Genomic DNA, 114,821 nt, shown 5'->3' on the forward strand with positions numbered 1-114,821 from the left:
ACGCTCAGCGTGGTCGACGGCGCGGCGGTCTCGGCCAACCTGGGCGTCAACCCGTCGCTGACGATCACCGCGCAGGCCGAACGCGCGGCGGCGTACTGGCCCAACAAGGGTGAGGTGGACACCCGCCCCCTGGTGGGCACGGGATACCGTCGTATCGCTCCCGTCGCACCGGTGAACCCGGTCGTTCCGGCGAGTTCGCCCGCGGCTCTGGTGCTTCCGATCGTGCAGATCCGGGAGACGCCCGCCGCCGGGTAGGTCAGCGGCCGGACCCATGGGGCGGGCTCAGCAGGAACCCGGCCGCCGCTGACGCCAGAACATGCCACGCAGCTATCTCTACTCAACTAGCCTTTATCTGGTCTTTTGTCGCTACGACAGCCAGGAGGCGACTGGTGAGCACACGGCGGCGCGGATGGCTCGCTCCCACGGCGATGGCGGCGGCCGTCCTTCTCGCCCTCACCGGGTGCGGCGGCGACGAAGCGGACTCCCCCGAGGCGGCAGCACCGTCCGGCTCCACGGTGCTGCCCGACCGGTTCGCCGGGGTGCCGATACCGGACGGACGGATCGATGACGCCGTGGGCGAACTGGACGACCTCGCCGAGAGCCTGCTCACCGCTTCGGGCATTCCCGGCATGGCGGTCGCCGTGGTGCACGGTGGAAAGGTGGTGTACAGCAGGGGCTTCGGCGTCCGCGACGTCGTGACCGAGGAGAAGGTGGACCCGGATACGGTCTTCCAGCTCGCGTCGCTGTCCAAGCCGGTCGGAGCGACAGTCGTGGCTCGCCGGATCGCCGCGGGGGGTGTCGCATGGGACACTCCGGTGCACCGGCTGCTGCCGTCCTTCGCGCTCGCCGACCCCTACGTCACCGAGCACGTCACGGTCGGCGACCTGTACGCGCACCGCTCCGGACTGCCCGATCACGCGGGTGACCTGCTGGAGGACCTCGGCTACGACCGCGGACAGATTCTCGACCGGCTCCGGCTGGTGCCGCTGGGCGCCTTCCGGGGCTCCTACGAATACACCAATTTCGGGCTGACCGCGGCCGCTGTCGCGGTGGCCACAGCGGCGGGAACCGACTGGGAGACGTTGTCCGAACAGACGATCTACCGCCCGCTCGGCATGACATCGACCAGCTCTCGCTTCGCCGACTTCGCGGCTCGCGCGAACCGGGCCGAGGGGCACGTTCTGGTCGACGGGAAGTACGAGCAGGCCAATCCCCAGCGTCAGCCGGACGCCCAGTCTCCGGCGGGAGGGGTCAGCTCCTCGGCCGCCGACCTGGCCAAGTGGATGACGATGGTGCTCGCGAACGGCTCCGCGGGTGGCTCCGTCCTGATACCACCGGAGGATCTGCTGCCCGCCATCTCCCCGCAGGCGGTGTCGGCGCCGCCGAAGACGCCCGACGGGCGCGCCGGGTTCTACGGATTCGGTTTCAACGTCGGCGATTCCGCCTCGGGCCGGGTCGTACTCGGTCACTCGGGGGCGTTCGGGCTCGGTGCGGGCACGGCGTTCACCTTGATTCCCTCCGCCGACGTCGGCATCGTGACACTCACCAACGCGGCTCCGATCGGCGTGCCGGAAACGCTGAACGCGGAGTTCGCCGACCTGGTCCAGTTCGGGAAGGTCCAGCAGGACTGGCGCTCGCTCTATCGAACAGCATTCCAGCCGCTGAGCGCCCCGGCAGGGGCGCTGGCAGGCAAGCAGCCGCCCGCCGACCCCGCGCCCGCTCGACCGTCCGCCTCGTATACGGGGACCTACGACAATCCCTACTACGGCCGGGCGACCGTCGCCGCCACCGGCGATTCCCTGACCCTCGGCCTGGGCCCGAACAATATGACCTTCCCACTCGAGCACTGGGACGGCGACACTTTCGTCTTCACACCGGTCGGCGAGAACGCCAACCACGGCTCGGTCTCCCGGGCGACCTTCGAGGACGGCGAGCTCACCCTCGAGTACTACGACATCGAACACCTCGGCGTGTTCACCCGTAGGTGACTTCGCCGCCGTAAGCCCGCGGCCACGGGTGTGTGTCCCTCGCCAGGCGCTGTTCGACTCCGTTCCGAGGGTTTGCTGCCGACAGTTCCGGGAAGTCGCTGAATGCAGGAGAGGAGGCAGTGATGACCGAACCGAACGAGACCTATGACCCGCCGCAGGACACGGGGGCACCCGACTCGGTCGAATCCGATCCGGCGGCGCTCAACAGCGCCGAGGATCTCGATGAGGACCGACTGCGTTCCGACCCGCTGGAGGCCGGAATGGACCCACCGGAACACTGGAGCGGCGTCACGAAGTACGGCGTGACACCGTGGGAGCAAGCTCATCCACGACCGATCGGCGACCGGCTCGCCGAGGAGGAGCCGGACGTCGATCCGAACCGCGCCGCCGAGACGGAGGAAAGCGGGAGACTCGAGGACGACGACCACAGGCTGAAAGACATCACCTCCGACAGCGACCGCGTGCCGGTCGACCTGCCCTACGAGGAGCAGATCGGTGTCGCCGCCGACGTCGCGGGCGGATCGGTGGCCGACGACATCCGTCGACCGGCACCGCCCGAATGAGAGGCGGCGTTCGAGGTCGATCGGCAGGCACTCGCCATGACCCGGCCGATCCCCACGCAGGGCTCGTCGCATATCGCGTGATCGCCGCAAAAGTGACAGGCCGGGCACGGTGCCCGGCCTGTCCGGCTCCTTAGTCGTCCGGGAGCCATACCAGACAAAACGTGTGCCCCACCGGGTCGGCGTAAACACGGAAGGCTCCGCCGGTTTCGGCTTGCACGACTGTCGCCCCCAAGGCGAGCGCCGCCGGTTCGGCTTGCTCGATGTCGTCCACCAACACGTCGAAATGCACCTGCTGCGACGCCTCGGGGTCCGGGAAACGCGGCGGTTTGTACTGCGGTGCCGTCTGAAACGCGATGCGCCTGCCCGAGGTCTCGACCAGCACCACCCAGTCGTCGTCATCATCCTCGAGCAGGTCTCCCCCGAGCAGGTCCCGGTAGAACCCGGCGAGTTTTCACGGTTCGGGGCAGTCCAGCACGACGCTGCGCAACTGTCCGACGGCATTGTTCGATGTCATACTCCGACCTCCTGACCTACGCCATTCGTCGATGCCTACCCGCCCCGACCGGCGACAAACGCGGTAGCACAGGCAAGCTCACCCCTTACCTCCTGATTCGACCGCACGATCCGGCGCGGACCGACCGAACGCAACGGCCCGCCCGGCGTCACGCTTCCGCCGGACGGGCCGCTTCCCCGTTCGCCATGCGACGCCGCCACGTCACACAGCGTGATCATGATAAGCACTGTCCCCGGTCAAATCCGGCAGCCACGCCGGACCATCGGACGTCCGATGAAAGACGGCTGCCGGTCGCGGGTGTTATTCGCCGTGCGAAGCTCGCCACATAGTATGTTCGCGGCTGATCGCTTCCTCGGCGTCGGATACGGCGTCCGCCCAAGCTGCTTCGGTGCTGTTCTGTTCCAGCACTTCGGCGACGATGCTCAGTTCGTTCGAGGCGACGGCATAGGCGGCGGCGCCGGTGCTGTGCTGGCGGGCCGACGACCAAGCGGCCAGACCCGCGACGGCGGCCGCGAAAATGCCTGCGAGGTCGAAAGCGACCGCGTTGAACGCCTTCGCCAGCGCGCCGGCCACACCCGCCACCTCGAAAACGAGTGCCAGCGTGCCGTATACCTGCGATCTGCGCTGGTGGTAGCCGGATTTGGCAGCGTACCACCGTTGTTGTTCCCTGATGCGATCGTCCAGGTAGACGCGGCGCCGTTCGTCGAACGGAGCCGAACGCAGCTGCCGCATGCGGTCGGTGATGGTCGGCGCGGTGGTCGGCCGCAGGGCGAGCGCCGAGATGTCCTGGCGCAGCAGCATGATGCGCTCGATCAGCATCCGATCGGCCTCGGCCGGGGACAGCGTCCCGACGAACGGCGCACCCCGCACCGCGTACTTCCAGGTCAAGGTCTTCACCGACTCGGCGAGCGCGCGACCTTCGTACCAGGACTTACCCGGACGGCCGCGCAGGACACCCACGTCGACGGCGAGGATTCCGACAAAGGCCATGGCGGTCAGGATGGCCGCTACATCCGTGCGCGCGGAGCCGACGCGCACGGTGAACGCCGCGCACGCCGCCGCCAGCACCGCCAGCCAGAGCCGAGCTCCGTAGGCGCGGAGATAGAACTTCTGGCCGTACAGCGACGCCGTGTCCGCGGACTGGAACAGCCCGGGGTAGTCGTCAGCGTGCCGCACGGGCCGCGAGGCGCGTTCGAACCGACATGGCCGAAGCGTAGCAGGCAACCGGTGCCGCTCGAATCCATTTGCGCTGCTCGGGAATTGCGAACTCTTCCAGCTGCGAATCCGTGTCCCGCGACGGAAGCCGCGTCATCCACGGCGAACTTGCAGATTTGCCATCAGATACCGGGTAGTGGCCCGATGACCGTCGGTCACAGCGATGCGAGCGGTTCGCGGGGTCGCGCCGGAATTCGGTGATCCACTGTCCATCCGCGACCAGTGATACAGCACCTGCGCCTCGAGGAATGCCCGATCGCTCTGATCGTCGCAGATGAAGATGACCTTGGCGACGGGAAAGCGGTCGATCACGCGTTGCAATTCGAAGCGTGTTCCCGCGTGGGCGGGCACGTACCCGGCCAGATCCAGCACGACGTAGTCGACCCGGGACAACAGCATGTCCACCGCCGCCTGCCAGAAGCTGACGTGACAGAGGATCGAACGCACAGGGTAGCTGCCCGCGGGATCGCGGACCCGGACCGCCAGATCGGTCACCCCGAGCAAGCGCGTGCGCCCTGGCGGCAACGGTTCGGCCGAGTATTTCGCCAGTTCCTCGCGCAACATGCGCGGTGATGCTACGAACATGGTACGGAAGGCGTTGTTCCTGCGTACTTTCCGAACCTCTTCCGGGCTCACCGACGCGGCGCTGCGCAGGAGATGCACATACCCGAACTCGCGCCACGCGCCACGCAGGAACTCGCGTGCGCGCGCTCGATTGTCGAACAGGCGAAGATAGGCGATCCGGACCGGCTTCGCGCCGATCACGTTGGACTGCGGCGAGACCTGCCGAAGGCTTCCCTGACGCCGCGGCGGGGCGATGAACTTCACGGTGAGCGCCGGGATAATTGCGGCCGGGGACGACGTGGGATCCGGGCCGACCCGGCTGATCCTAGCGCTGTAGGCGGGGTCCTGGGACCACTTCTCGACCGTGCGGCTCGCACTCCACCGCCGCCACCGCAGCACCACCGACACCAGCAGCACCGCAGTCGACAGGAACACGAGGCCGAGGATTGCAGGCTCCAATTCCGGCGCGGGACGCCGCGTCCCGTCGGGATCCTCCACCGTCACCCCGGCCGCCAGTACCCCGACGCCCAGCGCGACCGGTACCGCGATCCAGAGCAGCCGCCGCACCGTTGCCCGGCCGTGGCCGCGGATCCGCTGCACCGTGGCCCGGTGCGTCTCCAGCGGCGGCACCAACATCGCGATCTGATCGGGATCGCGGTCCACGCGCCGCCGGATCGATCTGGCCCGCAACCCTTGCGATGCGTCGGTGACGGTCTCCGCACCGGCGGCGAACGCCCCAACCCCCAGCACCGCCAGCGGAAACAACACCAGCTGCCGCCACGTCGACAACTCGACCTCGGGGACCCAGAGCGCCAGCAACTGCGGCCCACGCACCCAGACCACGATCACGGCCGTTATCGACGCCACGAATCGAAGGGCGTTACCGCCCGCCGAGCGGAACGACGCGGATTCCTCGCCCCGCACGCGAGCGTACAACTCGCTGTCGCCCATTCCGCTGACCACCGCTGGCGCACCGTCCCGCCCCTGTGCCGACGAACATCCACACCGACGTCCGCACCCGCTGTATCGTCGACCGCTTCCGTCGCCGCACCAGTATGGACCAGGAACAGCCCGGGCACATCGTTGTCATCTCACGCGGGGTCGGCCGTTCGGTGGCCGGCCGCGACCCGTCCTATCCGATGCGCACCGGCGCGGACTTCGGGAAGACGACCGGCAAAGCCGTCAGAGCCCGGTGGAACGGGCCCGGCCGCCATTGCAGTTCGTTCTTGGGCCTGGCCAATTGGATTTCGGGCAGGGCGTCGAACAGCTGATCGATGGCGTTCTGCACCGTCATGTACGCGACGGATTTGGCCGGGCAGGCGTGCGGGCCCGCGCTCCATGCCAGATGGGAGCGGTTGCCGATCCGGCTGCCGCCGGGTTCGTCGGTCCCGCGGATCTCCGGGTCGTTGTTGCAACCGGCGAGGCTGATGACGACCGGCTGGTCCGCGGGCAACCAGACACCGTCGACCATGATCGGCTGCCGCGGATACGTCGTGCAGAAGTTCGCCATCGGCGGGTCGTTGAACAAAACCTCGTCGAGAGCGTCGGTGGTGGACAGGTTACGGCCGAGGACGTCGCCGAAGCGGAACCGGTCGTCGGTGATCATCAGCAGCACGGCGTTGGTGATCAGATTGCGCTGCGCTTCGAAACCCGCACCGTAGAAGCTCATGAGCTGGGCGAAGATCTCGATGTCATCGAGGTCGGTGGTGTGATGCGCCAGCCGTGAGGTGACGTCGTCGCCGGGTTCCCGGCGCTTGAGCCGGATGAGCTGCATCAACGCTTCCTTGACCATCTTCATGCCCTCGGGGCCCCGGACGGTGTCGAAGCGGGCGGCCATGCCGGTCGCGACCCGCTCGCCGATCTCGCCCGGGCAACCGACCATCTCGTTGAGGACGTCGAGAACGAGCGGAAACGCGTACTGGGTCACCAGGTCGGCGGACCCGGCTTCGCAGAAGGAATTGATCAGCGGGACAGCGAGCTTCTCGACCGTAGTCGGCACGTCGAACAAATCGATCCCGTCGATGGCGTCGACGGACGCATGCCGATAGCGGTCATGCGCGAGGCCGGTGTTGTACCGCGCGGCCGGATACCACTCCATCATCGGCCGCACGGGCGAGTCCGAGGGGATGGTCTTCTGCCACGTGCGGGGATCGGCGGGGAAATGGTCGGGATCGCTGAGGATGCGCACCGCCGTCTGGTAGCCGATCACCAGGGTGGCAGGCACACCGGGCGCCAACTCGATCGGGACCAGCGAGCCGTGCCTACGGCGCATCTCCCGGTACGCGAGATGCGGGTCCGCGACGAACTCCTTGGTGTACAGCTCGACGCGCGGCGCGTCCGTCTCCGTCGGGGATCCGTGCTGGACGGGGCACGCTCCGGTTCCAGTGGTGTGCGGCGCGGCCATCGGGGACTGTGGTGTGGTCAAGAACGTGACTCCAGGTTATGGAACAGCAATTCGACGATCGTGGTCAGTGAGCGGTACGCGTGCCTGCCGAGACCTGTAATCCAGAGCTCGGCGACCCGCCTACGCTAGCAACATAGCAACGCTCCGGTCGCGGCGCCGACGAAGGCGGCTCCGGCGAACACGCGAGAGCGGGTTCGCGACAACGCAATTCGACGCATCCGACGGCGATACCTCGGCGGAGGCGCTGGTCGGCACACCAGCGCACGGTGGTCGCGGGCCTGCCCGAGTTCGTCCTCGGCGCGCGGAGGACGCGGCACGCCGCCCGCGGTCACCGGCCGCCGGCTACCGCCGGGCGGATTACGGTTCGCGTTGGTCACCGACGCCGGTCAACGAGACCGTGGTAGCGACCGCCTGCCTCGCGTCGTCGACGGTGCATCGGCCGAGGCCGCAGGCGGTGGCGACACCGTAGGCCGCGCGTCCGGCCGCCTCTTCGAAGAGAGCGAGCGCGCGGGCGCTGTCCTCGCGGGAGTCCGGGGAGACGACACCGGCGATCACTCTCCACTCGGCGTCGAGCTTGCGCAGCGGTGCGTAGAACCGCGGATCCAGCGGTGCCGGTTCGGCCCCGTAGGCGCACGGTATGTGCACCGGGGGTAGTGGCGTCCCCTGTTTGTTCAGCAACCGTGCGGTACGACGCAGCAAATTCACCGCCGGGGAGAGACTGCGCGGAGTCAGCAGGCTCTTGTGCTGATAGTCGCCATAGCACAGGTGCACGGTCGCTTCCGCCCCGACCGCGTGCATCCGCCCGAGAAAACCGGCGAGCTGCCGCGCGACGAGCGGCGCCAGCGCCCATCGCGAACGTAGTTGCTCGGCTTTGACCATGCTCAGCAGCGCGATGGGCGACTCCACCTGAAAGACGACGCGGTCGCCGTACCGCTCGACGACCTGGGTCATCTCCTGCAATACGGCTTCGGTGAACACCGGTAGCTGCCGCAGCGCACCGACCACGAACCGGGAACCACGCACCGCGGGCCCGACCGGGAGCCCAGCGGAGACCGCGGCGCCCGCGAAGACGAACATCGCGAGGTCCAGCGGGTTCGGTTGACTTATCTGCACTTTCGTCCCGGCCAGCTCGGGCCGGTCGCTGCGCAACTTCTCGAACGCGTCCACGACCTGGCCGATGCGCTCGACTCGGTCCATCGAGACGTGCCGCGGCTCCAGCGTGCACCCGGGCCGCACACCGTAGCTGGGGAAATCGCTGTAGTCGGTGTACTCGCCCGCCCGGACGATCTCGAAGACGTCGGCGTGCTGCTTGCGCGTACGAAGGTAGTCGAAGATCCAGTCCGGATCGAGGTCGCAAGGCACCGCCGTGACCGGCCGTCCCTCGCTGTGGTCGGCAAACCATTGCATGACGGCACGATCACCCGTCATCAGTTCGGCAGGAAGGGTGCCGACATAATGCGCGAATCTGGTCATCTGTGGCTCTTCTGTTGTCCGGACGCGGGTTTCGCGACCCAGGGCAGTCCTGTTACGCCGATCGGTAGCTGCGCAAAGCGTACACGGCCCCGCTGCGATCACGCATCCCTCATGTTCCCACGCTATGGAGAAGCCAGGGACCTCTCCAGCCATCCGCACTGCCATGACCTATCTCCGAAATTTCGCCACACGCAGCCGGATTCGCGGTCTACCATCAATGTCGTCCAGAATGATCTGCTGGGTAGAAGATTTCCACGGCGCCCGGTTCGCACGGGCACCGTGTCGCGTAACGATTTGCTGTGCACCACTGATCCGATCCGAACGAACGCAGACCCTCGACAGCTCCATCGTCGACGGTCTCGGAATCCATCTCGGGGGTGAGGGCCACGCACGACCATCGAAGTGCTCGGGTCGAGACAGTTCCGGCTCGTCCGCTGACCGATACCTGATGTGCGTCTCGACGAGTTCGCGAGATCACAGGTCCGATCCGCAGGACTGAGGACGATCAGCTCCGAGACGATCCCGCTCGGGTGAGATGCGGACCGACGCAGAACAACTGAGGATCGGTGCACCCTCCGAGCCCGGATCCGGCTTGCCCGGCGGTGCTCGATACGCCCATGCACCAACCCCCGTAGTACGACAGACCTGCAAAACGTCGCCGACGCGGCGGTCGCGAGAACCTTTCAGACAGAACGGAGTCCCCGCATGGCCTTCGAATTTCTCGTGCCTGCTCTCACCGCGCTCGTCGCGGTGGTCGTCTTCGTGGCCGGCGATCGCCTACATCCGAAGACCTGGCGGCAGACCGACGACGACACGGTCGGCGCGTTGGTGCTCAACCTGATCAACACGATCTTCATGGCGGTGGTGGCGTTCATCGTGGTGATCGCCTGGCAGCAGTACGACAACGCGCGCAACCACACCATCGCCGAAGCCAAGGCGCTCATCGATACGTACTGGGCCGCGCACGGAATGCCCGAGCCCGACCACACGCGAATCCAAGGCCTGGTGCGCGATTACACCGAGCAAGTCCTCACCGAGGAATGGACCGTCATGGCCGACGACGGTCATCTCAGTCAATCCACCCAGAACACCCTCGACGCCCTGCGCGACGCGGTGGCCGCGGTGGACACCGCCGACGCCGAGGTCGACACGCTTCGTACCAGCGCCCTGACCAGCCTCGACGCCGTGGCCCAAGCGCGCGCCGACCGTGCGCTGGACGCCGGCTACCGGGTTCCCGGCTTCCTCTATCTGGCCATGTGGATCTGCACGGTCCTCCTGCTGTTCAGCGTGGTCCTCTCCGGGGTGCAGATCACCAAGCGCAGTGTCGTGACCACCGCGCTGCTCGGCGCCATCGTCGGTGTGGTGATCCGGGCGATCTACAACCTCGACGAGCCGTTCTCCGGTGGGAACGTGGTCCCGAAGGAAGCCTTCGAACTCGCTCTGTCCCGGTATCAGCACACCACGTGACCTTCCGGCCCGGTTTCGACTACGACGAGGCGACTGCACATGCGACGCAACCGTGACGCAACTCGAACACATCGGTTGGCACGAGGATTGGCCACCGCGATGCTGCCGCTGACCCTTGCGGCACTCGCGGCTCGACCGCTGGAAGCATCAGCCGATCCGCTGCCCTGGCTGCCCCTCGGCGACCTGGCGACGGGGAGTTCGGGCGCAGCCCCCGGCTCCGACCCCGTGGGCACCTTCCCGGGCAATGGTTCCAGCCTCGACGCAGGCACCCCGTCGTCCGGCAGTGCCTCGGGCCTCGATGCCGAGGGCGCAACCAGCGGTGGGGCTTTGGCTCTAGGTCCGGTTCGGTTACCTTCCGGCAGCGCCGGTCGTCCGGCAAGCGGCAGCGCCGAGACCGGTGGCGCTCGTGGCGGGCTTCTCGCCACCGGCCGTGAGCAACTCGACGACGGCGCATCCCGCGCGGCGGACACGACGGCCCACCCGGACATCACGGCGAGTAGTCCGGCCGAGTCGCTGCAACTCGACACGGGCAGCGTCCAGTCGGCATGCACCGGCAGCGCCGCGACGGGCAGCGCGTTGCTCGTGCTCGGGCTCGCGACCGGCAGCGGCTTCGGCTCCCTCGGATCCAGCCTCATCGGCCCGGGATCGAGCCTCGTCGGGACGGGGTCGAGCGGATCGGCCCTCGGCAGCGCAGGCATCGGCAGCGCCTTCTCCGGCAGCGCATTGCTGACCTGCTTGTTGCTGCTTCCCACCCCGCCGCCGGTGCCTATGAGCCCACTCGAACTCGGCCCGCCCGCCCCCGAATTCCGTATCGTTCCGTCACCGGCCGCCATCGCGACACAGACACCGCTCCAAGCCGAACGCCCCCTCGCCGCGCTGCCCTCGTCCCCACCCAGCCGTCCACGGGGAAAGGACGTGCAAGCCGCCGAACCGCCCCGAGACCCTGCCGTATGGAACCTCATGAGGCTCATGACGGTCTTGGTGGTCACGGTCATCACCGTCGTCGGTATCCGTATATCACCCGGCCCCAAACGAACCCGCTGACCGAGCGAGAGGTACGGCCGCACTCGCCCGGTTCACGCCCTTGCGCACCTACCTCAGCGCGGCGCCATCCGGATGGCGCCGTCGAGGCGGATGGTCTCGCCGTTGAGCATCGGGTTCTCCACGATGTGCCGCGCGAGCGCGGCGTATTCGGCCGGGTCGCCCAGTCGCGAGGGGTGCGGGACCTGCGCGCCCAGGGAGGCGATGGCCTCGTCGGGCAGCGTGGCGAACAGCGGAGTGTGGAACAGGCCGGGCGCGATGGTCACCACCCGGATCTTGATCGCCGCGAGGTCACGCGCCACCGGCAGGGTCAGGCCTACGATCCCGCCCTTGGATGCCGAGTACGCCGCCTGCCCGATCTGGCCGTCGAACGCCGCCACCGACGCGGTGTTGATGATGACGCCCCGCTCCTCCCCCACCGGATCGGTCCCGGCGATCCGTTCGGCGGCAAGCCGGATCACGTTGAAGGTGCCCACCAGGTTGACGTTGATCACCTTGGTGAAGTCCGCCAACGGGAATGCCCCGTTCTTGCCCACGGTCTTGATGGCATTGCCGATGCCCGCGCAGTTCACCGCGATGCGCAGGTCGCCCAGCTCTTGCGCGGCGTCGAGGGCGGCGGTGACCTGCTCTTCGTTCGTGACGTCGGCCGCGGCGAAGACCACGCCGTCGCCGAGTTCCTTGGCGACGGCCTCGCCGGAGGACGACGGCAGGTCGACGATCACGACCTTCGCGCCCTTGCCGTGCAGCTCCCGCACGGTCGCCAAGCCGAGTCCCGACGCACCACCGGTCACCGCCGCGACCGCGTTACTGATCTCCATCCCACTCCTCTTCTCCGGGTTGCCGAACAACGGCGCGAAACGCCGGCCGACTGGTTTCCGCTGCCGCCCCGGGACGGGGAGCCAGGTGTCGTGACCAATCGGCACACGGCGACAGGCTAACCGTCCACGGCGCACTAAGTAAACAGCCATTCTCATTCGAGTCGACACTATCGCCGCCCCGGGCGGTGCGAACCCCCGGCAGGAGCAGGGATGTCGGCGAGATGGCAAGCTGACCGGTATGGCCGATATTCGCCTGGACGTCTCCGACGCCATCGCCACCATCACCCTCGACCGCCCGCGGCAGCTCAACGCGTTCACCACCGCCATGGGGACCGAGTTGATCGAGGCCTTCGACACCTGCGACCGCGACGATCGAATTCGAGCGGTGATCATCACGGGCGCCGGACGCGCCTTCTGCGCGGGCGCGGATCTGTCGGCGGGTGCGGAGACCTTCGTCGCGGGCGATGCGGACGCCGCGGAATCCTTCCGGGACACCGGCGGTGAAGTCGTCCTGCGCATATTCGAATCCCGCAACCCCGTCATCGCCGCCGTCAACGGACCCGCCGTCGGCGTCGGCATCACCATGACGCTCGCGGCGGACTTCCGGCTGGCCGCCGACAACGCCCGCATCGGGTTCGTCTTCAATCGCCGCGGCATCGTTCCCGAGTCCTGTTCCAGTTGGTTCCTGCCCCGCCTGGTGCCGATGCAGACCGCGCTGGACTGGGTGTACTCGGGCCGTCTCGTCGAAGCGGACGAAGCGCTCGACGCGGGATTGTTCTCCGCGCTGCATCCCGCGGACACACTGCTCGACGAGGCTCGCGCGCTCGCCCGCCGGGTTACCGAGCATTCCGCGCCCGTGTCGGTGGCGCTGTCGCGGCAGATGCTGTGGCGCAACCTCGGAGCCGAGCACCCGATGATCGCCCACCGCATCGAATCTCGCGGCATCTACCACCGGGGCGCCGCCGCCGACGCCAGGGAAGGCGTGACGGCCTTCCTGGAGAAGCGGCCCGCCCGATTCCCCGACAGCGTCGAGCGCGACCTCCCGGACATCTTCGGCGACGATCTGGCGGTCCCGCCGTTCCGGCCTCGAGATCCTCGGCGGTAGAAGGCGATCCGAGGCGCAATCCGGTCCACCACGGATACCGAATCGACAGGTTCCTCAGTCGCCCACTGCGCCGTGCTCGATCCACGCCACGGCGCGCAGCGGGAACGAGCCCGTCCCGCGCACCGGCGCGGGCAGCGCGACCAGCCTGGCGCCGGTGTCGGGGACCGCGTTCAGATTCGTCATCTGCTCGATGATCGGAATGCCCGCACCGAGCAGCGTGTGGTGGCACGGCCGCGTAGGCAAGGACGTGTCGTCGACGTCGAACGAGTCGATTCCCACCAGCGCCGCATTGGCGGCGACCAGCGCCTCGGCGACCTCCCCGACCAGGAAAGGATGGCCGGGCTCTCGATACGCGGACGATCCCCATTTCGCCGACCAACCGGTGTGCACGAGCACCGCTTTGCCCCACAAGCGCGCGGGATCGCCCAGCACGTCCGGCCCGACCGCGCGGCGGCCCGACGCGCGGATCATCACGATCGGCACATTGAACAACCGCTCCAACGGCAGCTCGGCGATGTCGGCCCCGCCGGCGTGAAAATGGAAAGGCGCGTCGATGTAGGTGCCCGTGGTGCCGACCATGTCCACGCGTGCGATGTGGTAGCTCATGTCGATCAGCGGCGATCGGTCACGTGCCACAGCCGTCGTGACACGCGGTGCGGGCAGGCTCGGATCGATGAGCATGCCGTCCGAGACAGGATGGGACAGCTCCACGATCGCTCGGCTCATACCAGGGACGGTACCGCGCAGGGCACCGAGTCGCCCGGAGCACGACGACACGGAAGGGACCCCCGGCGCGTTCGGACTCGCCGGTCGAAATCGTCTGATGCGCACGGAACCGAAGAAGCGCAGAATGGAAACCGGAAGGTCATCATGCGACTGCTACAGGGTCTACTCGGTCCGATACTGGGGATCCTCACCGCCGTGCTCGGCACGGTACTGGGGCTGGTCGCCGCTGTGCTGTGGCTCGTCGGCGCGGTGCTGTGCGTGACGATCCTCTTGCTTCCACTGGGCATTCCGGTCATCAAACTCGCCCGCCGTCTGTTCACGCTCTCCCGGCAACTGATGCGCTTCCCTTGAAGGCTGCCGCCGCGGCCGGCCGATGAGATCGCGCCCTCGTCGATGACGACGCTGAACATCTACTTCGCATCCCGGATCAAGCGGGCGTCGCGCCGGTCACGGCCGAGTTCCAAGACATAGTGAACGCTGAGGCAGCCGTATTCGCCAGGAATGCCATCCAGCAGTTCGCCGACGGCGTAGCTCGGATGATCGACGGCCGGATCGTCGCGACGGACGAGAATGGCACCACGGTGGTGAGGATCGACGTGCTGGACAGCACCGAATACGAGATCGTCATCGATCCGACCGGAGTGCGGTGTCTGCGTTCGTTTCTGCTCTTCGTTTCTTGCGCGGGTGCCGCGTCAGGCATGGACCGCGGCGGCGGTTCTTACCCTCGCCGAAATACTGGACGAACGACCGGTCTCGACGAATCGCCGCATACGCCTCACCTTTGGGGGCATGCGCCAATAGCCCAGACCCCGCGGTTGTGAGAACTCCAGAGCAGACAAGGAACAAGTCGATAGCTACCACGGCCACCTATCGTCAGCGTTGATCGGCCATTCGTGCTGGTCCAGCTGGTCGAGGGAAGCCCGCGCGACGATCTGGACCACGCCGAGGCCGAGAGGACATCGAGGCTCACCGCCGGGGCGACTCATGCAGCGGGCTGCGTTTGCGCGGGGCGCGAGCGTCGATTCGCGCGACAACAGGAGAGTTCAGGATGCGTCGAACCGCGGCGGTAGTGATGACGGCTGCGGTGGTGGCCGCGCTCGGGCCCAGTGTGCAGGCGGATCCGGGAAACCCCGAGTTCTACTCCGCGCCAGTGTTATTGCCCGCCGAGCCCGGGTCCCTCATCCGCAGCGAGCCTTCGGCGTTGGCGTTGACGATTCCCAGCACCGACGCGCCGTTTCCCGGGACAGCGACCCGGCTGATGTATCGCAGCACCGATTCCCACGGCAACGCCGACGCCGTCACCGGCACCTATATCGATCCCTCCGCTCCGTGGCCGGGGCCAGGACCCAGACCGCTGGTCGCCTTCGCCGTCGGCACACACGGCCAGGGCCCCCAGTGCGCCCCGTCGAGACTGTTCGACACACCCCTGAGCTATCGCCCACCGCTGGGGATGATGTTCGAATACGAGACCACCGCGATCTACACCCTGTTGGCCAGTGGATACGCGGTGGTGATCACCGACTACGAAGGACTCGGCGGACCCGGAGTACACACCTACGTCAACCGAATCTCCGAAGCCCACGCTGTTCTCGATTCGGTCCGTGCCGCGCGAGCGCTACCCAACACCTCGATCTCCCCGGACGGACCGGTGGGGCTGTGGGGGTACTCCCAAGGCGGTGGCGCTTCAGCAGCCGCAGCCGAGCTCGCCCCTACCTACGCCCCCGAGATCGACGTGGCGGGCGCCTACGTCGGGGCGCCCCCGGCAGATCTGTTCGCCACTGTGCGCCAGATCGACGGCGGCAGCTTCACCGGCGCCGTCGCCTGGACGATCAACGGACTGCGCTACTCCGACCCAGACCTCGGTGACCTGATCGATTCCCAGGTCAACGAGGCCGGCCGCGACGCACTGCGGCAAGCAGCACAGCAGTGCACCTTCGAGATGATGGCGACGCTGGGATTCCACCGAACAAGCGAATGGACCATATCCGGCCGCCCGCTGGCCGAGATACTCACCGAGCTTCCCCAAGCCCAGCACGTCCTTGCCCGCAACCAGATCGGCACGATCGCTCCGACCACCCCGACATTGGTCTACACCAACACCACCGACGACATCGTCCCCCACGACCAGGTCGTGCAACTCACCCGCGACTGGTGCGCGCGCGGAGCCGATGTCGAACTCCAGATCGTCGACTTGCCCGTGATCGCGCCCGGCTTCGGGGCAGGCCACGTCATCCCCGACGTCGAGGGGTCCTTCGTCGCTGCGAAATGGATGGCCGCCCGTTTCGCCGGCGAGCCGACACGCTCCACCTGTTGACGACACCGATGGCTACCCCAACGATGTGCTGTCGCTGAGATCGGCCCTATCCGGCCCGCCGATGCCCGCGAGACCACTGCGCGGCGATCGGCCTGGCCGGTCTCCCGAGCCTTGTGTCGATCGCTTGCCGTGATCGCGGGGGTGGCCGCCCTGTTGTCCTCGCAGCAGGTCGCTCCGTCAAATGCGGATCCGGCCGCTGACTTCTACCTGCCGCCCAGCGCCCATCGGGCCGTGCCGGGCGACCTCATCCGCTCCGAGCCGCTGACGGTGGGGTGGGCGGGGCAGCCGTTGCCCCTGGACGCACATCGAATCCTGTACTGGAGCACCGCACCGCGCACCCGCGATATCGTCGCGGTCAGCGGCACGTTCTTCCAAAGTCATGTCCCCTGGCCCGGTGGTGAGGATCGCCCGATCGTAGCGATCGGACCGGGCACTGTGGGGCAGGGTGATCAGTGTGCGCCCTCGAAATTCCTGCAGAACCTCCTCGATCCAGGTGCACCAGGGCTGGTAGTCGCCCAGTACGAGATGAAACTGACGTCGGAGTTGCTCGCGCGCGGAATCAACATCGTGATGACCGACTACCAGGGATTGGGCACACCAGGAGCCCATCCCTATGTCAATCGATACGCGCAAGGAGCCGCGGTGTTGGATGCGGTGCAGGCCGTGATGCGTGGCCTCGACACCGGCACCACCGGTGCCAGCGCGGTCGGGTTCTGGGGCTATTCCCAGGGTGGCGGCGCTGCGGCAGCGGCGGCGGAAATGGCTTCGGCCTACGCCCCCAACCTGCGGATTACAGGCACCTATGCCGGGGCCGTGCCCGCTGACCTCGCCGACACCCTCGGGCGCATCGACGGGTCGATCCTCAGCGGCGCAGTGGGCTACGCGATCAACGGTTTCCGTGACGTCTACCCGGAAATGGGCCCTATCGTCGATCGCTATCTCAACGACGAAGGTAAGAAGATGCTCGCCGACGTCGCCGAGCAGTGCCTGTTCCAGACCGCGGCCCAATACGGCTTGCATTCCTCGTCGGAATACTCGACCACCGGTGAGTCTGTGCTCGATATCATCCGGAGAACACCCGACGTCGATTACGTTTTGGCGGAGAACAAGCTCGGATTCACCCGCCCTGCGGGTTCCTTCTGGCTCGACAGCGCCACTTCCGACGACATCGTGCCCTATCCGCAAGCTGAACAATTAGCCCGTGACTGGTGCCGAATCGGCGGCAACATACGATTCATGCCCCAGCTCATCCCTGACATCGCACCTCGCTCCGGCGTGGGCCACCTCAGTCCCCAGCACTTCGAATTCGCCCAGGCGCAACAATGGCTGACCGACAGGCTCGCGGGCTTGCCTGACACGGGAAACTGCGCTTGATGTCGAGCCCTGTTACATCAGAGTGACGTGTGCGAGTTCATGGCCGCTCGACGCGGCTTGGACAGCGGTGGTCGCGCACGCCCGCGCGACTATGCTCGCCGCACATGAACCGTGCGCAGCCCGATCCCAACCAGGCTGGGTCAACCCGCCGCTCCGATTTGGCGGCCGCGGCGCTGACGGTTCTGGGCGATCACGGTCCGCGCGGGTTCAGCCACCGCGCCGTGGATGCTGCCGCGGGGCTGCCGCCGGGCTCGGTCAACTATTACGCTCCCACGCGCGCTCGGCTTTTTCGACTCGCGCTCGAGGCACTGTTCGCCCAGGACTTCGCTGTCGCTGCGCAGTGGTTCACCCCCGCAGAGGCACAGCCGACCCTCACCGTGGAAGAGGGCATCGACCGCATGCTCGGGTTCCTCGCCGCGATGACGACACCTGCGGCCAGAGGCCGCGTCGTCGCGCGCCATCACTTACTGGGCGAGGCCCAACACGACCCAGAACTGCGAGCGGTCTTCGATACTCACCGAGGACAGTTCACCGAGCTGGCGAACCGGTACATGTCCTCCACCTCGGGCATCGAGGCGACCGCAGGAGCAGTCGAAGCGATCGTGGCTCTGCTCGATGGCTTTATTGCCCGCCAAGTGTTGGTGGTCAGCACCAGACTGGCCGAGACCGTACTTCGCGCCGCGCTCGAAGCGGTCGTCTACGATCTCGGGGCCAGCGTCGATACCACATCTGGAACCGATTGACCGCCGCCGCCGGGGCTGGTTCTGGCCCCAAGGCGCAGATGAAACAGATCCCCCCTGGTCGAAGCGGACCATCGTTCGTCGCGCTCAACACCTTCACCTACTGCACGGGCACGGTGCTGCGCCCGGAGGAGAAGGAAGCCGCGTATCAACTGCTGCGCGAGGGGTTTTCTGGGCTGGAGCTGGCCGCGCGGTCGGGAAAGCTCCCCTAGGATCCGGCATCGGGCCGAGGTCGTGCATCCCGGCGTCCGGCGCATGGTCGGCTTCGAGCTGAAGCAGCGGCATCACCTCGAGTTCGCCGTCTACGGTGGGGGCTGCAAGCGGCGTGGCGCCTGCCGGCTGTTGCTGCTCCCGCTGCCCCCGGCGGCACGGTGGATCGCGATCCCTCGTCCTCGACCGGACCACGGACATCGAGCTGGTAGCGCCTGCTGCCGAACCTTTTGTTTCCCAGGGCGTTTCAGCGCGTTTCCGGCGCGGCGGTGTCGGCGGTTCACCGGCGGTGAAGGGCGTGGCAGCAGGTAGCGTGTGCCGGTATGGCGACCCCCCTGGCGTATACGGCCACCTACTCCCATTCGGCCGACGCGCTTCGTGCGGCGCTGGCCGACGAGCAGTACTGGAAAGACCGCATCGAGGAGGTCGGCGGGGCCGACGCACAGCTCGTCGAGTTCGACGCCGCCGAGGACCGCCTGCACGTGCGGATGGTGCAGACCGTTCCGGCGGCGGAGCTGCCCAGCGCCATCACCGCGGTGCGGCCCGAGGGCCTGGTCATCACCCGCTGCGAGACCTACACGCGCGAGGGCGGCAGTTTCGAGGCCCGCGTCGAAGGTGTGCCCGCCCAGGTGAGCGGCACCGTCCGGCTCACCGAGAGCGACACAGCGGCCGAGGCGGTGGTGGCCGGTGCCGCCGAAGTCGGTATCCCGTTGTTCGGCAAGAAGATCGAGGCAGCCATCGTGACCCGGCTACTCGACATGCTGGCCACGGAGGCGGAGTTCACCGACACCTGGATCACCGACCACTGACCGTGGCTATCGGCGGCGGCGTTCGTGGCTCGGTCCAGGCCATGGCGTTTTGTGGCCGTTCCCAGCGAGGCCGCGGGCGCAGTGGCCATCACCCCCAACAAGCGCGACGCCGCCTTGCCCGCCGAGGCATCCGCGGCCTACCGTGGGCCTGTTTCGTCCAGCCTCCCCAGGAAGGCCGTGTGTGAATTCCCTTGCCCCGCCGTCCTACCCCCGTGGCGCGGCGCGGACCGCGCGGCTGGTGGCGGCGCTGAGCATCGTCGTCCTCGGGTTCGCGACCGGTGCGGCCGGGCCGGTGAGCGCCCAACCGGAACTCCCGTCACCGATCGGCATGCCCCCCGATCGACCGCATATCGCCGGTGCGACATCGGGCCCGGGACGGTTGGTGGAGCTGACGGTCCACTCCGCCGCGATGGCGAACGAGGTGACCGTCCGTGTCCTGCCTGCCGCCGACGGATCGGTTCCCGCGCCCACCCTGTACCTGCTGAACGGGATCGACGGCGGTGCTGACGGGAACTGGCTCAGCCGCACGGATGTGGTGGAATTCTTCCAGGACAAGCAAGTCAACGTGGTGATCCCGTTCGGCGGCGCGAGTTCCTATTTCACGGACTGGCGTGCGGATGATCCGATGCTGGGGCGGCAGCGGTGGGCCACGTTCCTGACTCGGGAACTGCCGCCGATCGTGGACGCGGAGTTCGGGGGCAACGGGGCGAACGCGATCGCGGGCATCTCGATGGCGGGCACGTCGGTGTTCCAGCTGGCCTTGGCCGCACCGGGGTTGTATCGAGCCATCGGCTCGTATTCCGGGTGTGTGCGCACCAGCGATCCGCAGGGTCAAGTGATCGTGAGCGCGGTGGTGGGTGGGCGCCGCGGCAACGTGGTGAACATGTGGGGTCCGCCGACGGATCCCGCCTGGGCGGCCAACGACCCGTATCTGCACGCGGACGAGCTGCGCGGTACCGCGATCTATGTCGCGAGCGGGACCGGCGCGCCCGGTCCGTACGACACCCTCGACAGTGCCGGGATCGAGCACAGCCCCGGCAAGCTGATCGACCAGCTCCTCATCGGCGGCGCCCTGGAGACATTCGCCGAACGCTGCACCCGTCAGCTGCGCGAAAGGCTGGATCAACTGGCCATTCCCGCCACCTTCGAGCTGCGCGGCAACGGCACCCATTCCTGGTCGTACTGGCAGGAAGACCTGCACAGCTCGTGGCCCGGGTTCGCCGCCGCACTCGGCACGGCCTGAAGCGACCGGCGCTCGGATCAAGCGGGCGCGGCCACCTCCCCGGTGTCGTGCTCGGCGCCGGAGCGGATCGGCGCGGGCCGATGCCCCAGGGCCGGGGCGATCAGCTCCACGGTGTCGTGCAAGATCTGTTCGTAGTCGGCACGGCGGAACTCGTAGGGCAGCTCCAGCCGCAGCTCCGACGTCTGCGCGAGCACCGGATCGGCCCGCAGCCGGTCGATGATCTCCTCGGCTGGGCCGACCAGGTCCGGGGCGAACAGGACACGCCGCTCCCCTTGCGGCGCCAGGGTGCGCTCGTACCTGCTCGCCGCGTACTGCCGATACCGCTCGCGAGTCGCGCGGTCGGCGCTGTCGAACGGGACGATCACCCGCCCTACCGCGACCCGGCCGGGCCGGGCGGGATCCACCAGTCGGCGGTACTCGCCGAGCAAGCTCGATTGGGTGGTGCCGAAATCGTCGCTGCGGTCGCCGAAGACGATGTTCCCCGTCAGCAGATTCAGCCCGCTCTCCCCCGCCCAGCGGACCGAACGGATGCTCGCCCCGCCGTACCAGAGCCGATCGATCAAGCCGGGATTGTGCGGCTGCAGCCGGGGACGCTGGGTGTTGCCCGGCGAGTGGATCACCGTGCCCGCGGCACCGAGAAAGTCACCGCGCAGGTTCTCGATCAGCCTGGTGATCCGTCCATAGGACAGATCGTAGGAGCGCCAGTCTCCGTCGAAGACCAGGTCGCCGATCAGGTCGGCATGCGGCGGCGTGCCCGCGCTGAAGCCGGCTTGCAACCGGCCCCGCGACAGCACATCGGCCAGTGACAGATCCTCGGCCAGCCGGAACGGGCTCTCGTAACCGATGGGAATCACGGCCGTGCCCAATTGGATTCGGCTGGTGCGCTGACCGGCGGCGGCCAGGAACACCGCGGCCGACCCGACGCCGTGCTCGAGATGACGCTGCCGGATCCACGCACCGTCGAAGCCGAGACTCTCGCCGTACTCGAACAGCCGCAGCGTGTCCTCGAGCCCCGCGTAGGGATCGTCGTCGGGGTAGTTGCCCGGTGTCAGGAACGACAACGTCCTGATCCCAGGTGTTGCGTCGCTCATCGGGTTCCGCCGCGCTCGTAGGGGAGCTTCGCACCGGCTTCGATCGCGACCGGCAGGCGGTTCTCCGCCGGTGGCAACGGGCAGGTCGCCAGGTCGGTGTAGGCGCACGGCAGGTTCGCGGATCGGTTGAAGTCCAGCTGCACCGATCCGTCGTCGCCGGGCGGGGACAGGTGCAGGACGCGATTGGCGGCGTAAGTGGTGACCCCCGAGGTCTCGTCGGTGAACAGTACGGTCAGACTGCCGGGATCCTTGCCGGGGAAGGCGGTCAGGCGCAGCGCCCGGCCGTCCAGCTCGAACTCCACCTGCCCCGGCGCGTCATAAACGTGTTCGAGTCCTTCGACAGCGGCGCCGACCGTGGTCGGCCGCGGCTCGGGGAAGGCGACATAGCGGCCGGCGACCACCCACTTCGGGTGCGGCGCGTAGGTGGGCGTGCCGTGAAATGCCGTGCGCAGCGGGTTGTCCGGATGCCGCGGGCGAACGATGTCGTACCCGCCGCGCTTGGCGACCTCGATCACCGCCTCACCCCACACGGCGTTCACGCCACCGCGTTCGGGAATGGCGCCGAAGACATGCCGACCGCGCACCGATACCCCGTCGACCACCAGCTCGTCACCGTCGTCGAGAACCACTGTGACGCCATCGGCGCCGGTGGACCAAGCGCCCGGCGCGTCGGGGAATCGTTGTGGCTCTTCGGTGAGCCAGTGCAGCGCGGTGATGGCCAGGAATCCGTGCGGGTCGGCAAGTCGCGATTCCTGCGTGCGGTGCCAGTCCTGCCAGTCGGCGACGAAGGCGTCGGTCGGAGTTGTGGCGGTGGCCTGCGCTGTCATGTGGTGCTCCTGGTCTGAGGCTCTGCCTGTTCCCGGGTCGGCGCTGTCGAAGACCGGCGCCTCGGTCGCGCCGCTCTCGGCAGTCCGGGGCCGACACGTCTCCGGTCGAGGCGTCGGCGGCTCCTATCGGGCAGCGAAGCACGCCGGTGATACCTGATTCAATCGCGTGCTCGCGCCCGCGCACAGGATTGCGATCAGCGCGAACACAACCGCTGCGCACCGGCCCGGTGCGCAGCCCGGACCGGTGCTCACCGCCACGGATACTCCGCGCCACGGCATTCTCACGCAACGCTGGGATCGGCTGGTCGGTTCGGGCCGGGCATGAGGGATCTCGTCGATCCGCACCGAGAGTCTCACGGCAGCAACGGTTCAGCACCACCGTGGGACCTGGCGGCAGAACCAGCCGCCTGGACGCCGCGATCATCTGGTCGTGTGCGCACCGCCGTTGACATGCAGCGTCTGGCCCGTGATGTGCCGGGCCTGCGGCGACGCCAGGAATTCGATCAACCCGGCGACATCGTCCGGATCGCCCGCGCGTTTGTCGTGCGTGGAGTCGATCAACCACGCGCGTCGTTGCTCGCTCAGCTGCCCCTGGAAGAAATCGGTGTTCTCGATATACCCCGGGGCGACCGTATTCACCGTGACGCCTCGCGGCGCCAGCTGCGCCGACAATCCCGCCGACCATGCCGCCAACGCCGCCTTCGCGGCGCCGTAGGAGCCCGCAGCGTATTCCGCGCCGATCGAGCCGACGTTGATCACCGCCCCGCCGGGCCGCAACCGTTCTCGCAGCGCCGAAGTGGTCAGCACCGCGCTCAGCAGATTCGCCGACAGGTTCGCCTGCCACTGTGCGGCCAGCTCCTCCAACGACACTTCTTCGGCGCCCCCGCCGGCGAGATCGGTGTTCCCGCCCGCCATGTTCACCAGCACATCGACTTCGGGCCCGACCGACTCGGCGAACCGCTGCACCGCCGATGGCACCGCGGCATCGCACACGATCCCCCGCACCCCGAGCTCACGTGCCGTCTGCTGGAGCCGCTCCTGCGAGCGCCCGGTGATCACCACCTCCGCACCGCCTTCGGCGAATCGCTGCGCCACCCGGCGCCCGATTCCCCCGCTCGCACCGGTGATGACGACCGTTCCGCGCATTCTCTTCTCCTCTCGGTATATTTAGCGCTAAATGTACCGAAGGGAGACACTTCCGGCAATGACGCACGAACTGCGGGACGAGATTCCGTCCCCCACTCAGATAGCCGCGGCATGGCGCCGGGAGCTGCCCGGCGCGCGGACCGAGTCGATCGAGATACTCACCCCGCTGTGGCGAGTCGCCAAGCTGCTCACCGACGAACGGCAGCGCACCCTCCAGCGTTTGGGCATCGATGAATCCACTCTCGACCTGCTCAGCACCCTGCGCCGGTCCGGCCCGCCCTACCAGCTGACCACCCGCCAGATCGCCGCCCGCAGCCTCGTCACAGCAGGCGCCATCTCCCAGCGCCTGACGCGCGCGGAAACGGCCGGATTGATCACCCGGGCACCCACCTCGGCCACCCGGCGCGGTGTCCTGGTCACCCTCACCCCGGAAGGCCACCGCCTCACCGAGCGAGTCGTGCCCGCCCTGCTGGACCACGAGACCACGCTCACCGACCGGCTACCCGCCGATCAACGCGCCGTACTCACCACGGCCCTGCACACGCTCGCGGACGCGGTCCGATCCATCGGAGGGGGGATGCCATCGCGCTGAGTCCCGGCGGGCCATCGGCCCGCCGGGACTCGGCATGATCCGGCTCCCGCGCTATCCCGCGACCCGGCCTCCCAAGGAGCCCCCGCTCGGTACGGAGCCGGCCAGGGCGTCCTCGACGCAGGCGTAGATGGGCTGGAGAGCGTCGAGGTCGAGGAGGGCCACGATGCGGGTCACCACCAATGGACTGCCGACCACGCACAGCCGAACATCCCGGAGCCTGCATGCCTCGGCCTCCTCGGCCAAGGCCAGCATGGAACGGCAGGCCATGAAGCCGAGGCCGCCGGTGTCGATCACGATGGGGCCCGGCGCCGCGGTGGCTGTGACAACCTCCCGCAGCAGTTTGCGCCACGTCGGCAGAGTGTAGGCGTCGACCTCGCCGTGAACATGGACGATGGCCGCGTTGCCCCGACGTTCGACGGTCGCGTTCAGTCCGGGGAGGGTGCCTTCCGGCTCATCGGCCGGTGGTTGGGTGGGGTTGCTGAGACCGTGCAGTGCTGTGCTCATATGGGCACACTCGATTCGTTTCGCGCCTAGGGCGCTCGACAGTCGGGCCCATCCTGCATTCCTCAAGACAGACCTGTCTCTCTTTACTAACAGAGACAGGCCTGTCTGTACAGCGCTATGGTGACAGGGAGATGGAAACGCCGAACCTTCCACGCACCGCATCCGCCGCACCCGCGCGCGAGCGAATCCTCAGCACCGCCTACGCGTTGTTCACGCGCCGCGGCATCCGAGCGGTGGGCACCGACGAAGTGATCGCGCTGTCCGGTGTGGCCAAGGCAACGCTGTACAGGCATTTTCCGTCCAAGGACGATCTCGTGCTCGCCGTGCTGCAGCGTCGCGAGCAGCTGTGGACGCTCGGCCTGGTCGAAACCCAGTCGCGGGCGCGTGGCAACACACCCGAAGAACAGTTGCTGGCGATTTTCGACGTCTTCCACGACTGGTTCCAGAAACGGGAGGATTTCGACGGCTGCTCGTTCATCAACGTGCTGCTCGAACTCGGCGCCGCGCATCCGGCCGGGCAGGCCAGCATCGGATACCTGGACAATATCCGGGCCATCGTGCGCGGCCGGGCCGAGGCGGCGGGACTGTGCGACCCGGACGATTTCGCCCGGTCCTGGCACATCCTGATGAAGGGCTCGATCATCTCCGCCGCCGAGGGAGATCTGCTGGCCGCCCACCGCGCCAAGCTCATGGCGCGAATGCTCATCGAACAGCACCGCCCCGTCGAGCCATAGCGACGCGGGCGCATCGGCCGACCGCCGCACAACCACCGGCAGCGCGGGATGCTCCCCCACCTCGTCACGGGTTCGAGATCGCCGGTCCTCCGACCGGGTCCTGCTCCAGCTGAGCCGCTGATGCAATGTGCCGCTGATCCTTTCGGCGCGCCGAGGCCTGCGTCGACAGCGCCCGAGGCACGCGAGCGCCACCGCCGTTGTGAGTAGAGCCCATGCCGCAACCCGCTCCGCGATGGGCGTACTCGCGCATGCGGTAGCTCGCGATCAACTGCTCTAGCGTCCTTATTGACGGAACGCCAGACGGTGGCGGGCACCATATTGACAATCCGCCAACAGCGATAGATCGGTTCCATCTTCGGCATCGGCTTCCGGCCTGGACCGGCGGCGTGATCCAGTACATCAACCAGTACGAAGGCGGTCCGGCCGGTTTCGTGGCCCGCGCCGACGAATTGCGCGCCCGCTATGGCGATCGGTTCGAGGCACGGACCGTCGCGTTTCCCGAGGACGCCCGCCCGGTCACCAGCTCGCGGCCGGTGTTTCTCATCGCTGCGCTACGCTCCATCACGATCGTCGGGGCGCCCCAGCCCACAGGTGCCGCGGGATGTCCGTATATCGGACCTGTGGTCATGGGCGGTGGAACTGCCACTGCTGGATATCGCTTGTGGCCGCGTAGCGCGTCAACCCGATCTGCTCGGTGCCGGGCTCGTGGCCCGGCAGGGCCAGAACGAACTCGGCGGCGGGCCAAACGGCGATACGGTAGCAGGCGGGATGGGCTTCGTCGGTGCTGATCTGCCATCCCATCGGCGTCCCGCTGCATTCGACATGAACCCCCTCGGACACCAGACCGTCGCCGAGTCCGAGCCGGGTCCCGGTGCGCCCGTTGGTGATGTACCAGATCCCTCCGCCGAATTCCGGCGCGCTCGACAACAGCCAATGCTGCCAGCCGTCCTCCACACTCGCCTCCCCCACTACCGTGACCTGGTCCGCGCTGTCGAGCGCCAGCACATGACCTGTGCCGACGTTGACGATCCGATACACACCCTCGCTCAACTCAGCCATGATCCGCCGTCCTCGCCGTGTGGACACACCCCGCATACCACCGCCGACAGCAACTGCCCCGATAGAACCTCGACCGTGGTGCCACTCACTGATCGCGAGGGTTGCGGTTGATACCGAACTACCCGTCCCATAACCAGTGAACCACCTCGACAGACCGGAGTTCGCCGCCTGCGCAGCCACCGGCACTCGTCACAGGCCTGGCCGCCACCTTGCGCACCGCGCGCGCCTCGGCCCCGCACCGGGGACCGGAACCGCAACCGGCTGTCCCTCTCACTCGACCCGGCGAGTTCTGCCGCGAATATCCCTCGACATCGCGTGCGGTCGTGCAAGCCGGGTATGACGCTCGCACAGCGACCATCGCACGTGCACGAGCACCCGAACGCGGCGCGAACCGCCGCACATCGGCTACGGCCCGGACGATCGAAGGAGACGTCATGCCGGTGCGACACCGCACCTATCTCGTCCGCCTCGACCCCTCCCTGCGCGGCGAGAGTGTGACACCGAGAGGTGTGCGGGGGAAGTTTCTCGACTGGCTGCGAACCGACGACGCCGAGGTCGTCGAGCTCTGCGGCGCGGATCGCGTCGTCATCTCCTGCTCACCGGAGACCGCCGAGGAGATCAGGGACCTCGAGTACGTCCTGGACGTCGCGCCGCACGCGTAGCGTACCGGCGAGCAACACCCGCTCGCCCGGATACCTGGGCGAGGAAACTCCGGGCGGCAGCGGGGAGATCTCAGCCGTTGCCGTAGACACGATCCGGCAGGATCAAAACCACTGCCCGGCGCTCCGCGGCCATCACTCTGTCGTACTCGGCCCAATCCTCGTGCACGCCACCGGCCGCGGTGAACACCTCACGCAGCAGAAGCCGCAACCGCTCGGCATCGACGTCCGGGGTCGGGTCGTCGGGACCCACGATCCACACCTGCCCCTCGACGGCGGACCATTCCCAACCGACGCGAACCACGACCGTGGCACGCGGCCGGGCACGCAGATTGTCCAATTTGCGGGCATCGCCGCGCACCACCATGCCCACCACGTCCGCACCGGTCGCCGGATGCCGCAACACACCCGCGTTGACCACGGACGATTGCATCGTGCGGTCGGCTCGCAGGGTGGAGACCACACAGAGGCCGTGGTCGCCAGTGATCAGCCGGGCGAAGTCCGCGAGATCGGTCACGCCGGAAGTCTACGTAGCCGGGTCGGCGCGGCGGGCCGGAACACGGCACCGGACGACCTGCCCGATCGAATCCGGGAAACCTCGCCGCTGGGCGAGCAGCTCTGTCGCGGCATGTGCTGCGAGTTCGCTACCGGTGTCGACACGGTGTGTGAACAGCAGCGGCCAGGGTAGTGCTGACCATATCGTCGCTGCGTCGACGCTGCCCGATGCCTTATCGACGGGTCGCGCTCGCCATCGGCGACAGATCCACGCAAATGCAGAGCGATCTGAAGGCTGGTGGCGTCATGATCTCGCAGGTTCTGGATGCCCGTGTCGTCCCGCACGCCGGATCCCGCTCGCGGGCCACGTCGTGACCGCGGGCGGCTCGTCCAGTTCGTCCCGGGCGGTGGTTCGCACCGATCGGCCGGAGCGGTACGGCAAGCAGTTGGTGTCGCATCTGGGGCGGCGTAACGGGGGCGAGTGGTCGGCGCAGTCCTCGTCGGGCTGGATCGACTTGGACTCCGGCCGCGCGACGGTCACCGCGCAGGAGGGCGAGCTGCATCTGCGGATCGAGGCGGCGGCCGACGACCTGCCGCGGCTCGAGGACGTGCTCGCGAGGCACCTGGTCCGGTTCGGCGAGCGCGACCAGCTGAGCGTGACGTGGCAGCACGATCCCGCCGCCGCGGATTCGACCGATCCGAGCGGCGACCGCCCGCCGGAGAACTGACGCCTACCTTCCATCCGCGCCGCCTCGAAGACGCCATCGACCCCACCGGCCGCGCCTTGGATCGGTTCGGCGTCCCCACCGAGATATTCCCGCCGGGACGACGAACTACGGCGCTCGGTGACACGCCCTGGTGAAGACCCGGTTCTCCGACCCGAAAGGAGTGTTCGTGCGACGCAGAACGATGCTGGCGGCACTGGCCGCGGTGACCGCGACCCCACTGGTGGCCTCGGGGTGCGACTCGCGACAGGAGCAGGACACCGAGTCCGGCGACTCGGACGCCCTGCGCTTCGACCCCGAGAAATACAGCATCGAAGCCAAGGCGGTCGCCACCGCCGATGGCGAGCGGCGGATCACCTACCACCAGTACAAGGGCATCGTCTACGTCGCGAAACCGGTCGACGAGCAATACCAGAGCCTGACCGTCAGCGTCCCGGTCCAGATCGACGGCAGCGCCGTCGACGCGAGCGGGGCACCGATCCTGCTCAGCAACAACATCGGCGGATACATGTCGTCCTCGGTGACCAAGTCCGGCGGCACGCCCGGTGGCCTGCCGTCCGGCGCGGCCCCGCCCAGCGGCGCGGCACCGGGCGGATCGGGCGGGTTCGACGACGGCGCGAATCGCACCGGCAACCCCGACCTCGCGCTGGCGGCCGGTTATGTGGTCGTCGAGCCGGGCGCGCGAGGGCGCGATCTGGTCGGCTCCGACGGCGTCTACTACGGGGTCGCTCCGGCGGCGATCGTGGATCTGAAGGCGGCGGTGCGGTATCTGCGACACAACAGCGGGCGGGTGCCCGGCAATACCGACTGGATCATCTCCACCGGTGTGAGCGCCGGCGGCGCGATGTCGGCGCTGCTGGGCGCCTCGGGGGACAACGACCGCTACCACTCCTACCTCACCGAACTCGGCGCGGCCGACGCCTCGGATGCCATCTTCGCCAGCGCCGACTACTGCCCGATCACCGACCTCGAGCACGCCGACATGGCCTACGAATGGAACTGGGGCGACAACCCGCCGCACTCCGGTGAACAGGTCGACCAGACGGTGTCGCGGGAACTCGCGACAGCCTTTCCGGCTTATCAGGCATCGCTGAATCTTCGAGGGCACAACGGGTCCGGAGCGCTCACCGCGGACAACTACGCCGACCACCTGCTGCGCACCTACTTGCAACCGGCGGCGGGCAAGTACCTGAAGGCGCTGCCGGACGCCGAGCGCGGCGCCTACCTGGCCGCGAACCCATGGCTGCGTTTCGACAACGACACCGCGACCTTCACGTGGGCCGATTACCTCACCCACGTCGGCGCGCGCAAGAAGAACGTGCCCGCCTTCGACGCTTTCGACCTGTCCTCGGGCGAGAACAACGAATTCGGCAACGGCACCACCAAAGCGCGCCACTTCACCCTCTACAGCCTGCGCCACGCCACCGGCAATGCGAACGCGCGGCTCGACAGCGACCTGCCGGACAAGATCGAGTTGATGAACCCCATGTACTTCCTCGGCCGGGACAATCCCGGCCGCGCCCGGCACTGGTGGATTCGCGTCGGCACGAAAGACTCCGACACCTCCCTCACCGTCGTCGGCAACCTCGCCGCCAAGCTGGAGAATCTCGGCGCGGACGTGAACGCCGCCATGTATTGGGACGCGGGCCACGGCAGCAACGAAGACGCCGGGGACTTCATCGCCTGGATTCGCGGCATCACCGGCTACGCCCGTTAGCTACGCCCGATTCTCTTTCGGGGCGGGGATGGTCAACAGGCCGAGAATCGCCCGAGCCTGCTCCGCGGTCGGCGTGGGCAGGCTGCCGCGACCGTGGATGAAGCCGATGCCCAAGTACACCATCGCACCGGCGCGCAACCGTGCTTCCTCCGGTGCGAAGCCCAGTTCCAGCATCGCTTTCTGCACCGTTTCGAAGATCTGTTGATCCAAGGCGCGGACCGTCGCTGCCACCTTCTCATCGCTTCGTGCCCATTCGCGCACGGTGGCTTCGGTGGCCCAGGTGCCTTGGTCGATGAGATTGGCGGCCATGTTGGCGATGCGCTGCTCGACCGGAACGGACTCGATCGCGCCGAGAGCGCGAATGATCTCGGTTTGCAGCGCGCTCCAACGGTCGGCCATCGCCTCCATGAGCTGTTCGATATCGTCGAAATGCCAGTAGAAACTGCCTTTGGTGACACCGAGTTCCTGGCACAGCCGGGGAATCTTGATGGCGGATACGCCTTCCCGGGCGAGCAGCGCCAGAGCGCCGTCTACCCATGCCTCGTACGAAAGCCGCGGCGCGCGGCTGCGGCCGCGTTGCTGCGCCGCCGCTTTCCGGGAGCGCCGCGGTGCGGAGTTCGCGGTGTCCACGTCGGGGGGCCGGATGCTGTCGCCGGCCGGTGGCCGGTCGGCTGTCATCGGTGCGGCCCCATCTCGGTGGAAATCACCACTCGATGGTAGGTGACCCCGTCACGGGGCCACTTCAGCGCGGTGACCGTGCACTGCACCCGTCTGGCGATGGTGCCGTATCTGCCGGTCACCGAACTCCTTTCGCGATCATTACGCACGGCCGCATTTCTTCCATTCAAAAGGGTACCGATAACTATACCCAATGGTATTGTCACCGGCGTGGACCTGCCCTCGGCCATCCACACTCCTCGAAGCCATACTTTTGAGTACTGTCAGATGTACCTTAGAGTATGGTGTGTGAGTGCGACGCTGATCACAGGCGGCGATCGAAAGACGAATCAGGAGGCCGACTTTGGCCGACACGGTGCACGACCACTTCCAACGCATCCCCTACCGGCCCGCGGCAGACGGCAAGGTGCAGATCCACTCCGGCTCGAGCCGCCACTACCCCACCCTGCACGGGAATCTGGTCACGGCGGAAGGAATCTCCCCGCGCACCGCGGTGCTGATGGCGCATCCGGCGTCCAACTTCCTGTCCCATTTCCTGCTGGGCGCCTTCGCCGCGGCGGGCGTGCCGATCATGGCGATGAACACCCGCTACGCGGCCAACGAGGCCGCGCTGCTGATGGAGCGCGCGGCCGAGGATCTGGGCGCGGGCGTGCGCTGGTTGCGCGAGAAACACGGCTTCGAACGGGTGCTGCTTGGATTCAGCGGCGGCGGACCGCTGATGTCCTTCTATCAGTCACAAGCCGAGAATCCCTCGATCACCCGGACGCCGACCGGCGACGCGGTCTCGCTCGACGGCCTGATTCCCGCCGATGGACTGATGCTGGTGGGGGGCGCACCCGGGCCGGGCACGGGTGCTGCGGAACTGGATCGACCCGGCCGTGGTCGACCAGCCCGAGGGTCTCGGGCAGATCATCGAGCACTTGCGGTCCTGGCTGGTCCGGCGCGAGTTGGTGGGCTGAGCAGGCCGGGCCGAACGACCCGGACCGCATCGGATACCAGGAAAGGTCACCCATGTCAGTGGAAGTCCCGCCCGCGGGCGCGGATGTCGTCGCGCAACAGCCGTCGGTGAAGTGCCCGACCGCGTTCCGGTACTGGGAAGCGCGCCGGTCCCCCAAGGTTCAGCGCCTCGAGCGTCTGTTCGTGAAAGTCACCGGGAAAGAGCTGTTTCCCACCGACGCGCAAGCAGTCGCGTTGTGCGAGGACTTGTTCACCGGCGATCCGGTCGCGGAACGGTTCGTCGCGGAGGTGATGCACGGCGCGGCAGGCCCCCATGCCGGACGACGGATGCTGGAAACCGCCCTCGCCGCAGGCATCGACGCCGTACCGGACGCGCCGGAGTCGATGCGCGCGCTGTTCGAGGAATTCGAGACGGTGCCCGAGTGGGTGGTGCCCGACCTGGTCGAGCAAGGCGCGGCGATCTGGCGACGGTGGGGCACGATGCTGTTCAGCTTCGCCGGCGCGGAAACACTGGAGATGTACACCGAGGCCGCTGTCGCGACCCCGCTGTCGCTGGCCGGCGGCTACGCCGGGGACAGCGCGCTGCGCCGCTTCCTGGAGACCACCCGCTTCTGGATCGATGTCTCCGAGCCCCGCGCACTGCTGACTCCGGGCTCGGCGGGACGTGCCACGGCACTGAAGGTGCGCATCATGCATGTCTCGATCCGCGCGAAGGTCGCGGGTCATCCGGAGTGGGACATGGACAGGTGGGGCCTGCCGATCAGCCAGACATACCAGATGCTGACCCTCCTGGGCGGCAGCGTCACCCCCGGCCTCGGATTGTGGGCGCTCGGCTATCAGACCACCCCCTCGGAAATCCGCGCGCTGCTGCATTTCCAGAGGTACATGGGATACCTGCTCGGCGTGCGGCTGCGCTGGTACCCCGAAACGGTCCTCGACTCGCTGCGTGTTCTCGCCATGACCATCGCGTCCCGCTCCTACGACGCCGGTAAACACGGCGCGGAGTTGATCGAGTCCTACCCGGTGGCCTTCGCGCCGCGCGACGGCCACCGCGGGCTCACGCGACTGCGTGAGGCGTACAACTTCCGCATCAACTCCGTGTACTCCGCGATGTACATGGCTCCGTGGACCCGGCGCCGGTACACCATGCCCCCGGCGTTTCCCTGGATCGGCATTCCCCTCCTGCGTTTCCCCCTCATCACGGCGATGGAGATTTTGCGCAGAACCTTCCCGCCCTTCGCGCGGGCGCACGAGAAGCTCATGCTCTGGCACCGCGAGAACTGGTACCGCGCCCAGATGCAGGGCCGCGAAGCGGCTTTCGACGCCAGCGGGGCACTACGCCGATGACCTGCGCGCCGCGGTCGCCCTGTGCGCCGCCGCGTCCGGGCCGACCCAGGACCCGATGCGCCACCGTCGTGTCCACCGACACCGAAAGCAGTTATGACCACCGCAGAAATCGTCGAAGTGTGGAATGGGCCCGGCCGCCGGGACGGGGTACTGACTTCCGTCGAGCCCCAGCACAACGGACTGCACCCGTCGCCGAGCAAACTGGCGTTCGAGCACTGGTACTTCGACGCTCACCTCGACACCGGGCACGTGGTGATCGGCTTCCTGACCAAACGGCGACCGGAGGATCTGCCGAACGCCAAACCATGGGTGGAGATGATGGTGTACGCCCCGGACGGCACCCGCCGCCAGGTGTCGCGGCGGTATCCACGCGCTGCGGCGGTGTTCTCGGCCGACACCTGCGACGTGCGCATCGGCGCCAACCACGCCCACACCGAGTACCCGGCGCACGAGCTGCCGATTCACCACCTGCACATGGCCGAGGACGGCTTGGTCTTCGACCTGCGATTCCACAACGAGACCCCCAGTTGGATGCCGGGCAAAGGCGAGACCCGCTTCGGGACGCGGGATTCGTTCGGGTGGGTCGTCGCGGCGCCGCGCGCGCGGGTGAGCGGCGCCATCGAGCTCGACGGCGTCCGCCACGAAGTCACCGGGCGTGGGTATCACGACCACAACTGGGGCGTCGGCGATATGAAGAAGATCATCGACCGCTGGCACTGGGGGCGGCTCTACGTCGAGGACTATTCGCTGCTCTACGCCTCGGTGCTGACCCAGCGGCGGCAGGGCGGGCACGAGATCAGTCCGCTGATGCTCGCCCATCACGGTGACATCGTGTTGTCCACCGGCGAGACGGTGCTCACCGAAGGTCCCGCGCGATTCCACCCGATCGCCGGTCGAACGTATCCGGAATGGATCGAACTGCGCGTACCGGGGAGCGTGGATCTGCGCCTGGTCGTCGAGAAGGTCATCCATGCCCACGATTTGCTCGATGACATTCCCGTCGCTCGATCACCACTGATCAAACCGCTGGTGCATCGGCTGGTCGGCCATCCCGGCTACTTCCGGTTCGAGTCGTCGTTCGAATTGACCGTCCACACCGGGACCGGCATCGAGACGCGCACCGGCTCCACGCTGCACGAACTGGTCGCCCTGGCCTGACCCCGGCCCACCACCCAGCTCCCGGAGACGAAGACCAGCCCATGCCGAACACCCGACCCGCCCGCGCCGCGGACTCGCCCGATACCGTCTCCGCCACACCGGAACTCGCCTGCCGACTCCGAGGAGAAGACCGTCCACATCGGGCTGTGACCCACCGTTCGCACCTTCGCGTCGGCGCGCTGCGGTCCCCTGCGGATCGCGCCGACGGCCGCCCGTCCGCGGGTCGCGTCGGCTAGAGCCTTCCGACGCCTCGGTCGGGAGTCACCCGGACGGTGACGATCGGGATGTCGCCGTAGGTGACCGCGGCTTCGGGGTTGTGCCCGGCGTAGGTCATCCCGGTGTGGGTCAAGGATGGGAGACCGCTGCTGCCGCTCGCCCACCGTCGGCGCCGCCGGGGTCTACCTCCGATCGAATCTGCCCATCCGCGCGGTGACCGAGGGTTGCGATTGACCGGCCCAGCTATCCGTTTCGTGGGCGATCACCTCGTTGACCCGGTAGGAGAAATCCCTCAGCAGTCCCATCCGGCGGTCTATCTCCCCGTTGGAATTGGCGGCGGCCCGCGAGACAGATGCCCATTCCAGTTGGAAGTCGCACAACATCGCGTTGATCGACTGCGCGCTGCGGAGATCACGCATCCACGCGGTGGAGACGCCGAAGAAGCGGTCGAATCCGGCGCCTCCGGCCGCGCAAGCGAGCAGGACGTATCCCCAGCTCGGGTCGATGGCGTGCACTCCGGCGGTCGTCAGTAACGGCACCAATATTCCGAGTAGGCCCAGAACGAGCGTCGTCGCGGTGAGGGCCAGGCTGGTTCGCCGCTTCGTTAGGCTGTCCCTCGAGTACCAATCGCGCGCGTCTATGGCATACGCCTCGACACGTTGGAACAGCCGGGCAAGGGTCTCATCGGAACTCGACCAGTCGGCGGATCGGAGGTCCAGCGAAGGCGGCACTCCGAGGTCCTGCGAGCGATCCCCGCCGATGGGCGATCGGTGCTCTGTCACGGCCGTACTGTATCTCCCCTACCTCCCCGGGTTCATCTTTCGACCGTTCACCGGTCGATCGCACGGCGTTGCGCGCTCCCGCGCGTCGCCGACCCGGCACATCCAGGGTCCGACACTGCGCCGCAACGGGTTTCAGCGAAAGGCGGGGTGACCGGCTCTCCCCTCCGACGAGTCGGTCACCCCAGCCCGGTCCGGCGCTAGCGCGTACTCATCGCCGATGCTCCGCGGCGCTGCCGACCGGCTCTCCCCTCCGACGAGTCGGTCACCCCAGCCCGGTCCGGCGCTAGCGCGTACTCATCGCCGATGCTCCGCGGCGCTGCCGACCGGCTCCTCCCCCGGGCGCGCACGACCGGCAACGGCGGCAGCTTGCGTATCCGGCCGTCGACCCGGAAACCCAGCCGCGCACCATCTCTCAGTGTCGGCCAGCCCAGTTCGGCGACGAATCCGCGTTTTCAGCGGGATGTCACGTGGCCACCGCGCAGGCACAGCGGAGCGATCGAGTCCGACCCGACCAATGGCGGCGAGAACTCGCGGCATGGCGGTGCCGGTAATCAGATCGCGCTGATCGCAATCATTCATCGAACGCTGCCCGCCTCTTAGTGTCCGGATACCCCCTTCTGCCGGGCCGTGCGCACGGACGACCGCGGTCGGGGAATGCCGTATCCGCCTCGGTTCTCGACGCCGAAACATCCTCGATTCGGAGCGAAGTGCAGCCAACCCCGTGGTCAGCGAAGGACACTCGGCTCGAGCGAGTACCGAGCACTGCGCCGGGAAGGCTCGCCGGTCTCCGGGCGGACCTGTCGACGCTGGACGGCCACTGGGGTTATGTGAGCGCCGCGGTCGGCAGCGTTGTCACACTGATCCTGCTGTTCCAGCCGTGGCTCCGCGCCGCGGGGGCGGACGGCAAAGCCAGTGCGAACGCCTTCGGCCGGATCACCGCGACCACCTCATTTCTGAACACCTGGTCGTCCGCGCAACCGCCTACCGCCCGCATCAGCGGTGCCCTGGCGTTGCTTTCCGCGGCCGCGGTCGTCGTCACCGTTTGCCTGGTCGCGGCGAACCTCCGGCTTCGCACCGACACTTTGTCGCACGCGGCGACGGTTTCCACCGTGATCACCGCCGCTCTCGTCTTGCTGACGGTGCTCTACATCAACAGCCAGGCCCCCGAGTTACGCGCCATGCTCGCCCGGACCACCGACCTGGGTGGGCAGATCGGAATGGTGACGAGCTGGGCCTTCGGCAATGGCAGCCTCATCGCGCCGGGAGTCCGGCAGGTCTCCTACGACACCGCCGGACTCACACATTGGGCACTGCTCGCCGGCGTCACCTCGCTGGGCTCGGCCGTCACCGCCGTCGCCCAATGGGCATACAACCGCCCGGCCATTTCTCTGCGCCTGCCGTGGCGCAGCGCCGGAAATGGACCGGCCCGGCGAGACGAGCGTCAGCCCACCTAACGCTTCGGCGAGCGCGTCACCGGCCCACCCGGTGACATGTGTCGGCGCCTACCCGTTGCCTCGCAGATCAACCGACGGCGATCTTCCCGGCTCGGTGGCCGCACGGAGGAGCATCTCTCAGTGGGGCGCCGGGCGCAGGTGCACGACTTTCGTCCGAGTCATCTCGTCCAGCAATTCGGGTCCGTATCCGAAGCCCGATCCGCTGGCCCGCCGGGGGTGCGCGGCTCCACCGGGCGCCCCACCGAACACAGCGTTGATCTTCACCGTGCCGACCGGCAATTCTCGCCAGGCGTGCTGAGCGTGGGCCATCGATGGAGTGAGTACGGTCGCCGCGAGTCCGTAGTCGTCGGTGGCGGCCTCCGCGATGCCCTGCTCGAACGTGTCCACCCGCCGCACCGGCGCGACCGGACCGAAGGTTTCCTCCCGCATGATGCGCATGTTCGAATCGCAGTGTGCCAGCACGGTTGCCGGATAATGCGCCCCGGCGCCGGCGGGCACCACTCCGCCGGTCAGCAGATCGGTCCCGAGGTCCACCGCGTCGCGCACGTGGGCGTGGACCTGATCGCGATGACGCCGGTCGACCAACGGCGCCGTCTTCCAGGACTCGGCTTCCGCGACCAGCGCCGCCAGAAAAGCCTCCGCGACATCCCGGTGCACGAAGACCCTTTCGACGGACACGCAGATCTGGCCGGAATTCGCGAACGCGCCGAGCGCCGCCTGCCCGGCGGCCCAAATGGGATCCACCCCGGCGTCGACGACGAGCGCGTCGTTGCCGCCGTTTTCCAGCAATGCCTTGGCGCCCGTAGCCGCCACGCTCTTCGCGATCGACCGCCCCGCGGACGTGCTGCCGACGTGCGCGACGACGTCCACATCGGTGCGGGCGGCGAGCAGCGCGCCGATCCTCCCGTCGCCTTGGACCGTCTGCAGCACCCCCTCGGGAAGCGCGCGGGCGAGCAATTCGCCGAGCAGTCCGCCGGTATGCGGTGCGCGTTCGCTCGGCTTGTAGACGACCGCGTTTCCCGTGGCCAGCGCCGCGCCGAGCAAGCCGCAGGACACCGCGACCGGGTCGTTCCACGGTGTCAGCGCGACGACGACGCCGCACGGCTCCCACACCATGAGGTCGGTCGCCTCGAAGTCTCCTTGCAGGGTCTTTCCCCGGTGCAGTGGCCCCAGCTCGGCATACTGCTCCAACGTCGCGGCACCGGCCAGCACACCTTGTTTGCCTTCGGACCGCTGGCGTCCTGTTTCGACACGGTTGAGCTCGGCCAGCTCATCGGCGCACTCGCGCAGCAAGGCGGCACCGGCACGCAGTGCGGCGGCCCGCTCCGCCGACGCGGTGCGCGCCCACGTCGACTGGACCCGATTGGCCATCTCGACCTGCCGATCGATCTCCGCGAGGCCGGTCATGGGCACATGGCCGACGGTAGCACCGGTGGCGGGATCGAGTATCTCGATCATTTCGGTTGCCCGATTCTCGGTGGGAAACGTGACAGCGTTCGGTGCGCTCATATCGCGAGCCATTGCCTGGCACCCCCTGTGTTCAAACTCGTCGGCACCGCCGTTCGCGTCAGCAGGCACCGGGCAGCGACGGCACACGCATGTCGATAGCTGACAGATTGCTAACAGGTGCGGAAACCGGGTTTGATCGCGGGAGTCACAGGCAAGAGCTACCGGCATGGCCGCAATCACCGAACGGCTGACCGTGCTGCTGTGGCACGTGCACGGCTCATGGACGACGTCGTTCGTCCGAGGGCCGCACCGATACCTGGTGCCGGTGGTGGACGGCGGTGGCCCGTGGGGGCGCGGGCGGTGCGGCCGCGACTGGCCCTCCGCCGAGGAGGTGCCCGCGACGGCATTGCGCGACACCGAACCGGACGTGGTCGTTCTCCAGCGCCCGGAGGAAATCGACCTCACCGAACGATGGCTCGGGCGTCGTCCCGGCGCCGACATTCCGGCGGTCTACGTGGAGCACAACACGCCACGTCCCAGCGCGGCCACCACCAGGCATCCGCTGGCGGATCGCACCGACATCCCGATCGTGCACGTCACGCATTTCAACAACCTGATGTGGGACAGCGGACGCGCGCCCACCCGGGTTGTGCCGCACGGCATCGTGGACCCCGGCGCGCTGTACACCGGCGAACTGCCGCACGGCGTGGCCCTGATCAACGAACCGATGCGGCGCGGAAGGATCACCGGATGCGATCTGCTGCCCGACTTCGCGATGGCGGGACCGGTCGATGTGTACGGCATCGGAGCGGACGCCTTCACCACCGACCGACCCACCGCCCACCCGATTCGCGGCATCGGTGACCTCCGGCAGTCGGCATTGCATCCGGAAATGGCGCGCAGGAGGGTGTACCTGCACACCGCGCGGTGGACCTCCCTCGGATTGTCGCTCCTGGAAGCCATGCACCTGGCCATGCCGGTGGTCGCCCTCGCCACCACCGAGGCCGTCGGCGCCGTGCCGCCGGAAGCCGGTGCCCTCTCTTCCGACGTCGCGGCGCTCACCGCGAAGTTCCGCGAATTCCTCCACGAACCCGACCTGGCGGTGCTCGCGGGCAAGTCGGGACGGCAGTTCGCGCTGGAACATTACGGCCTAGAGGTCTTCCTGCGCCGGTGGGATTCCCTCCTCGCCGAGGTCACCCGATGAAGGCAGTGTCCCGGAGACAGAAGGCGGAATCATGAAGATCGCGATGGTGTCCGAGCACGCCAGCCCACTCGCCGCGCTGGGCGGGGTCGACGCAGGCGGACAGAACGTTCACGTAGCGGAATTGTCCGCGGCCCTGTGCAGACAGGGGCACGAGGTCACCGTCTACACGCGACGGGAGGAGGCGCGGGCACCGCACACCGTGACCACCGAACAGGGCTATCGCGTGATCCGCGTCCCGGCCGGGCCCGCCCATCCCCTGCCGAAGGACGAATTGCTGCCGCACATGCGCGATTTCGGCGCGTTTCTGCGAGCGCACTGGCGGCATCAGCGCCCAGACGTGGTGCACGCGCATTTCTGGATGTCCGGCCTAGCCGCCCTCCGGGCCGCTCGCCCCGCCGCCCTGCCGGTGGTGCAGACCTTTCACGCCCTGGGGGTGGTGAAACGCCGCCATCAGGGGGCGAACGACACCAGCCCGGCCCACCGGGTGCGCCTCGAACGATTGATCGCCACACAGGCCGACCGGATCATCGCCACCTGCACCGACGAGATCTTCGAATTGGCCAGGATGGGTGTGCCGCGGTCGCGGACCTCGGTGATTCCGTGCGGCGTCGATCTCGCCCAGTTCACGCCCGACGGACCGAGCGCACCGCGGTCGGCCGGGCACCGGATCGTCAGTGTCGGCAGATTGGTGCCGCGCAAAGGTTTCGACACCGCGATCACCGCGCTCACCAGCCTGCCCGACACCGAGTTGATCTTGGTGGGCGGCCCGGACGACGGCGACGTGGCCGATGACCCCGAAGGCAGGCGGCTGCTCGCACTGGCGGCGGAACTCGGTGTGCGCGACCGGCTCCATCTGCTGGGCCAGGTGCCGCGGACTCGGATCGCCCCGCTACTGAGGTCGGCGGATGTGGTCGTGTGCACGCCGTGGTACGAACCCTTCGGCATCACACCGCTGGAAGCGATGGCTTGCAGGGTTCCCGTGGTCGCGACCGCGGTCGGAGGTCTCGTCGACACCGTCGTGGACGGGGTGACCGGCAGGCTGGTCCCACCCCAGGCACCGGCCGAGCTGGCCGACGCGGTCCGCGAACTTCTCGCCACGCCTGCGGTCAGGCAGAACTACGGTCGCGCTGGACGCGAACGCGTCGAAGCGCGCTACTCGTGGGATCGGATCGCCACCGAGACCCTGCACGCGTACCGGCGGCTGGCCGCCGCGACCGTACGGGCGCAGAACGAAAGCGGGCCCACCGACGGTCGCGCGGTCGACCGCGCCGGAGACAGCGACGGGCTTGCCACCGGGTCATCCGCGATAGATCCATCCGCGATAGATCCATCCGCGATAGATCCATCCGCGATAGATCCATCCGCGATAGATCACAGCATCCCCGCGAACGGCCACGGGTAGGCGAGACCATGTCCGCACAATACGAACGCGCCTTGGTCACCGGCGGTTGCGGATTCGTCGGATCGCACCTGTGCGAACAGTTGCTGGACGCGGGCACGGCCGTGGTCGCGCTGGACAACTTCGCCACCTCCACGGTGGACAATGTCGCCCGGCTGCTGGACCGCCCCGAGTTCGACCTCATCCAGCACGACGTCACCGACCGGTGGCCGGCGCTGGGCTTCTTCGACGTCGTCTTCCACCTGGCGTCGGCCGCCTCGCCTCCGGACTACCTTCGGCTGCCGATCGAGACACTCCGCGCCGGATCACTCGGCACTGCCAACGCCCTCGACCTGACCGAGCGGAACGACGCGCGATTCGTCCTCGCGTCGACGAGCGAGGTCTACGGCGACCCGGCTGTGCACCCGCAGCCCGAGCAATACTGGGGACACGTCAATCCGGTCGGTCCGCGCAGCGTCTACGACGAGGCGAAACGGTATGCCGAAGCGTTGACCATGGCACACCGCCGGGAACGGGGGCTCGATACCGGAATCGCCCGAATTTTCAACACCTATGGTCCCCGCATGCGTACCGACGACGGCCGGATGGTGCCCACCTTCATCGCACAGGCGTTGTCGGACACACCGCTCACCATCGCCGGAACCGGCGAGCAGACCCGCTCCCTGTGCTACGTCGACGACACGGTGCGCGGCCTGCTGGCGCTGGCGGCCACCGACCACTCGGGACCGGTCAACATCGGCAATCCGCACGAGATCTCCGTGCGCCGCCTCGCCGACGAGATCCGATCGGTAACCGGCAGCCGGTCGGAGCTGACCTATGTCGAGGGCGCGATCGATGATCCGAAGCGGCGCTGCCCGGACATCACACTGGCCCGTCGGGCACTGGGCTGGGAGCCGTCGGTCGGCAGAGCGGAGGGACTGCGCCGCACGATCGACTGGTTCGCGGGGCGCGCGAGCGAGTCTGCTGGGAAGTTGCTACGGCGATAGCTGTCGTGCATGAATCGGTTTAGTGGTGACTTCGGCGGGTAGCGCCACCCATATGTCAGCGGGCAGACCGACAGGTCCCGCGTCTCCAACAGAAAGGCGGCCCGTGCGCATTCTCGGAATCAACGCGGTATTCCACGACCCTGCTGCCGCCCTGGTCGTCGACGGAGAAATCGTCGCGGCGGCCGAGGAAGAGCGGTTCACCCGGCGCAAACACGGTAAGCGGCCGGTGCCGTTCTCGGCGTGGGAGGTGCCCGGGCAAGCGGCCGCATGGTGCCTGGAACGCGCGGGATTACGTCCTGATCAGCTCGACGCGGTGGGCTATTCCTATGACCCGAATCTGGTCGATCATTCGCTCGGCGGTCTCGATCAGAACAGCGAACCGACCAGGACGGACTACGCGTTCCGCGCGCCCGCATTCCTCGCCGCCGCCTTGCCCGGCCTGGATCCCTCGATCGTGCGCTTCGTACGACATCATCTGGCTCATGCCGCGTCCGCGGCTCTCGCGGCCCCTTTCGGCGACTCCGCGGTCCTGGTGGCCGACGGGCGCGGCGAAAGCCATTCCTATCTCGCCGGAGAATATCGGGACGGCAAATTCGTCGAATTGGCGTCACAGCGGCTGCCGCACTCGCTCGGGCTGATGTACGAGGGGCTCACCGAGCATCTCGGATTCACCCGGTCGAGCGACGAATACAAGGTGATGGCTCTCGCCTCCTACGGCACGCCCCGCTTCCTCGACCGATTCCGCGAACTGCTGTATTCCGTCCGGGACGGCGGTTTCCACACCGAACAGGTGTACTGGGAGGAATTCGCTCCCGCCGTGACCGGCGGTGCGCTCGGCCGGGACCATGCCGACCTCGCCGCGAGTGTCCAGCGGCGGCTCGAGGACGTGTTGCTGGAACTCAGCTCCTGGCTGCATCGCCAGACCGGACAGCAGAACCTCACGCTGGCCGGTGGCATCGCGCTGAACTGCGTGGCCAACAGCCGGCTGCACGCCGAAGGCCCCTACCAACGGATCTGGGTGCAGCCGGCAGCCGGTGACGCGGGCACCGCGCTGGGCGCCGCACTGCAATTGGCGGCCGAGTTCGGTGAGCGAGTCACCCCGATGCGGGGGGCCGCCCTCGGCCGCGAGTGGACCGACCAGGAACTGGAGGCCATTCTCCGTACGGCGAAGGTCAAATACACCAGATCCGAGGACATCGCGGCCGAAGTGGCGCAAGCGCTCGCGGACGACCACGTGGTGGCCTGGTTCCAGGGCCGCGCCGAATTCGGCCCACGCGCCCTCGGGCACCGCTCGCTGCTGGCGCATCCCGGCCGGTCGGCGAATCTCGAACGCCTCAACGAGGTGAAGGGGCGCGAACAGTTCCGGCCGCTCGCACCTATGGTGCTCACCGACCGAGCGTCAGAGATCTTCGGACGCGGACCGTTGCCGAGCCCCTACATGCTTTTCGTCCACGACGTGGATCCGGCGTGGCGGGAGCGGATCCCGGCCGTGACGCATGTGGACGGCACCGCCAGGGTGCAGACCGTCGATCCCGCGGACAACCCGGTCCTGGCGCGGATGCTGTCGGAGTTCGACAAGCGCACGGGGTTGCCCGTGGTGATCAACACGAGCTTGAACACCGCGGGCAGGCCGATGGTCGACTCGCCACGCGACGCCCTCGAGTGCTTCGGTTCCGCCCCGATCGATCTGCTCGCCCTCGGCTCGTTCGTGGTCCGCCGCTCATGAACGGCCACCCCGTGGACTACAGCATCGTGATCCCGACTACCGGCCGGGAAAGCCTCCGCCTGCTGCTCGAGTCGCTCGCCGCCGCGTCGGGTCCGAAGCCACGGGAAATCATCGTGGTGGACGATCGGCCACAGGGCGGGGAGCTGACGCTGCCCGAGACAGCGCCTCCGGCGCGGATCATCCGGTCGGGTGGCCGCGGACCCGCCGCGGCGCGCAACGCGGGGTGGCGGCACGCCGCGGGCACGTGGATCGCCTTCCTCGACGACGACGTGATCACCGCGCCGGATTGGCCCGCCCGCCTGGCCGACGACCTGCGCGATCTGGACCAGCACACCGCGGCGTCCACGGCCCGCATCGAGGTTCCGCTGCCGAGGCACCGGCGACCGACCGACGCGGAGCGCGCCACGGCACGGCTGGCCACGGCGCGATGGATCACCGCGGACATGGCCTACCGCAGGTCCGCGCTGGTCGCGGTCGGCGGCTTCGACGAACGGTTCCCGAGGGCCTTTCGAGAGGACGCCGACCTCGCGCTTCGGGTCTGCCTGGCGGGATACGCCATCGCGTCCGGAAACCGGCTCACGCGCCACCCGGTCCGCGAATCGGGGCCCATGGCGAGTGTGCGAGCGCAACGCGGAAACGCCGACAACGCCTTGCTGCGGCGCAAGTACGGCGCCCGATGGCGCCGGCGCATCGGCGAAGACCAGGGACTCCTGCCCCGCCACGCGCTCACCACGGCCGCGGGCGCGGCGGCCATGGCGCTCGGCATCGCGGGCCGTCACCGGTCCGCGGTCCTGCTCGCGGCGGCATGGACGGCGCTGACCGGTGCGTTCGCCGCGCGCCGGATCGCGCCGGGGCCCCGCACACCGGCGGAGATCGGCCGGATGACGGTGACCAGCGCGCTCATACCACCGGCCGCGTGCTGGCACCGACTGCGCGGTGAGTTGCGCCACCGGAACGCGACCCACAACTCGCCCTTGGCGTTGTTGTTCGACCGGGACGACACCCTCATCATCGATATCCCCTACCTCGCCGATCCCGGCCGAGTGCAACCGGTGCCGGGGGCGGTCGACGCGCTGCGGAAGCTGCGCGCGGCCGGCGTCCAGCTCGGCGTCGTGAGCAACCAGTCCGGTGTCGCCCGAGGGCTGATCAGTCCCGAACAGCTCGCCGCGGTCAACTCCCGGGTCGAGGAGCTGCTCGGACCGTTCGCGACCTGGCAGGTGTGCGTGCACGGCGAGGACGACGGCTGCGCATGCCACAAACCCGAGCCCGGCATGATTCGGCAGGCCGCCGCGGACCTCGGCGTCGACGTCGGCAGGTGCGTGGTCATCGGCGACACCGGCGCGGATGTGACCGCCGCGATGAGCGCGGGCGCACGCGCGATCCTGGTGCCCACCGCGAGAACTCGGCCCGAAGAGGTGCATCGCGCGCGTCGCGACGCGACCGTGGCGCAAGATTTGGCCGAAGCCGTACGACTGGCGATGGCGGGCGCGCCATGACAGACCGGGCGCTGGTGGCACGCATGGACAACTTCGGCGATGTGCTGCTGGCCGGTCCGTGCGTGCGCGCGATGGCGGCGCACGTCGATTCGGTGACGCTGCTGACCGGACCTCGCGGCCGCGCCGCCGGTGACCTCTTGCCCGGTGTGCACCAGGTCTCGAACTGGTGCGCTCCCTGGATCGACCCGGAGCCGCCCCAGGTCACCTCGGCGGACACCACCGCGTTCATCGAGCGGATACGCGCTCTCGAGGTGGATCTGGCGTTGATTCTCACCTCTTTCCACCAGTCCCCACTGCCGCTGGCGCTCCTGCTCAGGATGGCCGGAGTCCCCTGGATCGGCGCCATCTCCGAGGACTACCCCGGTTCGCTGCTGGACCTGCGTCATCGCGTCCACGGCGATCCGCCCGAAGCGGAACGCGCGCTGTCGCTGGCGCAGGCGGCGGGTTTCCGGCTGCCGCCCGGCGACGACGGGAAACTCGCCGTCCGGCAACCGTTGCCGAAGGTCGGTGGTCTCACCGGCGAACCGGGGTACGTGGTGGTCCATCCGGCCGCGTCGGTCCCGGCGCGGCAGCCGTCGTCCTCCCGTTCCGCGGCCATCGTCGCCGCGCTGACCGCCGCCGGACACCGGGTGATCGTGACCGGCGACCGATCCGACCGACCGCTCACCCACGCGGTCGCCGGTAGGCACGCCATCGATCTCGGCGGAGCCACCACGCTGCCCGAGCTCGCCGCCGTGCTCCGCGACGCGAGCGTGGTGGTGGCGCCCAATACCGGGCCCGCGCACCTCGCCGCGGCCGTCGGGACGCCCGTGGTCTCGCTCTTCGCACCGGTCGTGCCCGCCGAGCGATGGGCTCCCTACGGCGTGCCGGTGGCCATGCTCGGTGACCAACGTGCCCCTTGCCGCGGCAGCAGGGCGCGCGAGTGCCCGGTGCCAGGGCACCCGTGCCTCGATTCGATCACCCCGGAGCAGGTCGTCACGGTGGCGGAAGAACTCGGTGCTGGCAGGTGTGAGCGTCTGCGGACAGGAGGTGCGCGGTGATCGAGGAGCATTTCGCGGCTTTGGCCACGGCACTGGAGCGCACCAGTCGCTTCGCACCGAATATCCGCAGGTGGGGACGGGAACTGGCGACCGTGCTCGACAACGGTGGCCGGTTGCTCGCGTGCGGCAACGGTGGCAGCGCGGCCGAAGCCCAGCACCTGACCGGGGAACTGGTCGGCCGCTTCCGCAACGAGCGGCGCCCGTTCTCGGCGATCGCCCTGCACGCCGACACCTCGGCGGGCACCGCGATCGTGAACGACTACGGCGGAATCGAACTGTTCGCGCGGCAGGTTCGCGCGCACGGCAGGCCCGACGACGTGCTCATCCTGCTGTCCACGAGTGGCACCAGCCCCAACGTGGTGGCCGCGGCGAAGGCGGCGCACGACATCGGCGTCACCACCTGGGCCATGACCGGCCCCGCGCCCAATCCGCTTGCGGCACTGTGCGATGACGCCGTAGCCGTGGAGGCGGCCGCCACTGCCACCGTGCAGGAAGTGCATCTGGTCTTGGTGCATGCCCTGTGCTCGGCACTCGACGACGCGCTGGGGGTACCGACGTGAAGCCGTTGGTCGTGGTCGGCGACAGTATTCTCGACGTCGACATCGAGGGCGTCGCCGACCGGTTGTCCCCCGAAGCGCCGGTGCCCGTGGTGGACGTCGAACGCCGGTGGGTACGTCCCGGCGGGGCCGGTCTGGCCGCCGCGCTGGCCGCGCAGGCGGTCGCGGACGTCTCCCTCATCACCTCGACGACCGACGACCGGGATGGCCACACCCTCGCGCGGCTGCTGGGCCGGGACGTTCGAGTCGTCACGATGCCGCTGCGAGGCGAGACGGTACGCAAGACCCGCATCCGCGCCGCCGGTCAGTCCCTGCTTCGGCTGGACACCGGCGACGGGACGGCGGATGGCGGCCAGCTGAGCGCTTCGGTCACCAGGGCCCTGCGGGCGGCAGGCGCGATCCTCGTCGCCGACTACGGCCGAGGCGTCGCCGCGCATCCGCAGATCCGGCACATGCTGACCGAACTGGCCCGGTCGGTACCGGTGGTGTGGGATCCGCACCCCCGCGGCCCCGCCCCGACGCCGGGTGCCTCGCTGGTTACGCCGAATCTGAAGGAGGCGCGCCACTTCGCACCGGGATATGTCGAAGCCGACGAATTGGCGAAAGTACTCCGTGACGAGTGGGCCGCGGATTCGGTCGCGGTCACCACCGGTTCGGCCGGGGCGGTGCTGGCCAACGGGAAGCGTCTCACCGTGGTGCCGGTGCCCGCCGACATACGGATCGCCGGGCGCGCCGGTACCGACACTTGCGGCGCCGGCGACCGATTCGCCTCGGCGGCGACCGCCGCACTGTGCCACGGGTCCACGGTGGCCGAGGCGGTGTCGCACGCCGTGGACGCGGCGGCCAGGTTCGTCGCGGCGGGCGGCGCGGCCACGTTGTCCATCTGCGACAGCACCGCTGCCGCGGAGTCGGACACCACGGAAACGGACGGGTCGGCGTTCGAGGTGGCGGCGAGAGTGCGGGCGGCGGGCGGCAGGCTCGTTGCCACCGGAGGCTGTTTCGACCTGCTGCACCCCGGCCATGTGAGCCTGCTGCGCCGGGCTAGGGCCATGGGCGACGCGCTGGTGGTCTGCCTCAACTCCGATGCGTCGGTGCGGCGTCTGAAAGGTCCGCACCGCCCGATCGTCCCCGCGCGCGATCGTGCCCTGCTGCTCATCGCCTTGTCCTCGGTGGACGCCGTCGTCGTGTTCGACGAATCCGCACCGAGCGCACTGCTGGACCGCCTTCGCCCCGATGTGTGGGTCAAGGGCGGCGACTACACCGGCGTCGACCTCCCCGAAGCCGCGGTGGTCCGCGGTTACGGCGGCGAGATCGCGCTGATCCCGACTGTTCGCGGTTATTCGACAACACAACTGGTCGCCGCGACCCAGGCCCGCGGCTGACACGACGTAAGGAGCGCGATGCGAACCCTCGGCAATGTCTTGATCACCGGTGGCGCTTCCGGGCTCGGCGCGGCGGTCACCGCCGCTGTCCGCGAAAACGGGGGCCGCCCCTATGTGATCGACCGGGTGGAGCCGGAGACGCCCGTCGACTTCGTGTGTGCCGATCTCGCCGACACCTTCGCCGCCGAACAAGCCGTGCGCGAACTCGTCGAACGCGCCGGTGGCCGGATCGACGGCGTGTTCACCGCCGCGGGAATCGACGCGTGCGGTCCCCTGGACGAGGTGCCCACGAAGAAGTGGGAGTACGTGGTCCAGGTCAACCTGCTCGGCACAGCCGCTGTCATCCGCGCAGCCCTTCCGTCCCTGCGGGAGAGCCGGGGCACGGTGGTGACCTGCGCTTCCACCCTGGGAATCAAGGCCGTCGGTGACGCGACCGCCTATTGCGCCTCCAAATTCGGTGTCGTCGGCTTCACCCGGGCGCTCGCCGCCGAAACCGCCGGCAGCGTCGGGGTGACCTTGCTGATCCCGGGCGGAATGCACACCGCGTTCTTCGACGACCGCGACGAGCAGTACAAGCCGCCGCCCGACGCGAAACTCAACCGGCCCCGGGACGTCGCCGACGCGGTGATCTTCGCGCTGCGGCAGCCGCCGGGCTGCGAGGTCAGAGAGATGGTCGTGTGCGCCTCGGAAGAGGGCTCGTGGCCCTGAGCCACCCCGTTCTCGTGCTCCGCGCACTCGGGCTCGGTGACCTCCTCACCATCGTGCCCGCCCTGCGCGGGCTGAGAAACGCCTACCCGGACGACCGGGTGGTACTGGCCGCGCCGGAAGCGCTCCGCGATCTGGTCGGTCTCATCGACGCGGTGGACGAACTGCTGCCGACCGCGGGACTGGGTGCGCTCCGATGGCACGGCGCGCCGCCGAAGCTGGCGGTGAATTTGCACGGCAGTGGTCCGGAAAGCATCCGGGACCTCGTGGCGGCACGTCCCGGCACTGTGCTGAGCCACCACCATCCCGATTTCCCCGATCTGCCCGGCCCCGAGTGGCACGACGACATGCACGAGGTGGATCGCTGGTGCCGGCTGCTGCGATTCGGACGCATCGACGCCGATCCCACCGCCCTGCTGCTGCCCGTGCCACCGGAGCCCGCCCCCGAGTCGAACGTGGTCGTGCTGCATCCCGGCGCGGCCTATCCCGCACGTCGCTGGCCGTCCGAACGCTTCGCCCGAGTGGCGCGGGAACTCGGCGCCGACGGCCACCGCGTGGTGATCACCGGTACGCGCGGCGAGATCCCCTTGGCGAACGCCGTCGCCGAACAAGCCGGACTAGCGCCTTCGGCGGTGTACGCGGGACGCACCGGCCTGGCCCAACTCGCCGCGCTGGTGGCCGGCGCGGCACTGGTCGTGTGCGGCGACACCGGCGTAGGGCATCTCGCCACCGCCTTCGGCACCCCGTCGGTGCTGCTGTTCGGCCCCACGCCGCCGCATCGCTGGGGACCGCCCGCCGCCGCGAAACACCATGTGCCGCTGTGGGCCGGGGCGGTGGGCGATCCGCATTCCGACCATGCGGATCCCGGGCTGCTCCTGCTGCGACCCGAGCATGTGCTCACCGCCGCGGCCGGGCTGCTCGGCGAGAAGGTGCGCCATGGGTAGTCGCGTCGGTGTGGTCGGTGCCGGTTACGTGGGGCTCACCAGTGCCGCCTGTCTCGCCCACTGGGGACACCATGTGGTCTGTGTCGACAACGACCGGGCCAAAATCGCGGAACTTCGCGCGGGCACCGTCTCGATCGCCGAGCCGGGCTTGGCGGAACTGGTTCGGGAAGGGCTCTCGGAGAACCGGCTCGTCTTCACACCGAACCCCGGCGAGTTGCACCGATGCGAAGTGGTTCTGCTGTGCCTGCCCACGCCGATGGGCACCAGCGGAACGGCCGACCTGGGTGTGATCGAGGAGGCGCTCGCGACGTTGTCCACCGTCCTGGCGCCGGATTGCGTGCTGGTCACCAAGTCCACCGTCCCGGTGGGGACGGCCGCGCGGATCCCCGCCCGGCCCGGTCTCGCGGGCACGCCGGTCGTCAGCAACCCCGAATTCCTCCGGGAGGGCCACGCGGTCGAGGACTTCCTGCGCCCCGGCCGAATCCTCATCGGCGCGGCCGACGCCGACCGGGAGGCAGCCGACCGCGTCGCGGCACTGTACGTCGCAACGGGCGCGCCGGTACTGCGATCGGACCCGGCCAGCGCGGAACTGGCCAAGTACGCCAGCAACGCCTTCCTCTCGGTCAAGCTCTCGTTCGTGAACACCTTGGCAGAACTATGCGAACGGGTCGGCGCCGATATCACGAAGGTCACCGACGCGATGGGAATGGACGACCGGATCGGGCCGGCCTTTCTCGCGCCGGGCCCCGGTTGGGGCGGATCGTGCCTGCCCAAGGACACGCGCGCGCTCCTGCGGGCCGCGGAGGCATCCGGGGTGGACTTCGCCGTAATCCGTGGTGCCCTGCGCGCCAACGACCGTCAACAGGCGATGGTGCTGCGCAAGATCCGCCGCGCTGTCACCGGCACGGTCGACGGCTCGCTGTCGGGGACGCGGATCGGCGTGCTCGGTCTCGCGTTCAAAGCCGGGACGGGAGACCTGCGCGACTCGCCCGCCCTCGCGGTCGCACGGCAGCTCACGAGGCACGACGCCACGGTCACCGCCTACGATCCGTGTGTCCCGGCGGGCACCCCCGGCCTCGACGGCGTTCGGGTGGTGGACGACCCGTACCTGGTGGCCAAGGACGCCGGTGCGCTCGTAATCCTCACCGAGTGGCCCGAGTTCCGTTCGCTCGACTGGGCGAAATTCGCGACCGTCGTCGACCGGCCCGTCGTCGTGGACACCCGCAACCTGCTCGACGAGCACCTGCTGAGCGGCACCGGCTTCACCTTGCTCGGCACCGGCGTTTCTCTTCGAGGCGGACGGATCTGAACGGTGCGTCGGCACGCCGCTCCTCCGACCCGGACGGCCACAGCTCCAGCACTCGTACCCCAGGCGCCCCGAAGACCGCGGCGGTGATGTGGGGATCGAGGGCGGTCAGCTGTGGCCCGATTCTCGTGCCCAACGTGATGCCGCCGTAGCCCATCGGCGCGTCCGCGCCTGCCGCATTTCTAGAGCACGCTGCCGGGCTCCTTCGCGGCGCCAGATATCGGTTCGGTAACCCCCGTCGCCATTCCGGCCTCGCGAATCCGATGCGGGCCGCACCGCCCGTCCGGGGCCTGACCGAGGTCACAGCGACGTTCCGGCGAAATATCACGGTTCGGTCACGCCGGATCGCTCGTTCGGCCGGAGCAGGACCGGCCTTCCCTGGAACTGACATTAGGGTCACACTGTCGGTAACCGATAGTTAGCCTCATGAACGTCGTAGAGCGGCTGTAGTGCCCGCCTCACGCGATGTCTCGGCCGCCGGTAACGGTGATCGAGCGTCCTGTTCCATATCGAATCGCTACCTCGGTCGATCGGAGCGTCGGCCCGGAGAACGTATGGCTATTCCAGCGTCCATGTCCGACCCCTTCGATACGGCCGGTACCGGTGTTCCCCCCGCCACCCGATCGAGCCGGAGTGCCACCGCGGACCCGGCGCGGTCCGCACGCGGCTTCGACGAGCAACTCGCGCCGCTGAGAATCCCGGCGCTGGTCCTGGGCGCCCTGATGATCTGCCTGGGACTGCTGGCGCTGCTGCCGTTACGGGCATGGCTGCACGACTACGGCGCATGGCTGGTGATCGCCGCTTACCTGCAATACCTGGGCGTTGCGGCGACCTTGGAGATCTGGGGTCTGCGCATGACCGCGAAAGGCGGCCGCGCCAGGTGATATGCGGCGAGGCGAGCACGTCATGTGCGGGCGCGTACGCCAGATAGGCCCGACCACGTTCGTCACCGGCGAGGGGATCAGCGGTTCCCGAGGTACCGCCTTCGACTGCGGCCGGATCGTTCGAGCGGCGCTTGGACGACAGGCTTCGCTACGGCTAGGACTGCATCGGCGACGACGCTTCCACCAGGGCTTGCCTTGACATCGGCGGCAAGGTTTACCGTTGCGACGCCGGGGTGGTGCGGAGGTCGCCGGTAGGAGGGTGCGACCGCATGCGACCGCTCCGCTCTCCGTCCGAAGGTCTCTACCGATAGATCCGCGCCGACGCGCGCGCAAAGGATTGTCTGTGAAATTCGCGATCAGTTACAGCACGCCGTTCAACGGAACCGATCCCGACCGGCTCGTCACGTTTGCCCAGCATGCCGAGAAGTATGGATTCGAGGCGTTGTATCTACAGGATCACATCGCGCTGTATCCCGGTGCGTCCTACGGGGCCGGAGAACTGCCGCCGGAATCGCCCTACTTCGATCCGCTGGATTGCCTGAGCTTCGTCGCCGCGGCCACGCGACGGCTGCTGCTCGGCACCGGTGTCCTGTTGCTGCCCTACCGCCATCCGGTGGTGCTGGCCAAACGCTTGGCCACCATCGACGTCTTGTCCGCGGGACGCATGCGGCTGCTCACCGTCGGACTCGGCGCCCTGCCGGGCGAGGCGCGGGCGATGGGAGTGGACTTCCACACCCGCGGTCGCCGCGCCGACGAGGCGATCGACGTGCTGCGGCTGCTGTGGTCGGGCGGCCCCGAGGGCGTCGACCATCATGGTGAGTTCTATGCCTTCGACAAGCTCTGCAGCTACCCCAAACCACTGGGGACAACCGAGCTTCCGATCCATGTGGGCGGGTCCAGCCGAGCTGCCGCGCGCCGCGCCGGTCGACGGGGCGACGGCTACTTCGCGGGTGGCATGCTCGACGACGCCGAGCGTGATCTGCAGATCGAACTGGCCCGCAAGGCGGCCGCCGAAGCGGGCCGTGATCCGGCCGCTCTCGAGTACACCCGCTGGGGCTCGGCCGATCTGTCGGTCGAACAGGTCCGGCAGCTCGAAGATCGAGGAGTGACGCGGATCGTCGTCAACCTGGCCCCGGGGACGGCCGATGAACAACACGGCCGAATGTCGGAATTCGCCGGACGATTCGATCTCACGAGGGGTTAGTTCGTATCTCGAAGGTGGGGCACCGAACCGGCCAACTCCGGCGGCCGTCCGGCGAAGGCCTCCCCACCATGTCATCGACCCCAGTGGCGCGGGTGCGGCCGCGCGAGTTGCGCAACGAATCACCTGCTCGTCGGCTAGGAAGTAAGTGGTTATTCACAAGAGGGTCATGGGCGAGTCCACCCGGGAGCGGATCATCGCCGAAGCCCTGCGGATCGACCGGTGACACGCCGCATACCTGATCGGTGCCGCAGGCAGGCCACGAAGCGGACATTCCGGCTACCATCTGGCAAATGTACGTGCAGCGATGGTTCCCTGCCGGTGATCCGCATCCCTCGACCTGGTCCGCAGCGGCCCGGAGCCGGCAGGCCGCCCGCGTCACCCGGACAAGTCGTCAGGACCGGTTTTCCCAGACCTGACAAGTTCGGCGCTCCGGAGCCGCTGCGGCGCGACCTAGGATGATCTTCCCGATCCCGAGCACGGTGGGCCGCGAACGCGGAGGGAACGACATGCTCTCGACGACGAACGAATCGGAATTCTTCGGTCATCGAACCGAAAGAAAGAGGAGGGATGCGGGTGGGCTCGGCAGCGCGATCTGGGAAGCAGCGGGTTGTTCGTGGTCGGCTGAGAAAGACCGGCGCTGTCATGGCGACAGCTGTGCTCATGGCGTCGATCGGGGCGACCGTGGCGACAGCCGCGCCGATCCACGCACCCATAGCGCGCGCACCGGTGGGCGGATACACGGAGCTATCCGTGCCATCCAGCATGGGGCCGATCAAAGTGCAGGTCCAGTGGGCGGCCCGCGGCGGGAGCGCGGCGCTCTATGTGCTCGACGGCCTGCGTGCCCCGGCCGATCACAGTCAGTGGACGACCGATACCGACGCCCTGCGCCAGTTCGCGGACGACAATGTCACAGTGGTGTTCCCGGTCGGTGGCCACTCGAGCTTCTACACCGACTGGTACCGATCCAGTAGCACCAACGGTCAAGCGGCGACGTACAAATGGGAAACCTTCCTCACGAAGGAACTGCCTGCCTACTTGCAGGGATACGGCGTGTCGCGCACCAACAACGCCATCGTCGGCGCCTCCATGGGCGGCAACGCCGCGCTGACGCTGGCCGCCTTCCACCGCAACCAGTTCAAGTTCGCCGGATCCTTCTCCGGATTCCTGCACCCGACATTCCCGCTCTGGAACGAAGCGATGCGCGCCGCCATGTGGGATGAGGGCAACTTCAACGTCGACGACATGTGGGGTCCGGCCGGGGACCCTGCCTGGAGCCGCAACGATGCCACCGAACAGGCGGAATTGCTGCGCGGACTGCCGATTTACGTGTCGAGCGGCAACGGCCTGCCCGGCCCGCTCGATGTGCCGTTCGGATTCGGGAACACCGTCAACGCGATGGGGCTCGAGACGATGACGATCACTTCCGCCCAGATGTTCCGCGATCGGCTCGCGGAACTCGGCATCACCGCCCGCATCGACATCATCGACGGAACGCACACCTGGCCCTACTGGCAGCAAGCGCTCGCGACGGCGCGTCCGATGATCCTCGATACGCTCGGCGCGCACTGAAGGCGGTGGCCATCGGGTCGCGCAGCGGGACAACGGTCCGGAAAGCAGCACCGCCGGGTCCCTGGCGTGTGAGAGCGGCGGGAACGGAAATAATGTGTTCGTGTCCGAACACGAGACGATGGAACTGGGCTTGGAGCCCCGGTTTCCGCAGCACACCGGTAGTTTCCGGTTCTGGTTCGCCGATCAGCGCTGGGAGTGGTCCGAGGCGGTCGCCACCCTGCACGGCTACGGCCCCGGAGAGGTGGAACCGACGACGGAATTGCTACTGGCGCACAAGCATCCCGATGATCGCGACGAGGTCGCCGACACCTTGGAGACGGTGGTCAAGACCGGGTTGCCGTTCTCGAGCAGGCACCGCATCATCGACACCGCCGGGGTGATGCACCATGTGCTTGTGGTCGGCGACCAGCTACGCGACTCCGTCGGCGCGTTGGTGGGCACGGCGGGGTTCTACATCGACGTCACCGAGACTGTGGCCGCCGAACGCCAGGAGACCATCGACGAGCAGTTACCGGAGATGGTGGCCGCGCGAGAGGTGATCGAACAGGCCAAGGGCGCGTTGAGCGCCATCTACGGCATCAGCACCGAGCAGGCCTTCGCGGTGTTGCGGTGGCGCTCGCAGGAGACCAACACCAAACTTCGCGTGCTGGCCGAGAAACTCGTCGTCGGTTTGGCCGCCTTTGGTGGCGCCGACACCCGCACCCGCACCCGTTTCGATCACCTGCTGCTGACTGTGCACGAACAACCCTGAACTGCGACCGCCGCGGGGATCGTCTGCGCGACGAGCCGGGGCGCGAGGACCGCCTTCGCGGTATAGCGGGGCTCGAAGACGCGATCAGGGTGCCACCTCTGCCCGAGCATCGAGAGGGTGGGGTGCGCTACCCGATTCACCGACGTACCGGGGCCGTTTCGATGCCGGAAGACGGGGTAGATGCCGGGAGTGGGAAACATGCCGCCTAACGGTGTCGATGAGGCAGCGGTCGCCGCCGCGCGACAGGTGATCGAGCAGGCGAAGGGTGCGGTGATGCTGGTCTACAGCGTCGACGCCGACCACGCCTTCGAGATCCTGCGAACCGCATCCCAGGACACCAACATCAAACTCCGCGACATCGCAGCCGCGGTGGTCGAGGAACTCCCCGAGATCGGCACACCTCGAGACATGGAAGCGCTCCGAGAATCCTTGGATCGCGTGCTGTTCAGAGCTACCACACACCAGCCGCACCACTGACAACCGTCAACGGCCCGTCGGAGGTCGGTAGCCGCCGAAGACCAGCCAGGCTCGGCGAGCGGGATGTGACGACTCGCACCAGCGGGCGCTGCCGCCGGGCAGGGGGAAAGTGCTTGGTCCGGCGGCAGCGCGCGTATCCGACAGCGGGTACCGGCCACCCCCAGTGGTGACCAAAACATCTGTACCCGGCTGTTATTCGTCACAGCAGCGCCCAGCGTTACATGACGGCGTCATCTCCCGGGTGTGACGCTCGTCGCATATTGCCGCCGACTGCTGTCACCACAGGATCAGGCGCCCGGGTGCCGTGTCCGGACCGGAGGTGCCCGGCACCGGTCAGGCGACACCGACCGTCGACGCACGAACGTTGCAGCCGGCCCCGCGAGATGGTTTGCATCAGTCCGATCGCCCAGCAGGTCGGGCACCCGCGCAGTGCGAGCAGACCCACCGGCGCCAGCAGCAAGCCGAATACCCCGAATACCGGCAGCAACGCGATCGCGCCGATCAGCGCGCCGAATCCCACGACGCCGCGTACCAGGTGCCGGGGCACCGAGGCGCTGGCGAAGTTCTGCTCATCAGTCATTCTGTCCGCTCCTTTCCGGCGTTGGGTGCGGTGTATTCCGCAGCTGGTGTTGCACCGTTGCCCGGGCACGGTGCAGCCGTGACTTCATCGCCGCGACACTCAGGCCGAGCATGCCCGCGACCATCCGGCCGCTGTACCCCTGAACGTCTCGCATGATCAGCACCCGCCGCTGGTCGGCGGGCAGCGCGGCGATCACCGCCGCCACTCGGGCGGCTTCGAGTCGCTGAACGGCCTCGTCCTCGGCCGACGCCACGAAGGAATCGGGCATCGGCTCGAATTGCCTTGTCACCATGCGCCACTGCCGGACGCACTCGTTGCGGACGATGCGGAACATCCACGACGCCAGCGCACCGGAGGCTCGCAGCGTCCCGATCTTGCGATAGAGGATGAGCAGCGCTTCTTGCGCGGCGTCCTCCGCGTCTTCGGCGGAGGCGCACAGCGTGTGAGCGAACCGGCGCACATGCGGGTACGAGCCGGATACCAGTGCGGCGATCGCCGCGGCGTCGCCTTCGCGCGCCGCGGCGATCAAACGCTCGTCAGGCCAGGTGTAGTCAGTCACGCGAGCGGCTCCAGCGGCGGAGGACGGTGACACTGCACCAGCCCACCAGCACGGTCACCACTGCGATGGCGGCAATGATCACGACAAACCTCCTCGATTCGCGCCGACCTGGTTGCCGGCACACGTATGAGAGGGCCGGACATCACCAAAGGATTCACCTCGAATGTCAGCACAGCCGACGCGGCGGGTTCGAGCAACTACCGGGAGTTGCCCCCAGCCTGATTGCCGTCACGCCGCTGCGGTACGCAGAATTGTCGCCGTGGCCGGTGGTTCGACTCGACCGTTGTTGTTCTTGGATGTCGACGGGACATTGCTCCCCTACGGCACCGCCGCTCCATCGGTGAGCGAGGTGGACTGGTCGGCGTGGCAGCAGCCATCGAATCCGCTCCTGTCCGGGCTGACCCGAAGCCTCGGCGACCGACTGCTGGCACTGGACTGTGAACTGAGGTGGGCCACCGGCTGGGGCGAGGACGCCAACCGCGTGCTCGCGCCGATCCTCGGTCTGCCGCAGCTGCCGGTGGTGGCGTTGCCCGACTATCCCGGCGGCGACTATTTCGACGACGAGTTGCACTGGAAGACCAGAGCTGTGGTCACCTCGGCCGCCGGACGCTCGTTCATCTGGATCGATGACGAGATCAGGGAGCAGGATTCGGCCTGGGTCTGCGGCAACCACCACGGCCGCGCCCTGCTGCATCGTGTCGACGGCGTTCTGGGTCTGCTCGATACGGACTTCACCGCGCTCACCGATTGGCTACGGGCGGCACCGTAGCCGTCCGGGGTGATCGACCAGCGCAGGCGAGTCCTCCCGGCCGCCACGAGGCACCATCCGCTCCACGGGCTCGGGTTCACCGGCGTGGGTAGGGTCTCGGCAGGGCCCGCATCCGGCGGGCGACCCGGAGAAGGAGTGCCGCGCCATGCCACTGTTCGGCCGAGACACCGAGCTGAAGGACCTGCGCGCGCTCGTCGACGGTCCCGCCGAACGCAGCGGTATCCTCCTCCGAGGGGAGGCCGGTATCGGAAAGTCGGCGCTCGTGGACGAGACCGTCGCCGCCGCGGCCATCGCGGGGCTGCGGGTGCTGCGGACCGCGGGCGTCGAAGCCGAACAGCACTACGCCTACGCCGGATTGCACCGCCTGCTCTACCCGCTGCGCCACGGGTTCGACGCCTTGCCCCCACGTCAATACGAGGCGCTGACCACCGCATTGGGCCTGTCGGGCTCCGATGCGGAGCCGAGTACCTACCTGGTCGGGCTCGCCGCGCTGACACTGCTGGCCGACGCGGCCGTCGAGCGGCCGCTGCTGATCGTCGCCGAAGACGCGCACTGGCTCGATGACGCCGGCGTCGAGGTCCTCGCCTTCGTCGCCCGCCGCATCGACACCGAACCGATCGCCCTGATCGCCACACTCCGTGACGGCTACCGCTCACCGCTCGCCGACGCCGAACTGACCTTCATGCGACTCGAGCCGTTGCCCGACGATCACGCGGCGGCACTGCTCGACCACGCCGCACCCGAGCTGTCCGCGCCGACCCGTCGGCGGCTGCTGGCCGCAGCCCACGGCAACCCGCTCGCGCTCACCGAGCTGCCCACCGTGGCCGACGACCTCGAGGAATTCCTCCCGGCCCTGCCGCTGACCGAACGGCTCGAGCGCGCCTTCACCGCACGCAGCGCCACACTGCCCGCGCCGACCCGATCCGCGTTACTCGTCGCCGCGCTCAACGACAGCGACTCCCTCGCGGAAACGCTCACAGCCACAAGCGTTCTGCTAGGATCCACGGCCGAGCCCGCACTCCTCACGCCCGCGGTCGAGGCCCGGCTGATCGAAGTCGGCACCGACACGATTGCCTTCCGGCACCCGCTGATGCGATCGGCCCTCGCCGCCACGGCCACGGCCGACGAACGCCGGCGCGCGCACCACGCGCTCGCCGACCTGATCGAACGGCCGGACCGGCGCGTCTGGCAGCGCGCCGCGGCCACGGTGGGTCCGGACGAACAGGTGGCCCTCGAACTGGAAGACCTCGCCGAACGGGCCCGCCACCGCGCAGGCGCGATCGCGGCGCTGGAGCGGGCTGCCGCCCTGACCGACCACCCGGACCGGCAAGCGGACCGACTGCTGCGCGCGGCCGAACTCGCCGTCGACTCCGGCCGCCGCGCCACCGCCGAACGACTCGTCCACGCCGCGCGCGCACTCCCCCTGGCCCCCCGCCACGACGCCACCGCGGCCTGGTTGCTCAGCGGATTCGACGACGGAGTACGCGAAGATCCCTCCCGCATCGCCGAATTGGCGGCGCTGGCAGCCGCCGTCGCCGCGGAGGGCAACGCCGACGCGGCGATGCGGATTCTGTGGGGTGCGGCCATGCGGTGCTTCTGGTCCGAACCCGGCCCAGCCACCCGTCGCGCGCTCCTCGTCGTCGCCGACGAACTCCCCATACCCGACGACGACCCGCGCCTGGTCGCCGTCGCCGCGTACGTGGCCCCCTTCGAACGCGGCGAACACGTTCACCACCACCTGCGCGCACTGGCCTCCGGCATCGGCCACGACCCCGAGACCGATCGTTTCCTGGGCAGCGCGGCCCTCCAAGTGGGCGCCTTCGACCTCGCCGCCCACTTCTCCACCGTGGCCGCGCCCGGCCTGCGCGCCGCGGGCAAGCTGGGACTGCTGCCACGCGCGCTCACGGTGCGGGCCTGGAGCCTGACCCGGCTCGGCGACCTCACCACCGCGGCGCCCGTCGCGGCCGAAGCCGCGACCTTCGCCCGCGAGACCGGGCAACCCTTCATGCACGGACTGGCCGTCGCCGTGCAAGCCGAGATCGCCGCACTGCACGGGGATTATCCGCACGCCGCCGCCCTCGGCGCGGATGCCGAACGGATCGGCCTCGCCTCCGGCGCACGGCCGGTACTGGCCACCGTCCAGCTCGCTCGCGGGATCGCAGCCCTCGGTGAGGGACGATTCGACGACGCCTTCGCCGATCTGCGCCGGATGCACGACCCCGGCGATCCGTCCCACTCGCCGGCCCTGCGCGCGTATTTTCTCGCCGAACTCACCGATGCCGCGATCCGGGCCGGTCAGGCCGACGCCCTGCGGGAGCTGCTGCGCGAACTGGAACCCGCCGCTGCGTCCACACCCGCACTCGCCCTGCACATCGGATTGCGCTACGCACAGGCCCTGCTCGCGACGGAAACCGCCGAAGAGCATTTCACCGGTGCGCTGGCGGCGGACCTGAGCGGCTGGCCCGCCGAACGCGCGCGACTGCACCTTTCCTACGGTGAATGGCTGCGGCGGCAACGCCGGGTCGTCGAATCCCGGACCCATTTGCGCACGGCCAGGGAGGCTTTCGACGCTCTCGGGTTCGCCGCCTGGAGTGAACGAGCGCGCCTCGAACTGCGCGGCGCCGGCGAATCGAGCCCCAACCGGAGCCCGGACGCCCGCGAGCAGCTCACCCCGCACGAGCTGAGCATCGCGCGCTTGGCGGCTCAGGGCCTGACCAACCGTGAGATCGGGCAGCGGCTGTACCTGTCGCATCGCACCGTCAGCACCCACCTGCACCGGATCTTCCCCAAACTCGGCGTCAGCTCACGAACCGATCTCGCCGGACTCCTACCCGCCGGAGACGACACCACCGCATAACCCCTCCGCGTCGGATGGCGGAAGTTCGTCGGCAAATACGAGCACCGAGTCCTCGACGGCATCGGCCACAACGTCCCGCAGGAAGCGCCGCACCCGTTCGCCCGGGCGATCATCGACGCAGCCCACCTGTGACCAGCGCCTTGGCGCAGAGGCAGTCGATCGCTCGCCGGCATGCCCCAGCCACCATGCGGGTCCGCCCAATGGGTGGTGCGCAACGCGGATCGCGCATGGGTGGCCGCGCCGGTTCATCAGTGGCCGAGTTCCTCGAGCGTGCCGTGCCGCCGCAGATGGCCGTCCGTTTCGAGTTCGACGATGGTGTCGATGCCGATTCGCGCCAGGAACGGATGGTCGTGGCTGACGACGAGGACCGCGCCCCGGTAGCCGGCGAGCGCCTCGATGAGCTGCTCGACGCTGGCGATGTCGAGGTTGTTGGTGGGCTCGTCGAGAATCAGCAACTGGGCGGGCGGGTCGGCGAGCAGCAGCCGGGCCAGCGAGACGCGGAAACGTTCACCACCCGAGAGCGTCGACACCGGCCGGTCCACGCTGTCGCCACGCAGCAGCAGCCGGGCCAGCTGATTGCGGATGGCGGCCGGTGGGGTGGTGGTGGCCACGGCGTGCACGTTGTCCACCGCGCCGGCGTCCTCGACGAGTCCGTCCAGGCGTTGCGGCAGGTAGCCGACGCGGTCGGTGAACAGGGCGCCCGTCACGTGCCCTGGCGTGTGAGTCCCGATGCCCAGCAGGTTCTCGATCAACCTCGATTTCCCGGCGCCGTTGGGTCCTACCAGCGCGACCCGCTCGGGGCCCTGGATGACGAGGGTGTGGTCGCCGTCGCGTAGTTCGGCGATGCGCCTGCCGCGTGGCACGTCCGGGTCGGGCAGGTCGAGGTGGATGTGTTCCTCGCGGCGTACGCGAGACGCGGCGTCATCGAGGAGTTGCTGAGCGGTGCGGACTTTCGCGTCGAGACCGGTGCGCATCGCGCCCGCCGAGGCCTGTGCTCTGCTGGCGCGGTTGCCTGCCAGGATGCGCGGGATGCCGCCGTGCTGCTGCGTCGCTCGTGCGGTGCGCTCGCGGCGCGCGAGTTTGGTCTCGGCTTCGATCCGCTGCCGTTTTTCGGTCTTCAGTGCCTGTTCGGCGGTCCGGGCCGCCTGCACGGCCGCGGACTGTCGCTGTTCGAGATGTTGTTTCCAAGCACTGTAGGGGCCACCGAACACTTCCATCGCCGCCGCGTGTAGTTCGGCGGTGCTGTCCATGCGTTCGAGCAGTTCGAGGTCGTGGCTGACCACGACGAGGGTCCCCGGCCAAGTGTCGACGAACGCGCCCAGTTGCGCGCGCGTGGCCCGGTCCAGATTGTTCGTCGGCTCATCGAGCAGCGTGATCGGAGTGCGGCGGATCCGCAGCCCGGTGACGGCCGCGAGCACGGCTTGCCCGCCGGAGATCTCGTCGACACGCCGGTCGAGATCCGCTGCGGTGAAGCCGATCTCGTGCAGTGCCTCGTCGGCGCGCGCTTCGATGTCCCAGTCGTCGCCCACCGCGTCGAAGTGCCCTTCGTCGGTGTCTCCGGATTCGATCGCGCGTAGTGCGGCGAGCGTGCCCGCGATGCCGAGCAGTTCGGCGAGGGTGGTGCCGTGGCCGAGGGTCAGCGTCTGGGGTAGGTAGCCGACTTCGCCCGCGACCTCGATGTGGCCCGAGGTGGGCGTCAGGATCCCCGCGATCAGGCGCAGCAGGGTGGACTTGCCCGCGCCGTTGCGGCCGACCAGTCCCGTTCGTCCGGCGCTGAAGACGCCGTTGAGCCGCGCCAGCGCGACGCTGCCGTCGGGCCATTCGAACGACAGATCGTGCAGCGTGATCGGCGAATGCGTAGATGTAGGCATGTGTGGTTCTCCTTGTGCCCGTGAGGGAAGCTTTGCGTTCGAAGCCCGGTTGCGGGCCGCGCGCGGCAGCGGGCAGCGACGATCACCGTGGAACTATCGGAGACGTCAGGCCCGCGGACGATTACCGCGCGATGAGATCTTCGAAGGCTGTGGCGACGGGCACCGTGCGCCGAGGCCGATTCCACGACCTGTCAACGACATGGTGAGGGTGCGCACAAGGGCGTCCGCGCGATACGCACACGCGCGACTCGGCGGTTCATCGGAGTGATGAACGCCCGACCCGGAGACGCCGCCTTCGAACAGGCGGCTACAGTCTGTCGACCTCGATGAGCACGCGGCCACCCTATCACCGGCTCGCACGCCTGTACCTGCCGGTCGCGGATACTCTGACCCGGTGCCCATTTCGTTCGACACCGGTCAGATGCAGCAGGTCGACACCGCGACCTGGCGCGATCCCCGGACCGGTGACATGGTGAACGTGACCTACTTCGGCCTCGCACCGGACCTGCCCGCGCCGCTCGAGGACCTCACCACTCTGCGTCGTCGCCTGGCCGAGCGCAGCGCCGAGAACGGCTGCCTGATCGAGGCTTTCGTGGTGTGGCTGGACGCTCAGCCCGCGCTGTTGCGAATGGAGAAGCTGCCGTTGCCGAACCAGCCGCAAGGCTTGGTGTTCGCCGCGTCGGTGATCGTCCCGAAGGCCGACAGCAGCGCGGTGCTACAGATCCTTTGTCCCGAGTCCGGCACCACCGGTGTGCGCGAAGCCGTGCTCGCGACGGAGATAGGTTTCGACAACATGTATCCGCCGCATCCCTACGCGCCCGAGGTGCGGGGGCGGCTGCCGTTCAACGTGGCCGACGACATCCGATGGGACGCGAAATTTCCCGACCATCCACTCAGCCGTGCCCGCCGCTGGATCGCACACACCATCCCGACCGCCCGGCTGGCCCCGGAATTCGCGGCCCTGCCCCCGTTCGCCGGCTAACCGACGCTCGGTGACACCGACACCCGCAGAAGGGCCTGCGCAACTTGCTACCGTGACGGCGACAGCGGACATCTGATCGCCAGTGGAGCTGACCTCGATCCGGCTGTATCAGACACCTCCGCAAGGATTTTGCTCGAAACGGCGCTCACCGGAGATCGATCCGGCCGAGATCGAAGTGCTCCCGGAACACGAATTCGTTGTTCGACCCGAAAATCGTCGATCAGCGCCGGCGGGCGACGCGTCGACGAATTCGAGGGACGTACGCGGCGTGATACCTTTTCCGAAGCATCCAACAGGCCGAGTTATCGCAGCAGAACCGCTCGCAGCGCAATATTCCGACATTTCCCGATGGTTCGAGTTCGCTTCAATCTTTCGCAGCGCAGCCGTATCTTCCGGTACCCGTCGGCATTTCGGACCCGCGTGATGTCATCTTCGCCGAATATCACCGAGTGCCGAAAACCCGCCAGATCGTCCGCCGGGTTCACACGGGCACGGATGTGGTAGCTCTTCGGCTCCTCCGGTGGGTATTCGCTGTTCGGACCGGGTCCGATGGGATAGCCCAGGAGCACCGACGATGCCCGATGCGGCCGATCTCGCCCTGGCGTCTCGGCGATGAACAACTCTTGCGGTGGTAGTACGGCCAGGTCGTATACTCGAAATATGGCGGATGAATCGTCCTCCACGGAATTTCCCGATGCGCCGGTTCTCGTGGTGCAGACCAGGGAACGCGTCTATCGGCTACGCGCCGGGGGCGCATATAATGTCGGCCGGGATCCAGAGGCCGACGTCGTCGTCACCGATCCGCGCGTATCCACCTTGCATGCCGTTCTGGAACGGGATGCGGAGGGTTGGAAAATCGAGGACGCGGGAAGTCTGAACGGAACGTTTTTCGACGGTCACCGCGTCGAGGAGATGGTGATCGACCACGACGAGACGTTCCAGCTGGGTCACGCCGTCGACGGCGAGCAGTTGGCCTGCTCCCTGGAAGGACAAGACGGGCGACCCGCCACCGAGGCCGGTGGTGAGGCCGGTGGAGACACGATGCTCGTCTCCGATCCCGGCTACGACCTCGACGACGAAGCCACGGTCACGAAGTTCCTTCCCGGTCTCCCCCGGCGAGTTTCGCCTCCGACTGTTCACCCCACCGCAGTCGTCCGGATCACCGAGCCCACGCTCCGGATCGGGCGGGCCGCCGACAACGACATCGTCACCCCCGATCTCATGGTCTCCCGCCATCACGCCGAGCTGCGCACGGTCGGCGCGGGTAAGTACCAGATCGTCGACCTCGACAGCCACAACGGCACCTACGTCAACGGCTCCCGGGTCGAGACCGCGGACCTCGCCGACTTCGATTCGATCGGTTTGGGGCATACCACCTTCCGGCTGGTCGGCGACGAGCTGCGCGAGTCCGTCGACACCGGCGAGGTGTCGGTTTCGGTGCAGAACCTCACGGTAAGGACACCGGAAGGCAAAGTGCTCCTGGACGGCGTGGGGTTCCCCATCCCGCAGCGCTCGCTCGTCGGGGTCATCGGGCCGAGCGGGGCGGGCAAGTCGACGCTGCTCGGCGCGGTCACCGGATTGCGGCCCGCGACGGAAGGAACGGTCCGCTACGACGGACGCGACCTGTACACCGATTACGACGAACTCCGGCACCGGATCGGACTGGTCCCGCAGGAGGACATCCTGCACAACCAGCTTCCGACGCGGCGCGCGCTGCTCTACGCGGCCGAGCTGCGCTTCCCCGGTGACACGGGACGCGAGGAGCGCGAGCAGCGGGTCGACGAGGTGCTCGAAGAACTGGGCCTGGCACGGCACGCGGACACCCGCATCGACAAGCTCTCGGGTGGGCAGCGCAAACGGGTGAGCGTCGCGCTCGAGTTGCTGACCAAACCGTCCCTGTTGTTCCTCGACGAACCGACCTCCGGTCTGGACCCCGGGCTGGACAAGACGGTCATGGAAATGCTGTCCGAACTGGCACACGACGGGCGGACGGTCATCGTCGTCACGCACAGCGTGGCGAACCTCGATGCCTGTGACCGTCTGCTGGTCTTGGTGCCCGGCGGCAAACTGGCCTATTACGGACCGCCCGCCGAGGGTTTGCAGCAGTTCAGGAAGCGCACCTGGGCCGAGGTCTTCCAGGCATTCGACCGCGATGAGGACCACGACTGGGCCGGTGAATTCCAGGCTTCGCCGCGCTTCGAGCAGTACGCGGCGGTCGCACCGACCGACGATGTCGGCCCCGCCGAAGTGCACGCCCCGGCGCCGCCGCCCGCGTCACAGTCCAAGTTCAGCCAGCTCAGTACGTTGTGCAGGCGATATCTGGCGGTGATCGCCTCGGATCGCAGCTACTTGGCGCTACTAGGTGTGATGCCCGTACTGCTGGGCGGCTTGATCGCCGCGGTTCCGTCGGGCGAGGGATTCATCGGGGCGCCGGGAACCAACGTCGATGCCCCGACCAAGCTCATGGTCTTGTCCTTCGCCGCCTGCTTCGTGGGCACCGGCAACTCCATTCGCGAGATCGTCAAGGAGCAGACGATCTACCGCAGAGAACGCGCCGCGGGTTTGTCGGCGGGGGTATATCTGATGTCGAAACTGCTGGTCCTGGGGGTGATCACCACCCTGCAGGCGGCGGTGCTGGTGTTGGTCGGCACCATCGGCGTGAGTATGCCGCCGAAAGGGCTGTTCACCTCCGTCGAGCTGGAGCTGATCCTCGCGATGGCGCTGCTCGGCATCGCGTCGCTGGCTCTGGGCTTGCTGGTGTCGGTGGTGGTGGACACCTCGGAGAAGACACTGCCACTGCTGATCGTGCTCTCGATGGCGCAGCTGGTGCTCACCGGCGGGCTGGTGCGACTGCCCGGCACACCCGTTCTGGAGCAACTGGCCTACATCGCGCCGTCCCGCTGGGGATTCGGCGCGGGAGCCGCCACCCTCGACCTCGACACCCTCTCACCGCACACGGGCGCTCCCGACCCGCTGTGGAAGAACACCCTGGGCACCTGGCTCGTCGATATGGGAGTCGTGGCCGGCCTGGGGACCGTGTTCCTCGCTCTGGCTTGGTACCGCCTGTATCAGTTGCGCCCGCGTCGCCGCGGCGCCCGCCGCCCGAGGCTTTGACATCGCAGTCAGGTACGCCACCTAGCCCCCATTATGCCGTCAGTCAATGAGCCATCATATAGGTCATTAGAAGTGCAGAGAACCTACTAGCGGGTGGATCTAAGGGGGCCTACAGCTGGACATCGCCCATCCTCGCCTGTACAACCGCAGTTGCAGGCGATTCGGTGACGAAAAACTTGTCTCGTCATCGAAGGTTCCACACCGAAGGCTTCACGCTTACACTGAGCCGTTATACAACGGCACGTTATCCAGGTGCGCGTGAACGGCCCGTTCGCCGCCCTCGACGAATGGATATCGACATGGTGGCGGCTTCGGCGAAATCTTCCGACTGGTCTTTCGAGCGCAAAGGCACCGAATGGGTCGCCGATGAAGAGCGCCGAGGCAAACCGAGGACCCTCTTCTGGCCGTGGGCCGGTACCAGCTGCAACGTGCTCCTGGTTTCGTTCGGTCCGTACGTGACGGCGCTCGGCCTCGACTGGCATCTGGCCGCCCTGGCCGCGGCGATCGGTGCGGTCCTTTCCTTCCTGCTGCTGGCTCTGGTGTCGTTGGCCGGACAGCAGGGCGGGGCCGCGACCATGGTGGCCGGTCGGGCGGCGTTCGGATTCCATGGCAACAAGGTCCCGACCGCGATCAGTTATCTGGCACTGGTCGGATGGGAGACCTTCTCGGCCGTCCTGGCGACGCTCGCCGCTCGCACCGTGATGCGCCGACTCGCCCCGGCCGCGGATACCAGGCCGCTGATGGTCTTCACTCTCCTCACCGTCATCGTGGTGAGCACGGTGCTCGGAATCTACGGCTGTCACGTGATTCTGCGGATCCAGAAGTGGTTCGCCCTGACCTTCACCGCCCTCACCGTCGTCTACATCGCGCTGACTCTGCCCAGGATCTCGTTCGCCACCCACGGCCACGGCGGCCTGGGCACATTCGCGGGCGGAGTCCTGCTGATCGCCAGCTTGCTCGGTCTCAGCTGGGTCAACTGCGCGGCCGACTACACCAGGTATCTGCCTCGCGAGACCAGCAAACGCGCGCTGGTGGGATGGGTCACCTTCGGCGGCACCGCACCCGCGGTAGTGCTGATGGGATTCGGGACGCTGCTGGCGGCGGGCGATCCGGACGTCGCGGCACTGGCCGAGACCGATCCGATCAGCGCCTTGTCGGCACATCTGCCCACTTGGTTCCTGGTGCCGTATCTGATCCTGGCGTTGGTCGGCTTCGTGTCCGGCTCCACCATCGGCCTGTACTCCTCAGGGCTCGCGCTGCAGACCTTGGGTGTGCGGATGCCTCGGCACTACACCGTGCTGATCGACGCGGTTCTGATCGCCTGCGCCGGCGGATATGTCGTTTTCGCCGCTCCGGGCTTCTTCGCCCCGTTCCAAGCATTTCTGACCACCACGGCGGTCGTCATGGCCGCCTGGTCCGGGATCTTCGTGGTCGACCTCTGGCAGCGCCGCCGCGTCGGATACGACCGGACAGCGCTGTTCAGTCCGGTCGGCGGCTACGGCGGGGTGAACCGCGTCGGAATCGGCTGCCTCACCATCGCGGTGATCGCCGGGTTCGGCCTGATCACTTCACCCGATCCGCACATCGGCCCTCTTCTCGGGTATCTGTTCACCCCCGCCGCCCGGGCAGGCAGTCTGGGCAGCAGCAACCTCGGCATCTTCGTCGCGCTTGTCCTCGCCACGCTGGGATACGCGGCTTTGCACCGAGTGCGTCCAGCCGCGGAGCCGCCTCTCAGCGAGAGCCGTGAAGCCGAGCCGGTCCGAGTGCACGCGTAACCGAAACCGTCGCCGTCGAGTCTTCATCACTCGTTGTCGAGATCGGCTCCGAGCCTGACCGTCGTGCGACAGCAGCATCCCGGCGCGGTGCCACCGGTCGTCCGACGGGACCGCGACGAGGCCACGGGCGAGCAGCTCTCGCCATAGCCGACCGGCGGCCGACCGGCGCTTGCTCATCGGCCCGCAAAACGAGGCAGTCTGCGGTCCAGCATGGCCGAGACGGCCTCGTGGTGGTCCTCGGTGTGGTGCGCGGCGGCCTGCATCGCCGCCGACAGCTCGAGCAGGCTCTCCAGACTCTGGTGCGCTCCTTCGCGAAGCAGTCGCTTGGTCATCCGCAGGGCGTGCGGCGGATTGGCGGAGACGCGAGCGGCCAGCCGGTGGGCCGCGTCCAAGAGGGCGCTGGGCTCGACCACCTGGGAGACCAGCCCCCAGTCGAGCGCGGTGACCGCATCGATCGGCTCACCGGTGAAGGCCATCACGCAGGCCCTGGCCATGCCGATCGCTTTGGGCAGCAACCAGGCGCCGCCGTCACCGGGGACGAGGCCGACCTTGACAAAGCTCTCGGCGAACACCGCGGTGGTTGCGGCGATCCGCATGTCGCACAGCAGCGCCAGATCGAAACCCGCGCCGATGGCCGGGCCGTTGACAGCGGCGATGGTGGGTATCTCGCAGTGATACAGAGCTTTCGGGATGCGCTGAATGCCGTGCCGGTATTCCTGACGCAGTCGGGCCGGAGTGCCGCCGAACATGCCGGTCCGCGCACGCATGTGCTTGACGTTGCCTCCTGAGGAGAACGCCGCCCCCGCACCGGTGAGGATGGCTGCCCGCACACTGTGGTCTCGGTTGGCCGCCGTCACCGCGTCCTCGAGAGCGCTGATGGTGTCGGCATCGGAAATCGGATTGCGGGCTTCCGGGTTGTTCAACGTCCAGACGACGATGTCTCCGGTCCGGGCGATCAAGATCGGGTCATTCATCACGCCCTCCGGATGTTCCCCGGGACAGAACGATTCGCACGTCGACCGGCATGAAGCCGCGACCGGACGCGATCACCGGGTTGAGATCGAGTTCGGATATCTCCGGGTGCGTGGCGACGAAATCGCCGATCCGGACGAGCAACCGAGCGAGCTCGGTGCGATCGACCGCGGGCAGATGCCGGTAGCCGTCGAACATGCGGGAGACGATCGTCTCCTCGATCATTTCGCGGGCTTCCGGTTCGGTGAGCGGGACGGCTCGGAAGGCGACGTCCCGCACCGCATCGACCAGCACGCCACCGGTACCGAAGGCCAGCACGGGCCCGAAGATCGGATCGCGTGTGGCGCCGACGAGCAGTTCCACCCCGGCGTCGGCCATGGGGGTCACGATCAAGCCATCGATGCGGGCGTCAGGGATCGCAGCGCTCACCGAGCCGATGATGGCTTCGGCGTGCTCGGTGGCGGTGGAGGCCACCACGTTCAACCGGACCCCTCCGACGTCCGATTTGTGCACCACCTGCGCGGAGACGACCTTCAGCGCGCACGGTCGGCGGTATGCGGCGACAGCGGCGGCCACCGCATCGATGTCACGGACGAAAGTCCAGACGCCGAGGTCGACTCCCGCGTCCACCAGCACTCGCCGGGCGGTCGGCTCGTCGAGAATTCCCGAGCCCGGAAGGGGCGGGGCCGGCGGCGGCAACATCAGCGAGGAGCGCGCGGCATGGTCGGCCATCAGACGGCCACGCCGGTGCAAGGCCACCGCCACCCGCACGGCGTGCTCGATCGAGCTGAGCACAGGTACGCCACCGGCCCGCAGCCGGTCGTGGTTGGCGATGTCCAGACTCGCGTAGCAACTCTGAACCAGCAGGGGCACATCGTATTCGATGGAGAGCGCGAGCAGGGCTCCCGCAGTGGCCTCTTCGGCATCGCGCAATCCCGGATCGAATCGGAGGTGGTAGCCGCCGTACAGGCCGATGATCAGCACTAGACCGACTGCGGGGTCGCGCATGAGGATTTCGGTGGCCTCGGCGAAGACCATCGGGTCGGCGTCGGTGGCGCCCGCCGCGTCGACCGGGCCGGACACCGCGGCGGCGGGGCCGAGCAGGTGCCGCAACTGCTGCCGAGTTCGCTCGCCGAGCCGCGCCGATTCGATGCCATGCGCGGCCAAGGCGTCCGCCGCCAACGCAGCGTGGCCACCGCCATCGCTGAGGATCGCGACCGTGCGACCCGGGGCGATCGGAGCGCAGGTGGCGAGGGCTCCCGCGACGACCGCGAGTTCGTCGGAGCGGTCGACCAGTTCCACCCCGGCTTGGCGCAGTACAGCGGTTGTCACGGCGTCCGAGCCGGCGATCGCGCCGGTGTGCGAGGCCGTTGCGCGACGGCCGCCCTCCGAGCGGCCACCGCGCAGCAGGGCGACCGGCGTGCCCGGCACGGTCCGAGCCGCCGCGATCAGGAACGATCGCCCGTCGGCGAATCCCTCGGAGTGGATCGCCACGACACCGGTTTCCGGATGACGGGCGAGTTCGACGAGGCATTCGTCATAGCGGACGTCGGCTTGGTTGCCCAGCCCCACATAAGCGTGGAATCCGGGGCCTTTCAGCGCGCGACCGTCGTTCACCAACGACAACAGCATGTTCCCGCTCTGCGTGATGACGCTGATCGGTCCGCGCGGAACGTCCTGGAGGCCGACGAGATTGGCGCCCGACGTGAGATTGAGCAGGCCGGAGGTGTTGGGACCGATGACCCGGATACCGGTGTCGTCGACGGCCGCTGCCAGCGCGGCGGCGAGAGCGGCGCCGTCCTCCCCCACCTCGCCGAAACCGTTGGCGAGTACGACCGCGCCGGCGATGCCCGCGGCCGCGCACTCCCGCAGCGCGCCCGGCACGGCTGCGGCGGGCACCGCGATCAGCGCGACATCGGCGCCGTACGGAATCTGATCGATCGATGCGCAGACGTCGAGGCCGAGAATCTGTCCGGCCTTCGGGTTGACCGGGTAGACCGGGTAGGCGTACCCGGACTCTTGCAGGGCGCGGATGGCCTGGTGGCCGCGCTTCGCCGGGTCGGCGGACGCGCCGACCACGACGATGGAACGGGGATCCAGCAGCCGTTCCAGGGCGGTGCGGGCCGGGGTGTCGAGTGTGGTCACGTCACTTTCCTTCGAAAACGGGGGTACGACGTTGGGCGAAAGCCGCCACGCCCTCGGCCCAGTCCCGGGTGGCCATCAGTTCCAGGATCTGGCGCGGCTCGGTGGCGAGCGCGACTTCGAGGGAATCGTCGCGACGCAGCGCGGCCTTCATTCGCGCCAGTGACAACGGCGCCTTGCCCGCCAACGAATCAGCGAGGCCGCGCGCCGCATCGAGGAGGGTGCCCGCGGGTACGGTCGCGTAGGCCAAGCCCCAGTCGAACGCTTGTGCGCCGGTGCAGCGCTCACCGAGGATGAGCAGATCGGTGGCCCGGCGCAGACCGATCAACCGGGGTAGCCGATGAGTGACGCCACCCCCGACGAATGTCCCGATGGCGACCTCGGGGAAACCGAGCTGCGCGTCCTCGGCCATGACGAGAAAATCCGCGCTGACCGCGATTTCGGCACCGGCGCCGAGCGCGTAACCACCGACGGCGGCGATCACGGGCGTGTCCATGCGCTGGATCTGTTCGCACGCCCGCTGGGCGAGGTCGAGGTAGCGCGCTTGCTCGGTAGGCGTGCGAATGCCGAAGCGGTGCGCCTTCAGGTCAGCGCCCGCACAGAACGAGCGGCCCGCCCCGTGAAGTATCACGCAGCGCACCGCCGGGTCGGAATCGGCGACGACCAGATGGCCGATCAACGCTTCGTAGAGCTCTTCGCTGACCGCGTTGAGCCGCTCCGGGCGATTCAACGTCAGCGTCGCGGTGCTACCGGACCTGCTCACCAGCACTGTGGACATCTCACTCACTTCCTCCTGCTCGGGGATCGCGCCCAGACTATGCCATAACATTTGCATTCCCAGGTTTGGATGCAACTTCAATTGCATTCAGCGGGCGGAAGGTGTTGCATCACCGACCATCAGTTACCCGGGTCACAGCCCACGGTCCTTGGGAGGCATCGTGCCCACCACAATCCCCCCTGGGGGAAACCTGAAGCACAGCATCAACACTCGCCAGCTGACAATGATCGGAATCGGCGGCGTCATCGGCGCGGGATTGTTCGTCGGCAGCGGTAACGCGATCGCGGCCGCCGGACCGGGCATCGTCCTGGCCTATCTGCTCACCGGCCTCGTCGTCATCCTGGTGATGCGCATGCTGGCCGAGCTGTCCACGGCCAGTCCGGAAACCGGTTCGTTCTCGAGCTACGCCTCCCGCGAACTGGGGCCATGGGCCGGGCTGTCGGTCGGCTGGGTGTACAGCTACCACTGGTGCGTGACAGTCGCTTTCGAGGCCATCGCCGGTGGCGCGATCGCCAATCAGCTGTGCCCCGCACTGCCCACGTGGGCCTTCGCCCTCCTCTTCCTGAGCGTTCTGACCGGAGTCAACCTGGCCGCGGTGAGTTCGTTCGCACGCTTCGAGTTCTGGTTCGCCCTGATCAAAGTCACCGCGATCGTGGTCTTCATCGGCATCGGCGGGGCGGCGATCTGCGGGGCGTTTCCCGACTACACCGCGCCGGGGACAGCGAACCTGCTGGGACGGGGCGGCCTGTTACCCAATGGATTCACCGCCCTGCCGGCCGCCTCGCTGACGGTCTTCTTCTCCTATTTCGGCACCGAACTGGTCACCATCGCCGCGGGCGAGGCCGCCGATCCGGTCCACGCGGTGCGGGCGAGCATGCGCAGCGTCGCCGGGCGCATCCTGATCTTCTACGTGGGCTCGATGCTGGTCGTCGTCACGTTGCTGCCCTGGGACAGCGCCGAGATCACCGAGAGTCCGTACACCGCGGTACTGAATCAGCTCGGCATTCCCGGCGCACGGACCATCATGAACGCGATCGTCCTCACCGCGGTGTTGTCGTGCCTGAACTCGGGGCTCTACTCCGCCTCACGCATGTTGTTCGCGCTGGCACAACGCGGAGAGGGACCACGACCGCTGGGCCGCGTCGCCCGATCCGGCGTGCCCGCCGCAGGGGTTCTCGCCGCCGCCTGCGCCGGCTTCCTGGCCGTGGCCGCGAACTACTTCCTACCCACCGGAGCGGTCTTCAGCTTCCTGCTCAGCTCTTCCGGCGCCGTCGCGGTGATCGTCTACCTGTGCATCTGCGCTACCTACATCGCGAGCCGGCGCCATCGTGCCACGGCATCCGCGGCGCCGCCGGTGCGGATGTGGGGCGCCGCCTATCTGCCGCACCTGGTCTTGATCACGCTGGTGGGCATCGTGGTGGGGATGGCATTCGGATCCGATACCCGCACACCGCTGGCGCTGACCGCGGCGGTAACGACCCTGGCCGTGGCCGCAGGCCTGCTGCACCAGCGCCACACCGCCAAGGACGCGGTGACGACACCCGCGAAATAATCGGCGCCGGAGCGCGATCAGACGCCATCGGCGGTGTATACGCCGAATTCGCTCAACAGTTTCTCCTCTTCCAGCAGCGTCTCGCGCACCTCATGGCCGAGCAGGTGCGCTACCGCGCCACACATCGCCTGGACGATCGAAGTGAAGGCGGTCATCGAACGCAACACACTCGCGCTCGACGCCTCGACATAGATGGTCTCGTGCGCGGCTGCCGCCAGCGGCGAGACCGGGGTGTCGGTCAAAGCTACGACGTGCGCGCCACGCCGGCGCGCCCACTGCGCAGCGCGGACCGTGTCCACGCTGTAGCGATGAATTGATATCGCCACGAAGCAGTCCCCCGAGCGAACGCGACGCAGTTCGTCGGTCAGCGCTCCACCGGTCCCCGTCACGGTCGCCACGTCCTCCCGCATGAGACCCAGCAGGTAGCCCAGCAGGTACGCGGGGGCGTGACATTTGCGCAGACCCATCACGTGCACGCGCGGCGCGCGCGCCAACTGGGCGACCACCGCTTCCCAAGTGGCATCCGCGATGCCGGCGAAGGAGCGGGCGATGTTCGCCCGGTCCAGGGCCACCTGGTTCTCCCGCAGGCCACCGCCGCGCGCTACCAAGTGTTCGAGGTTGTCCAAACGGCGCAGCAACTGCGCCTGTTCCTGCAGCCGCTCCTGGCACAGCCGGGCCAGACCAGGAAAACCCTTGAGCCCCATACCGCTCGCAAAGCGCACCACTGTCGCCTCGTTGACGCCGACCGCACTCGCCAGATCGGACACGGTCATGAACGCCACCGCCTCGGGATCCGACAGCACCCGCTCGGCCAGCTTCTTGTGCGAAACCGACAGCGAACCCCACCTGGCGCGGATCTCGGTCACCAGATCGTCGAACGCCACCGGACCCGTCGCCGACTCCGCACCCACCGCGCCTCCTTCATCACCTCGCCGACCAGGAATCTTTTCCAATCTATCCGCTCAACCGGACGCGCCCTCGTGTCCCGATCACCGGAATCGCCGGACCGGCCTTTCTCGATCCGGAGGAGCCTCGAACCTATGCGCTTCGGCTCACGGAACTATCCGAGTCCGACCGGCATCGCGGCAACCTGGCGTGCACCCCTGACGTGTCCGCACATCGGAATGAGCGCGATCAGCGGTGGCACCCTAGCGGCTAGCATGCTAACTTGCTAGCATCGCTCCATGGGCGAGGAAGTGAAGCAGTTCAACGTCTATCTGCCGGTCGAGCTGATCAAGCAGGTCAAGTACCGGGCGATCGAGTCGGAGATGTCATTGTCGGCGCTGGTCACCGACGCGCTGCGCGCCTACCTCGCCGACGAGCACCCGCAGTCACCGTCTGGAGAGGATCGACAATGACGACCGAGGGCATCGAGGCCGTATTCCTGGAGACCCACAACTGGGGCAGGATGGCGAAGTTCCTGCAGGGGTTGGGTTTCGCCATAGAGTTCGAGACCGATCACCATTCCGGCCAGTTCCGCAACGGCGACGGCCCATACGTCTTCGTCGCCGAGGTCCCGCCGACGCAGCAATCGCGCACCCAACTGGTGCTGAAGGTTCCGAGCTCGCGGGAATCTCCGGGCGACGGCGTGGAGATCGTCACCGGCTTCGAACCGACCCACTACGGCACCCAGGAGATGACCGTCCGCGACCCGGACGGGCGACTGTGGAGCCTGCAGGCGCCGGGCGGGGAGTGAGGCAGTGGCACACGAGACGCTCACGCCGGACAGCACCGCCGTCCGGGTGGCACTGTGGCGTGCCCTGCACGTCCTGGACGACCCGCCCCCGCACGTGTTCGACGATCTCACCGGTCTGCGCCTGGCTGCGCCCGGGGAGGGCTGGCAGCACCGGCCGGACATGGATCCGCAGACCACCGCACCCATGCGCGCGGGCATCGTGTCCCGCGCCCGCTTTTTGGAGGATCTCCTCGCCGAGCAAGCCGAGCGCGGTGTAGATCAGTACGTCGTGCTCGGCGCGGGGCTGGACACCTTCGCCCAGCGCAAGCCCGACCTCGCCGCACGGTTCACCGTGTTCGAGGTCGATCAGCCCGGACCCCAGGCGTGGAAACGGCAGCGTCTCACCGAACTCGGTTTCGACATCCCGCCGTGGCTGCGGCTGGTACCGGTCGATTTCGAGATGGAGGCGTGGTGGCGGCGGCTGATCGAGGCCGGCTTCGACCCCACTCGCCCGGCGCTGGTCGCCTCCGCCGGCGTCTCGATGTACCTCACCCGCGAGGCGAACATCGCGACGCTGCGACAACTCTCACAGCTCGCGGCGGGTTCCACTTCGGTCACGACGTTCCTGCTGCCACTCGAACTCGTCGACGCCGACGAGCAGCGACTACGCCGGTTCGCCGAAGAGGGCGCCCGCCGGTCCGGCACCCCGTTCCTCAGCTTCTTCCGGCCCGAGGAATTGGTGAAACTGGCCGAAGACGCCGGCTTCGCCGCCGTCCGGCACATCTCGTCCGCCGAGCTGACCACCCGCTACTTCGCCGACCGGACCGACGGCCTGCGGCCGGCCGAGTCGGAGCAAATCGTCATCGCGACGACTTGATCGGCACCGAGCGACCCCGGAACAGGATCGGAGTTCGAGTCGGCATTTCACAGATCCCGATGAATTCTCGAACTCCGATCCGGCGCGAACGGCACTATGTCCCGCAGCGAGCGACGGGCTCGAATTCCACCGCGCGGTGCGAGTTCGCCAACGGGTGCTGTGATCAGCTGATCTCGACTTGCGCCCCGTCGGTGAAACTGTGCCCCTTGGCGACACAGGTCACGCCTGCGCCTTTCGGCAGTCCCCCGATGCAGGTGACGCCCGCGTAACTGATGCGGGTGCCCTGATACACCTTCCCCTCCGGACGCGGCACGTCGGTGATCCACCGGCTGCCCGGACGACCGTGTGCGCCGGCCGATCCGAAAGTCGGATGCGCGGGAAGGAACGGGATGTCGATCGCGACGTCGGAGATCGGGACGATGCCCCACAGCGTATGGCCGGGCGAAAGGTCGCAGCCCACATCACCATTCGGGTGGATGGCACAGTTGGACGCCCCGAGCCACCCGGAGAAGTACACCGTGTCACCGACCATGAAATCCGCCGGATCGGCCTCGATCAGATTGGGATTGTTCACGTCCGGCGCCGCCGAGGCCACAGCGGTGCCGGTCAGCGTGACCGCCACAGCTGCGACGGCTGTGCCGAGGAATGTACGTGTGTTCATGATCACGACCTTAGACTCGTCGCACGCGAGCGCGGGTCGCGCCGATCATCATGTCCAGTTCCGCATCGCGCGTCGGCGAACAAGGGCCGAATCATTCATCTGTTGGCGAGTGCTTCGCCGCGGATCCACTGGAGCAAGGTGGGGTTGTCGTCGGTGGTGACGACGCTGACGGTGGCCCGGAGGTAACGGTCGTCGTCCAGCAGGGCCAGCATGCTCGCGGCCAGGTCCGCACGGGCGGTGAACCTGCTGTCGGCGTGGCCGTCCACGATGGTGTAGTCGGTGACCGACGGCAGGTGGTAGAGCCCGCTCGGGCGCACGATCGTCCAGTCCAGGCCGCTGGCGCGGACCAGCGCTTCCATCCGCCGCATGTCGTCGTACAGCGTCTTGCCCAGCACCCGCGTCACGTAGGGCAGCAGTATCCGGTTGAAGAGGAACCCCCCGTCGGAGTACGAGTGCGGCTCGACCCCACTCGAGCTGACCACGGCCAGCCGGCGTACCCGGTGCCGATCCATCGCGGCGACCATATTGGCCACACCGCGCGAGTAGGTGGTGATCGGTTCTTTCCCCGCGGGCACTCCGAGTGTCGACAGCACCGCGTCCCGCCCGGCCACTACGGCGTCGACGGCCGCCGGATCGAGCACGTCGGCACCGGCCACCTCGAGCCGATCATGCCGCAGCGGAAAGGAATCCGGCTGCCGGGTGACCGCGGTGACCTGATGACCGGCGTCCAGCGCCTGTCCGGTGAGCAGGCGGCCGGTAGGACCATTGGCTCCGAAGACCGTGATACGCATGACGACTGTCCTTTCCTGGTTTCCACACCTGTTGCAAACGTCCAGGAAACTGCGGGCAGCGCGCCGAGCGCCTCTACTGGCTACACGTCAGCCTTTCCGAGTAACTGGACGACCACTAGACGTCTGCGACAGCGCCCGAGTAACAGGGCGGTCCTATGACGTGCGTCACGGCACTCCCGTCCGCACAGGCGAAGGGCGATCGGCGAGGTAGCCGCACAATTCCGATGACCGGGCGGGCCCCGGCATGGATCGGTGCCGCGCAGGCTCATCGGACACGACCGCCGCTTGACCTGCCGCCTACCCAATGAGAGCATTGCTCTCTAGAACGAGCGGTAGTCACTGGAGGTAGCTATGTTCAGCACTGTCAAAGCGCTCAATGCCGTCCTGATGTTCATCCTGGAACTGAGCGTGCTGGCGAGTGCCGGATACTGGGGTTTCACCGCGAATGCGCAGTGGCCGATCAAGGTGGCGGCAGGCATCGGCGCGCCGGTGCTCCTGGGGGTGCTGTGGGGGCTGTTCGCAGCCGGCGGCGGGAGCAATGCCACCTTCCCGCTGCACGGCCCAGCTCGGATGCTCTTCGAATCGGCGTGGTTCGGCGCCGGTGCGGTGGCGCTCTACGGCGCCACTTCCCTACCACCGGCCGCCATCCTGTTCGCCTGCTATCTCGTCAACGGCGTACTGCGTCTGGCGTGGAATCAGGTGTAGTCCCGAAGGCCGGGCCATGGCCGGAATCTCTGGTGCGCTTCACAATTCGTCTGCTCTTCGATTTGGATGGTGGAACATATTCCACGAATCGCGACGAGTGGCGTGTATCACGTCGATATCGTCGCCACCAACAATTATTCGGACTTCGGGCGCAGGGGGCCAGGATGCCGGACGAGAGAATCGCCCCAACAATTTTCGATCGTCGCGATTTCCTCGCGTACGCGGCAGGTTTCGCCGCCGCCGCGAGTGTGGGGTCGGCGACGGCGCCCACCGAGGCGCAGGCACAACCGGCAGGACCGTTCGCCGCTGTCGACGCCTTCATCTTGGACACGGTTCGCGCAGTATGCGTGATGGTGTTCCCTGGGCCGGACGAGTGGTCGCGGGTGCAGGGCACGCCGCAGCCGGGCCCGGGGCCGATCGAGGTGGGTGGCGGCGAGTTCATGGTGGAACTGTTCGATCGCTACCTGGCCGCGGGTGACCAGCTGACCAGGCCGCTGGCCTCGGCGCTCGCCGCGGGATTGAACGATCTCGGCATTCCGGCACCGCTGCTGCTGGGGGTGTCTCCCGAGCAGGGCCGGACCATCGACCAGGCGCTCGGGTACGTTTACTCCGATCGGACGCTGCCGTTGTCGGTGCTGGTCGCGCTGGTACTGACCTTCGGCGCACTGCTGGTGGCGCCCGGCTCCCTGGTCGGGCCGCTCGGTTCCCCGTTCGCCCGGTTGAGCCTGCGCGACAAGTGCCGGGTGATCGAGTTGGTCGAGCGGCCGCTGCCGGAGCTCGTCTCCCTCATCGATGGCGGTCTGCCGGGGCCGTTGCGTGGCTCGGGCACCGGCTTCCTCCGGTTCGCGGGCGGAATTCTGCTGGAGGGCACGGCCTTCGGCGTGTACTCGGAGCTGGAGATGTTCGATCCGGTGACGCGCACCGTCGCGGCGCGCCCGCCGTCGTGGGACCTCACCGGCTACCGGCCGGATGGGTTGGTCGAGGGTCATCCGGATCTGATCGGTTACTACCAGGGCCGCACGGAGGTACCCGCATATGCGTGATGTCATCGTGATCGGGGCCGGTGGCGGTGGTCCCGTGGTCGCCGCGGAGCTGGCCGGGCGCGGGCTGGACGTGCTGATGCTGGAGGCGGGGCCGCGTCATGCCGCACCGCGCGAGCAGTGGTCGCACGCGGAGAACGACGCGAACAACCCCAACGACGGCTTCTTGCGGTTCGGTCCGCAAGATCGCGGCAAACCGGCTTGGTTCCGGGAGTGGGCGAACAATTTGTTCGTATGGGAACTGTCCGGTGTCGGAGGCACCACCGCTCACTATTTCGGCAATTGCCCACGGCCGTTTCCCGGCGTCTTCCAGGGTTATTCGGGCCCGGACGCGGCCGCCTATGATCGTGCGCACGAATTCCCGTTCGCCTACGAGGAGTTCGTGCCGTATCTGGAGTGGGTGGAGACAACACTTCCCGTGCAGACGGCGGCGATGGGAACCAAGGAAAGTCTCACATTCCGTGGCTGCGAGAACGTCGGCCTCCCGGTGCAGACGTCGCGCACGACCACCGAGGCCTCCTTCCGGCCGCAACAGAACGCCATCCTGCAACCGGGTGGCAACGCAGGGCGCAGCGACCGCACCGATCTGCTGACCTATCCGGCCGCCACCGGCTGCACCTTCTGCGGGCATTGCTTCCAAGGCTGCTACGAGCCGGTCCACGCCCCACGCAACTTGTTCGCCAAACGCTCGACCGACAACAGCTATGTGCCGCTGGGCTTGGCGGCCGACGCGGTGCGGCCCGGCGGCAGGCCGGTCGAGCTGCGCGCCGATTCGTTCGTGCGGGCCATCAACTGGGAGGAGCGTGGCGGTGCGGTGGTCGCGACAGGCGTCAGCTGGCGGGAGAACAGCAGCGGCGCGGAGTTCACCGAGGACGCTCGCGTGGTGGTGCTGGCGGCCGGAACGACCCAGAGCCCACGACTGTGGCTCAACAGCGGACTGCCCAACCCCAACGACTGGGTGGGGCGCGGGCACACCGACCACTTTCTCGACTGGGTCATCGGCAGTTTCGACGAGTACACCGGTAACTCCAAGGGAGCCAACTCTTCGGCCCGCATCGACTTCCCCGGTCACGGCGGCATCGAGAACGTCGGCCTCACCCCGGCGATCCAGGCTTTCACGATGTGCCTGTCCGACAGCGGGATTCGGGGCATGTACGACAACGGTCGCGGGCCGTCGGGCCCATGGGACGGGCGCGCGGGCCGCCTGATCGGCGAGGAACTGATCGAATTGCTGACCGACGGGATCGACCACCTGCTCAACTTCCTGGTTCTCACCGACGACCACGTCGAGCCCCGCAACCGGGTCACCTTGTCGCTGTTTCCCGCCGACGAGAACGGCGCGCCCGCCAAGCTCGATGTGGCACGGCGGCAGCGCAAGCCGCAGACCATCGCGAACCGGGAGTTCATGGCCGCACGCGCGGCGGAGATCATGCGCGCGGCCGGCGCCAGAAAGGTTTTCCGGATGGACTGGGCGCCACTGCTGCTGCACGTGCACTCCTCGATGCGGATGGGCGCGTCCCCCGCGAACTCGGTGCTCGACCCCGACGGGCAGGCCCGCTGGGTCCAGCGGCTGTTCATCGCGGACAATTCCGCGCTCCCCAACGCCCTCGGCGGCCCGAACCCGACCCTGTCCAGCCAGGCGCTCGCCACCCGGACCGCCGAGAAGATCTTCGGTATCTACTTCGGCGGTGACACCTGGGTCGACAAGGAGTCCCCCGTCGTCACCACCGATCCGCGCATCACGGCGCGCATGGCCCAGCTGGGGCTGTGAGACATCCGACCTTGTCGGATGGATGCGCAGTCAGACCGGGTCTGCCGCGGCGCGGATCGGAGGGCACAGATTTCCCGAGGCCGGGGCGCGCAGACCGGCCTGCTCCGCCGCTTCGGACTCGCCGCCCCACCGCAAGAGCGCGCCATCACCTTCGATTTGGGCAGCGGGCCCGGCCCGCAGGCATTGGCCCTCACTCGCCTCGGCTACGGCTCGGTGACCGCGGTCGACACCAGTACGGCACTGCTCGAAGAACTCGGTCGGCACGCGACGCGGTGCGGAGTCGCCCCTGTCGTCCATCCCGTGCACGGCGACTTGCGCGGCGCGCTGCCCAGGCTCGAGTGCCACGCGGCGGGGTGCGCGTACACCATGACGACATCGGTCCCGGAGGCCTGCGGGTGATCCATGCCGTCAGGTCCTGAGCCCGAGAGGCGCCGGAACACCGGTTCCGGCGTCGGACTCGCGGCTGGGCGCGAACGGCCAAGTCCGCGAGGCGACTGCTCGGCCTCGACGCATATGGGTTGTGCCACAGAGCCGACCGCCAGCGTTTTGGGAGGTTTCTTAGGCGCTTCGACCGACGTTGACAGCCGGTGGGGGTCGCCTTATGTTTCATCGCGCCGACACCGAATGTGCCGGTGACACAGCTGCTCCGCTGTCGTGACGAGAGGTCGTCGATGTCGGCACAATCGTTGACGAGCCACGCTCGGTTCGGCAGACATCGTGACGGTGTTCTGCGTTTCCTGAAATCCGGCATGGTGACCACCGCGCTGGTCGTCGCGATCGCGGCGCCGAGCGCGACGGCGCAGCCGAACGGACCGGAACGTACCGAGACAGCGGTCGCTTCCTCATCGCCGATCACAACCGTGGCGGAATCCGTTGTAACTCTGCGCATTCCCTTGCCGGAGTCGGTCGGGCCGCATCCACCCGCCTGCGACCGGCTGTCGTATCTGCGCTACCGGGATACCGCGGGCCCGGCCCGCTCGGCGGACGCCGACGCCGTTCTGGTGGCGCAACCGGGGATCTTCGAAGGCGCCGGCGCGTTCGACAGCGTCGCGCGCAATGCCGTTGCCGCGGCGGCGAAGCAGGGCAGGCATCTGGAGTTCTGGGCGTTGGATCGTCGCTCCAACTGCCTGGAGGACCATCTCGGCATGCGGGCCGGTCTCGCATCGCGCGACGTGCACCTCGCGATCGACTACTACTATCGCGGTGCCGATATCGACGGCCGCCGCTTCGGCGGCGTGGTGCCGAACGAGCAGCTCGGGTGGCTCGGGCGGGTCGGCGTGGCGCAAACGGTGCAGGACCAATACGATCTGCTCACCGCCGAACTGCCGGATCCGGCATCGCGCAAGCGAAAGACGCTGTGCGGTGGCCATTCCCTGGGCGGAGTGCTCACCGCGTTCTTCGCCGAATGGGATTTCGGCGGTGTGGCGGGCGCCGACCAGTGCGCCGGTTATTTCGCCCTCGACTCCTCGATAGACACCTCGCTGTCCGCCCTCAACGGCATCCCCGACATCCTCGACCTCTCCGTCGGCGGCATCGGCTCCGCCGCGGCCGAGGCCGCCCTCGACGGCGGTGTGATCCCCCGCGTACTGGCCCTGCCCGCGGTCATCAATCCGGAGACGATGAACCTGCTCGGCATCGCGGGGCTGGCCGCGTATCTCGCGCCCGACACCGAATCCGATTTGGCGACTTACGTTCCCAGCAGCCTCAACCAGGAAGCCACCTACCGTGTCCTGGTGTCGCGGAATGTGGCGGCCGCCGCCACCGGCTCGCCGTCGGTGCGCGATTTCCGGATCACCAATGCCGCCGCGCTCGGAGCGTTCCTCGACGCCAACTCTCAGCCGCTGGCGCTGTTGCAAGCCGGATTCGGCTTCTTCGACGGCGGCACCGTCGTGGACAAGGACTTCCCGCTTCCCGGTGACGTCGCCGCGGTACCCGCGCTGCGTGGCCTCACCGGCATGTTGTTCGGCCCGGACCGCAAAGCCATCCCGGATCAGCCGAACGGCCCCCTCTACACCTGGCGCGACTACGACGACCCGGCCGTGGCCGCGGGCGCGGCGGACCGCCACGGCGTACCGTTCACCGACGCCACCCATGAGGTCACCGACATCGCGGATCTCTCGCGCAGCCTGGCGGCGCAACCGCTGGACTTCACCGAGTGGTATTTCCCGATGAGACTCGCGTTCGACGTCTTCCAGTCGCAGGCACCCGAGCTCACGCGCCACCGCACGCACCCCGGCGGTATCTTCGCCAATCCGACGATCAACCTGATCGGCGGCGCCGGGGTGGTCGTCGCGGCCGGGGCGCGTGGTCACGGCGAGACGGTGACCGCCCCCGGCTACCACCACATCGACGTGCTCACCGCCGCCGCGAGACAATCCGGCGGGCAACCGGAGATCATCTCCACCAATTTGGCCCGCTTCGCCCTCGAACGCGTCGATCGGCCCTGATCCCCCGCACCCTGCCCGCAGAATCCAGCCCGCCGAAGGCGTGGCCTCAGGCGGACAGCATCTCGCTCGATACCCGCCACAACCGGGCGGCGGCGTCGGGATCGAGCGCGTACGCGGCGACCCCGTTACGGGCGCTGAGCACGCCGAGCTCGGCTTCGCCGCAGTCCTCGAAGTAGCGCCCCCCGACACCATCGAGCAAGGGCGACGTCGCGACCAGAACGGATGTGGCCGCGCCCTGCTCCGGCGTCTTCCACATCATGCGCGCCCCGCCCGCGGCAGCTCGGAGCTGCGCGAGTTCCTCGTCGGACACGTGGCGCTGCAGATTGGTGCGGATTCCGCCGGGCATCAGCGCGTTGGCCGTGATGCCCTCTTCGGCCCATCGCCGGGTCGCTTCCACGGCGAACAGCACGTTGGCCGTCTTGGACTGCCCGTAGGCAGACCACGGATCATAGGGGCGGCGCTCGAAGTGGATGTCGTCGAAGACGACCGGTGACCGATGATGCGCACTGGAACTCACCGACACGACGCGCGCACCTCCCGCCGCGGCCAGTGCCCCGTGCAGGCCGGTGGCCAGCGCGAAGTGGCCGAGGTGGTTGGTGGCGAACTGCAACTCCCAGCCCTGCGGTGTGCGCGTCAGCGGCGCGGCCATCACACCGGCGTTGTTGATCAGCATGTGCAGCGGTCCATCCCATCCGGCCACGAACGCCGCGACGGACGCCTGATCGGACAGATCGAGCGAAGCGACCAGCACCCGCTCGTTACCGGTGGTGCCGGCGATGTCGGCCGCGGTGCGTCGCCCCGCTTCGAGGTTGCGGACCGCGAGGGTCACCTCGGCACCGGCCCCGGCCAACGCGCGCGCGGTCTCGATCCCGATTCCGGACGAGCCGCCGGTGACGATGGCCCGCCGCCCGGTGAGGTCGATCCCCGCGATCACGTCCGCGGCGGTCGACTCGGAGGTGAACGGGGTGATGATTCGGTCGGTCATGACAGGTCCCATCTCGGTAGACTCGAACCGGAGGACACTCCGGTACTTCCTGTAACCGGAGGAGCCTCCGCTTTGTTCCCGGGAGGACTCGATGACATCCGCACGCCCGCTGCGCGCCGACGCGCGACGCAACCGAGACCGGTTGCTCGAGATCGCCGTGCGCGCGTTCTCCCACGAAGGACCGGAGGTCACGCTCGAAGCCATCGCCAGAGAAGCGGGCGTCGGCATCGGCACGCTCTACCGCCACTTCCCCACCCGCGAGGCGCTCATCGAGGCCGCCTACCGCAACGAACTCGCCCGGCTGTGCGATTCGGTCGACGATCTCTTGACCGCCCTCCCGCCGGACCAGGCGTTGCGCACGTGGATGGACCGTTTCGTGGACTACATGACCGCCAAACGCGGGATGGGCGACGCCCTGCGCGCACTCATCGCCTCCGGTGGCAACCCGTTCTCCGAAAGTCGCGACCGCCTGACCGCCGCGGTCACCACCCTGCTCCGTGCCGGAGCGTCGGCCGGAACGCTGCGGTCGGACGTCGCACCCGACGACGTGCTCGTCGGCCTCAGCGGCGTCTCGCTCGCCACCGAGAACGCCGAACGCCGGGAACAGGCGGGCCGCCTGCTCGACCTGCTCGTCGACGGCTTACGTCCCCGCCCCTGAGCCCCGGCCGCAGGCGGGCGGCACCGGGTGCTCACTCCGCCACAGACGCCGACCCGCTCCCGAGTCGACGGGCCTCTCCCGCTCTTGCGTCGAATGGAGTGAGCAACGCCACCACATCGGCGGCTCCCTCCCCCGCCTGAAATCCGCGTGCCGGGGTCACCCGCCACGCCTTCGGCACCGACCCCGGCAGCCCGGACACTGCACCGAGCCCCCGCATGGTTTTTCGCTGAAGTCGCCTATTTCGATCCGGGTGACCGTAATGCTGGCCGGGCCGGGGTGAGCGTGGTTTTCTCTGAGCCGATCGTCGGGTTCGAGCGAAAGGCTCTGTGATGAATGACCGTGTTATCCGGCGATTCGCCTTCCGCGCGCCGTCGGGAATCGAACGCGCGGCATCGATTACTCTTTGACGGCTCGCGCCCCCGGACGACCGATCGCAGACAGGTACGGCCTGATCTTCGGCTGACGATGGGAATCCCGTGAATCTATGGAACTACATCCGAGGGCGGGGCGAAGTTCTTGCGTTCCTCACATATCAGCATGCCTCCTTGGCGTTCCAGACGGTCTTGGTCGGAACGGTCGTCGCCGTCCTTGTCGCGGTGGCCGTATATCGGCTCCCGCTGTTGTCCGCGCTTTCGCTGACCTCCAGCCGGGTGGCGCTGACGATCCCATCGCTGGCGCTGCTTGCGATCCTGCTGGTCCCATTCGGACTGGGTGTGGTCCCGTCCTTCGTGATGCTCGCGTTCTTCGCGGCGTTGCCGGTGATCGGCAACGCGATCGTGGGTTTACGGTCGGTGCCCGCCTCGGTCGTCGAATCCGCCCGCGGGATCGGCTTTTCGCGCTGGCGCATTCTGCTGACCGTCGAATTGCCGATCGCCTGGCCGGTGATCCTCACCGGCATCAGGGTGTCCACTCAGATGATCGTGGGTGTCGCCGCCATCGTCGCCTATGTCCTCGGACCGGGCCTCGGATCGCTGATCTTCAACGGCCTTTCCCGCCTAGGCGGCGCGAACGCCCTGGAGATGGCACTGACCGGCACCATCCTCATCGTCATCATCGCGCTGGTGTTCGACGCGCTCCTCGTCCTGCTCGGACGCCTCACGATCGCAAAGGGACTGTCATGACCGACGATGTGACCAGTCAGCCCGCACCGGAGCGCAACGTCACCGGTGCGTCCATCCAGCTGGACTCGGTCGTCAAGCGCTACAAGGGCCAGCAGAAGCCTGCGGTGGAGCGTCTCGACCTGGAGATCGAGGCGGGCGAGATCGTCGCGTTCGTCGGCCCGTCCGGGTGTGGCAAGACGACCACACTGAAGATGATCAACCGGCTGATCGAGCCGACCGAGGGCCGGATCTTCATCGGCGGCCGCGACGTCACCAGGGAGGACCCCGACAAGCTGCGACAGTCGATCGGGTATGTGATCCAGTCCGGTGGCCTGTTCCCCCATTGGACGGTCGCCAAGAACGTCGGCGCCATCCCGCGGGTGCTCGGGTGGGACAAGAAGCGGATCGCCGAACGCACCGAGTACCTGCTCGATCTGGTCGGCCTCGACCCGGGCACCTTCGCCGACCGGCTGCCGAAGGACATGTCCGGCGGACAGCAGCAGCGGGTCGGCGTCGCGCGCGCGCTCGCGGCGGACCCGCCGGTATTGCTCATGGACGAGCCCTTCGGCGCGGTCGACCCGATCACCCGGGTTCGCCTGCAGGACAGCCTGATCGCGATCCAGCACGAACTCGGTAAGACCATCGTGCTGGTCACCCACGACTTCGAGGAGGCGACCAAGCTCGGCGACAAGGTGCTCATCCTGTCCGAGGGGGGTCACGTCGAGCAGTACGCGAGCCCCGAGGAGATCCTCACCGATCCGGCCACGCCGTTCGTGGAGGAGTTCGTCGGCTCCGGCGCGAAGCTGGCGTATCTGACCGTCTCCCGGGTGCGCGACGTCGCCTACGACGAGGTGATCACCGCTCGCGTCGGCGAGTCGGCGCACAGCGTGATCGAGCGCGCGAAGGCCGCAGGACAGACCTGGGTCGTCGTCGTCGACGAGGCCGGACGGCCGCGGTCGTGGCCCTCGCTCGGCGAGCTGGCGACCAAACCGGAGGTCTCCGACTACCTCGATCGGCGATTGCCCGTCGTCGCACGATCCTCGACCCTCAACGACGCGCTCGACGCCATGCTCGCCACCAGCCAGGGCGCCGCGCTCGTCACCGACGGTCGCGGCGCGGTCCTCGGCTCGCTCAGCATCGACACGGTCACGGAGGTGATCCGGAACAAGCTCGCCGAAGGGCGCGCCGACGAGGAGGACCTCTCCTACACGACCTACGTCGACGGAACCGACCCGGCGCCGACCCCGGTGGTCGCCGCCGACGACGAACCCGGATCGGCCGGGCAGTCATGAGCCGCCTGCGCCGCGTCCCGCTCGACGTGTGGTTCGAACCGATCATCATCCTCGTCATCGGCGTCGGATACGTCATCTGGTATCGCTCGACGACGTTCACGCCGACGGAGAAGGCGTCCCTCGGCTGGGCCAACCTCCAGACCACGATCCTTCAGCACGTGAAGCTGACCGTGGTGGCCACGGTGATCGTGGTGGTCGTCGCGATCCCGCTGGGCATCGCGCTGACCCGGCCCGCGTTTCAGCGGCTCGAGCCCATCGCCGTCAATGTCGCCAATGTCGGCCAGGCCGCACCAGCCGTCGGCCTGCTCGTCTTGTTCACCTTCTGGCTGGGCACCGGATTCCGCACGGCGATCGTCGGTCTCGTCGTGTACGCGGTGCTGCCGATCCTGCAGAACACGATCGTCGGGCTTCGGCAGGTCGATCAGCGCACGATCGAGGCGTCGCGGGGCATCGGTTATTCCGCTTCGCGCACCCTGTTCCAGGTCGAGCTGCCGCTCGCGGTGCCGGTGATCCTCAACGGGGTGCGCACCGCGCTGGTGATCCTGGTCGGCACCGCGACGCTGAGCACGTTCATCGGCGCGACCAGCCTCGGCACGCTGATCACGACCGGCGTAACCCTCTTCCTGCCGAAACTGCTCGTCTCCGGCGCGGTTCTGGTCGGGCTCCTGGCGTTGCTCATCGACTGGCTCGGCAGACTGGTGGAACTGGCCGCGACCCCACGGGGTATCTCATGAGATCGCCACGAGCACGAGTGGTCACGGTGCTGTCCGCGCTCGTCGTAGCCGCGATGCTCGCCGGGTGCGGCCTGGTGAGTTCCTCGGGAACCTTCCACGACGCGCGGCTGCCGGACGGGGCGCGGCCGCTGGACGGGGCGAAGCTGGTCGTCACCTCGAAGAGCTTCACCGAGGGCGTGTTGCTGGGCAAGATCACCGCGACCTACCTGGCCGCGGCTGGCGCGGACGTCACCGACCTGACCGGGGCGCCGGGTTCCGCCTCGTCTCGGCAGGCCCAGCTCAACGGTGACGCCGACGTGCTCTGGGAGTACACCGGCACCGGCTGGGTCAACTACCACAACCAGACCGAGACGATTTCGGACCCGAACGAACTCTGGCAGCGCGTCCACGACATCGAGAAGCGCGACCACGACCTGGAGTGGCTGCCGCTTGCCGAGTTCAACGACACCTACGCGTTCGGCGCGTCGACGCCGACCGCCGAACGCCTGAAGGTCCGGTCGCTGTCGGACGTGGCGGCGCTCCCCGTCCCCGATCGGACGTTCTGCGTCGACGACGAATTCTTCAGCCGCTCGGACGGTTTCATTCCGATGCTGCGGAAGTACGGAATCCCCTACAACGATCCGAACGGTGTGCCGTCCGGCAACGTCACACGGATGGACGCCGGTGTCGTCTACACGGCCACGGCCAGAAGCACCCCGTGCAATTTCGGCATGATCTACACCACCGACGGCCGGGTGAAGAACCTGAATCTGGTCGTGCTCGACGACGACGAGAAGTTCTTCTTGCCCTACAGCGGCACAGCGGTCGTGCGCGGCGCGATCATCGACCGCTATCCGCAGTTACGCACTCTGCTCGGAACGATTTCCGAGCACCTCACCGACGAACTGATGCAGGACCTGAACGGCCGCGTAGACATCGATGGCGAGGATCCGGCCGACGTCGCTTACGACTGGCTGAAGAGCGAGAAGCTGATCCGGTAGAAGGCGGTCAACCTCTTTCCACTCCCAATCTATAGCGCACCCGGGGGCTTGCGGCAAGACCCGGGTCATGCCGCAGAATCGCTGGCCGTGGCCAGAACCTGCGGAAATGGGAGTAGCGAAATTCGGTACGAAGACGAATTGCGGTCCGAGCGCAACTACGTGGCCGGGCTCTACACGCGGCTCGACGCCGAGCGCGCGCGGGTGAGAGGTCGCTACGCCGCGGCGTTGCGGGGAACCGGCGGGACGCCGATGGAACGTGATGTCGAGGTGCGCGCGCTGGCCAAGGAGGCGAAGCGGCTGGACGTGGCGGACAACGGGCTGTGTTTCGGCCGGTTGGACACCCTTTCGGGCGAACACTCCTACATCGGCCGGATCGGCATTTTCGACGAGGAGAACGAGTACGAACCGCTGTTGCTCGATTGGCGGGCCCCGGCAGCGCGCGCGTTCTACGTCGCCACCGCCGCCAGCCCGGAGAACATGCGCAGACGCCGCCAGTTCCATGCTCGCGGGCGCACAGTGGTCGATTTCACCGACGAGGTGCTCGGCCGCCCCGATGGTGGCGAGCGAGGCGACGCGGCGTTGCTCGCGGCGGTCAACGCGCCGCGCGGTACCGGCATGCGCGACATCGTGGCGACGATCCAGGCCGAGCAGGACGAGATCATCCGGCTCGACCACCCCGGTGTGCTGGTGATCGAGGGTGGCCCCGGCACCGGGAAGACGGTGGTGGCGCTGCACCGCGTCGCGTACCTGCTCTACACCCAGCGGGAGCGGATGGAACGCAACGGTGTGCTCGTGGTCGGCCCCAACCCGGCGTTCCTCGATCACATCAGCCGCGTTCTACCGTCGCTGGGTGAGACGAACGTCGTGTTCATGACCACCGGCGACCTCGTGCCCGGTCTGCGCGTCACCGCCGAGGACACCCTGGAGGCCGCCCGGCTCAAAGGCTCGCTGCGGATCCTGGACGTGCTCGCGGCAGCGGTGGCCGATCGGCAGCGGCTGCCGGAGCAGCCGCTGCCGATCGAACTGACCGACGTCACGGTGCGCATCGACGCCGAGACCGCGGAGTGGGCCAGGGAGGAAGCGCGCGCGAGCGGCCGGCCGCACAACGAGGCCCGCGCGGTGTTCCGCGAGATCGTCACCTGGGTGCTCACCGAACGAGCGATAGCCCGGATCGGCCGAGGCTGGCTGACCCGCGAGGAGCGCGAAGCATGGGAGAACCTGCGCGCCGACCTCATCGCCGAACTCGCGGACAACGACCAGTTCACCGCCGCACTCGACGAACTCTGGCCGATCCTGACGCCGGAAACTCTGTTGGCGCAGCTGTACGAGTCCCCGGAGCGCTTGACGGCGGCAGGCGCCGATGGGGCCCTGTGGCGCACCGACGGCGATGCCTGGACGGTATCGGACGTGCCGCTGCTCGACGAGTTGGTCGATCTGCTCGGCCGCGACAAGTCGGACGACCGCGCGGCAGAGCGGGAACAGCAGGCCGAGGCCGCGTACGCCGCCGGTGTGCTGGACCTCCTCGTCAGCCGTGAGGACCTGATGGACGACGAGGACCACCTGCTGGCCCAGGACATGCTCTACGGGCATGATCTGGCCGATCGCTTCCTCGAGCGCGACACTCGCGAACTCGCCGAACGCGCCGCCGCGGACCGGGACTGGACCTACCGGCACGTCGTGGTCGACGAGGCCCAGGAGCTGTCCGAAATGGACTGGCGAGTGCTGATGCGGCGCTGCCCCGGCCACTCCTTCACGGTGGTCGGTGACCTCGCCCAACGCCGGTCGGTAGCCGGAGCGACCTCGTGGCACACGATGCTCGAGCCGTACGTGCCCGGCCGCTGGGCCTATCGATCGCTGTCGGTGAACTACCGCACCCCGGCCGAGATCATGTCCGTCGCCGCCGCGCTGCTCGCCGAGTTCGCGCCTGGGGTGCAACCGCCGGAGTCGGTTCGCGCGTGCGGCGTCCAGCCGTGGTCCAGGCGGGTCACCCAGCACGAATCAGCCACGGCCATCGAGGCTTTCGTACGCGAGGAAGCCGGTCGCGAAGGTACCAGCGTCGTGATCGGGCCGCCGGATGTGCCGGGCGCGGTGGCGGCGTCGGAGACCAAAGGCCTGGAGTACGACGCCGTCCTGGTCGTGGAACCGGAACGGATCCTCGCCGAAGGACCACGCGGAGCGGCCGAGCTCTACGTCGCTCTCACCCGCGCCACCCAGCGTCTCGGCGTCCTGCACCGGGGTCCATTGCCGCGGGCCCTGACCGGGATGGCCGAATACGGCGCGGCGGGCGGCCACAACCACTACCGCCCGAGCGGAGACCTGTCGCACTCCTACCCTTCCGGGTAGAAGACGAACAGCGTGCAGCCGGTCGTGGTCGCGGGCACATGCCACGACCCGGCCGGGGCGTGCAGAAAGGTCCCGGCCGGGTAGTCGCGTGCGCCGTCGTTGAACGTGCCCGCGACCACGTAGACCTCCTCCGGGCCGGGCTCGTGGACATCGCGGCGCGGCCACGAGGTACCCGGGTCCATCTCCAGCACGTTGGCCTGTGCTCCGGAGGGGCCTTTCCAGAGGTGACGTAGCCGGATGCCGGGGAAGAGTTCGCGGACCGGGGATTCGGTGACGGAGACGGAGGTGTAGCCCTCCTGGGCGAGGATCTCGGGATGCATGCCTCCCACGGTGCCGCGTGCGGCGACGCCGGGTAAGTGTCCGGTCAGTCATCACAGGGTACTTTTTCGCCATGCATCGTGTGGTGGCCCTGGTGCGGCCGGTGCAGTCGACGTTCGAACTCGGCTGCGCCGCCGAAGTATTCGGGACCGAGCGGGCCGGTGTGCCGCAGTACTACGAGTTCGAGGTCTGCGCGGAGACGCCGGGCCCGGTCGCGACGACGTCCGGCTACGCGCTGTCGGTGTCGCGGGGACTCTCGGCACTGGCCTGCGCGGACACCGTGCTCATCCCCGGCTGGGCGCCGGTGGACGCACCGCTGCCCGACCGCGTGCGCCGCGCGTTGCTGCGGGCGCACGCTCGCGGGGCGCGGCTCGTCACGATCTGCTCCGGGGTGTTCGCGCTGGCCCGCACGGGGTTGCTGGACGGGCGTTCGGCGACAACGCACTGGGCCCGCGCCGCCCAGCTGGCACGGGAGTTTCCCGAGGTTCGCGTGGAACCGGATGTGCTCTACGTGGACCACGGCGATGTCGCCACGAGCGCCGGTGCGGGCGCGGGTATCGACCTGTGCCTGCACTTGGTCCGGCGCGACCACGGCGCCGCCCACGCCGCGCTCATCGCGCGGCACATGGTGATGCCCCCGCACCGCGAAGGCGGCCAGGTACAGTACGCGCCGCCACCACCGCCCGCCGACGCGCTGGACGGCCTCCTCGAATGGGCCGGAGCGCGCCTGGCAACACCGCTGTCGGTGGGCGATCTGGCCGCGCATCTCAGCGTCTCGCCCCGCACGCTTGCCCGGCGCTTCGCCGAACAGCTCGGCACGAGCCCGGGCGCATGGCTGCTGTCGCGCCGGGTGGCCGAGGCGCGCCTCCTGCTGGAGGAAACCGACCTGCCGGTGGAGGCGATCGCGGCGCGCGTCGGCCTCACCTCGGCGGTGAATCTGCGCCGCCGCTTCCGCGCCCAGGTGGGCACCACCCCGGGCGCCTACCGGCGCGCGTTCCGAAGCCCGTAGAACCCCGCGGACGGCGCGGTGGAGGCAGCCTCACCCAGCCGGGCGCTCGCTCGCGGGCAGCCGGCAGCCCACGGTCGCGGTGATCGTCATCGACCGGGTGTCGGCGAAGACCGACAGCTCGGTGTTGCTGTCCCATTCCGCGCCATCGGCCCCCTCGAACGTGACGTGCCGGTCCGGCGAGGAACTGTCGCCGGGCAGGATATCCGTCGCACCCACCGACGCGGCCAGCGCGCGGGCCGTCTCCTGAAACCCCGGCCACGCTCCTTCGGGCAGCGAGCCGTCGGCTCGGTAGCGCGGCAGGACGACTCGCCTGCCGCCGGTGTGCTCATAGGGGCCGTAACAAGGGCCCAGAGCTCGCTCCTCGCTGCGGGTCCACCGCAGCGCCGGTTCGATCGCCGAGGCAGCGGCCGCGATCTGCTCGACCACCGCCGCCACCTGCTGCTCCGTTACCTCCGAAGACGGCAAGGCGGCCAATTCGGCTGTCGCCGTTGCGATCTCCTCGGCCGACGGCGGCGGGGCCGGCTCACCGAGCAGGGTGGCGCATCCGCCCGTCGAAACCACCACCGCGAGTGCGGCGGACCAGCGCAGTGCGACGGCCGACCTGCGCAGTCCGGTCATCGTCGCCTCCCGCCGTCCCCGCGGCCACACATCGTGAGCGCGCTTTTGCCGTAATCGTATTCTCTCGCGATCCATTGACTCAATGAAACAATCTTTGTACTTTTGCATCATGACCGAGGGCAGCGACGGCGTCGACGAGAGGATCATGGACGCCGCGCTGGAACGCATCCTCCAGGTCGGGATCCGCCGGGCCAGCCTCGAGGACATCGCCCGCAGGGCCGGGCTCAGCCGGATCACCATCCATCGCCGGTTCGCGGGCAAGGACAACCTGATCGAGGCGGTACTCGCGCGTGAGACCCGCCGCATGCTCGCCGAGGTCACCGCGATCGCGACCACCACCCCCGACGTGGACGCCCAGATCGAGGAAACGATGCTGTACGTCCTGCTGCAGACCCGCATCCACCGGCTGGTCACCCAAGTGCTGCGGGTCGCGCCCGAGGAGGCGTTGCGCTTTTCCACCGTGCAGGGCGAACGCCTGGTGTCCATCGGAATCGAGTACATCGTCGGCATGCTCACCAACGCCCAGGCCGCGGGCCTCGTCGACGACTACGACCCGCGCCCGGTCGCCGAACTCGTCGCCCGCCTCGCCCACTCGCTGATGCTCACCCCCGGCGGCGGCAGCGTCGACTTCACCGACGACGCCCATGCCCGCGCCTTTGTCCGAACCACCATCGTGCCGTTGATGAAGCACGGCATCACCCGCCCCGACGAGGAGCCCACCCATGACCACGTCCGCGACCATCCCGGCACGGCACCCCGACCGGCCCCGTAAAGCACCCGGTCTCGGCCCGTTCGCCGCCCTGCTGTGCATCGGGAAACCCTCCCCGCAGCGCTGGCGGCTGCTCGGTGAATCACTGCTCGTCGGTGACGAGCCGATGGACCGCCTCGTCGAGTGGATGTACGCCGAAGGCATGGCCGCCACGCGGCCGTTGTTCGAGCGAGCACTCACGTCGGGCATCGACAGCATCCCCGGCGCTCCCCCGCCGCTGCGCGACTTCTTCACCGTCGTCGAGGACACCCCGGCGTGGGTCGACCCGGACCTGTTGCGCGACGGCGAGCGAGTGTTCCGTTCCGGCGGCAACGACGGGCTGTATTTCGCACGCGACGTGTCCTTCATCGGCGGCTACCTGGCCTCCGGGTTCAACAAGACCCTCCTGCGCACCGGCGCCCTCGAGAAGGGCCCCGCCCGCCGTTTCGCCGAGACCTTGCAATGGGCGATGGACGTGTCCACCGAGAACGGCATGGATCGCTACGGTGTCGGCTACCGGTCCACCCTGCATGTGCGGCTGATCCATTCCCTGGTCCGCAGGCACGTCGCCGCCATGCCCGACTGGCGCACCGACGAGTGGGGACTGCCGATCAACCAGACCGACATGGCCGCCACCCTGGTCGGCGCCCTGCTCGCGCCCGTCGTCGGCGGCATGGCGCTCGGTGTGATCCTCTCCCCCCGCGAACTGGCCGCCGCGGCCCACCTCACCCGCTACGTCGGCTGGCTCATCGGCGTCGAAGAACACTGGCTGCCCAACGGCTTCCGGGACGGCATCGCCATCCTCGACCACTGCCTGACCGCCATCACCAACCCCGACGAGACCAGCCGCCAACTCGCCCGTCCCATGGCCGACGATCCACTGCACTGGTCCTACCCCGACCTGCCCGGTCTGCGAGGCCGCCTCGCCCGCGCCCAGCACCTGTCGGTCAGCAGCGCCTTCCTCGGACCCAAAGCGATGCGGATCCTCGGACTGCCCGCCTATGTCCCGCCCTGGTACCCCGCGTTGCGCATCCCCGTCAACCTCGTACGCACCGCCTACACCCACCTGACCCCCGGCGGACTCGACCGCGCCGCCATCCACGGCCGCAAGCAGCAGGAAGCCTTCCTGCAACGCCTGATCGGCGAGACCAGTGCCACGATCGGCCACTCCGCACCGCAACTGGAACGAACCGCCTGATCGCCCACCCGGGCGTCCCGACAACCCGCCGGAAGCACCACCCGGGCGGCCAGTCGGAGAATTTCGCGATCGGCAAGGAGACGGTTGTGTCAGGTCCTTATCGGCTCATCATCTGGGGCCCCGGCGACATGGGCGGACGCGCCTTGCGCACGGCCCTCGAGTCACCCGATTTCGACGTCGTCGGGGTCAAGGTGTTCAGCCCGCACAAGAACGGCAAGGACATCGGCGAACTGGTCGGCCTGCCACCGGTGGGCCGCGCGGCGACCACGTCGAAGGCGGAGATCCTCGCCCTCGACGCGGACTGCGTCATCCACACGCCCACCACCCCGGCACTGGTGCAAGGCGCCGACGAGGACGTCATCGACCTGCTCGAATCGGGCAAGAACGTGGTTTCGGCTGCTTCCTACCACAATCCGTCCATGCCGACCTGGCTGTCCGCCTCGCGGTCGCCGCTCACGGTCCTGCGCACGGTGTCCGGGATGAAAGTCACCGGCGATGCCTTCGGGGGGCGATTGCGCAAGGCGCTGGCGGCATTGCGCCTCGGCATGCGCGTGGTGGACTCGGCGGCGGCACGACCGCTGCGCCCCGGTCTGGAGCGGCTGACGGGTGGCGTCGTGGACCGGGTGATTCCCCGGCGGGCTCCGGGAAGCCGGCTGCAAGCCGCTTGCCTGGCAGGTGGCGTCTCACTGCACGGCACCGGCCTGCACCCCGGGTTGATGGTCGAACAGGTGCTGCTGCGGCTGGCCGGAGTGCTCGACGAGGTGCGGGAAGTGCGGTTCCTGGAAGTCGGGGATCTCTCCGCCGCACCCGAAGGTATGTGGGGCGGCTTGGAGAGTCTCGGATTCGGCATGCCGCTGGCGGCCGTGGACTCCGATCACGCGATCGGTCTGATGCAGCACTTCTATTTCGACGCCGTGCTCGGCAACGTCGCACACGCGTTGCACGGCGTAGGTCCGGACGCGGTGCGGGTCGAACGACACCTCTACCCCGTTCCGGCGCGTGTCCGGGTACAGGCCGGAGGCACGGTGATCGAACCGGGCGCCGTCGGGGCTATCCATATGACCTACCGCGGCTACATCGGCGAGCGCCTGTTCATGACCAACGAGGAGTGCTGGCACGTCGGGGCGGGCAACGCCCATCTCGGGCCGGATCATCCCAGCAGCCTGGCCGGTGGCCATGTGATCACCCTCGCCGGCACCCCCGGTGACATCGAGATGCGCAACGAACTCGACGACGAGGCCTACAGCGGCGATTGGTCCGCCGTCACCGACATCTCGGTCGCCGCGATGCTCGGCGTGGTTCCCGAACTGTGCGCCGCGCCGCCCGGCGTGGTGATGCCCGACCTGCGTCCGCACTACCTCGTGGAGTCCTGATGAGTTCGCCCACGCTTCCCGTCGCGGTGCTCGGCGCCGGCCTGCTCGCCGAACGGATCGCCGAACGTATCGACGCACGAGCCGACCTCCGGGTGGCCGCGCGCATATCGACCGCGCAGGCACCGCCCGAGAACACGAAGTGCGTCGTCTATGTGCCGGACTTCGCGGAAATCACCGCCGATGCTCCGAAAGCTGCACTCCCGCAGCTACTCCGGGACGGTTACAACGTGATATCGACCGCACCGCTCGACGGGCGGGCCCCGCTCACCGACCTCCTGGACGCCTGCCGCACCGGGCATTCGGCCTTCCACGCGACCGGCGCCTTCCAGGCCACGATCCCGGCTCGGCTCGTCCGCTCCCTGGCCGAGGTCACCCGCGGTATCCGCCGCCTGGAACTCGTCGAGGAACTCGACCTTCCGCAGGACGGGGTGTACCCGTGGAACGCCCTGCGCGACATCGGCATAGCGACGAACGACACCGACGCCGCGGCGGTCGGCGCCGCCGCTGTCGACGGGTATTACACAGCCGGACTCCGCGTCCTGCACGAGGCCGTCTTCCCCGGCCCCGCCGATACCGCCGCGGCCCCGAGCACCTCGGTGGATGTGATCACCGACGACTCCGGAACCATCCGGGAAGTGATCGTCGACCGGGACCTCGGCCCCCGGCTGAGCTACCGCTCCATCTGGACCACGGCCACCGCGGACCGAGCGCCTCTGCGCTACCGGCTGGTCACGACGACCGAGACCGCGAAGGGGACGGCGAACGTCCGGTTCCGGTTCACCGACGGACTGCATCCGGCCGACCATCTGACATGCGTGAACGTAGTCGACGCGATTCGCCCGATCCACGAGCACGAGCCCGGAATAGCTCGACGAGATCTCTCGATCACCCGCCTGCTGCCCGACGACCGGCTCTTCGGCTGACCGCTCGGCTGCCCGGCCGAGAAGGCAGCGACCGGTTTCCGATCGTCCTCGCGCACGAGCTGTTGCACCTCTCCGCCCTGGGAGGACAGCGCCGCACAGTCCCGCTTTGTCAATGCGTCCTGATGTCCGGCACCGCGCGCGGAGGCCGGATTCCGCGCCGCGGAACCGGTTCGACGCATCGACGACTGCTGCGCGGACCTGGACGAACAACCCTCGGCGGGCCGCGACCGCCGATCCGCACGGTGACGACGGACGGCAGCAGGCCCTCCGCATTCACCACACTCATCGCGCACGAGTATGCGATGTTGCCGACAACGTCACCGGTGGGCTATCTACACTGACAACGCTGACTGCAACCGGGTCGATGCCTTGTCCGAAAACCCCACCGCGACGGAGAAGCCTATGTCCGGCCGACGAAATCACAAGCGTTCCAGCAGCATCCGTCGATCCGACACCGTGCCGGCGATCCGATATCCGGCCCGGTCCATCATCGACACTCTGCTACCGGCCATGATCTCGCGCCGCAGCAGTGCGCCCGGTACCGACCTCGGCCTCGTACACATCTGGGGTTTCACCGGCACCGGGGACGACGACACCTCGAGCGCGGCGGGTTTCGCGGAATTCTCACCCGATGCCAGCCCCACGGTCGCGGGCTCTCCGATCCTGGACATCGCCGGGCGGATGATGGCGGGGATGCACGGCCGCCTGTGGGGATTCGGACTCGCCCACCGAGCCGCCGCGGACGCCGTCGTGCACGAGATCGACAACCAGCCCGACACGATTACCAGCGCACCGCCGGACGAACCGCCCACCACCGAGGAAGTCTGGGCGGCAAGTATTTTCGACGCCCGCGGCAGGGAAACCACCCAGCTGCGTTACGTGCACATGCCCGAACTCGAACCGATCACCTTCGACGACGACACCCTCGACCAGCGCAGCACCATCCACGACTGGATCGACCGTGTCCAGACCGGAGTCATCTCGGCGCACGTCTGGGCCGCAGCCCTGGCCCTGGATGCCCAGCGCAACCGATCCGTCCTCGCTCAACTCGAACAGCGGCTACTGAGCTGACCGAGCGCCGAACCAACGGCCCAGCGATTCCTCGAGGCCATCCAGGGCGCCGCCGTCGGCAGCCCAGGCAACGCAGCCGTCGGGACGGACCAACAGGGCCGAGAGCTTCTGCGGCTGCGTGGGTTTCGCCGTGACGACGCGCACCCGCCCGGACCATCCCGCAACTCGGGATCGCAGATCAGCGGAATCGGTGAGGTCGAGCAGGACGGCCTCGGCGCCGGTGAAATGCGCACCGAGGCGGGTGCCGTCGGCCAATTCGATATCGGGAGTGGCCGCACCGACCAGTGGATGTCCCCCGCCGAGGTCGTAGCGGTGCTGGACACCGGAGATCTTCTCGAAGACGCCGGTCGCACCGTCGCGAGAGGCCAGCAGTTCGGCGATGACGGCGCGCAGGGCGCGGCTGCGGGCATCGGTGCGCATCAGCGCGACCTGCGCTCGCGTCCATTCCAGCACCCATGCGCCGATGGGATGGCGTTCGGCGGTGTAGGTGTCGAGCAGCCCTTCGGGCGCCCAGCCGCGCACTACACCGGACAGCTTCCAGCCGAGGTTGACCGCATCACCGACCCCGAGGTTCAGGCCCTGTCCGCCGAAAGGCGAGTGCACGTGCGCGGCGTCACCGGCCAGCAGCACCCGGCCCCTGCGGTAGTCGGGAACCTGACGGGTGTTGTCGGTGAAGCGGGTGGCCGAATGCACGGCCGTGACCACCACCGGGACTCCGGACACGGTGCGGATGCTCTGTTGGAGTTCGGCCGCCGTCACGGGTGTTTCGCGGTCGGCGGGCGGCCCGTCCAGTTCGACCGTGAGTACCCGGCCGGGCATGGGTCCGTAGGTGTAGATGCCGGAAGGGGTCGTATTCCAGCCCATTCGAAGGTCCTCGGCGCCGGTCATGTCCACGATCGCCTGATGGCCGGTGATCTCCGGACCCACGCCCGGGAACTCGAAGCCGGCGAGTTTGCGCACGATGCTGCGCCCGCCATCACAGCCGACCAGCCAGCCGGTGCGCAGCGTATGGTCTCCGCAATCGACGGTGACGCCCTCGCCGTCGTCGGAGAACCCGACCACCTGCGTCCCGCGCCGGATCTCCACGCCGAGGTCGGCGGCGCGGCGAGCGAGTATCGCCTCGATGGACTGCTGTGCCACCAGGAAGACCTCGGCGGCGGGACCGAGTTCGGCGAATCGCGGGTCGTCGAAGTCGATGGCGTCCACGTCCAGCATGATGCCCGCGAAATGCCCTGCCGCCGGCCGCCGTCCATCGGCGACCAGCGGCATTCCGCCGTCGCGGCGGAACTGCGCGAACCGCGCGAGTGCGGTCTCCTGCTCGGCGCGCAGTTCGGGGAGTAGTCCGCGGCGATACATGGCCTGGGCGGTCGGCACATTGATCGCACCCGCCTTGATGGTGCGATCCGGCTCCGCGAGGCGCTCCACCACCAGCACGTCCACCCCGCCCAACCGCAGCTCGCAGGCCAGCATGAGCCCGACCGGCCCGGCGCCGACCACCACTACTTCACGTGTCTCGTTCATGAGAACCACTGTGCGGCGGCTTCATTGCGCCGCACTTGCACGCCACTTGCGTCTCGCGGCGGCGTCCACCGCGAGGGCGACCGAGTCCCCGTGCACCGGGCGACTCCGCGCGCCTAGCACGGCGAGGTGCGGATCAGCCGATCTCCGATCGCGCGGCGAGGTCGCGAGACGCCGCGTCGAGGACCCGGCCGAACGCATAGGTGAACAGCGGCCGCACGATCCGGCGGGTGAGAACGGCGCCGATGAGCGGCAACCGGAGTCGCGCGCTGGTGGTCCACACCACGCGGGTTCCGCCCGCGGTCTCGGTGAAGTCGACCCGCCCGTTCTCGTGCTCGGACGGCGGGATGCTGCGGTAGACGTGATATTCGAACGAGTGCGGCGGGTCGTAGGCGGTGACGCGTTCCCAGAACCAGCCGACGGCCCAGATCAGGACGCGAACCGCACCGCGGCCATAGGGCGCTTCGTGGCCGGGAACCACGAGACGCTCGCGCAGAACCAAGCGAATGCGAGTGTAGTTGTGCGCGTTGCTGATCCAGTCGAACACCGCGTCGATAGGCGCGGCGATCGTGCGTTCGACGGTGATCGTCTCCATGGTGGCCCCTCCCGACTTCCCGGCTCCCCAGCCAGATCTACTACAGGCCATAGTAGACATACTCGGCTCGTTTGTCAGCCCGAGCGCAGGCCTACAGCCACCCGAAACCGAGCGGCGCGGCTATGAGCTCGATATGCGGGTTCACCGAACTGAACCGGCGGGGAAAATCCGCAGCTCGGGGCGGGTTACACTGCGGAAGTGGCAGCAGTGACATCGCAGGCCGGACAGGCGGCTTCGCGCGGGCGGATCGACAAACGGCAGGCGATCCTGGACGCGGCGTTCGTCGTGTTCGCGCGCCGGGGCTACGCGCAGGCGTGCGTGCAGGAGATCGCCGAGGAGGCCGGCGTCGCCAAGCCGACGATCTACAACCACCTCAACGACAAGGAAACCCTGTTCCGGCACGCGCTGACGGCCGTCAGCGACGCGGTGCTGGCCGAGAACCTGTCCGTGGTGGATCGGTTGCGCAACCCCGGCCCCGACTTGCGCGCTGCTCTGGAGGATCTCGCCTACCGGCTGATCCGGGTGTGCTGCGCCGAGCGGTCACGATCGCTGCGATGGCTGACCTACAGCCAGGTGGCGCAGTTCCCCGATCTGATCGACATCGTCGTGAGCCGCACGTCCGACCGGCTGGCCGAAGCGCTGGCCGACCGGTTGGCGCGCCTGGCGCTGTCCGGCCGATTGCGCGCGTGTGACCCGGCGACCGCAGCGGAACAGTTCCTCGTGCTGATCACCGCCCCGATGGAGGGCCGCTCGCGGCTGGGCACCCGCAAGGTCCCCACCGCCGAGATGCACGCGGTCGCCACGGCGGCGGTCGACACCTTCCTGCGCGCCTACGAGGCGCCGGAAAACCGGTGAGCCCGGCGCTGGTTCGCGCCGGGAAATGCGACCGGCCCACCGAGAGCGCCGTAGGCATGCACTGATCACCGGCCGACAGCAGAGGCTGTCGGGCGCTGCCGACCCGTACCACCGTCCGGCTTTCGCGAATATGGTCCGCCGAGCCTCCTGAAGTGTGTGGCACGGCGGACGGATCGATCACGCTGCGATAGCGCGGGTTCGACGGCTGGTCGATCACTCACGAGTCCGGCAGCCACGGCCCCCATTGGGCACCGGCAGTGTCGTCCGGGGCGATTCTCGACGCCGACCCCGGCCGCATCGCCGTCTTGCCCGAATTCCGGAAGGCGGCTCCCAACGCACCTGCCTTCGACGGCGCGGTGGGCCGCGCGGTTCGCGGTAGCCCTCGGCGGGGTGGATGCAGCCGGAGGGCGGTGAGGGCGCTGACAACGGTCGAGTGGACCGGCAACCGTGCGATCAGCGGGTCGGCGGAAGCGATCTTGGCGATTGTCGGGCTCGGGCTGACCAGGCTCACCGCGGTGGCGTGGCCACGGCAGCGGACGGCTTCGCGGGCCAGTGTCACCAGCGCGCGACAGGACAGGAACTCGAGCTTGGTCGTGTCGACGACCAAGCCGCAGGAGGAAGCCTCCGCGCATTCGATCGCGCGGCGGATGTCCTGGCACCACACGGCCAGGGTGAACGCGTCGGCCGTGCCCCGCGTCGACATCACCACCGCCGGGCCCTGCCTTCGCAGACTGCTGGAAAACCGCGTCCGCGGATCGGCGTTCTTGTTCGATGCGGGCGCCCGCTCGAGGTCGGACGGGCGGTGTTCGGCTGGAGACTCCATGACGCTCCCGATTCGATCCGAGCACACCCACGCGGCGCGCTCCGAAGCCAGATCGTCCTGCACTTCTGAAGACACATCCGGACCACCGTCCTACCACGCACAGCCGGGGCCGGCGCGCGAACCGGACGAATTGCCCGGCCCGAAATGAAAACGAGATCCATTCGCTCCAGTTCCGTTCTCCGCGCCTGGTCGTCCGGGTCGATTCGAGATCACGTGCCAGGACGGGCGGCAATGTCCGCGCCCCGGAAGCCCGCACGCCCTGAGGCGCGGCGCAGCGGCCGGAAGGCACCGTCGAACGCAGCTACCGATCGTATGGCGCGACGGAGCCGCGACCGGCGCGAGCACCGCAGCCACCGACCATCGATGATCACCGCGGCATCTTCGTCGTGGCGATGGCGACCCGATCCTTTCCCGTCGACCCCCGCTCAGGACGCCGCCGAGGAAGATCGGGCGTGACCTCGATCGGCTGAGAAGACGAATTCGTCCATCGACTGTCGCCGTTCGCGACCGTCTCGAAGAACACCCAGCGCACCGCTACCACGCGAGCCCTTGTCGGTTTTCGAGGAGCAGTGCGGATACGACTTCCACCACAGGCACCGAAAGAGCCTGCCCGAGTGTCACATCCACCGACACCTCCAAATTCCTTACTGCGCAGGTCACACAGTCCGGCAAATTAACCGCGCCGCAACGTGATCCACCCAGCCGGGCCGTCGCCCGGAGTTGGCCGGCACCGCGACGAGCCCACGGGCGAGGTAACTCTGGGTGAACGGCTCGTGCGGCCGGACCGTCCCCCGTATCCTGAATCCGTAGGGAGAGCGGGGTGATGACCATACGAGGTGCGCCGCCCCCGCCTACCCCAGACATCCCCCAATATCAGCGGCATACTCGTATCGGCCGCGAAACAGTCTTCCCCGCAACGATTTTCACGCCGACCCCGGCACCCGATCTGTTGGGCGCCACCGGTCGGGCCGAGTGACAGCGAATCGGCAGAGAGGCCCCGTGCGGGGATTTTGGCATCCCTGGAGCAATCCGAATGCCGATCTGCTGGAGGTTGTCAAATGCGTTGCATATCTTGCAGTTTCGCTATCAATTGCTACACTCAGATCGTGCACCGTTAGCCTAGCTAACCAGCGGCAATATACTTCCTGGCTCACCCAAGACCGTGGGGTCGCCCGGAGTTCTCCGCCACTGAAGTGCGTGCACGTTCCGTTGTCGGCAGTTCCAGGGAGTTCGCTATGGACAATCCGCACGTTCTGGTCATCGGAGGCGGCCCGGCCGGGTCCACCACCGCAGCCCTGCTCGCCAAGTCGGGGGTACGGGTGACCCTCCTGGAACGAGATAAGTTCCCGCGCTATCACATCGGCGAGAGCCTGTTGGCGTCGGTGCTGTCGACCCTGCGTCTCTCCGGCGCCTACGACGCGGTGGCCGCGCACGGCTTCCAGGTCAAACGCGGAGGCCACTTCCAGTGGCAGAACGACGACTGGTTGCTGGACTGGTCCAAGCTGGTGGACGCGGAAGCCTGGTCGTGGCAGGTCGAGCGCGACGTCTTCGACGAACTGCTGCTGCGCAACGCAGCGGAGCAGGGCGCGGAGGTGATCGAGCGGGCGACGGTCACCAACGTCCTGTTCGAGGGCGAGCGGCCGACGGCCGTCGAGTGGACCGTCGAGGGTGACGACCGGATCCACACCACCGGGATCGATTTCCTCGTCGACGCGTCCGGACGAGCCGGCGTGCTGGCCAAACATCAAGTCGTGGATCGCCAGCAGCACCCGGCCTTCCGCAACGTGGCCGTTTGGTCGTATTGGGAAGGCGCGCACCTACATCCGGACAGCCCGGAGGGTGCGATCAATGTGGTGTCCACGCCCGAGGGCGGCTGGTTCTGGAACATTCCGCTCTCCGACGGCCGCCACAGCGTCGGCTACGTCGTTTCCGCGCGCACCGCCGCGCCGAAGCTTCGGGAACAAGGCCGAGAGGCGTACTACCTGGAGACCATCGGCGAGAGCGCGGCGATGGGCAAGCTGCTCGCGGGCGCGCGGCAGGTCGCGGGGGTCAAGGCGGAGCAGGACTACTCCTACACCTCCGACCGGTTCAGTGGCCCGGGCTGGGTCGTCGTCGGCGACGCGGCTTGCTTCCTCGATCCGCTGCTGTCCAGCGGCGTGCATCTGGCGACGTACTCGGGACTGGTCGCCGCCGCGGCGATCGCGACGGTCGCACGCGGCGAACTGGGCGAGTCGGAGGCTCTGGCCTTCTACGAGCACGCCTATCGCCGGGCCTACACGCGATTCCTGGTCCTGGTCTCGCGCATGTACGAGCAGTACGTCGGCTCGGAGGAATACTTCGCGCATGCGGGCACGCTCACCACCGGGCACAGCGGCGACACGAAGCAGGCCCAGTTCACCGAGATCATGGCGGGCCTGACCGACATGGACGAGTCGTCGGGAGCGCAACAGCGCACCGCGACCGAAACCATCATCTCCGCGGCCGAACATCTCCACGCGGAGTCGGCGAATCTCGAATACATGGGTCACCTCGACATGTCCGTGGTGTGGGATCACTGGCGCGACCCCTTGGCCGACACCACCACCGGCGTGCTGCGAATCACCACCGAACCGGTGCTCGGCCTGACGGATCGGCCCAGGACGGACGAGGAAATCGAAGCCGTGGCCCGGCCCGTACTCCCACCGACCACAGCCGGTGCGCCCATTCTCTAGCGCCGGTCTCGTACGGATCTCTCGTGATAGTCAGTGCACGGAGCCGGTCGTGACGATCACGCACACCGGCCCCGAACCACCGGGTGATTGCCCGCCCGGTGGTTCGGGTTTCCGAAACCACAGCGAAATAAGGCGATTCGGCCACCCTCTGACCAGGATGCTGCTGGCGAGCGACGGATTCACCACGCCCGCCCTCTCCGCGATATTGGGCACCGACCTGCACGTGCGGGTGTTGCGCCAAGACGCTGTCGCGGCCGGGCTGCTGCCGAACGCAGTCACCGATGCCCTGCGCGTGTCCGGTACCGATCGCGTCCTCGTGCGTCACTCCTGCCTGGTCAACGCCGACTTGGTCACCGCGTCCGTCAACTACGTCGTCGCCGGGCGCTCGGGCGCGGCCGCTTCGGGGTTGGACGATGTCGGGACGCCGATCGGGTCCGGCCTGATCTCCCGTGGGGTATCCCAGCGGCGGCACCTCTTGCGCACCGGCGTGACGACGTGGCCCGACGGTCGGGTGTGCGCGGCGCGCGCGTACGTCATGCTGCTCGGAGACCAGCCACTCTGTTATATCCGGGAATCGTTCAATCCCGATGTCATTCCCTCCGATTTCACCGCCACGACCGGCGACGATCGGCCTTGGGCCGACGAACCGGTGCTCGTGCGGGCGGCATCGCCCGGAATTCCGAGACAACTGTTCCCCACGCACGATCTCCGGGGCAGCGTGCGGCACGGCGAGGTATCCGCAACCTCACCGAAGGGCGCGCGGCGTTCGCGGCCGATGCCAACATTGGTGCACCCGGACGAATGTAACTCGCTCACAACCAGTTTGGCGAAGGTGGCCCGCGGCGAGGGTTTCGTGCTGCACCTCGGCGGGCGCGACGGTACATCGTCAGGGGGCGAAGCCGCGGTCGCCGACCGCCGGGCGCTGACGCACGCCGCAGCGGCGGTCATGGCCCATGTGCTGGGAGAAGCGGCCGTCACCATTGAACGAGCGCCCAGGCGGCAGCCCGGATACTCTCGAGCCGCCGGGGCGCTCGGCGAGTGGCCCGGTGACCGCCTGCCGCTCACGCTGTGCGTGAGCACGCTGCACCGGGCGGCGGATCGGTGTCGCGAGGCGGTGCGACGCGATCTGCTCCGCACGGTCGGCGGACTGTTGCCCATCGCCGCGGTCGCCCCGCCGGGTGCTCACGAACTGCACACTTCGATTGCGCCGCGGCGTATCTCGCGCGAGCCCACACTGCCGAACGCCGCCGCATCGACTCGTCCGGGACCGGACGGGCTGTGGTGGGATCGTTCGGCACACCTGGTGTGGATCGGCAATCCCGCGCGGGACCGGGTGCGGTTCGCCGCGAGTGTCGGCAATCCCGTCGCGGTAGCACTCGGTCCCACGACCACCCCGCACGATGTCGAGCGCCTGTGCCGGGCGCTGAATCCGCAGCGGCTGCCGGGCAGGCTCACGCTCGTGCCTCGGCTCGGCGTCGCCCGCACCCTCGACACGCTTCCGGCGTTGTTCGCCGCGGCCGCCGCGTGCGAGACCCCGGTCTGCTGGGTGGGCGATCCGACGCCGGACAGGCGGACGAGGCACGGCCCCGCGACCCTTCGCATCGACGGCGTCATCGACGCGATCCACGCGTTCTTCCGAGCCTGCCGGGCGACCGGCACCGTTCCCGGCGGCCTGCATCTCGCGTACCGTCCCGAGGCCGTCATCGACGCGCGGAGTGACCGGGAAACCGGCAAGTTTCCCGCGGACCGCCGAAGTCGTCGCGCCCCGGGCTTGGATCCCGCGGAGATCCTGCACTGTGTCATCGCCGCCCTCGAGCTGCGGGCCACCTGATTCCCGTGACGCGGTAGCGGCGCTCCGCCGGGCGCGCCGATGCCCGAGGATCCGCTGCCCGGCCGACGGAAGGCCGAGTTCCGGGGAACCGATCGTACGGCGGATCGTCACCAGTGGCGGGAACTCGAATTCCCCACCGACGCTATATCATCGCCCGGTTGGATCGGCGCGGGTAAGTGTGTTTTCCGCGCCGAACTCGGCAGGCGGCTCGGCCGTCATGCGGGCGTCGCCGAGCCCGCTGACGGAATTACCACCAGAACCGGCGATAATTTAACAATAGGGAACCGCTCTGAATCGAACGGCTGCGATCCTGCCAGCCCCGCTTGCCACGCCCCCTGACCGGGCGGTTGCCGCTCACGGGCGGTTCGAGTCGTCCTACAGCATGCACAGCGAAATTCAGGAATAATTGCCGTTCACTTGTCTAGTGTCACAAAACCATACGATTCGCGATCGAACCGCTACACTTTCGTTATTCTTCGGTCGGGTACAGGTCAGGTGCCGCCCGGGCCGGGCGGGGCCGTGTCAGAGGTAGGCATTTCAAGCCGTGAGCAAGTGGTCTGAGCTACGCGAATCCGCTGTGGGAGTGGTTCGGTCGAGCCAGCGTGATGTCCGTGGTCGAGTGGGTGTCCGGGTACGATTGCTGGCGATCGTCCTCATATCGAGCGTCACGCTTCTCACGATCGGTGTGGGTGCGGCGGGCTACCTGGTGCACTCCGCCCGGGCAGCGAAGGAATGGGCGGAGCTGGCCAGCAGTACGACCACGCCGGCCATTCTCATGGTGCAGTCGTTCCAGGAGGAGCGGCGCTTGTCGCTGTTGTATCTGGCCGGTGACACCGAAATCGTCGGCGGGCTCACCGCCGCGCGCCAACGCTCGGACGCGGCGCTGGCGGCGGTGATCGCCAAAGGCGATGCCGCCCGCAAACTGAATCCCGGCGGGTCCGCCTCCGACATCGAAGGCTACAACAAGCTGTTCGCGCTGGTTCCGACGCTGCGCGGCGGGGTCGACAGTCGGCAGGCTCCGCCGAAGGAGGTGTTCGAAGTCTTCAGCGGGGTCATCGGCACGATCATCGCCGCCTCGACGCTCGCCGCGCGGGTGGCGCCGGAAGCCGACATCGCCATGGAGCTGAGCTACGGCGTCGAGCCCCTGCGCGCGGCTGAAGCGTTGTCCATGGCGGACACCCTGGGCGCGGTGGCGGTGACCGTCGGCGAGCACACTCCCGAGCAGTTCACCGAATTCAGCCGATTGCTCGGGGAATTCCGTGGTCAGGTGGCCTACGCCAGCCGCGTCCTGAAGGGCAAGCGCCTGGCTCAACTCCAGGAGATCACCGGTGGACCGGCCTATCGGAAAGTGATCGCGATGCAGGACGCGGTGCTGCTGCGGGGGCCGGTGGAGGCGGGTACCGACTTCGACGAGTCCACTCGCGAGGGCACCGGCAGAACCCAGAGCGGCCGCTCGACCTCGCGAAGCGAGCCGTTGCCCATGACTGTCGCGGCATGGCAGGAGGCTTCCGGCCAGGTCGGGACGAACCTGTTGAAGCTGTGGGACGACCAGAGCCGCGACGCGCACGCCATCGCACGCGAGCGCGGCGACCGGACCGCGCAGCAGTCCATGCTGGGCGGCGCGGCGGTGCTGCTGGTCGCGACGCTCGCCTTCCTCGCGGCGCTGGTGCTGGCCAACCGATTCATCGCACGAATGCGGCGACTGCGGCGCGACACCCTGGAACTGGCCGACCAGCAGTTGCCCGAAGTCATGCAACGACTCGGTCGCGGCGAGAGCCTCGACTCCGAGACCGAATTGGCGCGGCTCGATTTCGGTACGGACGAATTGGGCCAGGTGGCCGACGCCTTCAACCGCGCCCATGTCGCGGCCGTGTCGGCCGCGGTCGCGGAAGCGAAGACCAGGGCGGGCGTCAACGCGGTGTTCCTCAATATCGCCCATCGCAGCCAGGTCGTGGTGCATCGCCAGCTCGCCCTGCTCGATCAGGCCGAGCGCCAGGAGGAGAACGCCGACCAGCTCGAGCTGCTGTTCCAGCTCGACCACCTGGCGACGCGGGCGCGGCGCAACGCGGAGAACCTCATCATCCTCGGTGGCGAGAAACCGGGCAGGCGCTGGCGCAAGCCGGTGCCGCTGCTCGACCTGGTCCGCGCCGCCGTCGCGGAAAGCCTCGACTACGCCAGCATTCAGACCGGCAGGCTGCCGGAGTCCCAGGTGTCGAGCAACGCCGTAGCCGACCTGATCCACTTGATGGCCGAGCTGATGGACAACGCGACGGCCTTCTCACCCCCGCAGGCGCGGGTCGAAGTGTCCGGCGTCATCGTCGGGCGCGGTGTGGCGGTCGAGATCATCGACCAAGGCCTCGGCATGTCGGAGGCCGACTTCGCCGCGCGTAACGAGTTGCTGTCCAACCCGCCCGATTTCAGTGTGGTGTCCCTGTCCAGCGACACCCGGCTGGGGTTGTTCGTGGTCGCGAAACTGGCCCACCGTCACGGCGTCTCGGTGCGTCTGGGTGAATCGGTCTACGGCGGCGTGCGAGCGGTGGTGCTGATTCCCAACGCGCTTCTGCAGTCGGGGACGCAGCCACCCGACCACAACGACGGTGACCGTATCGAGCCCGTACAGACTCCGGCGCCGGAGCAGGCGCCCCCTCAGCCCGCACCGGTCCCGGGACGGTCCGCGTGGTTCACCTCGTCCTCCGAGCAGTCCTGGGCGCAGGGCCCGCACACCGACGGCGGTCGCGGATTCGACTCCGGACCCGCACCGCACACCGAGCCCGCACCGCACACCGAGCCCGCTCCGGATGGCAGGCCGCCGTTGCCGCGCCGCCGCCGCCAGTCTCCCGACGAGCAGTCGGCGCCGCCCGCCGCGGCACCGGCACGGCAACGGACCGCCGATGAAGCACGCAATCTGATGAGTGCCATCGAGAGCGGGACCCGCCAGGGACGCCGGAAGCGTCCCGACCTCGACTAGTCCGCAATTCCATACACATTCAGAAGGCGACGATGACTACTTCCCAGGGAACCGGCCTCGGTTGGCTGCTCGACGAGCTGGTCGCCGGACTCGTCGGAGCCCAGTCCGCGGTCCTGCTGTCCTCGGACGGGCTGCTGATCGGCCATTCGGCTCAGCTGGACAAGGCCGACGCCGAGCGATTCTGCGCGATGGCATCGGCACTGCACAGCTTGTCCCGCAGCGTGGGCCACCATTTCGACGCCGGTGGCGTCTGCCAGACGGTGGTGGAACTCGATCGCGCGGTGCTGTTCGTCACCACGGCGGGGGCCAACGCGTGCCTGGCGCTGATGGCGTCCGAGACCGCCGATATGGGTATGGTGGCCTACGAGATGAATCAGACGGTGCAGCGAGTCGGAACCCACCTGTCGGTCGATACGCGCCCGCACCCACCCGCTTCGACACGGCCATGAGCTATCAGCACGATCCCTGGTACGAGGAAGACGCCGGTCCGCTGGTCCGGCTCTTCGCCATCACCCGCGGCCGGGGTCGTGCCGTGCGCCGGGAACTGAACTTGGTCACCCTGGTGGTCGACGGCGCGCCCGGCTCCGCGCTACGGCGCACCGAACCCGAATACGCGGCGATCGTGGAGTTGTGCCGCACTCCGCAGTCGGTGGCCGAGGTATCCGCGCGACTGCGCCTGCCGCTGACGATGACGAAGGTCCTAATCGGCGACCTGCTCGACGACGGCAGGCTGATCTGCCGGTCGGCCCCGACCGCGACGGGACCGGAGTCGGATCTCGGCCTCCTGCGCGCGGTGCTCGACGGCATCCGCGCGCTCTGACCGACCGGCCGATTACTCAGACCAGCTGCGCGGCAAGCCGTTTCGCGTTCATGTAGGCGATCGCCTCGATCGAGACCATGGGATTGACGCCCGACGCCGTGGGGAAGCAGGACGCGTCGGCGACGACGATGTTGGCCGCCTCCCAGGTGGCGCCGTCCGGGTTGGTGGCCGATGTCTGCGGTGAGCCACCCATCCGCGCCGAGCCCATGATGTGCAGCGCGCCCAGGGAACACTGTCCCGGACCGTACCCGGCGGCCCGGCATGCGGCCGCGAAATCGGCATGCGACCCGCGCCGGCCGGGCTCATAGGAGACGCCTGTTTGGTGCCCGGAGAAGATGCGCTGCGCGCCCGCTGCCTCCAGGATGCTCGCCGCCCCCTCGAACCCGGTGTGCAGATGGGCGGCATCGTAGTCCGACAACCGGTAGTTGACGATCGGCTCACCGCCGCGGTCGACGGATACGGTGCCCGAGTCACGGTCACGAGTGATGATGCCGATCGCGTTCGAACGCGCGAAATCGAGCATGGTGGCCCGATGGTTCGCGGCGCCGCGCCAGCTCATGAAGCCGGTGGCGAGACCGGGATGAATCGGGCCGGTTTCGTAGATCACGCCGTAGCCGTCGCCGTCCAGGTCGCTGTGCCGACGGCAGATCCTGGTCTGCAAGCCGCCTTCCCACGGCCGGATCTCTTCCTCGAACACGCCGAACACCGCGGCCGCCGGATGCAGGCGCAAGTGGCGGCCGATGTTGTCGTTGCGCAACCCGGAGCGCCGCAGCAACGCCGGAGTCTGGATCGCTCCGGCCGCCACCACCACCGCCCGAGCGCGCACCTCGATCGCCACGCCGTCGGAGGTGACCGCGGAAACGCCCTGTGCCCGGCCGCCGCGCACGGAAATCCGTCGCACATCGGCGTCCACGACGAGCCGCGCGCCCCGATCGGCCGCATCGGCCAGCCAGGTCTTGGTCACCGACTGCTTGGCTCCCAACCGGCAGCCGTATCCGCAGCGACCGCACTCCACCCCGGCATCGCAGGCGTCGGTCACATTGCGCGGCAAGGTATCCACTTCCCAGCCCAGCGCTTGGGCGCCGCGTTCGAGAACACCGTCGCGTGCCGACAACACCGACCGCTGCTCGGTGACGCCGAGCCGGCGGCGCACCACCTCGAGCGCTTCGTCGAACTCGGCCTCGGCGAACTGGGCGGCGCCCAGCGCGGCCCACTCCGCCCGGACGTCCTGCGGCGTCGGCAAGGACGTGCTCCAGTTGACGACCGTTCCACCGCCCAGGCAGGTGCCCGCGACGAGGGTGATCTGGCCTTCGGTGGAACCGGGCGGGCCCGGCGCGTACAGGTGCTTCAGCCCGCCGAGTTCGCCGAGGCCGAAATCACGGTCGTCGTAATAGTTTCCGCGTTCCAGCACGACGACGTCGAGACCCGCTTCGGCCAGCACCGCGGCCGCGACGCCGCCTCCGGCGCCGGACCCGACGACCACGACATCACAGTGCAGTTCGGTGGTTTCGCCGAAGCGCAGCGGAGACAGCGCGGGCGCGGGCGCGGTCTGGAGCGGGCCGGCCGGGGCCGGATAACCGATCTCCTTCCACAGCGGATTGACGCCCGCGGGTCCGGGGGTGATGTTGTAGGACAGCAGCGACGCTTGTTTGAGCGCCTGGAACAGCACCCGCACCGACTCGATGCGGGAATCGGCGAGCCGCAGCAACGCCTGTTCCCGTTGCTCCTGCGTCAGTGTGGAGAAACGCCGGGGACCGCTGCCGGTGAGCAGGCCCGCCAGGCGCGAATCCCACAGGTTCAGCAGCGTGGCCAGTTGTTTCTTCTCGGCCTCGCGGGGATTGCGGCCCAGCAACTCGAAGACGGTATCGACGGCGCCGAGCGCGCTCGCCGACGGCAGCGTCAGCCCGTCGCCCGGGTTGAAGGTGTCGCAGATGATGTTCATCGCCGCGCGTTGCTTGGCTGTTGGTTGCATGTCGAACAGTCCCCTTCGTTTCGCCAGTGAGTTCTATCACACGATATGAACAACCACTAACTAAAGTCGCATTCGCCCAGGTGACAGCTACATACCCGGAAGAATCTATGGCCACATATCGGTAGGGGCACTATGCGGACCATTCTCGCTGCGCCCCGCACCCGGCCGTTCACTCCGGGATGACGACTGCCGCCGCGTGGCCGACCGCCAGGAACGCGTGGACGACCGAGACGAGCGCACTGCCGAGTTCCGCCGTCGGGTCCCCGCCGGTGCGCGCCCGCCCCAGCGACCACCGGGTGAACGTCCGTTCGGCGTGCACCGCGAGACGCAGCAGCTCGGCGCGGTACGACCCGAGCAGCGGCTGCCCGCAGGCCCCCAGCGCCGCGGCGGTGAGCTGGGCGCAGCGACCTGTCGTCACCACGACCTCGAGCACCTCATCCGGCACCGCCGTGATGACATGGGCTTCCGCGAGGGCGGCCGCCGCGTACGTGCGCTCCAGGACGCGGCCGAGGGCATCGCCGAGTTCGGAGAATCGCGCGCGGTCGGCGGCCACCGGTTCGGACGCCAGGGCAGCGCTCAGGTTGGCCATGATCACGCCGAGTGCGTGCTCGACTCGGCGCAACCGATGGAGAATGCCGGACGCGTCGACCGGGGAGCACCCGAAATCAGCCAGCACCGTCGCCGCCTCGACCAAAGTGGCGGCCGCCGCACGGAAGTAGATCTCGGTCGTCGTGCTCGCCGGTACCGTGCCCACACCCACTCCTCGGGTAGTAACCCTCGATCGGCCGCCTCCGCGTGTCGGCGCCGACCGGACAGCTTCGACCGGATAGCCTCGACAGCCCTGCGTCATGCAGGCAGCAATCACACCAAGCCACCCGGATCGATAATAATATCCCATAACATATCGTGAGTCTGAGCAGCTAGATAGATCAAGTTTGCCGGAACAACGATTTACTTATCGACGGGGCGGCTACCCGGTGGATCTGTTGGCTACGACCAGGCATCGAAGCCACTCCGACACGACCTCGCAGAGGCGATCGCTGCGCGATCGTCGACCGGGCCCGCCGCGCCCGAGCCTTCGGTGATCTTCGAGTGACCGCGGGAGCCGACCACCCCGCCGGTACAAGCGCGATGATGGAGCGGACCCGATGATCATCGAGAGGATCCACGGATGGACCGTCTGAGGCGCTGCTTGGTCGCGGTGGTCGTCCTGCTGGGAGCCGCCGCCGGGTGCGCGGATACCGAGCGCGAATCGCCGCCTGACCGCGGTGCGATCGTATCGACCACTCCCCTGCTGAGTCTGCCGCCCGAGCAGACCGCAGCGCTGTTGGCCGACGGTGATATCCGCACGCCCGTCCGTAACGGCGTCGACGCCTTTCGCCTCGAGTACCGGACGATCACCCCACAGGGCGAGCCGACCACCGCCAGCGGGCTGGTGGTGTTGCCGCGCAGCGACTCTCGGCGGCTGCGGGTGGTCAGCTACGAACACGGGACCATTACGCTGAAGAGCGACGCGCCGTCGGTCGACACCCGCAATCTCTCCGAGCGGCTGCGCACGGTGGCGTTCGCCGCCGCCGGGTACGCGGCGACGGCACCGGATTACTTGGGCCTCGGGAACGGTCCCGGAACGCATCCCTACACCCATGCGCCCTCCGAGACCAGCGCCTCGGCC

Annotated in this window: 105 protein-coding genes and 2 pseudogenes (2 of these 107 running past the window's edge); 73 read left to right on the top strand and 34 right to left on the bottom strand. The window is 68.2% G+C overall.

Translation table 11 applies throughout. The features are described 5' to 3' along the window. The 3 genes from ACZ6DL_RS17190 to ACZ6DL_RS17200 all read left to right on the top strand — a co-directional run. Positions 1-255, top strand: the 3' portion of a protein-coding gene (locus ACZ6DL_RS17190) for an FAD-dependent oxidoreductase (protein WP_466052110.1). The gene continues 1,467 nt to the left of window position 1, outside the view; 255 of the gene's 1,722 nt are visible here — the last part of the coding sequence; its start codon lies beyond the left edge, outside the window; the stop codon is at positions 253-255. Between the two features lie 173 nt (positions 256-428). Continuing rightward, entirely contained in the window at positions 429-1,988 is a 1,560-nt protein-coding gene (locus ACZ6DL_RS17195) for a serine hydrolase (RefSeq protein WP_466052680.1), read from the top strand. A gap of 122 nt (positions 1,989-2,110) precedes the next feature. Next, complete coding sequence (locus tag ACZ6DL_RS17200; protein ID WP_393236967.1) at positions 2,111-2,551, top strand: hypothetical protein; 441 nt, start codon at positions 2,111-2,113, stop codon at positions 2,549-2,551. 130 nt (positions 2,552-2,681) lie between these two features. Here the strand turns inward: ACZ6DL_RS17200 and ACZ6DL_RS17205 are convergent. The 5 genes and pseudogenes from ACZ6DL_RS17205 to ACZ6DL_RS17225 form a co-directional block, all read right to left on the bottom strand. Further along, positions 2,682-2,987 (bottom strand): annotated as a pseudogene (locus ACZ6DL_RS17205) (VOC family protein); the annotation flags it as partial. Between the two features lie 378 nt (positions 2,988-3,365). After that, complete coding sequence (locus tag ACZ6DL_RS17210) at positions 3,366-4,241, bottom strand: DUF4231 domain-containing protein (protein ID WP_062970277.1); 876 nt, start codon at positions 4,239-4,241, stop codon at positions 3,366-3,368. Positions 4,242-4,373: 132 nt separating this feature from the next. Beyond that, a complete protein-coding gene (locus ACZ6DL_RS17215) occupies positions 4,374-5,807 on the bottom strand; it encodes a hypothetical protein (protein WP_466052112.1) in 1,434 nt (477 codons plus the stop codon). Positions 5,808-5,976: 169 nt separating this feature from the next. After that, positions 5,977-7,248 carry a cytochrome P450 family protein gene (locus ACZ6DL_RS17220; RefSeq protein ID WP_466052682.1) on the bottom strand — a complete coding sequence of 424 codons (1,272 nt, stop codon included), beginning with the start codon at positions 7,246-7,248 and terminating at the stop codon, positions 5,977-5,979. A 357-nt stretch (positions 7,249-7,605) separates the two neighbouring features. After that, a complete protein-coding gene (locus ACZ6DL_RS17225; RefSeq protein WP_466052114.1) occupies positions 7,606-8,721 on the bottom strand; it encodes a hypothetical protein in 1,116 nt (371 codons plus the stop codon). A gap of 705 nt (positions 8,722-9,426) precedes the next feature. On the opposite strand from ACZ6DL_RS17225, the gene ACZ6DL_RS17230 reads away from it, so the two are divergent. Both ACZ6DL_RS17230 and ACZ6DL_RS17235 read left to right on the top strand, forming a co-directional pair. Beyond that, positions 9,427-10,188 carry a bestrophin-like domain gene (locus ACZ6DL_RS17230; protein ID WP_391469869.1) on the top strand — a complete coding sequence of 254 codons (762 nt, stop codon included), beginning with the start codon at positions 9,427-9,429 and terminating at the stop codon, positions 10,186-10,188. A gap of 99 nt (positions 10,189-10,287) precedes the next feature. After that, positions 10,288-11,232, top strand: coding sequence for a hypothetical protein (locus ACZ6DL_RS17235; protein WP_466052116.1), 945 nt, complete (start codon positions 10,288-10,290; stop codon positions 11,230-11,232). A 53-nt stretch (positions 11,233-11,285) separates the two neighbouring features. Here ACZ6DL_RS17235 and ACZ6DL_RS17240 read toward each other — a convergent pair whose 3' ends face one another. Then, positions 11,286-12,047: a 3-hydroxyacyl-CoA dehydrogenase gene (locus ACZ6DL_RS17240; protein WP_391469871.1), complete on the bottom strand. Its 762-nt coding sequence runs from the start codon at positions 12,045-12,047 to the stop codon at positions 11,286-11,288. A gap of 238 nt (positions 12,048-12,285) precedes the next feature. Here ACZ6DL_RS17240 and ACZ6DL_RS17245 point away from each other — a divergent pair, with 238 nt between their 5' ends. Further along, positions 12,286-13,152: a crotonase/enoyl-CoA hydratase family protein gene (locus tag ACZ6DL_RS17245; protein WP_466052118.1), complete on the top strand. Its 867-nt coding sequence runs from the start codon at positions 12,286-12,288 to the stop codon at positions 13,150-13,152. Between the two features lie 54 nt (positions 13,153-13,206). On the opposite strand, the gene ACZ6DL_RS17250 is transcribed toward ACZ6DL_RS17245, so the two are convergent. After that, positions 13,207-13,878: a cyclase family protein gene (locus ACZ6DL_RS17250; protein WP_466052120.1), complete on the bottom strand. Its 672-nt coding sequence runs from the start codon at positions 13,876-13,878 to the stop codon at positions 13,207-13,209. A 144-nt stretch (positions 13,879-14,022) separates the two neighbouring features. Here ACZ6DL_RS17250 and ACZ6DL_RS17255 point away from each other — a divergent pair, with 144 nt between their 5' ends. From ACZ6DL_RS17255 to ACZ6DL_RS17290, 8 genes are all read left to right on the top strand, one after another. Next, positions 14,023-14,229: a hypothetical protein gene (locus ACZ6DL_RS17255; RefSeq protein WP_466052122.1), complete on the top strand. Its 207-nt coding sequence runs from the start codon at positions 14,023-14,025 to the stop codon at positions 14,227-14,229. A gap of 119 nt (positions 14,230-14,348) precedes the next feature. Beyond that, positions 14,349-14,699 carry a hypothetical protein gene (locus ACZ6DL_RS17260; RefSeq protein ID WP_466052124.1) on the top strand — a complete coding sequence of 117 codons (351 nt, stop codon included), beginning with the start codon at positions 14,349-14,351 and terminating at the stop codon, positions 14,697-14,699. 227 nt (positions 14,700-14,926) lie between these two features. Next, a complete protein-coding gene (locus ACZ6DL_RS17265) occupies positions 14,927-16,192 on the top strand; it encodes a lipase family protein (RefSeq protein ID WP_466052126.1) in 1,266 nt (421 codons plus the stop codon). A gap of 141 nt (positions 16,193-16,333) precedes the next feature. Next, on the top strand, positions 16,334-17,566 hold the full coding sequence (locus ACZ6DL_RS17270) for a lipase family protein (RefSeq protein ID WP_466052128.1): 1,233 nt from the start codon (positions 16,334-16,336) through the stop codon (positions 17,564-17,566). A 104-nt stretch (positions 17,567-17,670) separates the two neighbouring features. Next, positions 17,671-18,309: a TetR/AcrR family transcriptional regulator gene (locus ACZ6DL_RS17275; RefSeq protein ID WP_466052130.1), complete on the top strand. Its 639-nt coding sequence runs from the start codon at positions 17,671-17,673 to the stop codon at positions 18,307-18,309. A 38-nt stretch (positions 18,310-18,347) separates the two neighbouring features. Beyond that, a complete protein-coding gene (locus ACZ6DL_RS17280) occupies positions 18,348-18,518 on the top strand; it encodes a hypothetical protein (RefSeq protein ID WP_466052132.1) in 171 nt (56 codons plus the stop codon). 321 nt (positions 18,519-18,839) lie between these two features. Further along, positions 18,840-19,325, top strand: coding sequence for a DUF2505 domain-containing protein (locus ACZ6DL_RS17285; protein ID WP_466052134.1), 486 nt, complete (start codon positions 18,840-18,842; stop codon positions 19,323-19,325). A gap of 181 nt (positions 19,326-19,506) precedes the next feature. Next, on the top strand, positions 19,507-20,568 hold the full coding sequence (locus tag ACZ6DL_RS17290; protein WP_466052136.1) for an alpha/beta hydrolase: 1,062 nt from the start codon (positions 19,507-19,509) through the stop codon (positions 20,566-20,568). A gap of 17 nt (positions 20,569-20,585) precedes the next feature. On the opposite strand, the gene ACZ6DL_RS17295 is transcribed toward ACZ6DL_RS17290, so the two are convergent. From ACZ6DL_RS17295 to ACZ6DL_RS17305, 3 genes are all read right to left on the bottom strand, one after another. Further along, the gene (locus tag ACZ6DL_RS17295) at positions 20,586-21,659 is read right to left on the bottom strand and encodes an LLM class flavin-dependent oxidoreductase (RefSeq protein WP_466052138.1); all 1,074 of its coding nucleotides are present in this window, start codon (positions 21,657-21,659) and stop codon (positions 20,586-20,588) included. Next, positions 21,656-22,486, bottom strand: coding sequence for a DUF1684 domain-containing protein (locus ACZ6DL_RS17300; protein WP_466052139.1), 831 nt, complete (start codon positions 22,484-22,486; stop codon positions 21,656-21,658). The genes ACZ6DL_RS17295 and ACZ6DL_RS17300 overlap by 4 nt, the downstream gene beginning before the upstream one ends. A gap of 420 nt (positions 22,487-22,906) precedes the next feature. Then, a complete protein-coding gene (locus tag ACZ6DL_RS17305; protein ID WP_466052141.1) occupies positions 22,907-23,632 on the bottom strand; it encodes an SDR family NAD(P)-dependent oxidoreductase in 726 nt (241 codons plus the stop codon). Between the two features lie 58 nt (positions 23,633-23,690). Between ACZ6DL_RS17305 and ACZ6DL_RS17310 the strand changes: the two genes are divergently transcribed. Next, the gene (locus ACZ6DL_RS17310; RefSeq protein ID WP_466052143.1) at positions 23,691-24,224 is read left to right on the top strand and encodes a MarR family winged helix-turn-helix transcriptional regulator; all 534 of its coding nucleotides are present in this window, start codon (positions 23,691-23,693) and stop codon (positions 24,222-24,224) included. A 51-nt stretch (positions 24,225-24,275) separates the two neighbouring features. Here the strand turns inward: ACZ6DL_RS17310 and ACZ6DL_RS17315 are convergent, their stop codons facing one another. After that, positions 24,276-24,728 carry an anti-sigma factor antagonist gene (locus ACZ6DL_RS17315; RefSeq protein ID WP_393237029.1) on the bottom strand — a complete coding sequence of 151 codons (453 nt, stop codon included), beginning with the start codon at positions 24,726-24,728 and terminating at the stop codon, positions 24,276-24,278. Positions 24,729-24,859: 131 nt separating this feature from the next. Here ACZ6DL_RS17315 and ACZ6DL_RS17320 point away from each other — a divergent pair, with 131 nt between their 5' ends. Then, positions 24,860-25,462, top strand: coding sequence for a TetR/AcrR family transcriptional regulator (locus ACZ6DL_RS17320; RefSeq protein ID WP_466052145.1), 603 nt, complete (start codon positions 24,860-24,862; stop codon positions 25,460-25,462). Between the two features lie 624 nt (positions 25,463-26,086). Here ACZ6DL_RS17320 and ACZ6DL_RS17325 read toward each other — a convergent pair. Then, the gene (locus ACZ6DL_RS17325) at positions 26,087-26,521 is read right to left on the bottom strand and encodes an RICIN domain-containing protein (protein WP_466052147.1); all 435 of its coding nucleotides are present in this window, start codon (positions 26,519-26,521) and stop codon (positions 26,087-26,089) included. Between the two features lie 434 nt (positions 26,522-26,955). Here ACZ6DL_RS17325 and ACZ6DL_RS17330 point away from each other — a divergent pair, with 434 nt between their 5' ends. Then, entirely contained in the window at positions 26,956-27,183 is a 228-nt protein-coding gene (locus tag ACZ6DL_RS17330) for a hypothetical protein (protein WP_466052149.1), read from the top strand. 70 nt (positions 27,184-27,253) lie between these two features. On the opposite strand, the gene ACZ6DL_RS17335 is transcribed toward ACZ6DL_RS17330, so the two are convergent. Then, complete coding sequence (locus tag ACZ6DL_RS17335; RefSeq protein WP_466052151.1) at positions 27,254-27,697, bottom strand: pyridoxamine 5'-phosphate oxidase family protein; 444 nt, start codon at positions 27,695-27,697, stop codon at positions 27,254-27,256. A 385-nt stretch (positions 27,698-28,082) separates the two neighbouring features. Between ACZ6DL_RS17335 and ACZ6DL_RS17340 the strand changes: the two genes are divergently transcribed. Together ACZ6DL_RS17340 and ACZ6DL_RS17345 are read left to right on the top strand one after the other, a co-directional pair. Further along, a complete protein-coding gene (locus tag ACZ6DL_RS17340; RefSeq protein WP_466052153.1) occupies positions 28,083-28,403 on the top strand; it encodes a DUF2218 domain-containing protein in 321 nt (106 codons plus the stop codon). A 166-nt stretch (positions 28,404-28,569) separates the two neighbouring features. Further along, a complete protein-coding gene (locus ACZ6DL_RS17345; protein ID WP_466052155.1) occupies positions 28,570-30,117 on the top strand; it encodes a subtype B tannase in 1,548 nt (515 codons plus the stop codon). Here ACZ6DL_RS17345 and ACZ6DL_RS17350 read toward each other — a convergent pair whose 3' ends face one another. Then, complete coding sequence (locus tag ACZ6DL_RS17350; protein WP_466052157.1) at positions 30,118-30,795, bottom strand: TetR/AcrR family transcriptional regulator; 678 nt, start codon at positions 30,793-30,795, stop codon at positions 30,118-30,120. Continuing rightward, the gene (locus tag ACZ6DL_RS17355; protein WP_466052159.1) at positions 30,792-30,917 is read right to left on the bottom strand and encodes a hypothetical protein; all 126 of its coding nucleotides are present in this window, start codon (positions 30,915-30,917) and stop codon (positions 30,792-30,794) included. The genes ACZ6DL_RS17350 and ACZ6DL_RS17355 overlap by 4 nt, the downstream gene beginning before the upstream one ends. Positions 30,918-31,138: 221 nt before the next feature. Between ACZ6DL_RS17355 and ACZ6DL_RS17360 the strand changes: the two genes are divergently transcribed. The 3 genes from ACZ6DL_RS17360 (at position 31,139) to ACZ6DL_RS17370 (ending at position 34,257) form a co-directional block, all read left to right on the top strand. Next, positions 31,139-31,864, top strand: coding sequence for an alpha/beta hydrolase family protein (locus ACZ6DL_RS17360; RefSeq protein ID WP_466052161.1), 726 nt, complete (start codon positions 31,139-31,141; stop codon positions 31,862-31,864). Next, positions 31,807-33,099: an oxygenase MpaB family protein gene (locus ACZ6DL_RS17365; protein ID WP_466052163.1), complete on the top strand. Its 1,293-nt coding sequence runs from the start codon at positions 31,807-31,809 to the stop codon at positions 33,097-33,099. Before ACZ6DL_RS17360 ends, ACZ6DL_RS17365 begins: the two co-directional genes overlap by 58 nt. A gap of 93 nt (positions 33,100-33,192) precedes the next feature. Further along, positions 33,193-34,257, top strand: a complete 1,065-nt coding sequence (locus tag ACZ6DL_RS17370) for a lipocalin-like domain-containing protein (protein WP_466052165.1) — start codon at positions 33,193-33,195, stop codon at positions 34,255-34,257. A 398-nt stretch (positions 34,258-34,655) separates the two neighbouring features. On the opposite strand, the gene ACZ6DL_RS17375 is transcribed toward ACZ6DL_RS17370, so the two are convergent. Then, positions 34,656-35,255, bottom strand: a complete 600-nt coding sequence (locus tag ACZ6DL_RS17375; RefSeq protein ID WP_063049816.1) for an SLATT domain-containing protein — start codon at positions 35,253-35,255, stop codon at positions 34,656-34,658. Positions 35,256-35,962: 707 nt separating this feature from the next. Between ACZ6DL_RS17375 and ACZ6DL_RS17380 the strand changes: the two genes are divergently transcribed. Then, positions 35,963-36,709, top strand: a complete 747-nt coding sequence (locus ACZ6DL_RS17380; protein ID WP_466052167.1) for a hypothetical protein — start codon at positions 35,963-35,965, stop codon at positions 36,707-36,709. Between the two features lie 117 nt (positions 36,710-36,826). On the opposite strand, the gene ACZ6DL_RS17385 is transcribed toward ACZ6DL_RS17380, so the two are convergent. Beyond that, positions 36,827-38,218, bottom strand: coding sequence for an aldehyde dehydrogenase family protein (locus tag ACZ6DL_RS17385; protein ID WP_466052169.1), 1,392 nt, complete (start codon positions 38,216-38,218; stop codon positions 36,827-36,829). A 166-nt stretch (positions 38,219-38,384) separates the two neighbouring features. On the opposite strand from ACZ6DL_RS17385, the gene ACZ6DL_RS17390 reads away from it, so the two are divergent. The 16 genes from ACZ6DL_RS17390 (at position 38,385) to ACZ6DL_RS17465 (ending at position 55,788) form a co-directional block, all read left to right on the top strand. Then, positions 38,385-39,362: a glycosyltransferase gene (locus ACZ6DL_RS17390; protein ID WP_466052171.1), complete on the top strand. Its 978-nt coding sequence runs from the start codon at positions 38,385-38,387 to the stop codon at positions 39,360-39,362. Between the two features lie 31 nt (positions 39,363-39,393). Beyond that, positions 39,394-40,764, top strand: coding sequence for a glycosyltransferase (locus ACZ6DL_RS17395; protein WP_466052173.1), 1,371 nt, complete (start codon positions 39,394-39,396; stop codon positions 40,762-40,764). A gap of 8 nt (positions 40,765-40,772) precedes the next feature. Further along, positions 40,773-41,747 carry a UDP-glucuronic acid decarboxylase family protein gene (locus ACZ6DL_RS17400; RefSeq protein ID WP_466052175.1) on the top strand — a complete coding sequence of 325 codons (975 nt, stop codon included), beginning with the start codon at positions 40,773-40,775 and terminating at the stop codon, positions 41,745-41,747. Positions 41,748-41,850: 103 nt separating this feature from the next. Continuing rightward, positions 41,851-43,473, top strand: a complete 1,623-nt coding sequence (locus ACZ6DL_RS17405) for a carbamoyltransferase family protein (RefSeq protein WP_466052177.1) — start codon at positions 41,851-41,853, stop codon at positions 43,471-43,473. Then, on the top strand, positions 43,470-44,969 hold the full coding sequence (locus ACZ6DL_RS17410) for an HAD-IIIA family hydrolase (protein ID WP_466052179.1): 1,500 nt from the start codon (positions 43,470-43,472) through the stop codon (positions 44,967-44,969). The genes ACZ6DL_RS17405 and ACZ6DL_RS17410 overlap by 4 nt, the downstream gene beginning before the upstream one ends. Next, the gene (locus ACZ6DL_RS17415) at positions 44,966-46,009 is read left to right on the top strand and encodes a glycosyltransferase family 9 protein (RefSeq protein WP_466052181.1); all 1,044 of its coding nucleotides are present in this window, start codon (positions 44,966-44,968) and stop codon (positions 46,007-46,009) included. Before ACZ6DL_RS17410 ends, ACZ6DL_RS17415 begins: the two co-directional genes overlap by 4 nt. After that, positions 46,006-46,569 (top strand): D-sedoheptulose-7-phosphate isomerase, encoded by a 564-nt coding sequence (locus ACZ6DL_RS17420; RefSeq protein WP_466052183.1) that lies wholly within the window; start codon positions 46,006-46,008, stop codon positions 46,567-46,569. The genes ACZ6DL_RS17415 and ACZ6DL_RS17420 overlap by 4 nt, the downstream gene beginning before the upstream one ends. Beyond that, the gene (rfaE2, locus tag ACZ6DL_RS17425) at positions 46,566-47,948 is read left to right on the top strand and encodes a D-glycero-beta-D-manno-heptose 1-phosphate adenylyltransferase (RefSeq protein WP_466052185.1); all 1,383 of its coding nucleotides are present in this window, start codon (positions 46,566-46,568) and stop codon (positions 47,946-47,948) included. Before ACZ6DL_RS17420 ends, rfaE2 begins: the two co-directional genes overlap by 4 nt. Before the next feature lie 18 nt (positions 47,949-47,966). Further along, entirely contained in the window at positions 47,967-48,656 is a 690-nt protein-coding gene (locus tag ACZ6DL_RS17430; RefSeq protein ID WP_466052187.1) for an SDR family oxidoreductase, read from the top strand. Further along, positions 48,647-49,597 carry a glycosyltransferase family 9 protein gene (locus tag ACZ6DL_RS17435; protein WP_466052189.1) on the top strand — a complete coding sequence of 317 codons (951 nt, stop codon included), beginning with the start codon at positions 48,647-48,649 and terminating at the stop codon, positions 49,595-49,597. The genes ACZ6DL_RS17430 and ACZ6DL_RS17435 overlap by 10 nt, the downstream gene beginning before the upstream one ends. Then, positions 49,590-50,906 carry a UDP-glucose dehydrogenase family protein gene (locus ACZ6DL_RS17440; RefSeq protein WP_466052191.1) on the top strand — a complete coding sequence of 439 codons (1,317 nt, stop codon included), beginning with the start codon at positions 49,590-49,592 and terminating at the stop codon, positions 50,904-50,906. The genes ACZ6DL_RS17435 and ACZ6DL_RS17440 overlap by 8 nt, the downstream gene beginning before the upstream one ends. A 551-nt stretch (positions 50,907-51,457) precedes the next feature. Then, positions 51,458-51,787, top strand: coding sequence for a hypothetical protein (locus ACZ6DL_RS17445; protein WP_466052193.1), 330 nt, complete (start codon positions 51,458-51,460; stop codon positions 51,785-51,787). A 343-nt stretch (positions 51,788-52,130) separates the two neighbouring features. Then, a complete protein-coding gene (locus ACZ6DL_RS17450) occupies positions 52,131-52,991 on the top strand; it encodes a TIGR03619 family F420-dependent LLM class oxidoreductase (protein ID WP_466052195.1) in 861 nt (286 codons plus the stop codon). Between the two features lie 567 nt (positions 52,992-53,558). Next, on the top strand, positions 53,559-54,560 hold the full coding sequence (locus ACZ6DL_RS17455) for an alpha/beta hydrolase (protein WP_466052197.1): 1,002 nt from the start codon (positions 53,559-53,561) through the stop codon (positions 54,558-54,560). Positions 54,561-54,660: 100 nt separating this feature from the next. Then, positions 54,661-55,311, top strand: coding sequence for a PAS and ANTAR domain-containing protein (locus ACZ6DL_RS17460; RefSeq protein ID WP_466052199.1), 651 nt, complete (start codon positions 54,661-54,663; stop codon positions 55,309-55,311). 198 nt (positions 55,312-55,509) lie between these two features. Continuing rightward, the gene (locus tag ACZ6DL_RS17465) at positions 55,510-55,788 is read left to right on the top strand and encodes an ANTAR domain-containing protein (protein WP_466052201.1); all 279 of its coding nucleotides are present in this window, start codon (positions 55,510-55,512) and stop codon (positions 55,786-55,788) included. 217 nt (positions 55,789-56,005) lie between these two features. Here the strand turns inward: ACZ6DL_RS17465 and ACZ6DL_RS17470 are convergent, their stop codons facing one another. Both ACZ6DL_RS17470 and ACZ6DL_RS17475 read right to left on the bottom strand, forming a co-directional pair. Continuing rightward, positions 56,006-56,368 carry a hypothetical protein gene (locus tag ACZ6DL_RS17470; RefSeq protein WP_466052203.1) on the bottom strand — a complete coding sequence of 121 codons (363 nt, stop codon included), beginning with the start codon at positions 56,366-56,368 and terminating at the stop codon, positions 56,006-56,008. Next, a complete protein-coding gene (locus tag ACZ6DL_RS17475) occupies positions 56,361-56,927 on the bottom strand; it encodes an RNA polymerase sigma factor (RefSeq protein WP_466052205.1) in 567 nt (188 codons plus the stop codon). Before ACZ6DL_RS17475 ends, ACZ6DL_RS17470 begins: the two co-directional genes overlap by 8 nt. A 259-nt stretch (positions 56,928-57,186) precedes the next feature. Between ACZ6DL_RS17475 and ACZ6DL_RS17480 the strand changes: the two genes are divergently transcribed. The 3 genes and pseudogenes from ACZ6DL_RS17480 to ACZ6DL_RS17490 form a co-directional block, all read left to right on the top strand. Further along, the gene (locus ACZ6DL_RS17480; protein ID WP_466052207.1) at positions 57,187-57,696 is read left to right on the top strand and encodes an HAD domain-containing protein; all 510 of its coding nucleotides are present in this window, start codon (positions 57,187-57,189) and stop codon (positions 57,694-57,696) included. 145 nt (positions 57,697-57,841) lie between these two features. Continuing rightward, on the top strand, positions 57,842-60,553 hold the full coding sequence (locus ACZ6DL_RS17485) for an ATP-binding protein (RefSeq protein WP_466052209.1): 2,712 nt from the start codon (positions 57,842-57,844) through the stop codon (positions 60,551-60,553). An 18-nt stretch (positions 60,554-60,571) separates the two neighbouring features. Further along, positions 60,572-60,685: pseudogene (locus ACZ6DL_RS17490) on the top strand (alpha/beta hydrolase); the annotation flags it as partial. A 116-nt stretch (positions 60,686-60,801) separates the two neighbouring features. On the opposite strand, the gene ACZ6DL_RS17495 reads toward ACZ6DL_RS17490, so the two are convergent. Further along, positions 60,802-62,424 carry an ABC-F family ATP-binding cassette domain-containing protein gene (locus tag ACZ6DL_RS17495; RefSeq protein ID WP_466052211.1) on the bottom strand — a complete coding sequence of 541 codons (1,623 nt, stop codon included), beginning with the start codon at positions 62,422-62,424 and terminating at the stop codon, positions 60,802-60,804. Positions 62,425-62,818: 394 nt separating this feature from the next. Between ACZ6DL_RS17495 and ACZ6DL_RS17500 the strand changes: the two genes are divergently transcribed. From ACZ6DL_RS17500 to ACZ6DL_RS17510, 3 genes are all read left to right on the top strand, one after another. Continuing rightward, positions 62,819-63,406 (top strand): hypothetical protein, encoded by a 588-nt coding sequence (locus tag ACZ6DL_RS17500; RefSeq protein WP_466052213.1) that lies wholly within the window; start codon positions 62,819-62,821, stop codon positions 63,404-63,406. 660 nt (positions 63,407-64,066) lie between these two features. Next, positions 64,067-66,520, top strand: a complete 2,454-nt coding sequence (locus ACZ6DL_RS17505) for an FHA domain-containing protein (protein WP_466052215.1) — start codon at positions 64,067-64,069, stop codon at positions 66,518-66,520. 299 nt (positions 66,521-66,819) lie between these two features. Then, a complete protein-coding gene (locus ACZ6DL_RS17510; RefSeq protein WP_466052217.1) occupies positions 66,820-68,295 on the top strand; it encodes a purine-cytosine permease family protein in 1,476 nt (491 codons plus the stop codon). A gap of 173 nt (positions 68,296-68,468) precedes the next feature. Here ACZ6DL_RS17510 and ACZ6DL_RS17515 read toward each other — a convergent pair whose 3' ends face one another. From ACZ6DL_RS17515 to ACZ6DL_RS17525, 3 genes are read right to left on the bottom strand one after another with little or no spacing between them, the layout of a single operon-like run. Then, positions 68,469-69,269, bottom strand: coding sequence for a crotonase/enoyl-CoA hydratase family protein (locus ACZ6DL_RS17515; protein WP_466052219.1), 801 nt, complete (start codon positions 69,267-69,269; stop codon positions 68,469-68,471). Further along, positions 69,262-71,412: an acetate--CoA ligase family protein gene (locus ACZ6DL_RS17520; protein ID WP_466052221.1), complete on the bottom strand. Its 2,151-nt coding sequence runs from the start codon at positions 71,410-71,412 to the stop codon at positions 69,262-69,264. Before ACZ6DL_RS17520 ends, ACZ6DL_RS17515 begins: the two co-directional genes overlap by 8 nt. Position 71,413: 1 nt before the next feature. Next, positions 71,414-72,238: an enoyl-CoA hydratase/isomerase family protein gene (locus tag ACZ6DL_RS17525; protein ID WP_466052223.1), complete on the bottom strand. Its 825-nt coding sequence runs from the start codon at positions 72,236-72,238 to the stop codon at positions 71,414-71,416. Between the two features lie 109 nt (positions 72,239-72,347). Between ACZ6DL_RS17525 and ACZ6DL_RS17530 the strand changes: the two genes are divergently transcribed. Next, positions 72,348-73,739: an amino acid permease gene (locus tag ACZ6DL_RS17530; protein WP_466052225.1), complete on the top strand. Its 1,392-nt coding sequence runs from the start codon at positions 72,348-72,350 to the stop codon at positions 73,737-73,739. Between the two features lie 17 nt (positions 73,740-73,756). Here the strand turns inward: ACZ6DL_RS17530 and ACZ6DL_RS17535 are convergent, their stop codons facing one another. Further along, the gene (locus ACZ6DL_RS17535; RefSeq protein ID WP_466052227.1) at positions 73,757-74,650 is read right to left on the bottom strand and encodes a MurR/RpiR family transcriptional regulator; all 894 of its coding nucleotides are present in this window, start codon (positions 74,648-74,650) and stop codon (positions 73,757-73,759) included. A gap of 273 nt (positions 74,651-74,923) precedes the next feature. On the opposite strand from ACZ6DL_RS17535, the gene ACZ6DL_RS17540 reads away from it, so the two are divergent. The 3 genes from ACZ6DL_RS17540 to ACZ6DL_RS17550 are packed head-to-tail and all read left to right on the top strand — an operon-like array spanning position 74,924 to position 76,291. Next, positions 74,924-75,097, top strand: a complete 174-nt coding sequence (locus tag ACZ6DL_RS17540; RefSeq protein ID WP_062970169.1) for a ribbon-helix-helix domain-containing protein — start codon at positions 74,924-74,926, stop codon at positions 75,095-75,097. After that, on the top strand, positions 75,094-75,435 hold the full coding sequence (locus ACZ6DL_RS17545) for a VOC family protein (RefSeq protein WP_466052230.1): 342 nt from the start codon (positions 75,094-75,096) through the stop codon (positions 75,433-75,435). Before ACZ6DL_RS17540 ends, ACZ6DL_RS17545 begins: the two co-directional genes overlap by 4 nt. A 4-nt stretch (positions 75,436-75,439) precedes the next feature. Further along, the gene (locus ACZ6DL_RS17550; RefSeq protein ID WP_466052232.1) at positions 75,440-76,291 is read left to right on the top strand and encodes a class I SAM-dependent methyltransferase; all 852 of its coding nucleotides are present in this window, start codon (positions 75,440-75,442) and stop codon (positions 76,289-76,291) included. A 163-nt stretch (positions 76,292-76,454) separates the two neighbouring features. On the opposite strand, the gene ACZ6DL_RS17555 is transcribed toward ACZ6DL_RS17550, so the two are convergent. After that, complete coding sequence (locus ACZ6DL_RS17555) at positions 76,455-76,952, bottom strand: hypothetical protein (RefSeq protein ID WP_466052233.1); 498 nt, start codon at positions 76,950-76,952, stop codon at positions 76,455-76,457. A 95-nt stretch (positions 76,953-77,047) separates the two neighbouring features. Next, a complete protein-coding gene (locus tag ACZ6DL_RS17560) occupies positions 77,048-77,743 on the bottom strand; it encodes an NAD(P)-dependent oxidoreductase (protein ID WP_466052235.1) in 696 nt (231 codons plus the stop codon). Positions 77,744-78,094: 351 nt separating this feature from the next. On the opposite strand from ACZ6DL_RS17560, the gene ACZ6DL_RS17565 reads away from it, so the two are divergent. From ACZ6DL_RS17565 to ACZ6DL_RS17585, 5 genes are all read left to right on the top strand, one after another. Further along, on the top strand, positions 78,095-78,448 hold the full coding sequence (locus ACZ6DL_RS17565) for a YrdB family protein (protein WP_466052237.1): 354 nt from the start codon (positions 78,095-78,097) through the stop codon (positions 78,446-78,448). A 164-nt stretch (positions 78,449-78,612) separates the two neighbouring features. Further along, a complete protein-coding gene (locus ACZ6DL_RS17570; RefSeq protein ID WP_466052239.1) occupies positions 78,613-79,491 on the top strand; it encodes a hypothetical protein in 879 nt (292 codons plus the stop codon). After that, the gene (locus ACZ6DL_RS17575; RefSeq protein WP_466052241.1) at positions 79,484-81,259 is read left to right on the top strand and encodes a GMC oxidoreductase; all 1,776 of its coding nucleotides are present in this window, start codon (positions 79,484-79,486) and stop codon (positions 81,257-81,259) included. Before ACZ6DL_RS17570 ends, ACZ6DL_RS17575 begins: the two co-directional genes overlap by 8 nt. An 18-nt stretch (positions 81,260-81,277) precedes the next feature. Further along, positions 81,278-81,658 (top strand): class I SAM-dependent methyltransferase, encoded by a 381-nt coding sequence (locus tag ACZ6DL_RS17580; protein ID WP_466052243.1) that lies wholly within the window; start codon positions 81,278-81,280, stop codon positions 81,656-81,658. Positions 81,659-81,930: 272 nt separating this feature from the next. After that, entirely contained in the window at positions 81,931-83,706 is a 1,776-nt protein-coding gene (locus ACZ6DL_RS17585) for a hypothetical protein (protein WP_466052245.1), read from the top strand. A gap of 46 nt (positions 83,707-83,752) precedes the next feature. Here ACZ6DL_RS17585 and ACZ6DL_RS17590 read toward each other — a convergent pair whose 3' ends face one another. After that, positions 83,753-84,691 carry an SDR family NAD(P)-dependent oxidoreductase gene (locus tag ACZ6DL_RS17590; RefSeq protein WP_466052247.1) on the bottom strand — a complete coding sequence of 313 codons (939 nt, stop codon included), beginning with the start codon at positions 84,689-84,691 and terminating at the stop codon, positions 83,753-83,755. 91 nt (positions 84,692-84,782) lie between these two features. Here ACZ6DL_RS17590 and ACZ6DL_RS17595 point away from each other — a divergent pair, with 91 nt between their 5' ends. From ACZ6DL_RS17595 to helR, 6 genes are all read left to right on the top strand, one after another. Beyond that, the gene (locus ACZ6DL_RS17595) at positions 84,783-85,349 is read left to right on the top strand and encodes a TetR/AcrR family transcriptional regulator (protein ID WP_466052248.1); all 567 of its coding nucleotides are present in this window, start codon (positions 84,783-84,785) and stop codon (positions 85,347-85,349) included. Between the two features lie 476 nt (positions 85,350-85,825). Beyond that, entirely contained in the window at positions 85,826-86,470 is a 645-nt protein-coding gene (locus tag ACZ6DL_RS17600; RefSeq protein ID WP_062970155.1) for an ABC transporter permease, read from the top strand. Continuing rightward, on the top strand, positions 86,467-87,741 hold the full coding sequence (locus ACZ6DL_RS17605) for an ATP-binding cassette domain-containing protein (protein ID WP_466052251.1): 1,275 nt from the start codon (positions 86,467-86,469) through the stop codon (positions 87,739-87,741). Before ACZ6DL_RS17600 ends, ACZ6DL_RS17605 begins: the two co-directional genes overlap by 4 nt. After that, a complete protein-coding gene (locus ACZ6DL_RS17610) occupies positions 87,738-88,475 on the top strand; it encodes an ABC transporter permease (RefSeq protein ID WP_466052253.1) in 738 nt (245 codons plus the stop codon). The genes ACZ6DL_RS17605 and ACZ6DL_RS17610 overlap by 4 nt, the downstream gene beginning before the upstream one ends. Then, complete coding sequence (locus ACZ6DL_RS17615) at positions 88,472-89,455, top strand: glycine betaine ABC transporter substrate-binding protein (protein WP_466052255.1); 984 nt, start codon at positions 88,472-88,474, stop codon at positions 89,453-89,455. The genes ACZ6DL_RS17610 and ACZ6DL_RS17615 overlap by 4 nt, the downstream gene beginning before the upstream one ends. Positions 89,456-89,575: 120 nt before the next feature. Further along, a complete protein-coding gene (gene helR, locus ACZ6DL_RS17620; protein ID WP_466052684.1) occupies positions 89,576-91,798 on the top strand; it encodes an RNA polymerase recycling motor ATPase HelR in 2,223 nt (740 codons plus the stop codon). Here helR and ACZ6DL_RS17625 read toward each other — a convergent pair. Then, positions 91,783-92,118, bottom strand: a complete 336-nt coding sequence (locus ACZ6DL_RS17625; protein ID WP_040872161.1) for a cupin domain-containing protein — start codon at positions 92,116-92,118, stop codon at positions 91,783-91,785. The two genes, helR and ACZ6DL_RS17625, sit on opposite strands and share 16 nt — an antisense overlap. A 71-nt stretch (positions 92,119-92,189) precedes the next feature. Between ACZ6DL_RS17625 and ACZ6DL_RS17630 the strand changes: the two genes are divergently transcribed. Next, positions 92,190-93,125 carry a GlxA family transcriptional regulator gene (locus ACZ6DL_RS17630; RefSeq protein ID WP_466052258.1) on the top strand — a complete coding sequence of 312 codons (936 nt, stop codon included), beginning with the start codon at positions 92,190-92,192 and terminating at the stop codon, positions 93,123-93,125. Between the two features lie 30 nt (positions 93,126-93,155). Here the strand turns inward: ACZ6DL_RS17630 and ACZ6DL_RS17635 are convergent, their stop codons facing one another. Continuing rightward, a complete protein-coding gene (locus ACZ6DL_RS17635; RefSeq protein ID WP_466052260.1) occupies positions 93,156-93,743 on the bottom strand; it encodes an LppA family lipoprotein in 588 nt (195 codons plus the stop codon). Positions 93,744-93,852: 109 nt separating this feature from the next. Here ACZ6DL_RS17635 and ACZ6DL_RS17640 point away from each other — a divergent pair, with 109 nt between their 5' ends. The 5 genes from ACZ6DL_RS17640 (at position 93,853) to ACZ6DL_RS17660 (ending at position 99,056) form a co-directional block, all read left to right on the top strand. After that, entirely contained in the window at positions 93,853-94,515 is a 663-nt protein-coding gene (locus tag ACZ6DL_RS17640) for a TetR/AcrR family transcriptional regulator (protein WP_466052262.1), read from the top strand. Next, complete coding sequence (locus ACZ6DL_RS17645) at positions 94,466-95,689, top strand: oxygenase MpaB family protein (RefSeq protein WP_466052264.1); 1,224 nt, start codon at positions 94,466-94,468, stop codon at positions 95,687-95,689. Before ACZ6DL_RS17640 ends, ACZ6DL_RS17645 begins: the two co-directional genes overlap by 50 nt. Positions 95,690-95,775: 86 nt before the next feature. Beyond that, positions 95,776-97,062, top strand: a complete 1,287-nt coding sequence (locus tag ACZ6DL_RS17650) for a hypothetical protein (RefSeq protein ID WP_466052266.1) — start codon at positions 95,776-95,778, stop codon at positions 97,060-97,062. After that, positions 97,062-97,985 carry a hypothetical protein gene (locus ACZ6DL_RS17655; protein ID WP_466052268.1) on the top strand — a complete coding sequence of 308 codons (924 nt, stop codon included), beginning with the start codon at positions 97,062-97,064 and terminating at the stop codon, positions 97,983-97,985. Before ACZ6DL_RS17650 ends, ACZ6DL_RS17655 begins: the two co-directional genes overlap by 1 nt. Before the next feature lie 510 nt (positions 97,986-98,495). Continuing rightward, on the top strand, positions 98,496-99,056 hold the full coding sequence (locus ACZ6DL_RS17660; protein ID WP_466052269.1) for a hypothetical protein: 561 nt from the start codon (positions 98,496-98,498) through the stop codon (positions 99,054-99,056). Here ACZ6DL_RS17660 and ACZ6DL_RS17665 read toward each other — a convergent pair. Beyond that, positions 99,045-100,577, bottom strand: a complete 1,533-nt coding sequence (locus ACZ6DL_RS17665) for an FAD-dependent oxidoreductase (RefSeq protein WP_466052271.1) — start codon at positions 100,575-100,577, stop codon at positions 99,045-99,047. The two genes, ACZ6DL_RS17660 and ACZ6DL_RS17665, sit on opposite strands and share 12 nt — an antisense overlap. A 133-nt stretch (positions 100,578-100,710) precedes the next feature. Then, positions 100,711-101,169: an SRPBCC family protein gene (locus tag ACZ6DL_RS17670; protein WP_466052273.1), complete on the bottom strand. Its 459-nt coding sequence runs from the start codon at positions 101,167-101,169 to the stop codon at positions 100,711-100,713. 198 nt (positions 101,170-101,367) lie between these two features. Between ACZ6DL_RS17670 and ACZ6DL_RS17675 the strand changes: the two genes are divergently transcribed. Next, a complete protein-coding gene (locus ACZ6DL_RS17675; protein ID WP_466052275.1) occupies positions 101,368-102,024 on the top strand; it encodes a TetR/AcrR family transcriptional regulator in 657 nt (218 codons plus the stop codon). Between the two features lie 217 nt (positions 102,025-102,241). Here the strand turns inward: ACZ6DL_RS17675 and ACZ6DL_RS17680 are convergent, their stop codons facing one another. Further along, on the bottom strand, positions 102,242-102,847 hold the full coding sequence (locus ACZ6DL_RS17680; RefSeq protein WP_466052277.1) for an STAS domain-containing protein: 606 nt from the start codon (positions 102,845-102,847) through the stop codon (positions 102,242-102,244). A 1,235-nt stretch (positions 102,848-104,082) separates the two neighbouring features. On the opposite strand from ACZ6DL_RS17680, the gene ACZ6DL_RS17685 reads away from it, so the two are divergent. From ACZ6DL_RS17685 to ACZ6DL_RS17705, 5 genes are all read left to right on the top strand, one after another. Beyond that, positions 104,083-105,558: an NAD(P)/FAD-dependent oxidoreductase gene (locus tag ACZ6DL_RS17685; RefSeq protein WP_466052279.1), complete on the top strand. Its 1,476-nt coding sequence runs from the start codon at positions 104,083-104,085 to the stop codon at positions 105,556-105,558. Positions 105,559-105,607: 49 nt separating this feature from the next. Continuing rightward, positions 105,608-107,389, top strand: a complete 1,782-nt coding sequence (locus ACZ6DL_RS17690) for a 3-deoxy-7-phosphoheptulonate synthase (protein WP_466052281.1) — start codon at positions 105,608-105,610, stop codon at positions 107,387-107,389. Positions 107,390-108,008: 619 nt separating this feature from the next. Then, positions 108,009-110,357, top strand: a complete 2,349-nt coding sequence (locus ACZ6DL_RS17695; protein ID WP_466052283.1) for a sensor histidine kinase — start codon at positions 108,009-108,011, stop codon at positions 110,355-110,357. 32 nt (positions 110,358-110,389) lie between these two features. After that, positions 110,390-110,806: a roadblock/LC7 domain-containing protein gene (locus tag ACZ6DL_RS17700; RefSeq protein WP_040872147.1), complete on the top strand. Its 417-nt coding sequence runs from the start codon at positions 110,390-110,392 to the stop codon at positions 110,804-110,806. Then, a complete protein-coding gene (locus tag ACZ6DL_RS17705; RefSeq protein WP_040872146.1) occupies positions 110,803-111,177 on the top strand; it encodes a DUF742 domain-containing protein in 375 nt (124 codons plus the stop codon). Before ACZ6DL_RS17700 ends, ACZ6DL_RS17705 begins: the two co-directional genes overlap by 4 nt. Before the next feature lie 16 nt (positions 111,178-111,193). Here the strand turns inward: ACZ6DL_RS17705 and ACZ6DL_RS17710 are convergent, their stop codons facing one another. Together ACZ6DL_RS17710 and ACZ6DL_RS17715 are read right to left on the bottom strand one after the other, a co-directional pair. Then, a complete protein-coding gene (locus ACZ6DL_RS17710) occupies positions 111,194-113,149 on the bottom strand; it encodes a GMC family oxidoreductase N-terminal domain-containing protein (RefSeq protein ID WP_466052286.1) in 1,956 nt (651 codons plus the stop codon). Between the two features lie 169 nt (positions 113,150-113,318). Further along, a complete protein-coding gene (locus ACZ6DL_RS17715; protein WP_466052288.1) occupies positions 113,319-113,903 on the bottom strand; it encodes a hypothetical protein in 585 nt (194 codons plus the stop codon). A 417-nt stretch (positions 113,904-114,320) separates the two neighbouring features. On the opposite strand from ACZ6DL_RS17715, the gene ACZ6DL_RS17720 reads away from it, so the two are divergent. Next, positions 114,321-114,821 carry the beginning of a serine aminopeptidase domain-containing protein gene (locus tag ACZ6DL_RS17720; RefSeq protein WP_466052290.1) on the top strand. 699 nt of this gene lie beyond the right edge of the window, so only the first 501 of its 1,200 coding nucleotides appear in the window; it begins with the start codon at positions 114,321-114,323; its stop codon lies beyond the right edge, outside the window.

Source organism: Nocardia sp. NPDC041819 (assembly GCF_055590505.1).

Excerpts from the sequence above, each read along its gene's own strand:
- ACZ6DL_RS17665 (WP_466052271.1), bottom strand. The coding sequence starts at position 100,577 with ATGAACGAGACACGTGAAGTAGTGGTGGTCGGCGCCGGGCCGGTCGGG.
- ACZ6DL_RS17555 (WP_466052233.1), bottom strand. The coding sequence starts at position 76,952 with ATGAACACACGTACATTCCTCGGCACAGCCGTCGCAGCTGTGGCGGTC.
- ACZ6DL_RS17445 (WP_466052193.1), top strand. The coding sequence starts at position 51,458 with ATGGCTATTCCAGCGTCCATGTCCGACCCCTTCGATACGGCCGGTACC.
- ACZ6DL_RS17430 (WP_466052187.1), top strand. The coding sequence starts at position 47,967 with ATGCGAACCCTCGGCAATGTCTTGATCACCGGTGGCGCTTCCGGGCTC.
- ACZ6DL_RS17370 (WP_466052165.1), top strand. The coding sequence starts at position 33,193 with ATGACCACCGCAGAAATCGTCGAAGTGTGGAATGGGCCCGGCCGCCGG.
- ACZ6DL_RS17455 (WP_466052197.1), top strand. The coding sequence starts at position 53,559 with ATGCGGGTGGGCTCGGCAGCGCGATCTGGGAAGCAGCGGGTTGTTCGT.
- ACZ6DL_RS17585 (WP_466052245.1), top strand. The coding sequence starts at position 81,931 with ATGTCGGCACAATCGTTGACGAGCCACGCTCGGTTCGGCAGACATCGT.
- ACZ6DL_RS17485 (WP_466052209.1), top strand. The coding sequence starts at position 57,842 with ATGCCACTGTTCGGCCGAGACACCGAGCTGAAGGACCTGCGCGCGCTC.
- ACZ6DL_RS17610 (WP_466052253.1), top strand. The coding sequence starts at position 87,738 with ATGAGCCGCCTGCGCCGCGTCCCGCTCGACGTGTGGTTCGAACCGATC.
- ACZ6DL_RS17655 (WP_466052268.1), top strand. The coding sequence starts at position 97,062 with ATGAGTTCGCCCACGCTTCCCGTCGCGGTGCTCGGCGCCGGCCTGCTC.
- ACZ6DL_RS17565 (WP_466052237.1), top strand. The coding sequence starts at position 78,095 with ATGTTCAGCACTGTCAAAGCGCTCAATGCCGTCCTGATGTTCATCCTG.
- ACZ6DL_RS17710 (WP_466052286.1), bottom strand. The coding sequence starts at position 113,149 with ATGCAACCAACAGCCAAGCAACGCGCGGCGATGAACATCATCTGCGAC.
- ACZ6DL_RS17385 (WP_466052169.1), bottom strand. The coding sequence starts at position 38,218 with ATGAGCGCACCGAACGCTGTCACGTTTCCCACCGAGAATCGGGCAACC.
- ACZ6DL_RS17200 (WP_393236967.1), top strand. The coding sequence starts at position 2,111 with ATGACCGAACCGAACGAGACCTATGACCCGCCGCAGGACACGGGGGCA.
- ACZ6DL_RS17240 (WP_391469871.1), bottom strand. The coding sequence starts at position 12,047 with ATGGAGATCAGTAACGCGGTCGCGGCGGTGACCGGTGGTGCGTCGGGA.
- ACZ6DL_RS17505 (WP_466052215.1), top strand. The coding sequence starts at position 64,067 with ATGGCGGATGAATCGTCCTCCACGGAATTTCCCGATGCGCCGGTTCTC.
- ACZ6DL_RS17400 (WP_466052175.1), top strand. The coding sequence starts at position 40,773 with ATGTCCGCACAATACGAACGCGCCTTGGTCACCGGCGGTTGCGGATTC.
- ACZ6DL_RS17415 (WP_466052181.1), top strand. The coding sequence starts at position 44,966 with ATGACAGACCGGGCGCTGGTGGCACGCATGGACAACTTCGGCGATGTG.
- ACZ6DL_RS17410 (WP_466052179.1), top strand. The coding sequence starts at position 43,470 with ATGAACGGCCACCCCGTGGACTACAGCATCGTGATCCCGACTACCGGC.
- ACZ6DL_RS17250 (WP_466052120.1), bottom strand. The coding sequence starts at position 13,878 with ATGAGCCGAGCGATCGTGGAGCTGTCCCATCCTGTCTCGGACGGCATG.
- ACZ6DL_RS17245 (WP_466052118.1), top strand. The coding sequence starts at position 12,286 with ATGGCCGATATTCGCCTGGACGTCTCCGACGCCATCGCCACCATCACC.
- ACZ6DL_RS17560 (WP_466052235.1), bottom strand. The coding sequence starts at position 77,743 with ATGCGTATCACGGTCTTCGGAGCCAATGGTCCTACCGGCCGCCTGCTC.
- ACZ6DL_RS17625 (WP_040872161.1), bottom strand. The coding sequence starts at position 92,118 with ATGCATCCCGAGATCCTCGCCCAGGAGGGCTACACCTCCGTCTCCGTC.
- ACZ6DL_RS17230 (WP_391469869.1), top strand. The coding sequence starts at position 9,427 with ATGGCCTTCGAATTTCTCGTGCCTGCTCTCACCGCGCTCGTCGCGGTG.
- ACZ6DL_RS17645 (WP_466052264.1), top strand. The coding sequence starts at position 94,466 with ATGACCACGTCCGCGACCATCCCGGCACGGCACCCCGACCGGCCCCGT.
- ACZ6DL_RS17440 (WP_466052191.1), top strand. The coding sequence starts at position 49,590 with ATGGGTAGTCGCGTCGGTGTGGTCGGTGCCGGTTACGTGGGGCTCACC.
- ACZ6DL_RS17525 (WP_466052223.1), bottom strand. The coding sequence starts at position 72,238 with ATGTTATGGCATAGTCTGGGCGCGATCCCCGAGCAGGAGGAAGTGAGT.
- ACZ6DL_RS17545 (WP_466052230.1), top strand. The coding sequence starts at position 75,094 with ATGACGACCGAGGGCATCGAGGCCGTATTCCTGGAGACCCACAACTGG.
- ACZ6DL_RS17640 (WP_466052262.1), top strand. The coding sequence starts at position 93,853 with ATGACCGAGGGCAGCGACGGCGTCGACGAGAGGATCATGGACGCCGCG.
- ACZ6DL_RS17580 (WP_466052243.1), top strand. The coding sequence starts at position 81,278 with ATGGATGCGCAGTCAGACCGGGTCTGCCGCGGCGCGGATCGGAGGGCA.
- ACZ6DL_RS17265 (WP_466052126.1), top strand. The coding sequence starts at position 14,927 with ATGCGTCGAACCGCGGCGGTAGTGATGACGGCTGCGGTGGTGGCCGCG.
- ACZ6DL_RS17660 (WP_466052269.1), top strand. The coding sequence starts at position 98,496 with ATGATCTCGCGCCGCAGCAGTGCGCCCGGTACCGACCTCGGCCTCGTA.
- ACZ6DL_RS17220 (WP_466052682.1), bottom strand. The coding sequence starts at position 7,248 with ATGGCCGCGCCGCACACCACTGGAACCGGAGCGTGCCCCGTCCAGCAC.
- ACZ6DL_RS17255 (WP_466052122.1), top strand. The coding sequence starts at position 14,023 with ATGCGACTGCTACAGGGTCTACTCGGTCCGATACTGGGGATCCTCACC.
- ACZ6DL_RS17330 (WP_466052149.1), top strand. The coding sequence starts at position 26,956 with ATGCCGGTGCGACACCGCACCTATCTCGTCCGCCTCGACCCCTCCCTG.
- ACZ6DL_RS17595 (WP_466052248.1), top strand. The coding sequence starts at position 84,783 with ATGACATCCGCACGCCCGCTGCGCGCCGACGCGCGACGCAACCGAGAC.
- ACZ6DL_RS17320 (WP_466052145.1), top strand. The coding sequence starts at position 24,860 with ATGGAAACGCCGAACCTTCCACGCACCGCATCCGCCGCACCCGCGCGC.
- ACZ6DL_RS17295 (WP_466052138.1), bottom strand. The coding sequence starts at position 21,659 with ATGAGCGACGCAACACCTGGGATCAGGACGTTGTCGTTCCTGACACCG.
- ACZ6DL_RS17700 (WP_040872147.1), top strand. The coding sequence starts at position 110,390 with ATGACTACTTCCCAGGGAACCGGCCTCGGTTGGCTGCTCGACGAGCTG.
- ACZ6DL_RS17275 (WP_466052130.1), top strand. The coding sequence starts at position 17,671 with ATGAACCGTGCGCAGCCCGATCCCAACCAGGCTGGGTCAACCCGCCGC.
- ACZ6DL_RS17280 (WP_466052132.1), top strand. The coding sequence starts at position 18,348 with ATGAAACAGATCCCCCCTGGTCGAAGCGGACCATCGTTCGTCGCGCTC.
- ACZ6DL_RS17395 (WP_466052173.1), top strand. The coding sequence starts at position 39,394 with ATGAAGATCGCGATGGTGTCCGAGCACGCCAGCCCACTCGCCGCGCTG.
- ACZ6DL_RS17575 (WP_466052241.1), top strand. The coding sequence starts at position 79,484 with ATGCGTGATGTCATCGTGATCGGGGCCGGTGGCGGTGGTCCCGTGGTC.
- ACZ6DL_RS17635 (WP_466052260.1), bottom strand. The coding sequence starts at position 93,743 with ATGACCGGACTGCGCAGGTCGGCCGTCGCACTGCGCTGGTCCGCCGCA.
- ACZ6DL_RS17685 (WP_466052279.1), top strand. The coding sequence starts at position 104,083 with ATGGACAATCCGCACGTTCTGGTCATCGGAGGCGGCCCGGCCGGGTCC.
- ACZ6DL_RS17515 (WP_466052219.1), bottom strand. The coding sequence starts at position 69,269 with ATGAATGACCCGATCTTGATCGCCCGGACCGGAGACATCGTCGTCTGG.
- ACZ6DL_RS17470 (WP_466052203.1), bottom strand. The coding sequence starts at position 56,368 with ATGACTGATGAGCAGAACTTCGCCAGCGCCTCGGTGCCCCGGCACCTG.
- ACZ6DL_RS17365 (WP_466052163.1), top strand. The coding sequence starts at position 31,807 with ATGTCAGTGGAAGTCCCGCCCGCGGGCGCGGATGTCGTCGCGCAACAG.
- ACZ6DL_RS17495 (WP_466052211.1), bottom strand. The coding sequence starts at position 62,424 with ATGCCTACATCTACGCATTCGCCGATCACGCTGCACGATCTGTCGTTC.
- ACZ6DL_RS17285 (WP_466052134.1), top strand. The coding sequence starts at position 18,840 with ATGGCGACCCCCCTGGCGTATACGGCCACCTACTCCCATTCGGCCGAC.
- ACZ6DL_RS17325 (WP_466052147.1), bottom strand. The coding sequence starts at position 26,521 with ATGGCTGAGTTGAGCGAGGGTGTGTATCGGATCGTCAACGTCGGCACA.
- ACZ6DL_RS17350 (WP_466052157.1), bottom strand. The coding sequence starts at position 30,795 with ATGACAGCCGACCGGCCACCGGCCGGCGACAGCATCCGGCCCCCCGAC.
- ACZ6DL_RS17510 (WP_466052217.1), top strand. The coding sequence starts at position 66,820 with ATGGTGGCGGCTTCGGCGAAATCTTCCGACTGGTCTTTCGAGCGCAAA.
- ACZ6DL_RS17705 (WP_040872146.1), top strand. The coding sequence starts at position 110,803 with ATGAGCTATCAGCACGATCCCTGGTACGAGGAAGACGCCGGTCCGCTG.
- ACZ6DL_RS17315 (WP_393237029.1), bottom strand. The coding sequence starts at position 24,728 with ATGAGCACAGCACTGCACGGTCTCAGCAACCCCACCCAACCACCGGCC.
- ACZ6DL_RS17680 (WP_466052277.1), bottom strand. The coding sequence starts at position 102,847 with ATGGAGTCTCCAGCCGAACACCGCCCGTCCGACCTCGAGCGGGCGCCC.
- ACZ6DL_RS17590 (WP_466052247.1), bottom strand. The coding sequence starts at position 84,691 with ATGACCGACCGAATCATCACCCCGTTCACCTCCGAGTCGACCGCCGCG.
- ACZ6DL_RS17570 (WP_466052239.1), top strand. The coding sequence starts at position 78,613 with ATGCCGGACGAGAGAATCGCCCCAACAATTTTCGATCGTCGCGATTTC.
- ACZ6DL_RS17225 (WP_466052114.1), bottom strand. The coding sequence starts at position 8,721 with ATGACCAGATTCGCGCATTATGTCGGCACCCTTCCTGCCGAACTGATG.
- ACZ6DL_RS17465 (WP_466052201.1), top strand. The coding sequence starts at position 55,510 with ATGCCGCCTAACGGTGTCGATGAGGCAGCGGTCGCCGCCGCGCGACAG.
- ACZ6DL_RS17390 (WP_466052171.1), top strand. The coding sequence starts at position 38,385 with ATGGCCGCAATCACCGAACGGCTGACCGTGCTGCTGTGGCACGTGCAC.
- ACZ6DL_RS17300 (WP_466052139.1), bottom strand. The coding sequence starts at position 22,486 with ATGACAGCGCAGGCCACCGCCACAACTCCGACCGACGCCTTCGTCGCC.
- ACZ6DL_RS17540 (WP_062970169.1), top strand. The coding sequence starts at position 74,924 with ATGGGCGAGGAAGTGAAGCAGTTCAACGTCTATCTGCCGGTCGAGCTG.
- ACZ6DL_RS17305 (WP_466052141.1), bottom strand. The coding sequence starts at position 23,632 with ATGCGCGGAACGGTCGTCATCACCGGTGCGAGCGGGGGAATCGGGCGC.
- ACZ6DL_RS17670 (WP_466052273.1), bottom strand. The coding sequence starts at position 101,169 with ATGGAGACGATCACCGTCGAACGCACGATCGCCGCGCCTATCGACGCG.
- ACZ6DL_RS17615 (WP_466052255.1), top strand. The coding sequence starts at position 88,472 with ATGAGATCGCCACGAGCACGAGTGGTCACGGTGCTGTCCGCGCTCGTC.
- ACZ6DL_RS17235 (WP_466052116.1), top strand. The coding sequence starts at position 10,288 with ATGCTGCCGCTGACCCTTGCGGCACTCGCGGCTCGACCGCTGGAAGCA.
- ACZ6DL_RS17605 (WP_466052251.1), top strand. The coding sequence starts at position 86,467 with ATGACCGACGATGTGACCAGTCAGCCCGCACCGGAGCGCAACGTCACC.
- ACZ6DL_RS17630 (WP_466052258.1), top strand. The coding sequence starts at position 92,190 with ATGCATCGTGTGGTGGCCCTGGTGCGGCCGGTGCAGTCGACGTTCGAA.
- ACZ6DL_RS17310 (WP_466052143.1), top strand. The coding sequence starts at position 23,691 with ATGACGCACGAACTGCGGGACGAGATTCCGTCCCCCACTCAGATAGCC.
- ACZ6DL_RS17195 (WP_466052680.1), top strand. The coding sequence starts at position 429 with ATGGCGGCGGCCGTCCTTCTCGCCCTCACCGGGTGCGGCGGCGACGAA.